This is a genomic window from Pseudomonas sp. E6002 (genome assembly GCF_013385565.1).
GTDB lineage: Bacteria > Pseudomonadota > Gammaproteobacteria > Pseudomonadales > Pseudomonadaceae > Aquipseudomonas.
In genome coordinates this window covers 1-114,608 of record NZ_JACAPT010000022.1, presented here as the reverse complement: position 1 = coordinate 114,608, position 114,608 = coordinate 1, and the positions used below count along the sequence as shown (strand labels likewise).

At 62.1% G+C, this 114,608-nt stretch carries 100 protein-coding genes and 2 pseudogenes (1 of these 102 running past the window's edge); 32 read left to right on the top strand and 70 right to left on the bottom strand.

What is annotated here, in order from left to right; all coding sequences use genetic code 11:
* Positions 1–671, bottom strand: partial view of an NEL-type E3 ubiquitin ligase domain-containing protein gene (locus HX815_RS17580; protein ID WP_177028639.1) — the start only. It extends 5,245 nt beyond the left edge of the window; the window shows 671 of its 5,916 coding nt (coding positions 1–671); it begins with the start codon at positions 669–671; the stop codon falls past the left edge of the window.
* Positions 672–955: 284 nt separating this feature from the next.
* Between HX815_RS17580 and HX815_RS17575 the strand changes: the two genes are divergently transcribed.
* On the top strand, positions 956–6,100 hold the full coding sequence (locus tag HX815_RS17575; protein WP_177028638.1) for a dermonecrotic toxin domain-containing protein: 5,145 nt from the start codon (positions 956–958) through the stop codon (positions 6,098–6,100).
* On the opposite strand, the gene ureC is transcribed toward HX815_RS17575, so the two are convergent.
* From ureC to urtA, 11 genes are all read right to left on the bottom strand, one after another.
* Positions 6,085–7,785 (bottom strand): urease subunit alpha, encoded by a 1,701-nt coding sequence (gene ureC, locus HX815_RS17570; protein ID WP_003217391.1) that lies wholly within the window; start codon positions 7,783–7,785, stop codon positions 6,085–6,087. The two genes, HX815_RS17575 and ureC, sit on opposite strands and share 16 nt — an antisense overlap.
* 128 nt (positions 7,786–7,913) lie before the next feature.
* The gene (locus tag HX815_RS17565) at positions 7,914–8,222 is read right to left on the bottom strand and encodes an urease subunit beta (protein WP_003217389.1); all 309 of its coding nucleotides are present in this window, start codon (positions 8,220–8,222) and stop codon (positions 7,914–7,916) included.
* Positions 8,219–8,749 (bottom strand): N-acetyltransferase, encoded by a 531-nt coding sequence (locus HX815_RS17560; protein WP_008439064.1) that lies wholly within the window; start codon positions 8,747–8,749, stop codon positions 8,219–8,221. The genes HX815_RS17565 and HX815_RS17560 overlap by 4 nt, the downstream gene beginning before the upstream one ends.
* Before the next feature lie 5 nt (positions 8,750–8,754).
* The gene (locus HX815_RS17555) at positions 8,755–9,276 is read right to left on the bottom strand and encodes a GNAT family N-acetyltransferase (protein ID WP_003217385.1); all 522 of its coding nucleotides are present in this window, start codon (positions 9,274–9,276) and stop codon (positions 8,755–8,757) included.
* Positions 9,277–9,285: 9 nt separating this feature from the next.
* Positions 9,286–9,588, bottom strand: a complete 303-nt coding sequence (gene ureA / locus HX815_RS17550) for an urease subunit gamma (RefSeq protein WP_003217383.1) — start codon at positions 9,586–9,588, stop codon at positions 9,286–9,288.
* 148 nt (positions 9,589–9,736) lie between these two features.
* Positions 9,737–10,576: an urease accessory protein UreD gene (locus HX815_RS17545; protein WP_177028637.1), complete on the bottom strand. Its 840-nt coding sequence runs from the start codon at positions 10,574–10,576 to the stop codon at positions 9,737–9,739.
* Positions 10,577–10,606: 30 nt separating this feature from the next.
* A complete protein-coding gene (urtE, locus tag HX815_RS17540) occupies positions 10,607–11,305 on the bottom strand; it encodes an urea ABC transporter ATP-binding subunit UrtE (RefSeq protein WP_003217380.1) in 699 nt (232 codons plus the stop codon).
* A 127-nt stretch (positions 11,306–11,432) separates the two neighbouring features.
* Entirely contained in the window at positions 11,433–12,293 is an 861-nt protein-coding gene (gene urtD, locus HX815_RS17535) for an urea ABC transporter ATP-binding protein UrtD (protein ID WP_003217378.1), read from the bottom strand.
* Positions 12,290–13,369, bottom strand: coding sequence for an urea ABC transporter permease subunit UrtC (urtC, locus tag HX815_RS17530; RefSeq protein ID WP_008439056.1), 1,080 nt, complete (start codon positions 13,367–13,369; stop codon positions 12,290–12,292). The genes urtD and urtC overlap by 4 nt, the downstream gene beginning before the upstream one ends.
* Positions 13,369–14,871 (bottom strand): urea ABC transporter permease subunit UrtB, encoded by a 1,503-nt coding sequence (gene urtB, locus HX815_RS17525; RefSeq protein ID WP_003217374.1) that lies wholly within the window; start codon positions 14,869–14,871, stop codon positions 13,369–13,371. Before urtB ends, urtC begins: the two co-directional genes overlap by 1 nt.
* 134 nt (positions 14,872–15,005) lie before the next feature.
* On the bottom strand, positions 15,006–16,271 hold the full coding sequence (urtA, locus tag HX815_RS17520; protein WP_003217372.1) for an urea ABC transporter substrate-binding protein: 1,266 nt from the start codon (positions 16,269–16,271) through the stop codon (positions 15,006–15,008).
* Between the two features lie 297 nt (positions 16,272–16,568).
* On the opposite strand from urtA, the gene HX815_RS17515 reads away from it, so the two are divergent.
* A complete protein-coding gene (locus HX815_RS17515; protein ID WP_177028636.1) occupies positions 16,569–22,490 on the top strand; it encodes a hypothetical protein in 5,922 nt (1,973 codons plus the stop codon).
* Here the strand turns inward: HX815_RS17515 and HX815_RS17510 are convergent.
* From HX815_RS17510 to HX815_RS17460, 11 genes are all read right to left on the bottom strand, one after another.
* A complete protein-coding gene (locus tag HX815_RS17510) occupies positions 22,487–23,497 on the bottom strand; it encodes an iron ABC transporter permease (RefSeq protein ID WP_003217368.1) in 1,011 nt (336 codons plus the stop codon). The two genes, HX815_RS17515 and HX815_RS17510, sit on opposite strands and share 4 nt — an antisense overlap.
* Positions 23,494–24,441, bottom strand: coding sequence for an ABC transporter substrate-binding protein (locus HX815_RS17505; protein ID WP_177022480.1), 948 nt, complete (start codon positions 24,439–24,441; stop codon positions 23,494–23,496). The genes HX815_RS17510 and HX815_RS17505 overlap by 4 nt, the downstream gene beginning before the upstream one ends.
* Positions 24,438–25,226 carry an ABC transporter ATP-binding protein gene (locus tag HX815_RS17500; protein ID WP_003217364.1) on the bottom strand — a complete coding sequence of 263 codons (789 nt, stop codon included), beginning with the start codon at positions 25,224–25,226 and terminating at the stop codon, positions 24,438–24,440. The genes HX815_RS17505 and HX815_RS17500 overlap by 4 nt, the downstream gene beginning before the upstream one ends.
* A 139-nt stretch (positions 25,227–25,365) precedes the next feature.
* Positions 25,366–27,471 (bottom strand): TonB-dependent siderophore receptor, encoded by a 2,106-nt coding sequence (locus HX815_RS17495; protein WP_177028635.1) that lies wholly within the window; start codon positions 27,469–27,471, stop codon positions 25,366–25,368.
* Positions 27,472–27,623: 152 nt separating this feature from the next.
* Positions 27,624–29,006 carry a PepSY domain-containing protein gene (locus HX815_RS17490; RefSeq protein ID WP_177028634.1) on the bottom strand — a complete coding sequence of 461 codons (1,383 nt, stop codon included), beginning with the start codon at positions 29,004–29,006 and terminating at the stop codon, positions 27,624–27,626.
* 115 nt (positions 29,007–29,121) lie between these two features.
* Positions 29,122–31,194, bottom strand: a complete 2,073-nt coding sequence (locus HX815_RS17485; protein WP_177028633.1) for a TonB-dependent copper receptor — start codon at positions 31,192–31,194, stop codon at positions 29,122–29,124.
* A gap of 93 nt (positions 31,195–31,287) precedes the next feature.
* Complete coding sequence (locus HX815_RS17480) at positions 31,288–31,659, bottom strand: DUF2946 domain-containing protein (protein ID WP_003217356.1); 372 nt, start codon at positions 31,657–31,659, stop codon at positions 31,288–31,290.
* A gap of 64 nt (positions 31,660–31,723) precedes the next feature.
* Entirely contained in the window at positions 31,724–32,206 is a 483-nt protein-coding gene (locus HX815_RS17475; protein WP_003217354.1) for a copper chaperone PCu(A)C, read from the bottom strand.
* A 46-nt stretch (positions 32,207–32,252) separates the two neighbouring features.
* The gene (locus tag HX815_RS17470; RefSeq protein ID WP_087693136.1) at positions 32,253–32,648 is read right to left on the bottom strand and encodes a DUF2946 domain-containing protein; all 396 of its coding nucleotides are present in this window, start codon (positions 32,646–32,648) and stop codon (positions 32,253–32,255) included.
* A 97-nt stretch (positions 32,649–32,745) separates the two neighbouring features.
* Positions 32,746–33,033 (bottom strand): addiction module antidote protein, encoded by a 288-nt coding sequence (locus HX815_RS17465; RefSeq protein WP_008439033.1) that lies wholly within the window; start codon positions 33,031–33,033, stop codon positions 32,746–32,748.
* A gap of 3 nt (positions 33,034–33,036) precedes the next feature.
* Positions 33,037–33,339, bottom strand: coding sequence for a type II toxin-antitoxin system RelE/ParE family toxin (locus tag HX815_RS17460; protein WP_008439032.1), 303 nt, complete (start codon positions 33,337–33,339; stop codon positions 33,037–33,039).
* A gap of 644 nt (positions 33,340–33,983) precedes the next feature.
* Between HX815_RS17460 and HX815_RS17450 the strand changes: the two genes are divergently transcribed.
* The gene (locus HX815_RS17450; protein WP_087693137.1) at positions 33,984–34,235 is read left to right on the top strand and encodes a DUF6124 family protein; all 252 of its coding nucleotides are present in this window, start codon (positions 33,984–33,986) and stop codon (positions 34,233–34,235) included.
* Positions 34,236–34,356: 121 nt separating this feature from the next.
* On the opposite strand, the gene HX815_RS17445 is transcribed toward HX815_RS17450, so the two are convergent.
* Positions 34,357–35,076: a cobalt-precorrin-6A reductase gene (locus HX815_RS17445; protein WP_177028632.1), complete on the bottom strand. Its 720-nt coding sequence runs from the start codon at positions 35,074–35,076 to the stop codon at positions 34,357–34,359.
* Positions 35,073–36,278 carry a precorrin-6y C5,15-methyltransferase (decarboxylating) subunit CbiE gene (cbiE, locus tag HX815_RS17440; RefSeq protein ID WP_177028631.1) on the bottom strand — a complete coding sequence of 402 codons (1,206 nt, stop codon included), beginning with the start codon at positions 36,276–36,278 and terminating at the stop codon, positions 35,073–35,075. Before cbiE ends, HX815_RS17445 begins: the two co-directional genes overlap by 4 nt.
* 95 nt (positions 36,279–36,373) lie before the next feature.
* Between cbiE and cobG the strand changes: the two genes are divergently transcribed.
* From cobG to HX815_RS17415, 5 genes are all read left to right on the top strand, one after another.
* Positions 36,374–37,675: a precorrin-3B synthase gene (cobG, locus tag HX815_RS17435; RefSeq protein ID WP_023659365.1), complete on the top strand. Its 1,302-nt coding sequence runs from the start codon at positions 36,374–36,376 to the stop codon at positions 37,673–37,675.
* Entirely contained in the window at positions 37,668–38,294 is a 627-nt protein-coding gene (locus HX815_RS17430; RefSeq protein ID WP_003217338.1) for a precorrin-8X methylmutase, read from the top strand. The genes cobG and HX815_RS17430 overlap by 8 nt, the downstream gene beginning before the upstream one ends.
* Positions 38,294–39,025 (top strand): precorrin-2 C(20)-methyltransferase, encoded by a 732-nt coding sequence (locus tag HX815_RS17425; RefSeq protein WP_003217336.1) that lies wholly within the window; start codon positions 38,294–38,296, stop codon positions 39,023–39,025. Before HX815_RS17430 ends, HX815_RS17425 begins: the two co-directional genes overlap by 1 nt.
* Positions 39,025–40,665: a precorrin-3B C(17)-methyltransferase gene (gene cobJ / locus HX815_RS17420; protein WP_134325665.1), complete on the top strand. Its 1,641-nt coding sequence runs from the start codon at positions 39,025–39,027 to the stop codon at positions 40,663–40,665. Before HX815_RS17425 ends, cobJ begins: the two co-directional genes overlap by 1 nt.
* 302 nt (positions 40,666–40,967) lie before the next feature.
* The gene (locus HX815_RS17415) at positions 40,968–41,759 is read left to right on the top strand and encodes a hypothetical protein (protein WP_102606174.1); all 792 of its coding nucleotides are present in this window, start codon (positions 40,968–40,970) and stop codon (positions 41,757–41,759) included.
* A gap of 1 nt (position 41,760) precedes the next feature.
* Here the strand turns inward: HX815_RS17415 and HX815_RS17410 are convergent, their stop codons facing one another.
* The 13 genes and pseudogenes from HX815_RS17410 to HX815_RS17350 all read right to left on the bottom strand — a co-directional run bounded on the left by HX815_RS17410 (position 41,761) and on the right by HX815_RS17350 (position 58,810).
* On the bottom strand, positions 41,761–42,357 hold the full coding sequence (locus HX815_RS17410) for a MarC family protein (RefSeq protein ID WP_177028630.1): 597 nt from the start codon (positions 42,355–42,357) through the stop codon (positions 41,761–41,763).
* A gap of 163 nt (positions 42,358–42,520) precedes the next feature.
* Positions 42,521–45,295: a hybrid sensor histidine kinase/response regulator gene (locus tag HX815_RS17405; RefSeq protein ID WP_177028629.1), complete on the bottom strand. Its 2,775-nt coding sequence runs from the start codon at positions 45,293–45,295 to the stop codon at positions 42,521–42,523.
* A gap of 102 nt (positions 45,296–45,397) precedes the next feature.
* Positions 45,398–46,690, bottom strand: coding sequence for a phosphoribosylamine--glycine ligase (gene purD, locus HX815_RS17400; protein WP_003217326.1), 1,293 nt, complete (start codon positions 46,688–46,690; stop codon positions 45,398–45,400).
* Positions 46,691–46,874: 184 nt separating this feature from the next.
* Complete coding sequence (gene purH, locus HX815_RS17395; protein ID WP_008439025.1) at positions 46,875–48,482, bottom strand: bifunctional phosphoribosylaminoimidazolecarboxamide formyltransferase/IMP cyclohydrolase; 1,608 nt, start codon at positions 48,480–48,482, stop codon at positions 46,875–46,877.
* A gap of 81 nt (positions 48,483–48,563) precedes the next feature.
* Positions 48,564–48,884: a DNA-binding transcriptional regulator Fis gene (gene fis / locus HX815_RS17390; RefSeq protein ID WP_003186237.1), complete on the bottom strand. Its 321-nt coding sequence runs from the start codon at positions 48,882–48,884 to the stop codon at positions 48,564–48,566.
* Positions 48,881–49,894: a tRNA dihydrouridine synthase DusB gene (gene dusB / locus HX815_RS17385; RefSeq protein WP_003217321.1), complete on the bottom strand. Its 1,014-nt coding sequence runs from the start codon at positions 49,892–49,894 to the stop codon at positions 48,881–48,883. Before dusB ends, fis begins: the two co-directional genes overlap by 4 nt.
* Before the next feature lie 185 nt (positions 49,895–50,079).
* Positions 50,080–51,342 carry a DUF3426 domain-containing protein gene (locus HX815_RS17380; protein ID WP_177028628.1) on the bottom strand — a complete coding sequence of 421 codons (1,263 nt, stop codon included), beginning with the start codon at positions 51,340–51,342 and terminating at the stop codon, positions 50,080–50,082.
* 30 nt (positions 51,343–51,372) lie between these two features.
* Complete coding sequence (gene prmA, locus HX815_RS17375; RefSeq protein WP_003217316.1) at positions 51,373–52,251, bottom strand: 50S ribosomal protein L11 methyltransferase; 879 nt, start codon at positions 52,249–52,251, stop codon at positions 51,373–51,375.
* 288 nt (positions 52,252–52,539) lie between these two features.
* The gene (gene accC, locus HX815_RS17370) at positions 52,540–53,901 is read right to left on the bottom strand and encodes an acetyl-CoA carboxylase biotin carboxylase subunit (protein ID WP_003217312.1); all 1,362 of its coding nucleotides are present in this window, start codon (positions 53,899–53,901) and stop codon (positions 52,540–52,542) included.
* 17 nt (positions 53,902–53,918) lie between these two features.
* The gene (accB, locus tag HX815_RS17365) at positions 53,919–54,380 is read right to left on the bottom strand and encodes an acetyl-CoA carboxylase biotin carboxyl carrier protein (protein ID WP_003217309.1); all 462 of its coding nucleotides are present in this window, start codon (positions 54,378–54,380) and stop codon (positions 53,919–53,921) included.
* 25 nt (positions 54,381–54,405) lie between these two features.
* Positions 54,406–54,861 carry a type II 3-dehydroquinate dehydratase gene (gene aroQ, locus HX815_RS17360; protein WP_003217307.1) on the bottom strand — a complete coding sequence of 152 codons (456 nt, stop codon included), beginning with the start codon at positions 54,859–54,861 and terminating at the stop codon, positions 54,406–54,408.
* A gap of 264 nt (positions 54,862–55,125) precedes the next feature.
* Positions 55,126–55,620: pseudogene (locus tag HX815_RS31950) on the bottom strand (methyl-accepting chemotaxis protein); the annotation flags it as partial.
* 1,519 nt (positions 55,621–57,139) lie between these two features.
* Positions 57,140–58,810 carry a PleD family two-component system response regulator gene (locus tag HX815_RS17350; RefSeq protein ID WP_008439016.1) on the bottom strand — a complete coding sequence of 557 codons (1,671 nt, stop codon included), beginning with the start codon at positions 58,808–58,810 and terminating at the stop codon, positions 57,140–57,142.
* A 274-nt stretch (positions 58,811–59,084) separates the two neighbouring features.
* Here HX815_RS17350 and HX815_RS17345 point away from each other — a divergent pair, with 274 nt between their 5' ends.
* From HX815_RS17345 to HX815_RS17325, 5 genes are all read left to right on the top strand, one after another.
* The gene (locus HX815_RS17345) at positions 59,085–60,152 is read left to right on the top strand and encodes a DUF2333 family protein (protein ID WP_003217301.1); all 1,068 of its coding nucleotides are present in this window, start codon (positions 59,085–59,087) and stop codon (positions 60,150–60,152) included.
* Positions 60,153–60,154: 2 nt separating this feature from the next.
* Complete coding sequence (locus tag HX815_RS17340; RefSeq protein ID WP_008439015.1) at positions 60,155–60,691, top strand: NUDIX hydrolase; 537 nt, start codon at positions 60,155–60,157, stop codon at positions 60,689–60,691.
* Positions 60,692–60,864: 173 nt separating this feature from the next.
* Positions 60,865–61,236: a translation initiation factor Sui1 gene (locus HX815_RS17335; protein WP_003217297.1), complete on the top strand. Its 372-nt coding sequence runs from the start codon at positions 60,865–60,867 to the stop codon at positions 61,234–61,236.
* A 212-nt stretch (positions 61,237–61,448) separates the two neighbouring features.
* A complete protein-coding gene (gene speA / locus HX815_RS17330; RefSeq protein ID WP_003217295.1) occupies positions 61,449–63,362 on the top strand; it encodes an arginine decarboxylase in 1,914 nt (637 codons plus the stop codon).
* A 180-nt stretch (positions 63,363–63,542) separates the two neighbouring features.
* Entirely contained in the window at positions 63,543–64,406 is an 864-nt protein-coding gene (locus tag HX815_RS17325) for an alpha/beta hydrolase (protein ID WP_134325668.1), read from the top strand.
* Here HX815_RS17325 and HX815_RS17320 read toward each other — a convergent pair.
* The 3 genes from HX815_RS17320 to HX815_RS17310 form a co-directional block, all read right to left on the bottom strand.
* Positions 64,390–65,736 (bottom strand): MATE family efflux transporter, encoded by a 1,347-nt coding sequence (locus HX815_RS17320; protein ID WP_003217292.1) that lies wholly within the window; start codon positions 65,734–65,736, stop codon positions 64,390–64,392. The two genes, HX815_RS17325 and HX815_RS17320, sit on opposite strands and share 17 nt — an antisense overlap.
* A 164-nt stretch (positions 65,737–65,900) precedes the next feature.
* The gene (locus HX815_RS17315; RefSeq protein WP_023659366.1) at positions 65,901–66,203 is read right to left on the bottom strand and encodes a DUF6124 family protein; all 303 of its coding nucleotides are present in this window, start codon (positions 66,201–66,203) and stop codon (positions 65,901–65,903) included.
* Between the two features lie 294 nt (positions 66,204–66,497).
* A complete protein-coding gene (locus HX815_RS17310; protein ID WP_003212934.1) occupies positions 66,498–66,788 on the bottom strand; it encodes a hypothetical protein in 291 nt (96 codons plus the stop codon).
* Positions 66,789–66,950: 162 nt separating this feature from the next.
* Between HX815_RS17310 and HX815_RS17305 the strand changes: the two genes are divergently transcribed.
* The 5 genes from HX815_RS17305 (at position 66,951) to HX815_RS17285 (ending at position 71,374) form a co-directional block, all read left to right on the top strand.
* Entirely contained in the window at positions 66,951–67,256 is a 306-nt protein-coding gene (locus tag HX815_RS17305; RefSeq protein WP_017478435.1) for a MazG-like family protein, read from the top strand.
* The gene (locus tag HX815_RS17300; protein ID WP_076017967.1) at positions 67,253–68,002 is read left to right on the top strand and encodes a methyltransferase domain-containing protein; all 750 of its coding nucleotides are present in this window, start codon (positions 67,253–67,255) and stop codon (positions 68,000–68,002) included. The genes HX815_RS17305 and HX815_RS17300 overlap by 4 nt, the downstream gene beginning before the upstream one ends.
* Before the next feature lie 24 nt (positions 68,003–68,026).
* Positions 68,027–68,632, top strand: a complete 606-nt coding sequence (locus HX815_RS17295; RefSeq protein WP_008439011.1) for a DUF4136 domain-containing protein — start codon at positions 68,027–68,029, stop codon at positions 68,630–68,632.
* A 45-nt stretch (positions 68,633–68,677) separates the two neighbouring features.
* On the top strand, positions 68,678–69,235 hold the full coding sequence (locus HX815_RS17290; RefSeq protein ID WP_003212927.1) for a DUF4136 domain-containing protein: 558 nt from the start codon (positions 68,678–68,680) through the stop codon (positions 69,233–69,235).
* Positions 69,236–69,364: 129 nt separating this feature from the next.
* On the top strand, positions 69,365–71,374 hold the full coding sequence (locus HX815_RS17285; protein WP_256347371.1) for a pilus assembly protein TadG-related protein: 2,010 nt from the start codon (positions 69,365–69,367) through the stop codon (positions 71,372–71,374).
* Here HX815_RS17285 and HX815_RS17280 read toward each other — a convergent pair.
* Both HX815_RS17280 and HX815_RS17275 read right to left on the bottom strand, forming a co-directional pair.
* Positions 71,371–74,121 carry a PAS domain-containing sensor histidine kinase gene (locus HX815_RS17280; RefSeq protein ID WP_177028626.1) on the bottom strand — a complete coding sequence of 917 codons (2,751 nt, stop codon included), beginning with the start codon at positions 74,119–74,121 and terminating at the stop codon, positions 71,371–71,373. The genes HX815_RS17285 and HX815_RS17280 overlap by 4 nt on opposite strands.
* Complete coding sequence (locus HX815_RS17275; protein WP_003212919.1) at positions 74,118–74,558, bottom strand: TadE/TadG family type IV pilus assembly protein; 441 nt, start codon at positions 74,556–74,558, stop codon at positions 74,118–74,120. Before HX815_RS17275 ends, HX815_RS17280 begins: the two co-directional genes overlap by 4 nt.
* 71 nt (positions 74,559–74,629) lie before the next feature.
* On the opposite strand from HX815_RS17275, the gene HX815_RS17270 reads away from it, so the two are divergent.
* Entirely contained in the window at positions 74,630–75,115 is a 486-nt protein-coding gene (locus HX815_RS17270) for a prepilin peptidase (RefSeq protein ID WP_003212917.1), read from the top strand.
* Positions 75,116–75,229: 114 nt separating this feature from the next.
* Positions 75,230–76,018, top strand: a complete 789-nt coding sequence (locus tag HX815_RS17265) for a response regulator transcription factor (protein ID WP_003212915.1) — start codon at positions 75,230–75,232, stop codon at positions 76,016–76,018.
* Here the strand turns inward: HX815_RS17265 and HX815_RS17260 are convergent.
* Genes HX815_RS17260 through cpaB form a run of 8 tightly spaced genes read right to left on the bottom strand, consistent with a single transcriptional unit; the run spans position 76,015 to position 83,461 of the window.
* Positions 76,015–76,287, bottom strand: coding sequence for a DUF3613 domain-containing protein (locus HX815_RS17260; RefSeq protein ID WP_008439006.1), 273 nt, complete (start codon positions 76,285–76,287; stop codon positions 76,015–76,017). The two genes, HX815_RS17265 and HX815_RS17260, sit on opposite strands and share 4 nt — an antisense overlap.
* 22 nt (positions 76,288–76,309) lie before the next feature.
* Complete coding sequence (locus HX815_RS17255; RefSeq protein WP_032899853.1) at positions 76,310–77,032, bottom strand: tetratricopeptide repeat protein; 723 nt, start codon at positions 77,030–77,032, stop codon at positions 76,310–76,312.
* Positions 77,033–77,043: 11 nt separating this feature from the next.
* Positions 77,044–77,928, bottom strand: a complete 885-nt coding sequence (locus tag HX815_RS17250; protein WP_177028625.1) for a type II secretion system F family protein — start codon at positions 77,926–77,928, stop codon at positions 77,044–77,046.
* Position 77,929: 1 nt separating this feature from the next.
* A complete protein-coding gene (locus HX815_RS17245) occupies positions 77,930–78,814 on the bottom strand; it encodes a type II secretion system F family protein (RefSeq protein WP_003212908.1) in 885 nt (294 codons plus the stop codon).
* A gap of 11 nt (positions 78,815–78,825) precedes the next feature.
* Positions 78,826–80,097, bottom strand: a complete 1,272-nt coding sequence (locus HX815_RS17240) for a CpaF family protein (protein WP_008438997.1) — start codon at positions 80,095–80,097, stop codon at positions 78,826–78,828.
* Positions 80,094–81,284, bottom strand: coding sequence for a pilus assembly protein CpaE (locus tag HX815_RS17235; protein WP_008438996.1), 1,191 nt, complete (start codon positions 81,282–81,284; stop codon positions 80,094–80,096). The genes HX815_RS17240 and HX815_RS17235 overlap by 4 nt, the downstream gene beginning before the upstream one ends.
* The gene (locus HX815_RS17230; protein ID WP_177028624.1) at positions 81,281–82,504 is read right to left on the bottom strand and encodes a type II and III secretion system protein family protein; all 1,224 of its coding nucleotides are present in this window, start codon (positions 82,502–82,504) and stop codon (positions 81,281–81,283) included. Before HX815_RS17230 ends, HX815_RS17235 begins: the two co-directional genes overlap by 4 nt.
* Before the next feature lie 21 nt (positions 82,505–82,525).
* Positions 82,526–83,461, bottom strand: coding sequence for a Flp pilus assembly protein CpaB (gene cpaB / locus HX815_RS17225; protein ID WP_087693096.1), 936 nt, complete (start codon positions 83,459–83,461; stop codon positions 82,526–82,528).
* Between the two features lie 315 nt (positions 83,462–83,776).
* Between cpaB and HX815_RS17220 the strand changes: the two genes are divergently transcribed.
* Positions 83,777–83,968 (top strand): Flp family type IVb pilin, encoded by a 192-nt coding sequence (locus HX815_RS17220; RefSeq protein ID WP_177022460.1) that lies wholly within the window; start codon positions 83,777–83,779, stop codon positions 83,966–83,968.
* A 66-nt stretch (positions 83,969–84,034) separates the two neighbouring features.
* A complete protein-coding gene (locus HX815_RS17215) occupies positions 84,035–84,442 on the top strand; it encodes a response regulator (RefSeq protein WP_003212897.1) in 408 nt (135 codons plus the stop codon).
* 115 nt (positions 84,443–84,557) lie between these two features.
* Here HX815_RS17215 and HX815_RS17210 read toward each other — a convergent pair whose 3' ends face one another.
* The 4 genes from HX815_RS17210 to HX815_RS17190 form a co-directional block, all read right to left on the bottom strand.
* Positions 84,558–86,243 (bottom strand): ShlB/FhaC/HecB family hemolysin secretion/activation protein, encoded by a 1,686-nt coding sequence (locus HX815_RS17210; RefSeq protein ID WP_177028623.1) that lies wholly within the window; start codon positions 86,241–86,243, stop codon positions 84,558–84,560.
* A 175-nt stretch (positions 86,244–86,418) separates the two neighbouring features.
* Positions 86,419–88,119: a collagen-like triple helix repeat-containing protein gene (locus HX815_RS17205; protein WP_256351144.1), complete on the bottom strand. Its 1,701-nt coding sequence runs from the start codon at positions 88,117–88,119 to the stop codon at positions 86,419–86,421.
* Between the two features lie 292 nt (positions 88,120–88,411).
* On the bottom strand, positions 88,412–89,260 hold the full coding sequence (locus tag HX815_RS17195) for a MaoC/PaaZ C-terminal domain-containing protein (RefSeq protein WP_177022457.1): 849 nt from the start codon (positions 89,258–89,260) through the stop codon (positions 88,412–88,414).
* Between the two features lie 2 nt (positions 89,261–89,262).
* Complete coding sequence (locus tag HX815_RS17190) at positions 89,263–90,615, bottom strand: 3-oxoacyl-ACP reductase (protein WP_177008349.1); 1,353 nt, start codon at positions 90,613–90,615, stop codon at positions 89,263–89,265.
* A gap of 114 nt (positions 90,616–90,729) precedes the next feature.
* Between HX815_RS17190 and HX815_RS17185 the strand changes: the two genes are divergently transcribed.
* Both HX815_RS17185 and HX815_RS17180 read left to right on the top strand, forming a co-directional pair.
* Complete coding sequence (locus HX815_RS17185) at positions 90,730–92,007, top strand: acetyl-CoA C-acetyltransferase (protein ID WP_087693751.1); 1,278 nt, start codon at positions 90,730–90,732, stop codon at positions 92,005–92,007.
* Between the two features lie 151 nt (positions 92,008–92,158).
* On the top strand, positions 92,159–93,058 hold the full coding sequence (locus HX815_RS17180) for a PA4780 family RIO1-like protein kinase (protein WP_008438985.1): 900 nt from the start codon (positions 92,159–92,161) through the stop codon (positions 93,056–93,058).
* Between the two features lie 145 nt (positions 93,059–93,203).
* Here the strand turns inward: HX815_RS17180 and HX815_RS17175 are convergent.
* From HX815_RS17175 to HX815_RS17160, 4 genes and pseudogenes are all read right to left on the bottom strand, one after another.
* A pseudogene (locus tag HX815_RS17175) lies at positions 93,204–93,413 on the bottom strand (MerR family DNA-binding protein); the annotation flags it as partial.
* 213 nt (positions 93,414–93,626) lie between these two features.
* Positions 93,627–94,028, bottom strand: a complete 402-nt coding sequence (gene cueR / locus HX815_RS17170; protein ID WP_008430758.1) for a Cu(I)-responsive transcriptional regulator — start codon at positions 94,026–94,028, stop codon at positions 93,627–93,629.
* On the bottom strand, positions 94,025–96,226 hold the full coding sequence (locus HX815_RS17165; RefSeq protein ID WP_177028620.1) for a cation-translocating P-type ATPase: 2,202 nt from the start codon (positions 96,224–96,226) through the stop codon (positions 94,025–94,027). The genes cueR and HX815_RS17165 overlap by 4 nt, the downstream gene beginning before the upstream one ends.
* Before the next feature lie 76 nt (positions 96,227–96,302).
* Positions 96,303–96,683: a hypothetical protein gene (locus HX815_RS17160; RefSeq protein ID WP_003211148.1), complete on the bottom strand. Its 381-nt coding sequence runs from the start codon at positions 96,681–96,683 to the stop codon at positions 96,303–96,305.
* A gap of 147 nt (positions 96,684–96,830) precedes the next feature.
* On the opposite strand from HX815_RS17160, the gene HX815_RS17155 reads away from it, so the two are divergent.
* Both HX815_RS17155 and HX815_RS17150 read left to right on the top strand, forming a co-directional pair.
* On the top strand, positions 96,831–97,031 hold the full coding sequence (locus HX815_RS17155; RefSeq protein ID WP_003211150.1) for a heavy-metal-associated domain-containing protein: 201 nt from the start codon (positions 96,831–96,833) through the stop codon (positions 97,029–97,031).
* Positions 97,032–97,118: 87 nt separating this feature from the next.
* Entirely contained in the window at positions 97,119–98,312 is a 1,194-nt protein-coding gene (locus HX815_RS17150) for a multidrug effflux MFS transporter (protein ID WP_087693476.1), read from the top strand.
* 6 nt (positions 98,313–98,318) lie between these two features.
* Here the strand turns inward: HX815_RS17150 and HX815_RS17145 are convergent, their stop codons facing one another.
* From HX815_RS17145 to HX815_RS17135, 3 genes are all read right to left on the bottom strand, one after another.
* Entirely contained in the window at positions 98,319–98,498 is a 180-nt protein-coding gene (locus tag HX815_RS17145; RefSeq protein ID WP_003211153.1) for a hypothetical protein, read from the bottom strand.
* Positions 98,499–98,643: 145 nt separating this feature from the next.
* Positions 98,644–99,657 (bottom strand): zinc-binding alcohol dehydrogenase family protein, encoded by a 1,014-nt coding sequence (locus HX815_RS17140; RefSeq protein ID WP_177028619.1) that lies wholly within the window; start codon positions 99,655–99,657, stop codon positions 98,644–98,646.
* A gap of 28 nt (positions 99,658–99,685) precedes the next feature.
* On the bottom strand, positions 99,686–99,979 hold the full coding sequence (locus tag HX815_RS17135; RefSeq protein WP_003211158.1) for a putative quinol monooxygenase: 294 nt from the start codon (positions 99,977–99,979) through the stop codon (positions 99,686–99,688).
* A 117-nt stretch (positions 99,980–100,096) separates the two neighbouring features.
* On the opposite strand from HX815_RS17135, the gene HX815_RS17130 reads away from it, so the two are divergent.
* The gene (locus HX815_RS17130) at positions 100,097–101,026 is read left to right on the top strand and encodes a LysR family transcriptional regulator (RefSeq protein WP_003211159.1); all 930 of its coding nucleotides are present in this window, start codon (positions 100,097–100,099) and stop codon (positions 101,024–101,026) included.
* Between the two features lie 138 nt (positions 101,027–101,164).
* Complete coding sequence (locus HX815_RS17125; protein ID WP_087693474.1) at positions 101,165–101,857, top strand: helix-turn-helix transcriptional regulator; 693 nt, start codon at positions 101,165–101,167, stop codon at positions 101,855–101,857.
* Here HX815_RS17125 and HX815_RS17120 read toward each other — a convergent pair.
* On the bottom strand, positions 101,854–102,807 hold the full coding sequence (locus HX815_RS17120; protein WP_008430770.1) for an adenosine deaminase: 954 nt from the start codon (positions 102,805–102,807) through the stop codon (positions 101,854–101,856). The genes HX815_RS17125 and HX815_RS17120 overlap by 4 nt on opposite strands.
* A gap of 194 nt (positions 102,808–103,001) precedes the next feature.
* On the opposite strand from HX815_RS17120, the gene HX815_RS17115 reads away from it, so the two are divergent.
* The gene (locus HX815_RS17115) at positions 103,002–104,090 is read left to right on the top strand and encodes a calcium:proton antiporter (RefSeq protein WP_003211166.1); all 1,089 of its coding nucleotides are present in this window, start codon (positions 103,002–103,004) and stop codon (positions 104,088–104,090) included.
* Positions 104,091–104,245: 155 nt separating this feature from the next.
* Here HX815_RS17115 and HX815_RS17110 read toward each other — a convergent pair whose 3' ends face one another.
* The 3 genes from HX815_RS17110 to HX815_RS17100 form a co-directional block, all read right to left on the bottom strand.
* On the bottom strand, positions 104,246–105,604 hold the full coding sequence (locus HX815_RS17110) for an 8-oxoguanine deaminase (RefSeq protein ID WP_003211168.1): 1,359 nt from the start codon (positions 105,602–105,604) through the stop codon (positions 104,246–104,248).
* Between the two features lie 145 nt (positions 105,605–105,749).
* Entirely contained in the window at positions 105,750–106,436 is a 687-nt protein-coding gene (locus tag HX815_RS17105; RefSeq protein WP_003211169.1) for an SDR family oxidoreductase, read from the bottom strand.
* Positions 106,437–106,462: 26 nt separating this feature from the next.
* The gene (locus HX815_RS17100; protein ID WP_102368021.1) at positions 106,463–106,813 is read right to left on the bottom strand and encodes a MerR family transcriptional regulator; all 351 of its coding nucleotides are present in this window, start codon (positions 106,811–106,813) and stop codon (positions 106,463–106,465) included.
* An 83-nt stretch (positions 106,814–106,896) separates the two neighbouring features.
* On the opposite strand from HX815_RS17100, the gene HX815_RS17095 reads away from it, so the two are divergent.
* Entirely contained in the window at positions 106,897–107,289 is a 393-nt protein-coding gene (locus tag HX815_RS17095) for a hypothetical protein (protein WP_008430778.1), read from the top strand.
* A gap of 302 nt (positions 107,290–107,591) precedes the next feature.
* Here the strand turns inward: HX815_RS17095 and HX815_RS17090 are convergent, their stop codons facing one another.
* From HX815_RS17090 to HX815_RS17075, 4 genes are all read right to left on the bottom strand, one after another.
* The gene (locus HX815_RS17090) at positions 107,592–108,173 is read right to left on the bottom strand and encodes a YigZ family protein (RefSeq protein WP_087693470.1); all 582 of its coding nucleotides are present in this window, start codon (positions 108,171–108,173) and stop codon (positions 107,592–107,594) included.
* A 12-nt stretch (positions 108,174–108,185) separates the two neighbouring features.
* On the bottom strand, positions 108,186–108,845 hold the full coding sequence (locus HX815_RS17085) for a TetR/AcrR family transcriptional regulator (protein WP_003211175.1): 660 nt from the start codon (positions 108,843–108,845) through the stop codon (positions 108,186–108,188).
* Between the two features lie 87 nt (positions 108,846–108,932).
* Entirely contained in the window at positions 108,933–110,327 is a 1,395-nt protein-coding gene (locus HX815_RS17080; protein ID WP_003211176.1) for a uracil-xanthine permease family protein, read from the bottom strand.
* An 86-nt stretch (positions 110,328–110,413) separates the two neighbouring features.
* Positions 110,414–111,334 (bottom strand): LysR family transcriptional regulator, encoded by a 921-nt coding sequence (locus tag HX815_RS17075; RefSeq protein WP_087693467.1) that lies wholly within the window; start codon positions 111,332–111,334, stop codon positions 110,414–110,416.
* 125 nt (positions 111,335–111,459) lie between these two features.
* On the opposite strand from HX815_RS17075, the gene HX815_RS17070 reads away from it, so the two are divergent.
* A complete protein-coding gene (locus HX815_RS17070; protein WP_008430786.1) occupies positions 111,460–112,809 on the top strand; it encodes an aspartate aminotransferase family protein in 1,350 nt (449 codons plus the stop codon).
* Between the two features lie 39 nt (positions 112,810–112,848).
* Positions 112,849–114,342 carry a CoA-acylating methylmalonate-semialdehyde dehydrogenase gene (locus HX815_RS17065; protein WP_003211182.1) on the top strand — a complete coding sequence of 498 codons (1,494 nt, stop codon included), beginning with the start codon at positions 112,849–112,851 and terminating at the stop codon, positions 114,340–114,342.
* Positions 114,343–114,608: the final 266 nt, after the last annotated feature.

The following is a 114,608-nucleotide window of genomic DNA, read 5'->3' as shown; positions in this document are numbered from 1 at the left end:
TTCTGGCTGGTGATCACGGCGTCGCGCAACCGGGTGGCGGCCGTCTCGTCGGTGGGCAGTAATGTTTCCTTGAGGTGCGCCTGGTAGCGGGCACCCACGTCCAGCGTACGGCACAGCCTGATAAAGGCGGGTACGGTCAGCGCCGGGCTGATCCTGGGAGAGGCGCCTTCCCGGTCCGGGTATTGGGTGAACCCGGAGGCAGGATCGAATGCGCCGTCTTCACCTTCACTGGCTTCAAAGTTATGCAGGGCAGCCTGCACCAGCGACACCTCCAGTACTTTGTATTCGCCGGCCTTGATCCCCAGGGTGCCGAGCCTCAGCGGCTCATACAAACGAAGAGAGGTGCCTTCGACATCCACGGTGAGGTTGAATTGTTCTTTCAGCGCGCCGTTGAGCAGGCCTATGGCGAAGGGCTTGAGTGCCTGGACGTTGGCCAGGTGTTTATCCACCGCGTGTTGGGATTTGAAACTGGTTTCATTGAACGCCTTCAAGGTTCTTCGCTGCAGCGGCGACAAGCTGTCCATCCACTGCGCCTGTTCGAGCCTGGCCTGTTTCAACACTTCTATGCGGTGGGCCGGCGCCTGTACCAGCCAGTCCGGAATGGCCTGGCGAATGAACGCACTGTTGTCGTCGGAAGATGAGAGGGGAGTAACGGAGGGGGCATCCTGCATGGGGGCATTCCTTTGGGTAAGCAAAGGAAAAAGGCTACTGAAAACCGCTGTGGATTAATAAGTCGAAAAGCCGCTGGATAGCACGCAATAGTTAACGCATCGGCCCCGGATTACCTATGGATCGACGACTTAATTACCCCATGGAAATCCCCCCGTGTGCATCAAGCCTGCCAGCGCTTTTTGAGTGTTCGTCCATGGGGGGCAATCCGTTCAAATAGCTACCGCCGAGTGCCGGGGGCGACTGATTAAGGTCATTGCCTTAATTTCCCTATCGGTACTCGTTTATGCCAGCACCTCAAGCCTCCACCTCGCTCCTGCCGGGCGGCGAAGGGCGTCACTATGCACAGATCAAAGCCGCCATCCCCGAAAGCCTGGTCAGCGCATCTCCTGCCCTGCGTGCAGCCATCACGCAGGCCAAGCCAGAGATCCCCGCCTGGTATGCGACCACCACCCCGGCACAGAAGGCTGCGCTGCAAAACCTGTTGGAGGCGAGCATCAAGTCTCACACTGCACTGGAGCAAGCGACCGGCAAGGTGCAAGAGGTCAACGCCTTCGCCCGGCCATTGCTTGAAGCCGCGTTGAAGGCCGCCGGGTTTGAGCTGGACGTCAACCAGGTGCATCTGCGCCTCTATGTACCGGTCGAAGGTCTAGCGACAGGCTACCGGACCAAGACTTTGTCCCTGTTGCAAGCGGCCTTGAACAATTTTGAAGCGCGCGAGACCCGCGCCGGGTTCTTCGACAGTGCTTCAGGCTTTATCACCGCTCCCGGCGCCGATGGCCGTTTCGAGCGCCATACCACGACCCTGACGATCGAGACCTTCGCCCGGTTATGCCGCGACCTGGACCTGGGCAGGCTGTACCAGGAACACCTCACCACCTACCTGCTGCCCGTGCAAACCGTGTCCAGGAACCTGCTGCGTGAACGCTTTATCACCCGGCAAAAGGACGCCTTCAGAGCCGCCGCCTACGTGGCGTTGCTCAAAGGTGATATTCGCAGCGACGACTACGCGCTACTGCAGCGCATCGCCAATGGCGAGCGACGCATCAAGCACGAAGGCAAGCAGGTCTGGCACCGCTGGCCCAGTATCATGGAACTGCAAATGCACGGCTGCCTCATGATCGACCCGAGCGTGGAGCATGGGTATGGCACCTGGCTTATCGTCTACATCCCCGACCACCCCGAGCACCCCATCAAGCGCTACAAAACCTTTGCCGACTATGCAGAGGAAACGACCCGTGAGCTGACCGCTTACAGACCCGAGGACTATTGGGACAGCAGGGGTGTTCAGGTCACGGCCCACCAACAGTTTTTCTCACGGTTCATCGGGAAAAAATACCTGGCTTACTACTACGGGCGGTTCACCGAGAAACGCGTCGATGAACCGCAAAGGCGCGTGGCCCTGGGCCCTGATCCAGCGTGGCGACAGTACTACGCTAGAAAATCCCTTACCGAACTCCAGGCGATCAACGCCGTCATAAAGTCCCCGCGACATATCAGCCGCACGCCGCAGGACCAGCCAAACCTGAACCTCAACGCCCACCCGATCAAGGGGCTGTGGATCGACGTCGACCCTTGGGACGAGCTGTACGCCGACATGCGCAAGCGCGCACTCGACGATGGGTTGAGCATGGCGATACCCACCGCTCACACCGACGCGGCTGGCCACGACCGGCGGATGGCGCATCTGATGAACATCGGCCTGTTCACCTTGAACCTGGTGTCGATGTTCATTCCGCCCTTGGGTGCACTGATGGCGGTGGTCACGGCCGGGCAACTGCTGTACGAAGTGCTGGAGGGCGTGGTTGAACTCGGCCAGGGTGACCGCGAGGCCGGCTGGGCGCATATCGCTGACGTGCTGGAAAATCTCGCGCAACTGGCGGTGGGCGGCGCTGCGTTGCATATCAGCCTGTCGCCGTTTATCGAAGGACTCAAGGCCGTCAGGCTGCCGTCGGGCAAGGCCCGCTTGTGGAAGCCGGACCTTGCGCCCTATGCGCAGGACATCCGACTGCCGGCAGGCTCGGTTCCCGACCAGGCGGGACTACATGCCGTCAATGGGCGCCAGGTCGTGTCGGTGGACGGCAATCGCTACGCCGTGACCGCGCAAGACGAACCGGGCGTGTACCGGGTCCAGCACCCCAGCAGGCCCGAGGCGTATGAACCTCAGATCGTCAACAACGGTTCTGGCGCCTGGACCCATGAGGCCGATGAGCCCCTGACGTGGCAAGGTGTTCCGCTGATGCGGCGACTGAGCCATGTAATGGAAGGCCTGAGCGATACGCAGTTGGAGCAGGTGCGCAAGATCAGTGACACCGACGAAAGCGTGCTGCGCCGGCTGTATGTGGAAAGCGAGCCCACTCCGGCCATCACACTCGATACGGCGGTGCGCATGCGGGCTTACGGGCGTGCCGAAAGCTTGAGTGGGCAGATCCTTGCGGGGTCGATGTCGATGGACCTGGGTAGCTACGCCGCGTCGTTGATGGTGGAAATGACCGGCTGGCCGCCCGGCAGGACCATCGAAGTATTTGACGGCCATGGCGCCGGCAGGACGGCTGCCCTGTATGGCCAACCTCATGCGCCCGGGACGGAACTGATCAGCATCAGCCGCATAGACCTGTTCGGCGGCAAGCTGCCGGCGTTGATCGTCGAGAGTTTGCCCGAGGAGCAGCTTAAAAACCTGCTCGGCCAACACATGCCTTACGGGGCCGCGCTGCGTAGCCAGGCGTTGCAGGAACGGCTGGGGATCTATGCCAAACAGTCCCTGCGGCGGGTGTTCGACAGCCTTTACCTCGGGCGGTCATCGCCTGGCAGCGCCGAACTGCAACTGTTCGCGCGCGACTTCAAAAGCCTGCCACCGGTCATGGTCGAGGAACTGCTGGAAGGTGCCAGCCCCTCGCAGCGGGCGAGCCTGGTCAACAATCGCAAGATTCCCCTGGAGCTGGCGCAGCAAGCGCGCCAGAAACTTGGGGAATTGCGCCTGGCCCGGGCGTATGAAGGGCTGTACCTGGATGCGTTGGCCAATGCTGACACTGAAGCCCTGGTGCTCAATACCCTTGAGCACCTTCCCGGTTGGCGGGACAGCCTGCGCATTGAAGTGCACGAAGGCTCGGTGAGCGGGCGCCTGCGTGCCAGCTATGGCCTACCTGGGTCCAGCAACCTCAAACTGCTGGTGCGAGTGGGCGATGGTCAGTATCAGGTGTTTGACACCCAGGGCAACGAGTTACATGGGGTCGATAGCTTGTACGATTCCTTGCAGCACGCACTGCCGGAGGCTCATCGCCAGTCCGTGGGGTTGCCCGAGGTCGGGCAGGGGCCGCAACTTGGAAGGTTGATTCAACAGCACGCCCTGTCCCGTGCCGGCCTGCGCAAGGTGCTGGGCATGCAACCGTTGGGCTCACCCTTTTTCATTTCGCCGCAGCGCTCTTCTCGCGGGCGGATCGGTTATGCCTGGAGTGGTCGTGGTGCGGGCTCCTGGGAGCACAACGTTCGCCAGCGTATCAAAGCCCTCTACCCCACTTTTGACGAAGTGCAGATTGCCCAACTGCGTGCACCTTACACGCCGGCCGACGACACCTGGCTCATCTCTCTGGAGCAGGAGTACGAAATGCTCCGTTCCACCTTGGAGACCTGGGAAGCATCACCGATCCAGGGCTTTGGTGAGGCCAATAGCGCTGAATACCGAGAGCAGCGTGCCATCCGTAAAGAACTGCGCAAGGTGTTGATTCGCGCCTGGAGGCGTAACGGTGAGGTTGATGTGGACAGTTCCGGCAATCCCCTGGGCCAGAAGATCGAAGTGAGCGAGATTGACATACAACCTCAGTTGGCGTCGCTTCCGGCGCTGAGCGCCAACTTTGATCATGTCACTTACCTGGAAATATCCAGTGCGGAACTGACCAATGCCGTCGAGCCTTTCCTGGCTCCCTTTCGCGGCTTGCGCACCCTCAACCTGGAAGACAACCAGCTCACTCGCCTGCCCCTGTTGCTTGAGCATCTGCCCAGGCTTGAGACGTTGATACTGGCGGATAACGAGATTGTGCTGGACGTCGCGGCCGTCAACCGATTGAAGAACCTCACCCGGCTCCAGACACTCGAGCTGGAGTCCAATCCGCTGGGCATGGCGCCGGACATCAGCCGGATGCGCCGGCTGTATCACGTTTCATTGGGCGATACCGGGCAGCGTGGTTGGCCCATTGGGATCTTCGCCAGGCCTCGGCCTCGCGAGTTCAACCTGGACCTGGAAGGTAATGCGCTCGAGGTGCCGATAGTCGAGCCAGGTTCAGCGCAGGCTGCGATTCTTGCGCGCACCCGTGTTACTCGCTCCTTGCTGACGCCCGAAGGCCTTCGCCAGCTCAAGCAGTACATTGAATCTGTAGGTATGGACCCGGAGCGGCAGTTTCCACCCCGAGGGATGCAGGACAGCATCCAATGGAAGTCCGGCCTCACCGACATGCAGTGGAGGGACTTGCAGCCCCTATGGAATGCCTTGGAAGAGTCCAGGGGCGCCGAACCGTTTTTTAACGAAATCCGCAAGTTGAGCGAGTCTGCCGATGCAATGTCGGAAGACTTCGCGCAAGACCTTACGGCCAAGGTCTGGCGAATGTTGCGCGCCATGTACGACGACACCCGGCTGCGTGAGAAGCTTTTCGACATGGCGAGGGCGCCTACCAGCTGCGTTGATGCGGGTGCCCAATTGTTCAATGCCATGGGGATCGAAGTGATGGTGTATGAGGCTTGGACCAACCCTCACCCCGACGTGGTCGAGCAACTGATGTTGACGGTGGCCAAAGGCAGGACCCGGCTCAACAAGCTGGGAGAAATTGCTCGCGCCCGGGTGGCGGCATTGAGTGAGCAAGGCCGCAAGTTCCCCAATGATCGGGACCGGGGAACCGACTCTGCTGGAAACCCCGAACGGGCTATCGACGAAGTGGGGGTCCATCTGGCGTTTTCCACCGGGTTGGCCCAACGGCTTGAGCTGCCCTGGCAATCAGCGGATGTGATGTACCCGGAACCCGACGTCACCCCGCAGATGCTGGACGATGCTTTTGATCGGGTCATGGCATTGGAGGAGGGCGACCTGCTCAGGGATGCGCTCGTCGAGCTGGACTTCTGGGGTGAGTACCTTGAGCGTTCGACCCCCGCGGCCTTTGTCTGGCTGACGCGCAAAAGGGCGGCGCTGGAAGACTTGACGAGTGCCCTGAATGATCTGGCGGCCAATGGTCGATTGCTTGAGTCGCAGAAGATGGCCCTGCGCAATACCCTGCGCAATTCGGCCCTGATGCTGGACAAGTCGGTTGAGGATTTTCCTCCCGGCACGCCCATGCACCAGGACGTCTATGATGCGCTTGCGGTGAAACTGCACGAGGAGCGCAAGGCGATTCTCCAGAGGCTCACTGACGAGGCTCTGGAAATCGCGCTTCAGAACAGAAAGTAACGCTGCGCCATCGGCAGCACATCCGCCGGTTCACACCACAGCAACACACCGTCGGCCTTGACCTGGTAGGTCTGCGGGTCAACCTCGATATCCGGCAGGTAATCGTTGTGGATCAAGTCGGTTTTCTGCACCGCGCGGCAACCCTTGACCACGGCGATCTGCTTCTTCAACCCCAACTGCTCCGGCAGGCCTGCCGCCAACGCCGCCTGGCTGATAAAGGTCAGGCTGGTGGCGTGCAGCGAGCTGCCGAAGCTGGCGAACATCGGGCGGTAGTGCACCGGTTGCGGCGTCGGGATCGAGGCGTTGGCGTCGCCCATCAGGCTTGAGGCAATCGCGCCGCCCTTGAGAATCAGCGTCGGCTTGATCCCGAAAAACGCCGGGCGCCACAGCACCAGGTCGGCCCACTTGCCCACTTCAATCGAGCCCACTTCGTGGCTGATGCCGTGGGTAATCGCCGGGTTGATGGTGTACTTGGCGATGTAGCGTTTGGCGCGGAAGTTGTCATTGCCTTCGCCGTCGCCAGGCAATCGCCCGCGCTGTTTTTTCATCTTGTCGGCGGTCTGCCAGGTGCGTGTGATTACCTCGCCGACCCGGCCCATGGCCTGGCTGTCGGAGCTGATCATCGAGAACGCGCCGAGGTCGTGAAGGATGTCTTCGGCGGCAATCGTTTCACGGCGGATGCGGCTTTCGGCAAAGGCCACGTCTTCGGCAATGCTCGGGTCCAGGTGATGGCAGACCATCAACATGTCCAGGTGTTCGTCGATGGTGTTGCGGGTGAACGGCCGGGTTGGGTTGGTGGAGCTGGGCAGCACGTTGGGGAAGCCGCAGGCCTTGATGATGTCGGGCGCGTGACCGCCACCGGCACCTTCGGTGTGGTAGGTGTGGATGGTGCGGCCCTTGAAGGCGGCGAGGGTGGTTTCGACAAAGCCGGATTCGTTGAGGGTGTCGCTGTGGATCGCCACCTGCACGTCGTACTCGTCGGCGACGCTCAGGCAGTTGTCGATGCTCGCCGGCGTGGTGCCCCAGTCCTCGTGCAGCTTCAAGCCAATGGCACCGGCCTTCACTTGTTCGATCAACGGCTCCGGCAGGCTGGCGTTGCCCTTGCCGGTGAAGCCGATGTTCATCGGGAACGAGTCGGAGGCCTGGAGCATGCGCGCCAGGTGCCATGGGCCGGAGGTGCAGGTGGTGGCGTTGGTGCCGGTGGCCGGCCCGGTGCCGCCGCCGATCATGGTGGTGACGCCGCTGGTCAGTGCTTCTTCGATTTGCTGCGGGCAAATGAAGTGGATGTGGGTATCGATGCCGCCGGCGGTGAGGATCATGCCCTCACCGGCAATCACTTCGGTGCTGGCGCCGACACAGATGGTCACGCCGGGCTGGATGTCCGGGTTGCCGGCCTTGCCGATGGCGGCGATGCGGCCGTTTTTCAGGCCGACGTCAGCCTTGACGATGCCCCAGTGGTCGATGATCAGCGCGTTGGTGATCAGGGTGTCGACCACCTCATGGGCGAGCAGTTGGCTCTGGCCCTGGCCATCACGGATCACCTTGCCGCCGCCGAACTTCACTTCTTCGCCGTAGACGGTGAAGTCCTGTTCGACTTCGACGAACAGCTCGGTGTCGGCCAGGCGGACCTTGTCACCAACGGTGGGGCCGTACATGTCGGCGTAGGCTTGTCTGGAAATCTTCATGTGTTTAGTTCCTGATCGTTCCCACGCTCTGCGTGGGAATGTCGCCCTGGACGCTCTGCGTCCGCTCTTGAAGGTCGTGACGCGGAGCGTCACAGGATGCATGCCCACGCAGAGCGTGGGAACGATCATTAATCCAGGTCGCCCATGATGCGCCCGGCAAACCCGAACACCCGGCGTTTGCCACTCAGCTCAACCAGTTCCACTTCACGACTCTGCCCCGGCTCAAAGCGCACGGCGGTGCCGGCCGGGATGTTCAGGCGCATGCCACGGCTGGCAGCACGGTCGAACGTCAGTGCGTCGTTGGTCTCGAAAAAGTGATAGTGGGAACCAACCTGGATCGGCCGGTCGCCGCTGTTGGCTACGCTCAGGGTGGCGGTGCGCCGGCCCACGTTGAGTTCGATGTCGCCAGGCTGGATCTGAAATTCGCCAGGAATCATGCAGGTTGCCCCAGGGTCTTGAAGTAGATGGCGGTCGGGGTGTAGCGCCCGTCCGGGCTTTGGCAGTAGTCGGGCAATTCACCGATCTTGGTATAACGCAGCGACTGGTAGAAGGCTTCGGCGCCGGAGCCGGCTTCGGTGTCCAGGTACAGCAGCCCGCGTTTGTACTGGCGGGCGCTCAGTTCCAAAGCGCTCATCAGTTGCTGGCCGAGGCCACGGCGCCGGGCCTCGCTGTGCACCAGCAGCTTCTGCACTTCGGCGCGGTTCAGGCCGTTGGCTTTCATGCACAGCGCCAATTGCACGCTGGCGATGACGTGTTCATCACGCACCACCACCCACAGCAGCAGGCTGCCATCGGTGAGGCTGGCCTGCACGCCGTTGAGATAAGCGCTGGCCTGGGTTTCATCGAAGTCGGCCATGAACCCCACCGATGCGCCGTGCTTCACGGCGTCCAGCAACAGCTCAATCAAACCCGGGCGGTAATGGGCAAAACTTTCGGCATTGACTCGACGCAGTTGGGCGTTCATCGGTGTCACTCCTTGGGCGGCACAGCGCCTGGGTTGAGCGTCAGTTGCATGAAGGTCAGGTCCAGCCAGCGGCCGAACTTGGTGCCGACCTGGGGCATCTGCCCGGTGGTGATGAAACCCAGGCGCTCATGCAGGCGGATCGAGGCCTGGTTGCCGCTTTCGATGGCGGCGACCATCACGTGTTTGTCGCAGGTTTTCGCCCGCTCGATCAGCACCTGCATCAACTGTGGGCCGAGGCCTTTGCCGCGCTGGTCGTTGCGCACGTACACCGAGTGTTCGACGGTGTGGCGAAAGCCCTCAAAGGGCCGCCAGTCACCGAACGAGGCATAGCCGATGACCTGCTCGTCTTCGACGGCCACCAGGACCGGATAAAACTGCGACTGACGAGCGCTGAACCAGGCCTGGCGGTTGCCCAGGTCTACCGGTTGTTCGTTCCAGATCGCCGTGGTGTTGAGCACCGCGTCGTTGTAGATATCGCGAATCCCTGGCAAATCGGCGTGCACCGCATCACGAATCAAAAAGGACATGGTCGGGCCTCAGGCGATGGGTTGGTGGACGGTGACCAGCTTGGTGCCGTCGGGGAAGGTGGCTTCCACCTGGATGTCCGGGATCATTTCCGGGATGCCTTCCATCACCTGTTCGCGGGTGAGCAGGGTGGTGCCGAAGTGCATCAGCTCGGCCACGGTGCGGCCATCGCGGGCGCCTTCCATCAACGCGGCGGAGATGTAGGCGATGGTTTCCGGGTAGTTGAGCTTCACACCGCGCGCCAACCGTCGCTCGGCTACCAGGCCGGCGGTGAAGATCAGCAGTTTGTCTTTTTCCCGTGGGGTCAGGTCCATCGTTCAAGGTCCACTATGAAATACATTCGTAAAAACACCGGAGATCCAATGTGGGAGCGGGCTTGCTCGCGAATGCGGTGTGTCAGTGAATGCATCTTTGCCTGACCCACTGCATTCGCGAGCAAGCCCGCTCCCACATTTTTAATCTTCATGTGCTCCAGATTCTCGGTGATACAGCCTCGCGGCCCAGCACGGCCGGGCGCAGCAGGCGCCACAGTGCGATCAGCCAAGCTCGCGCCAGCAGCGCTTCACTGGCCAGGCAGCGGGCCGCCAGCAGGCCGGGCAATTGGGTCAGGTCGCCGCGTACCGGGTGGGGCAGGGAGCGACATTGTTCGAGCAGTTCAGGGTCGATTTCGCCGGTCACCAGCAAGGTCGCAAACACCGGTTGCCCGTCCAGCCCGATGGGTGAGTCGAGCAAACCGTCGGCGCCCACAATGCGCTGGCGCTCATGCCAAATCAACTGGCCGTCGCGGCGGATATCCAGGTGCGACTGGAAGTGCCCGAGGTCGAAACGCTCGCCGCTGGCGGGGCGCCCGAGGGCGACCACGTCCCAGTAAAACAGCCGGGCATCGCCTTGCAGGTCGATGCGGGTGGTGAGTTCGGCCTGGGCGGCGCTGAACACGATGGTCTCCTGCGGCAGCCATTCCAGCGTCGCGCCCGCCTCAACCGTCAGCTCCAGTTTCTGATACGCCGGCCCGCCGGCGCGGTACCACTTGGCCGCGCCGGGGCTGGTCAGTTGCGCCCACGCACCTTCGGCGACATGGGCGCTGATATCGAGACGATCACCGCCGGCAATCCCGCCCGGCGGGTGCACGATGATGTGCTGGCACACCTCGGGGCCTTCGGCGTACAGATGCTTTTGCACCCGCAGTGGGCCGAGGTGGCGGCGCATCACTGGGCGCGTGGTGTCGCCGAAACGCGCGTAGCCGAGTTCCAGCTCGGCGTGCCAGCTGGGGGTGAACAGCGCGGTGGGGGCAGGTAGGGTCATGGTCAGTGCTTATCGTTAGGACGCTACAGATTAGATCGTAACGAGCCCGCGCACACCCTCGCTTTCCATATTTTCTCCACGCCCCTGCTGGACGATTTCGCCCCGGGACATCACCAGGTACTGGTCGGCCAGTTCCGCGGCAAAATCATAGAACTGCTCCACCAGCAGAATCGCCATGTCGCCGCGTGCCGCGAGCTTCTTGATCACCGCGCCGATCTCCTTGATCACCGACGGCTGGATGCCTTCGGTGGGTTCATCGAGGATCAGCAGGCGCGGGCGGCTGGCCAGGGCCCGGCCGATAGCCAGCTGCTGTTGCTGGCCGCCGGACAAGTCACCACCCCGGCGTTGCTTCATTTGCAGCAGCACCGGGAACAGCTCGTAGATGAAGGCGGGCACTTCCTTGGCTTCGGAGCCGGGGAAGCGTGACAGGCCCATCAGCAGGTTTTCTTCCACTGTCAGGCGGCCAAAAATCTCCCGGCCCTGGGGCACGTAAGCGATACCGGCGTGCACCCGCTGGTGCGGCTTGAAGCCGGTAATGGCGCGGCCTTCCCAGTTCACCGCACCTTCCTTGGCCGGCAGCAAACCCATCAGGCACTTGAGCAAGGTGGTCTTGCCCACGCCGTTGCGGCCCAGCAGGCAGGTGACTTCGCCGACTTTTACCTCAAAGGAAAGCCCGCGCAGGATGTGGCTACCGCCGTAGTACTGGTGCAGCTTGTCGACTTGCAGCATGTTCAGTTCCCCTTAATGATCGTTCCCACGCTCTGCGTGGGAATGCCGCAATGGACGCTCCGCGTCCGCCGTGTGACGCAGAGCGTCACCGGATGCATTCCCACGCGGAGCGTGGGAACGATCAGGTTCAGCGGCCGAGGTAAACCTCGATCACCCGCTCATTTTCCTGCACCTGTTCCAGCGACCCTTCGGCCAGCACGCTGCCCTGGTGCAACACCGTCACGTGGTCGGCAATCGAGCCGACAAAGCCCATGTCGTGTTCCACCACCATCAGCGAATGCTTGCCCGCCAGGCGCTTGAACAGCTCGGCGGTGAACTCGGTTTCGGCATCGGTCATGCCCGCCACCGGTTCATCCAGCAGCAACAGTTGCGGGTCCTGCATCAGCAACATGCCGATTTCCAGGAACTGTTTCTGGCCGTGGGACAGCAAGCCGGCCGGGCGATTGACTGAAGCGGTGAGTCGGATGGTGTCGAGCACTTCGCTGATGCGGTCTTTCTGCTCACCACTCAAGCGCGCCCGCAGGCTGGCCCACACCGATTTGTCGGTCTTCTGCGCCAGCTCCAGGTTTTCAAACACGCTGAGGGCTTCGAATACCGTGGGCTTCTGGAACTTGCGACCGATGCCGGCCTGGGCGATCTGCACTTCGCTCATGCTCGTCAGGTCGAGGGTTTCGCCGAACCAGGCCTTGCCGTGGCTGGGCCGGGTCTTGCCGGTGATCACGTCCATCAGCGTGGTCTTGCCCGCGCCGTTGGGGCCGATGATGCAGCGCAATTCGCCGACGCCGATGTACAGGTTCAAGTCGTTCAACGCCTTGAAGCCGTCGAAGCTGACGCTGATGTCTTCCAGGGTCAGGATCGTGCCGTGGCGGGTGTTCAGGCCTTTGCCGGCAGCCTGACCGAGGCCAATGGCATCGCGGGCGCTGCCTTGGTCTTTGTTCGGTTCAAGAATGGGCTCGAGCATGAATTCCGCCGTCGCTGTAATTCTCATTGGTCGCCCCTTTTCTTCAGCAGGCCAATCACACCCTTGGGCAAGTACAGGGTGACGATGATGAACAGCGCACCGAGGAAGAACAGCCAATACTCAGGAAACGCCACGGTGAACCAGCTCTTCATGCCGTTGACCACACCGGCGCCCAGCAGCGGGCCGATCAAGGTTCCACGCCCGCCGAGGGCCACCCACACAGCGGCCTCGATGGAGTTGGTCGGCGACATTTCGCTGGGGTTGATGATGCCCACTTGCGGCACATACAACGCGCCCGCCAAACCACACAGCACCGCGCTCAACACCCATACGAACAGCTTGAAGCCACGCGGGTCGTAGCCGCAGAACATCAGGCGATTTTCCGCATCCCGCAGCGCTGTCAGTACCCGGCCGAACTTGCTCTGGGCCAGGCGCCAGCCGATGAACAGGCTCGCCACCAACAACACCACGGTGGCCACAAACAGCGCCGCTCGCGTGCCCGGCTCGGTGATGCCAAACCCGAGGATGCTACGGAAATTGGTAAAGCCGTTATTGCCGCCGAACCCGGTCTCGTTGCGGAAGAACAACAGCATCCCGGCGAAGGTCAGGGCCTGGGTCATGATCGAGAAGTACACGCCCTTGATCCGTGAGCGGAAGGCGAAGAACCCGAACACCAGTGCCAGCAATCCCGGCGCCAACACCACCAGGCACATTGCCCAGAGGAAGTGGCTGGTGCCGGTCCAGTACCACGGCAACTCGGTCCACGACAAAAAGGTCATGAACGCCGGCAGCTCATCGCCGGACGCCTGGCGCATCAGGTACATGCCCATGGCATAACCGCCCAGCGCAAAGAACAGGCCGTGGCCGAGGGACAACATCCCGGCATAACCCCACACCAGGTCCAGCGCCAGGGCGACGATGGCGTAGCACAGAATCTTGCCCACCAACGTCAGGGTATAGGCGGAAACGTGCAGCGGATTTTCCGGTGACAACAGCGAGAACAACGGCAGCGCCAGCAGCAGGATCAGCACCACTGCACCGACCGCGACAGTCACCTTGGGGCCGGCCTTTTGCGCGGCCGTAAGCATCAATGGCTGGTTCATCAGTCGATCACCCGTCCTTTTAGTGCGAAGAGTCCTTGCGGGCGTTTCTGGATGAACAGAATGATCAGCGCGAGGATCAGGATCTTGCCGAGCACGGCACCGATCTGCGGCTCAAGAATCTTGTTGGCTATCCCCAGGCCGAAGGCGGCCATGACGCTACCGGCCAACTGGCCGACGCCGCCGAGCACCACCACCAGGAACGAGTCGATGATGTAGCTCTGGCCGAGGTCCGGGCCGACGTTGCCGATCTGGCTCAGGGCCACGCCACCGAGGCCCGCTATGCCGGAGCCGAGGCCAAAGGCGAGCATGTCCACGCGTCCGGTGGGCACGCCGCAGCAGGCGGCCATGTTGCGGTTCTGGGTGACGGCGCGCACGTTGAGGCCCAGGCGCGTCTTGTTCAGCAGCAGCCAAGTCAGCACCACCACGAACAGCGCGAAGGCGATGATCACGATGCGGTTGTACGGCAGCACCAGGTTGGGCAGCACCTGGATTCCCCCGGACAGCCACTCGGGGTTGGCCACTTCAACGTTCTGCGCACCGAACACCAGGCGCACCAGTTGGATCAGCATCAGGCTGATGCCCCAGGTGGCGAGCAGGGTTTCCAGCGGGCGGCCGTAGAGGTGACGAATCACCGTGCGCTCCAGGGCCATGCCGATGGCGGCGGTGACAAAAAACGCCACCGGCAGCGCGATCAGCGGGTAGAACTCGATGGCCTGGGGCACGTAGCGCTGCATCAGCAACTGCACCACATAGGTGGAGTAGGCGCCGAGCATCAGCATCTCGCCGTGGGCCATGTTGATCACCCCGAGCAGGCCGAAGGTGATCGCCAGGCCGAGCGCCGCCAGCAACAGGATCGAGCCCAGGGACATGCCGCTGAAGGCCTGGCCGAGAATCTCGCCCACCATCAGTTTGCGTTTGACCTGGGCCAGGCTGGTCTCGGCGGCGGTGTGCACCGTGGCGTCGGCTTCGACGCCGGGAGCGAGCAGGGCTTCCAGGCGAGTGCGGGCCAGCGGGTCGCCGGTGCCGCCGAGCAAGCGCACGGCGGCCAGGCGCACGGCCGGGTCGGGGTCTACCAGTTGCAGGTTGGCCAGGGCGAGACTGAGGGCTGTATGTACGTCATCATTGGTTTCGCCGGCGAGTTGCTGGTCGAGGAATTTCAGCTGCGCAGGTTGTGCACTTTTTTGCAGAGTCTGGGCGGCGGCAAGGCGCACCTTGGGGTCGGCAGCGAGCAATTCCTGGCTGGCTTGCACGTTGTCGATCAGGCCGCGCAGGCGGTTGTTCAGGCGTACGGTCTTGGTTTCCCCGTTGACGCTGATCTGGCCTTGTTGCAGGGCGTCCACCAGCTCGATGCGCGCCGGGTCGGGCTGGGCGGCCCAGTCCTGGAGCAGCTTGGCTTGTTGCATCGGGTTGGCGTTGATGAAGTCTTCGGCGTCGCTGGCGTGTGCGGCGAGGGGCAGCAACAGCAGGGCGGCGAGGATGAAGCGGTATAGGGCAGTGGGCATACAAAATGTCCTGATCATGCACGGACAATGTGGGAGCGGGCTTGCTCGCGAAAGCGCTGGCTCAGTTTCGGATGCGTCGACTGACACACCGCTTTCGCGAGCAAGCCCGCTCCCACATTTAGACCGAGTCGGTCTTAGTTGCTCTTGACGGCGTAATCCGGCTTCTTGTCATTGCCAGGGATATACGGGCTCCACGGCTGGGCACGAATCGGCTCCTGGGTCTGCCACACCACCGAGAACTGCCCGTCAGACTGGATCTCGCCGATCATCACCGGCTTGTGCAGGTGGTGGTTGGTCTTGTCCATGGTCAGGGTGAAGCCGGACGGCGCGGCAAAGGTCTGCCCGGCCATGGCTTCACGCACTTTGTCGACGTCGGTGGACTTGGCTTTCTCCACCGCCTGCGCCCACATGTGGATGCCCACGTAGGTGGCTTCCATCGGGTCGTTGGTCACGGCTTTGTCCGCGCCCGGCAGGTTGTGGGCCTTGGCGTAGGCTTTCCAGTCTGCGACGAATTTCTTGTTCACCGGGTTCTCCACCGACTGGAAGTAGTTCCAGGCGGCGAGGTTGCCCACCAGCGGCTTGGTGTCGATGCCGCGCAGTTCTTCTTCACCCACGGAGAAGGCGACGACCGGTACGTCGGTAGCCTTCAGGCCCTGGTTGGCCAGCTCTTTGTAGAACGGCACGTTGGAGTCGCCGTTCACGGTGGAGATCACTGCGGTCTTGCCACCGGCCGAGAATTTTTTGATGTTGGCCACGATGGTCTGGTAATCGCTGTGGCCGAACGGGGTGTAGACCTCTTCGATGTCTTTATCCGCTACGCCTTTGGAGTGCAGGAACGAACGCAGAATCTTGTTGGTGGTGCGCGGGTACACGTAGTCGGTGCCCAGCAGGAAGAAGCGCTTGGCGCCGCCGCCTTCTTCGCTCATCAGGTATTCCACCGCCGGGATCGCCTGCTGGTTCGGCGCCGCACCGGTATAGAACACGTTCGGCGACATCTCTTCGCCTTCGTATTGCACCGGGTAGAACAGCAGGCCATTGAGTTCTTCGAACACCGGCAATACCGATTTGCGCGACACCGAGGTCCAGCAACCGAACACCACGGCGACCTTGTCCTGGGTCAGCAACTGGCGGCCCTTTTCAGCGAACAGCGGCCAGTTGGAAGCCGGGTCCACCACTACCGGTTCAAGCATCTTGCCGTTCACGCCGCCCTTGGCGTTGATCTCGTCGATGGTCATCAGCGCCATGTCTTTGAGCGAGGTCTCGGAGATCGCCATGGTCCCGGACAGCGAGTGCAGGATGCCGACCTTGATGGTCTCGGCGGCCTGTACCGTCCAGGTCATGCCCATCGCGGCGATGGATGCCGACAGTGTGAAAGCCTTGATCAAGCTGCGACGCTTCATTGTGCAATCTCCATGACTCAATGATGTGATGAGGGAGTGATTGCAAAGGCTGTGCCGGGGCGCGCAATCGTGGTGCGCGCGAGCCGTGACCGGGCTGTGGGGGTGGGCGATGCACCAATGCGGCGCCAATCAACGCAGGCTGTGCGTGCAGGTGCACCCGGATGGTGCCTGGCGCCCCGAGCCTTAACTATCTAATGCCTGCGTCCGGCCAAACCCTTGAAAGTGAAGCCTGCCTGGTGCCCCCGGCAACCCAGGGGCAGCGCCAGTTTTCTTAACTTCACTCAAGTGACGATGAACATGGACAGTACTCACATTCAAGACGATCAAGCGGCGAGCACGCGCAGGCCGGTTCCCCATCTGGGGCCGGCGTTCGTTACCGATCACGATGCCGCCCATTGGGCGCATCAACAGATCGGCAACCGGCGCGAGACGGTATTTGGCGGGCTGGTTTTCAAGCGTGATGACGGGATGTACCTGCCAAGCGTGCCGGTGGCCGGCACCGCCACTGCATTCGATTTCCAGAGCGACCTGCTCAAGGTCGATGCCAACAGGAATTTCCTGGCGTACGAGGGCCACAACGTTCACGCCCTGTACAGTTCGCGCGGCGAGGATGGCACCCGACGCTCCGCGCAGATACAGCACTGGACAGGCGCGCAGCGCCGCCTGGATCGCAGCTTTTTCCCCATCAATATCCTGCGCATCATCATCCAGGTGCGCATGCTGTGCACCCGTTACTACCTGTCCGGGTTCTATGGCTCGCTCATCCAGTATGAAAGCAGCGGCTCTGCGACTGAGGCCAGCTTCTTGAACCAGTTGATGGCGGCCAAGCCTGCGGCCGATTTCGACGACTACATCGCCTTTATCAATCAGACGGCCAGGGCCGGCTACCTGCGGGTCATCGTTGCCAACGCCGAGCTGGGTGGAAAGCCTGGCCAACTGCTGGCGCCGTGGACCCTCAATCAAACCCTGTCGCAAATCGGGCAGGACGCACTGGCGCCTCTCGCCAGCCAAGTCAGCCGCCGGTGGCAGGACGCGGTGCGATCAGTCTTGCCGCCGCTGGGGTTTGCACGGCAGGAGAGTCTCTTTGGCTACCTGTACAAAAGCGCGTCGAACCAGTACGTGGCCGAATTTCCGTCGGATGAACTCAAGGCGGCGTTTGCGCTGACCAGTGGCAAGTTGTCACTGCCAAAAGTGCACAAGGCGGACAGTGAGTTTTTGACCTTCGGTATTTACTGCTCCCTATCACCGCAAGCGAAACCGACCGTGGCGAAAGAGTCGTGGCTGGCGGAAAACTTCTTCACGGCTTCCGCGTTGGCTGCCGTGGTGATGATGGCGGGGACCGACGACCTGGGCTTGCACTTTTACTTGCGCGCCAACGACGGCGCGCTGCTGATGTACCACTGCACCGGCTCGCAGGCGCAGTCCCAGCTGTTCGCCAATCGCGGCGCGGATCTCGACGGACGCTTGAAGGACGCTACCTTGAGCCCTTCCGAGTTTGTCCGGCAAGTGGCTGCCGTGGGCACGCTGACGGTGGTTGAGCCCGGACGGATATGGGACAAGGCCGGAGTGGTAGGACCGCAATGGAGGGCCTTCGCGAAAGTCCATGCGTCGCTGAGCCCTGCCTTCGTCACTGCCGATGATGTCGCACGCTACCTGCATTACAAGGTGGGTTCACCCCACGGCTCTTTTCTCCAGGCTTACATCTTCAAGCGCAGCGATGGGCTGTTTGTGGCCTCCAGGCTGTCAGACCCTGACAGGTGGCTGTCGTTGTGGGGCGGGGCATTGCCCACCGACAACGCTCTGACGCGGGTCGAGCTTGAAGGGCACCAAATGGTTGGCGAGTTCAATCGACCTGTCTACGACCTGGCCGAGGTGCGTGCCAACTATCCTCAAAAAACCTCGCGACAGCTGGCGTTCCTGATCAGTACACCGTCGACTCAAGCAATCGACATGACGCTGGTTTTTTCCGATCAGATCAAGGTGCTTTACACCAGCGGAACGAACGGTACGTTGATCAAATACGCTGTCAGCGGCTCTCGGGCCGAGCGTGAATTCGGCGAGTACCTGGCACAAGTTGAACGCGATGGCCAAGGTGTGGCCCGCGTACAAGGTTTTGACGGCACGCGTGAAGGGCTGATCAAAGAGCTGGTAAAACTCGGTGAGTTGACGGTGCTGCTGGCGGATGAGACCTGGTACAACGTCCAGGGCCGGGTCCCGGCCACCTGGGAGCCCGAAACGCCTTTCGCCGCCGCAGCCCCCATTGATACGCCCCTGAGCTGGGTTTTCACTGACCTGGCAACCGCCGCCCGTTATGCCCATGACCGTATGCAGGCAACGGCGGATGGCCGGCGAGTCGGTTGCATCCTCAAGCACTCGAGTGCAGAGCAGTATGTGGTCAGCGAGCCTTGCGCACCGATACCCGCCGGCGAAACCCTTTTCGTGTTGGCGAATGTTTTTGGCAATGCCAGCCTGCCGCCAGGCTTCGCCCTGCGTGGCTGGTACTGCCGCAGCGCACCGGACGCCACCGGCATCGGCGCCGAACCCTGGTTGTACGAGGGCTTTATCGACACCACGGATTTTGCCCAGGGGATTGCCGCGCTGCGCATCCACCCCGAGAGCAATCTGGCCTTCTACCTCAGCACGGCGGACGGCGCTCAACTGGCCTATGACGCTTCCGGCTCGGCCGAGGAAAGCCAGCTCTACCAGGTGCTGCCCGATGGCCGGGTGACGGACAACGGGCTGGGGGATGAACTGCGGGCCGCCACCGTGACGCCCCACGAGATGATCCAAAAGGTCGCCGCCGCCGGGGCGCTGTCGGTGTTGCAACCGGGCACGTTGTGGGATGTGGCGGGGCTGGTCGCCGACACCTGGCGACCTTACGCACTGGCACCCCGCCCGCAACTGAGCCGCGGGTTTCTCCAGGTAGAAGACGCGGCACGCTATGCCCACGGGCAAATCGGCAGCTGGCGTGAGGGCGAATACTGCGGCTATATCCTGCAGCGCCCGGACGGTCTCTACGTGGCCACTGAGCCATTGCCGGCCAGCGACGCCGGGCGCTTTGCCCTGGGCGTTGTCTACCCCCAGGACGTCAAGGGCCGCTCACTGCTCCCGCCCGGTCACATGCTCAAGGCCGTGTACGGTTCCAGCCGCGGGGTTTCGTTGCTGGAACCCGAGCGCCTGCAGCGCCCGGGCTGGTCGCGGGACGATGCCTGCCTGGAGGCGCAGATGTTCAGCGCCCTGGACGTGCACACGCTGATCCGCAATCGCCAACAGGTGTCCGTGGCCTACCTGTCGGGCGCCGAAGATTGTTTGCTGGCGTATGACCTGATCGACTCTGCCGCCCAGGCGAACCTGTTCAAGGCGCTCGACCCCTTGCCCCATCGCAGCCCAACGGCCCTCAACCTGGCCAGCGGCACGCTGACGGCGCGGGAGTGGATCAGCCAGGTGGCGGCGGCCGGCAGCGTGCGGGTGGTGCAGGCCAACCCGTTGTGGGGCGCGCCGGGGCTGATCGCCGAACACTGGCGGCCACGCCTGCCGATACCCCGGCGCGAACGTCCGGAGCAGATTGCCTATGGCCCGGTCTGCGCCAGTGCCGCTGACGCGGCTCGGGCACTGCACACGCGCCTGGACCATGAAGCACCGACGCAAACCGGTTTCGGTTTCATGCTCAAGCATCGCGATCAGGACGCCTTTGTCTGCTCCGAGCTTGTACCCGCCTGGGATAGGGCCGGGCTGTTCGCCTTGAGCGCCGTGTTTGCCGTGGATGACGAAGGCGAGTTCATTTACCCCGCGGGTTATCAACTGCACGCCTTGGTTTACCGGCGCAACTGGATGCCACAGGGGCTGACCACCGCCGAACACTGGCTGGCGCAGCATTTTATTTCGGCCGGGGATCTGGCCAGTGCCACCGTCGAGGCCAAGCGCCAACGGGAGACAGGCGCACTGACGGGCTTGCCGGTGTTTATCTCGACACTGGACCAGGCGCTGCTGCAGGTACAAACGCCGGTGGCATCGACGCTGTTCAACCCGGTCCGCCAGCCGTCGGGGGTCTATGAAGACGTGCAGACCTTGATGGCCAGCGGGCAGCTCTCGGCGGTCGGGTTTGTCAACGAAGTGGCGAAGTTGAGCTGGTTGAGCGTTTTGGTGCCGAGCGAATGCTGGGCGTTGGCGGGTAAGCTGGATGTCAGCCAGGCCCCATGGACCGCCTTCGCCAACTTTATGCGTCGCCCATTGAGCCCGCTGTTCAGCAACCAGGCCGATGCGGTGCGTTACGTCCACCAACAGCTGGGCACACAGCGCGACACGCTGCAAGGCGGGCTGGTGTTGCAGCGCAACGGCAAGTTTGTCGCGACCCTGGCGGTGCCGGTGTTGAGTGAAGACTTCGACCCGAACGTCATCCTGCCGGGCCTGGACGTCAGCCAGGCGCTGCTGGCCCCTGGTTGGAAAATGGTCGCGCGCTACCGGTCACGTGTCGCCCGGGTGCTGGAGTTCTGGTTACCCTCTGAAGAAAACGCGGTGTATCAAAACCTGTTCTCGACCAAAGTACTGGAGACCGCCCTGAAGTCGGGTCACCTGTGGACCCACGAATACCTGCTGACGCCCGACGGCTCACTCATCGGTTTCAGTACCCAGGACGCCGAGCGCAGCTTGCTGGATTCGGCCCAGCGCAACGAAGCGACGCAGTTGCTCAGCCACCTGGAAACCTCCCTGGCCCCCAACAGCCTGGCGCTGCACGACCCTTACAGCAATGCCGTCGAGCAGCAGATGCGCAGCGGCCGCAAGACCCCCACCGAGCTGGTCAATCAGCTGGCGCGGGTGGGGACTTTGCAAGTACTGGAGGGCGGCCCGTTGTGGGGCACTGCCCAGCGTGTGCTGCCGGGCTGGATGCCCGGCCTGGCCTACGTTGCACCGCAGGCGGCGGTCCATGCCGTGGCGGATCGGCAGCTGGGCCCGGTGTTCAAGCATGCCGACGACGCGGCACGCTATGGTCATCAATACGCCCAGGGGCGCGCCGATTTGAGCTTTGGCGTGATTCTCAAGTCCTCCGACAATGGGCATTTTGTCGCCTGTGCGCCGGTCAAGGGCGACGACCTGGGCTTTGCCCTCGACCGGGCGTTCCTGCGCGGGCAGTTGCCGAGCGGGTACAGCCTGCAAGGCCTGTATCTGAGGCTGCCGCAGTGTGCTGCGCCCGAGTTGCCCCAGGCCGAAGGCTACGCGCAACTGATGGCTCCGGCCGTGGTGCTGGCGGCGCTGAGCTTTTTGCGGGTGGCACAGAGTGAGCGGTTCCTGGCGTTGCATGTGTCATGTGCCGACGGCTCACTGTTTCGGTACCAGGCGGTGAGGATCGACCCGGACTGGGATTCCAGCCGCCGGCAGGCGGCGTATCTGAAACACCTCAACAGTCGTGGCAGCATCGACAGCCATGTGTTGAAACTGGTGGAGTCCGGCGAGCTGCGGGTACTCGACAGCAGCCCGTTCTGGGATGCCTTGTTGCCCCGGATAAAGCGCCTGGCCACGACACTGGCAGTGCGCGATACCCGCATGGCCCTGGGCCCGTTGTGCGCCCACCCGGACGATGCCGCGCGCCAGGTATGGCAACAGGTTGTGCCGCTGGAGCACCAGGCGCGGCTGGGAGCGGTGCTGGGCAACGGCGACAGCGACACCTTCATCGCCGTGCAACCGGTGGCAGACCCGGGCCCCTCGGTGGCCGTGGGACTGCGGCCGGACACACCGGCCTACAAGGCATTGTTCGAAGGCATCATGAACCTCGGCTACCCCAGCACATCGACCCGCTACCCGGCGGGCTACAAGGTGATGGGCGTCCAGCAGTTGTTCAAGCTCGACACCGAGCGCCAGCATCTGGCGGATCGCTACGAAGAAGGCCTGGCCCACAACTTCATTGCCCAGAAGGAAATCCGCGGGTTCATCGAGATGCTGCGCCAGGACAAGATCGCGGGGGCGCGGTACTACTTCACCCCGGTGCACGGCGCGTTGATTGTCTATGAGCCCAGCTATCACGCGGACGAAAGCCAGTTGCTGCGCGATGACTGGATCGACGAAGACACGGGTGTGGTGAAGGTCAAGCCCAGCGAGGTGATCCGCCGGTTGGCGACCTCGGGCAAGCTGACCATCCTGGAAACCGATCGCTTCTGGCAACCCCGCAGCCAGGTGGCGCGGCGCTTGTTGCATGCATTCAAGCAGGCCGACCAGGGGGTTTAACGCCGCCGCATCAGCCCGATAAAAAACAGCCCGCCAATGGCCGCCGTGGCCACGCCGATGGGCAGGTCTTCGGGGGCAATCATTGTGCGGGCCGCCACATCCACCCACACCAGGAACACACTGCCCAACAGCACGCACACCGGCAGCAAACGCCGGTGTTCGGCACCTACAAGGCGCCGGGCAATGTGCGGCACCATCAGCCCGACAAAGCCGATGGAACCGCTGATGGACACCAGCACACCGGTCATCAGCGAGGCGATCAGGAACACCTTGAGCCGCACATTGCGCGCGTTCAGGCCCAGGGTCACGGCGGTCTGCTCGCCGGCCATCAGCGCGTTCAACGGGCGAGCCATCCCCAGCAGCAACACCAGCCCCAGCAACACGGTGGCGAAGGGAATGGCCAGCAGTTCCCAGCGCGCCAACCCGAGGCCGCCGAGCATCCAGAACATCACCGCCGAGGCCGCGCGATGGTCGCCCATGAACAGCAGCAAATTCGCCACCGCCATCATCACGAACGACACCGCCACCCCGCACAGCAGCAGGCGGTCACTCTCCAGCCGACCGTTGCGACTGGCCACCGCCAGCACCACGATCATGCTCAGCAACGCACCGATGAACGCGGCGATGGGCAGGGTCAGCAAGCCGATCACTTCACCCACATGCAGCACCACGATCACCGCGCCGAGGGTGGCACCGGAAGTCACGCCCAGCAGGTGCGGATCCGCCAGCGGGTTGCGCGTTACCGCCTGCAACACCGCACCGATCAACGCCAGCCCTGCGCCCACCAGGGCACCGAGCAGCATGCGCGGCACGCGGATCAGCCACACGATATGTTCCTGCCCCGCGCTCCAGTCCACCTCGCCAACGCCGAAGGCTTTATGCAGCAGGATCCGCCACACCACGTCCACCGGTACCCGCGCCGAGCCGAATCCCAGCGAGACCACGCACGAGATCAGCAACAACGCGCCGAGGGCACTCAGCAGCAGGGCATAGCGACGGGTGATCATTCGCCGTGGAACCCCTTGGCCAGGGTTTCAACCGCCAGCACGTTGTCGATGCCCGGCGTGGCTTGCACGTAGGGGATCACGATAAAGCGCTGGTTCTTGATCGCGTCCACCGATTGCAGCGCCGGGTTGTTCAGCAGGAACTGCTCTTTTTGCTCGGCGGTGATTTCGCTGTAGTCGACGATCACGATGACCTGCGGGTTGCGCTCCACCACGGTTTCCCAGTTGACCCGGGTCCAGCTGGCGTCCACGTCATCGAGAATGTTGCGCCCACCGGCGGCGTCGATCAGCGCCTGGGGCATGCCTAGGCGGCCGGAGGTCATGGCGCGGTCTTCGCCGCTGTCGTAGAGGAACACGCGAGGCTTGTCGGCCGGCAGGTTTTCCTGCACTTGGGCGACCTGTGCCTGCATCTGCGCGATCAGTGCATTGGCGCGGTCTTGCACGTCGAAGATCTTGCCCAGGTTGCGCAGGTCGTTATAGGTGTCTTCCAGGGTGGCCGCCGGGCGCTTCATCACGAAGGCACAGGACTCGGTCAGCTCGTAGACGTTGATGCCCAACGGTTGCAGGGTTTGCGGGGTGAGGTCGCCACCGACGCGCATGCCGTAGTCCCAGCCGGCGAAGAAGAAGTCGACGTTGGCGTTGAGCAGGGTTTCCACCGACGGGTATTTGCTCGCCAGTTCCGGCAGGCCGTCGAGAATCTGCGCCATTTCCGGGGTGACCGACTTCCAGCCGGTCACGCCGCTGTAGCCGGCCATGTGCGACTTGAGGCCCAGGGCGAGCATCATCTGGGTCATGTTGATGTCGTGGCTGACCGCGTGTTTTGGTGCCTCGGCGAAGGTCACTTCGCGGTTGCAGCTCTGGATTTTCAGCGGGTAATGGGTCGCTTCGGCGAACGCTTGAGCAGTGCCGAGCAGCAACGCGAGAGACAACAGGGAGCGCAGGATCATGGTTGGGTTATCCAGGTAATTCGGGGGTAGCCGGACAAGGGGTGAGTGTCGATCAATGCTTCAACGCCGAACACTTCGCGCAGCAATTCGGCGGTCAGCACTTCGTGAGGTGTGCCGCTGGCGACGATGCGCCCGTGGTTGATCACGTACAGCCGATCGCAGAACGCGGCGGCCAGGTTCAGGTCGTGAATGCTGGCCAGGGTGCCGATGTTCAGGCGCTTGACCAGTTGCAGCAATTGCAACTGGTAGCGCGGGTCGAGGTGGTTGGTCGGTTCGTCGAGGATCAGCAGTTGCGGTTGCTGGGCCAGGGCGCGGGCGAGGATCACCCGCTGTTTTTCTCCGCCCGAGAGGGTGGCGAAGGCGTGGTCTTCAAAGCCCAGCAGGCCGACGTTATCGAGGGCCTGGCGGATCAGGTTCTGGTCTTCAAGCGTATCGCTGTCGAACAGGCCCTTGTGCGGTGTGCGGCCCATGGCGACCACTTCATCCACCCGCAGGCCGAAGGCGTCGGGAAACTCCTGGAGCACCACGGCAATGCGTTGCGCGCACCACTTCGAGGATTGCTTCCAGACGTTCTGGTGTTCCAGCAGCACCTCACCGTCAGCCGGTTTGCTGAACCGATAGGCGCAGCGCAGCAGGCTGGTCTTGCCGCTGCCGTTGGGGCCGATCAGCCCGACGAACTCACCGGCGTTCACGTGCAGGCTGGCGTCACGCAGTTGGAACTGGTGATGACAGTGCTCGTGGCCTGGTGGGGTCCAGGCGAGGGCGGTGAGGTTGAGTGAGGTCATCTTTACTCTCAGGTCCAACACAGGACAAATGTGGGAGCGGGCTTGCTCGCGAAAGCGGTGGATCAGTAACAGATACAGTGCCTGACACACCGCATTCGCGAGCAAGCCCGCTCCCACATTTGGACAGTGTTGCGTTCAGTTAGAAGGTGTAGTCCGCCGTCACGAAGAACGAGCGCGGCTCGCCCAGGATCCATTGCTGGCCGTCGTTGTATTGGCTGACGGCGTAAGTGCGGTCGAACAGGTTATTCAATTGCAGGCCCAATGTCGTGTTGCGCATGGCTTTCCATGAAACGCTGGCGTCGACCACGGTGTAGCTCGGCACTTCGCTGGTGTTGGCGGTGTTGGCGAAACGCGAGTCTACATAACGCACACCCGCACCGGCACGCACGTCGTCAGTGATGGCCTTGCTCAGCCACAGGTTGGCGGTGCGGCGCGGCACGTCGGTGGGGCGGTTGCCGTCGCGGGACACGGTCTGGCCGTTGACCACTTCGGAGAAGTCGTCGTACTGCGCCCGCACGATCGCAGCGTTGGCTTGCAGTTGCCAGGCATTGGGCAGTTGCAGGTCGAGGCTGGCTTCCAGGCCGTTGGAGGATTGCTGGCCGACTTGTTCCTTGAGGGTGGTGCCTGGAACGCTCACCAACAGTTTCTTTTTGACGATGTGGTAGGCCGCCAGGGTCCATTCACCACGGGAATCCCAGAACGCCTGCTTGAGGCCGATCTCGGTTTGCTTGGCGGTGGACAGGCCGAACTGCTGCTGGCTCGGGCTCAGGGTGATCAGGCTGCCAACGCCGTCAGTGCTGGTGGCGTATTGGCCGTAGACCGAGGTGTCCGGGGTGATCGCGTAGACCAGGCCGGCTTTCCAGTTGTTGCCGGTAAAGGTCTTGTTGGAGTCGCTGCCATCCACCAGGGAGTCACTGTCGATGTGCAGGTAATCGCGGCGCACGCCGGTGATCAGCGACAGTTTATCGGTCAGTTGCAGGCGGTTTTCGGCGAACGCAGCCAGCTGTTTGGTGGTGCTGACGGACTGCGGAATGAAGGGGCTGGCGCTTTCAAACGGCTGCGGTACCGGGTGGTTGATGTCCACCGGTTGGCCGGCGTTCGTCAGGTCATCGAACGGCGAGTTGCTGGCCAGGCGGAAGCGAATGCGGTTGTACTCCACCCCCGTCACCGTCTGGCTGTCGAGGCCGAACAGCGTGTGCTTGAAAGTGAAGGTCTGGCGGTCGCCCACCTGTTCCTGGTTGTGCTTGATGCCCAGGTAGCTCTGGCGCACCAGGCCGCCGTCGACGTAGTTGTAGCTCTCGGCGTTCTGCCAGCGCCGCTGGTTTTTCAGGTAGGACAGTTCGTTGGTGGCGGTGACGTTGTCGTTGATCTGCCACTCGCTGGTCAGGCGCGTCCACTGGTCGTTGTAGTGCTGGATATCGTTGCTGACGTTGTAGTTCTTGTCCCGCAGGCCCTTGTGCAACTGGCCGTTGATCAGCGGTGTGCCGTAGTCGTTTTGCGGGGTCTGGTCGCCGTAGTCGGAGGCCAGGGTGAAGCTCAGGTTATCCGCCGCCTGCCAGCGCAGGGCACCGCTGACGAAGTCGCTGCCGGAGTCGCCACGGTCGATGAAGCCGTTGCTGCGCAGGCGGTTGATGTTCAGGCGATAGCTCAGGGTGTCGGTCAGCGAGCCGCCGCTGTCGAGGGCTTGCTGCTGGCGGTCATAAGAACCGTAGCCCAGGCGGATATGGTTTTCGATCTCGCCCTCGAAGGGTTTCTTCGCGATGGTGTTGATCACCGCGCCGGTGGCGCCCTGGCCGTACATCACCGAGGCCGGGCCGCGCAGTACGTCCACCCGCTCAACGGACCAGGTGTCCACCGGGAAGGTGGAAGTGCCCGCGCCATCGAACATGCGCGCGCCGTCGTACAACTGCAGCACCGAGCTCTGGCCGGTGAACCCGCGTGCCGACAACGAGGTACCACCGTCGCCCGGCGTGCCGGTGCGGCTGATGCCGGTGGCCCGGGAAATCGCGTCCTGCACCGTGGCATCGCCCCGGGCGCGAATCTGCTCGCCGGTCTGGCTTTCAACGCTGCCCGGGGTTTGCAGGGCCGTGAGGTTCAGGCGTGAACCTGCCGTGGTCGGGGTGTTCAGGTCGACGCGCTCGTCGTCGACGGCGGGGGCTGAGACGGCACTGGCGGGAAGCGTCAGGGCCTGGGCAGTGTTTTGCAGGGCGAGCAGGCACAGGCCGGACGCAAGGTACTTGTTCATCGGACGATAAATCGCTTCTTCGAGACGGTACTCGCCGCAGGGCGCGGCGAGTGGGAAAACACATTAAGTGTTACAATATAACACTTTGTGCGGCGTGGGCGAAAGCCCGCGTAAGACTACATAACGCCTCTAGGTAGGGCATCTCGTCTGTTTCACGCTGAACCTGAGGCAGATTCACGTTGGCCAAACCACCGTGAAAGCACCAGGCGATCCAGTGCCCAGACCACGATCAGCGAGGCGCCCACCAGCGGAAAGACAATCGCCAGCCCGAGCATGATCACCATCGCGGTTTTCCATTTCGGCAGGTCATGGCGCAACGGTGGAACCCCCAGGCTGCCCTGTGGCCGACGCTTCCACCAGATCACCACACCGCTGACGGCGCTGAGCAGGATCATCAGGCAAATCAGCAGCACGATGATCTGATTGACCACGCCAAACATCTTGCCTTCGTGCAGCATCACGCCCGATTCGGTAACCCGCGCCACGCTGTTGTAGTGCTCCCAGCGCACATCGGCCAGGACCTTGCCGGTGTATTGGTCCACATGCAGGGTGGCGTCATTGCGCGGGTCGTTGGCGAACACCGCGAGGGTGAACACGCCTTCGGCAGTGGTGGGGAAGGTGATGCTGTAGCCGGGCTCGACCTTGCGTGAGTTGGCGAGGTCGACCACCTGCTGCAGGCGGATACTCGGGGCTGCCGGGCCCTGGCTCATGCCGGCGTGCTTCATGTGCTCGGCATGCTCGCCAGACATCGGCATCGGCGTGTTTTCCATGGCCCACGGCACGGTCTGTTGGCTCGCGGTGTTGAGGCTGCGGGCCTGCTGGTCGGACTGCGGCACGTTGTTCCACATGGCCGACGGGAATTTATTCCACAGCTCGGCGTATTGCTTGCCCCAGAAGCCGGTCCAGGTCATGCCGCTGAGGAGCATCACCAGCAGGAACGCCGCGCCCCAGAAACCGGCGACCGCGTGCAGATCGCGCCAGAACAAGCGGCCGCGACTGCCCAGCCGCGGCCACAGAATGCCCGCCGCCGACTTGCCTCGCGGCCACCACAGATACACGCCCGAAATCACCAGCATCACGCCCCAGCCGGCGGCCAGTTCCACCAGGCGATCACCGACGGTGCCGATCATCAACTCGCCATGCAGCGCGCGGGCGATGGCTTGCAGGTTGTACTTGGCGTCCTGTTCGCCGAGCACGGTGCCGCGATACGGGTCGACGAATACAGTCACTTCGCGCCCGTCGTTGTGCATCACGAATTGCGCGCTGCTGGTGGCGTCGGCAGGTGGCAGGTACTTGCTGATCTTGCCTTGTGGATAGGCAGCCTGGGCACGTTGCAGTTGCTCGTCGGCACTCAGCGCGTGTTCGGCGCTTTGCACGGTCAGCAGGTTGCCGTACATCAGCGGGTCGAGTTGGGGTTTGAACAGGTAGATGATGCCGGTCAGGGCCAGCAGCACCATGAACGGCGCGACAAACAGCCCGGCGTAGAAATGCCAGCGCCAGGCCAGGTTGTAGAAGGAAATCTTCGGTGGGTTCATCAGGGTGCTCCGCAAAGGCTTGGATTTTTGTGTTATCGAGGACGCCATCGCGGGCAAGCCCGCTCCCACAGGGGAATGCATTGCAACTGTGGGAGCGGGCTTGCCTGCGATGCGCTTAGAAGCTCATGTCCACCTTGGTCCAGAGCGTGCGCCCCGGTTCCTTGATGGCTTGCGGGTCATTGGCCGGGTAGCCGAACCCGGCGTTGCCGGCCAGGTTCAAGTGCTCGGCGTACGCCTTGCCGAACAGGTTGTCGACGCCGGTGCTGACCTTGAAATTCTTGTTGATGCGATACGCCGCGTTCAGCGAGAACACGCCAAACCCCGAGCTTTTGTCGAAGTCCTTGCCCACCACGTTGCCCTTGTTCTGGTCGATGCGGTTTTGCGCCGCGACCACCCGCCACAAGGCGCCGGCGCTCCAGTCGTCCTGGCTGTAGGTGAGCCCGAAGCGCGCATCCAGCGGCGGGATCTGCGGCAGCGGTTTGCCGTCGCTGGTGTTCTTGCCCCAGGCGTAGGCGAAGGTGGCATCGACCTTCCAGTTGGCGGTCAGCTTGTAGGCTGCGCCCAATTCACCGCCCATGATTCGCGCGTCCACATTGCGCGCCTGGGAGGTGGTGCCCATCATTCCCGGCTGGTAGTCGAACAGGATGAAATCACGCACCTGGCCGACGTAGCCCGAGGCCCAGGCATCGAGATCGGCGGATTTGTATTGCAGGCCAAAATCCAGCTGGGTGGTTTTTTCAGGCTTCACACCGTCGAAGGCATTCACGGAACCGACCGACCCGGTGTCGGGAGAAAACAACTCCCAGTAATCAGGGAAACGCTCCGAATGCCCAAGCCCTGCGTACAGGGTGGCAGGGCTGTCCGCCAGATCGTGCTCGTAGCGCACAAAGCCCGACGGCAGCGTATCGGCGCGGTTTTTACCGGCGGTGGGGTTGGGGCTGCTCATCATCCCGGAGCTGATGGTTTGCCGGAAATCCTTGGCCGAGGCGCGGTCGACGCGGGCGCCGGTGATCAGGCGGTCGCGGTCGGCGGCGTACCAGGTCAGTTCGCCGAACACCCCGTAGTTGTGGAAGTTGGCGTCCTTGCTGCGGGGCAGGTCCTTGTAGGTGTCGACGCCCATGGCGCTGCGTTCGCGGTGTTCGTTGGTTTGTGCATCAATGCCGCTGATCAACTGCACATCGGCCCAGCGCCACGTGGCCTTGATACGGGCGCCGAGGGTGCGGCGGTCGACGTTGGCCGCCATGGGACCGGCCATCATCCCGGTGCCCGACGGGACGCGCAGGGTGTAGTTGTCCATCACGTGGTCGGCGTAGTTGTAGTAGACCTGCGCTTCGACCTTATCCAGCACCTCGCCGATGTTTGACTTCTCGAAGCGCAATCCGAGGCTCTCGCGCAAAAACTGCGAACCGTCCATGCCACGCCCGGCGTAGCGGGCTTCGCCATCGCCACGGCCGGCGGTGAGTTCCAGCAGGGTGTCGGCGTCCGGGGTCCAGCCCACGGCCACGTCGCCGTTCCACTTGTCGTAGCGCGAGGCGACGGTGTCGTTGTTGCCGTCCTTGTAGTCATCGGCGTGGGCCTGGTTGCCGATCACCCGCACATAACCCAGCGGCCCGCCGGCTGCTGCGTCGACGACTTTGTCGAAACGCCCGTTGGAGCCCGCCAGGATGCTGGCGTTGACCCGCGTGCCCAGCTCGCCGAATTGCTCGGGCTCGCGCTCGAACAGGACCGTGCCGGCTGAAGCACCCGGGCCCCAGAGCACGGTTTGCGGGCCCTTGATCACCGTCAGCTTGTCGTAGGTTTCCGGTGAGATATAGGAGGTGGGCGCGTCCATCCGGCCGGGGCAGGCGCCGAGCATCATGCTGCCGTTGGTGAGGATGTTCAGGCGTGAGCCGAACATGCCCCGCAGCACCGGGTCGCCGTTGGTGCCGCCGTTGCGCACCAGGGCGAAGCCGGGGATGGTCTTGAGGTAGTCGCCGCCATCGCTGGCGGGCACCGGTTGGCGCGGGTCTTTCGGGTTGGTGACGACGGTCAGTGGTGAGCTGGGGGCAATGGCGGTGATCACCGTCGGGCTCAGTTCGTTCTGGTCGGCAGGCTCGTCGGCGTGGACCTGAGGAACCAGCAGCGCGCCACACAGAACGGCGAAAACGGGAGTACATCCCAAACGGGTGTCAGCAGAAAACCTGGACATGAAAAATTCCATCATTCATTCGTAAACAACACGGCCAGCAGCCTGCGGCTGTCTGTCTAAAGTCGGCCGGGGTGAAGTAACGGTGTGAAGTGCTTACGCGATGATGGGCGGGGCGCGGCTGCGGGCACCGGGGAACACGGTTTGCCGGGCATGGCCCAGGCGTGGGGCGGGGGTCAGGGCGTTGGCGGGCGGCGGGCTGCCGAGGGTGACAAACGACACGCTGCCAGGCAGCGCCGGGCAACTGAAGAGCAGGCTGCAATAGCCGCACTTTTCCCAGAGCACGTGGTGTTCGTCGGGTGCTTTGTGGTGATCGGTCGCAGGCTTGGCGGCGCCATGGCAGCTCGGCGCGTCCATGGACATTTCCATCGACATGCCGGCGTGATGATCCATCGGCATCGCTTGGGAAATCAGCGGACCGATAAAGATCATCAGCATGGCGAACAGGCTGATCCAGCTGCCGCGCATAAGGCCTACAGGCTTACGGCGGTGCGGGGACAACCTGGCGCGTGGGGCGCCCATCAAGGTTTATCTATTGGGCGTGCATGTGTTCGTGGCCGGCCATGGGTGGCTGCTTCTGCACTGACACTTCCACCTTCACTGGCCCGGCCTTTTCAAAGTTCAGGGTCAGCGGAAAATGCTGGCCGTCGCGCAAAATGCTGCGGTCCTTCAGGTCCAGCAGCATCACGTGGTAGGCCATGGGCGCGAACGTCAGGTCACCTTTGGCCGGCACCGCGACGCTGGTCACTTGCTGCATCTTCATCAGATCGCCCTGCATCACATGCTCATGCAGTTCGGCCTTGGCGGCCACGGGCGTGTCGACGCTGAGCAAGCGATCCGCATGCTCGCCCTGGTTATGAATCACGAAATACGCCGCGACGGTCGGCGCATTGGGCGGCAGTTCCTGGGACCAGGGTTCGCTGACCACCAGTTCGCCGACCTTGAAGTCTTCGGCATTGGCAGCAGCACACACCGGCAGCAACAACGCAGCCAGAAGCAGGGAAGATTTGAGCATGGCAGTTCTCCAGAACGGTTCTAAACGCAGTTCACTTGCGAAGAAATCAGACCGTTGGAGAGGCGCGGGGGTTAAGGCTCGGCCATTGCTGGCGCGGGGTGGGGGATTGCAATGACGGCGGCGGCAGGTCTTGCACCGCGTCGAATCTTGCGAAATACAGTGTTGGTGAATGCCCCGGCAACGCCACTAATGGCGCCGAGCCCGAGCAGCACCAGCAATGCTGCATGGTGGAGTGATCGTCCTGCTGCGGCGCCGGAATCTCCAGCTTGCCCAGGGCAATGGCCGTCAGCTTGTTGGCATTGGAGGAGCAGAAACCGCCCCAAAGCAGTTGCTTGACCGGGTCATCCGCCTGCTGCATCGCACCCGCCATCGGCATGGCAAACGCATTGAACAGCACTGCAAAGCAGGCGATCCAGGCAATTGCAAAGCGTTGACGGGCCATGGCGGACAATCCGTAGGGTTAAACGATCAGGTGGGTATTTAGCCTGATCGGGGAGGATAAGTAAAAAGGGGCGGTGTGGTTTGGTGTCGCAGTGCTATCAACCAGCTGTGGCGTGCAGCTTCAGGCCGAGCGCTTTCATGACCTTCATGATAGTCGCGAACTCGGGATTGCCAGTGCTGGAGAGGGCTTTATATAAACTTTCGCGTCCGAGGCCTGCGTCGCGGGCTACTTGAGTCATGCCTTGGGCGCGGGCGATGTTGTTGAGGGCTGAACGAATAAGCAGTCCGTCACCGGCATCCTCCTCGAAGCACGCTTCAAGATACTCGGCCATATCTTCAGGAGTCTTGAGGTGTTCCGCTATGTCGAAGTCTGTAAATTCAGTCATGGCTTACTCCTTTTTTTCAAAGTCTGCTGCAATTTGCTTAGCGCGCTGGATATCGCGTTTCTGCGTTGATTTATCGCCGCCTATCAACAACAGGTAAACCACCTCCTCTCTACGAGTGAAATAAACCCGGTATCCAGGACCGTAGTGGATGCGCATTTCCGAAACGCCATTTCCTACTGTCTCACAGTCTCCGAAGTTGCCTGATTGTGCGTTATTCAACCTTGCCAGTACGCGTGCACGGGCCGGTTTATTGTTTAACGAATCAAGCCACTCCAGGAAATGCTTGGATTTCTTGAAGTGAATCATCTTGGATCGTATTCCTTGGGATACAGAATGACAAGTCACGATGCTCCGCAAAAGCAGTGCATCCCCATCGCAGACTCTGGTGCAAAACTGCGGGAGGGGAGCTTAGGGCGAGGGCTTTTGGCTGAACCAGCCGGCTGGTTCGGAGGGGGGTGTAAGGCGAATCAGTTTTTAAAGCGAGGTTGTCAAAAGGATGTCGATGATTGAGGCGCTTTCCTACGAGGTCATTGCACCTTGCGATACAGGCGACTCGGTCTTCCTGCTGGAACGAGGTGATGCTATCGCAGGCAAGCCAGCTCCCACAGTTTGGATTGTGTTCGATTCGAATGTGGAGGCCCTCCACAGAAATTTCCGACAGTGATTGGCGGTTGTCTCTAGGAAACTCAATCTCTAGTCTCCGAACACCACTGCAAACTCAGTGGTCGGGCGTCGCGGCCCGGATTTCTTCAGACGCAAAAGCGTCATCGTGTCCTTTCAGTTGGCGCTTTTTTATCGTCTACTGTGCGGCGCTATGGTGGCTGTGCGCGGGATACCTTCGGGTATGCCGGTGTTCTGGAGAGCCGGTCCGCGAACCCGCGTTCAGCTACCACCCCCATCGCATCGCGGCGATCAGTGGTAGCTCCTTTGTACTTCTCCGGAGCTTCACAATGATTAAACCTACCCCCAATCCCCCTTTTCGGCTGTTCACCGTAGCCGACGGAATCAGCACCGAAGACCTGTTGGTCAACCTCATTGAAACACTCGCCTCGGCCAACGCGCTGAGTTGCGACTTGGCGTTTAGCCTGGAAGGATCGAAGCGAGAGGAGTTGTTGGGCGTCGCTCAGTTGATCGAGCTGGCGGAGTTACTGGCTGATCGGGTGCACGATGCAGCCGGACAGACGGCTGCCGCGCGGAGCTAACAGCGCGACGCAGGTTAGTGTGGGAGCTGGCTTGCCTGCGATAGCATCGCCGCGGTGTATCTGAATGACCGTGTCGTTTGCATCGCAGGCAAGCCAGCTCCCACCTTTGTTTCGTGTTGCGTCATACAGACTGGAATGCTTCCAGTACCGAGTTGACTGTCGTGAATGCCCTATCCACCTGCGCCAACACCGGCCGCCTCAACACCAACACCGGCACCCCCCGCTCCCGTGCCACTTCCAGCTTCGGCTCGGTAGCCGTGCTGCCGCTGTTCTTGCTGATCAGCACATCAATCTGCCGCCGCTCAAACAGCGCCCGTTCATCCTCGATCAAAAACGGCCCACGGGCGCCAATCACTTCGCAGCGCTCATTGCCGGGGTACACATCCAGTGCGCGCAGTGTCCAGAACTGCTCGGCGGGGATTTCGTCGAGGTGTTGCAACGGTTCACGGCCCAGCGTGAACAGTGGTCGCTTGAAGGGTTTCAGAGCTTCAATCAACTCCGCCCAGTCACCGACTTCGCGCCAGTCATCATCCGCCTGTGGCTGCCACGCCGGGCGGCGCAGGGCCCAGCAGGGAATGCCGCATAAACCTGCGGCATGGGCGGCGTTGGCGCTGATCTGTGCGGCATACGGATGGGTCGCGTCCAGCACCAGCTCGATACCTTCATCGCGAATGAACTGCGCCAAACCTTCCGCGCCGCCATAGCCACCGACGCGCACCTGGCACGTAAGGTCGGTGGGAACGCGGCCAACACCCGCCAGGCTGTAGATATGCTCGGGCCCCAGTGTGCGGGCGATGGCCAGGGCTTCCGTCACGCCGCCCAACAGCAGGATGCGTTTCATAGCGGCTTGATCACTTCCAGCAGGGTGATCGGCAGCGCCTGGCGCCAGGTATCAAAGCCCCCCAGTGGCTGGGCCTGGGCCACATGAATGCGGGTCAGCTCGCCGCCGTGTTGTTCACGCCAGGCCATCAGGGTCATTTCACTTTGCAGGGTCACGGCGTTGGCCACCAGCCGGCCGCCCGGGCGCAGGTGTTGCCAGCAAGTGTCGAGCACGCCGTCGCGGGTGACGCCGCCGCCGATGAAGATGGCGTCGGGCGCTTCCAGCTCGTTCAGGGCGTGGGGCGCGGTGCCGCGAATCAGTTGCAGGCCGGGTACGCCAAGGGCATCACGGTTATGTTCGATCAACAGTTGCCGGCCTTCATCGGCCTCGATGGCCAGGGCGCGGCAGCTGGGGTGGGCGCGCATCCATTCGATCCCGATGGAGCCGCTGCCCGCGCCCACGTCCCACAGCAGTTCACCGGGCATCGGCGCGAGGCGGGCGAGGGTCATGGCGCGCACGTCGCGCTTGGTCAGTTGGCCGTCGTGCCTGAAGGCCGAGTCCGGCAGCCCTGCCAGGCGTGACAGGCGCGCTGTGTTGGCGTCGGCCACGCAGTCGATGGCCAGCAGATTCAACGCGGCAATCGGTTCGCCAGGCCAATCCCGGGCGATGCCGTCGATGCGCCGCTCATCCGGCCCGCCGAGGTGTTCAAACACACTCAGGCGACTTGCGCCAAACCCGCGCTCGGCCAATTGTGTGGCAATCGCCGCCGGGCTCTGGCCGTCATTGCTCAGCACCAGCAAACGCACGCCGCTGGCCAGATGCGCATTCAGCGCCGCCATCGGCCGGGCAACCACCGACAGCGTCACAACCTCTTGCAACGGCCAGCCCAGACGCGCCGCCGCCAGGGACACGGAAGAGGGCGCCGGCAGGATCAGCAGCTCATTTGCGGGCACCTGCCGCGCCAGGCTCGCGCCTACGCCATAGAACATCGGGTCGCCGCTGGCCAGCACGCACACCGCTTCACCACGCCTGGCCAGCACCGGCTCCAGGGAGAACGGGCTGGGCCACACCTGGCGTTCGCCACGGATGCACACCGGCAACAAGTCCAGCTGGCGTTGCCCGCCAATAATGCGCGAGGCGCGCAACAGGGCGTGCCGGGCGTTTCTGCCCAGGCCCTTGAAGCCGTCTTCACCGATGCCTACTACCGTCAGCCAGGGCGACATATGAATTCCTTGAACGACATCCGACGGGCAGGCTTTTCATGCCGCCGGACAAAGCAGGCATAATACCGCGCCTTTACCCGTGAACCGGTAGCCCCGTGAAACCAATACCACCGTCCAATACCTTGCGCCCCTCGGCCTGTCCGGGGTTGCTGCGTATTGTCCAGGCGTTGGATGGCGGGATTTGCCGCATCAAACTGGCGGGCGGTTCGATCCGCGCCGAGCAGGCGTTTGCCGTGGCCGACGCCGCCCAGGCCCATGCCGGTGGGGTGATCGAGGCGACCAACCGCGCCAACCTGCAGATTCGCGGGATTGGCGCCGAACAGGATGCGTTGATCGCCGCCTTGCTGGCCGCCGACCTGGGCCCCAAGCGTGCCGCCGGTGATGATGTGCGCAACCTGATGCTGAGCCCCAGTGCCGGCATTGACCGCGAGATGCTGTTCGATACCCGACCGTTGGCCGACCAGATCCTCACCACCCTGGAAACCCACCCGCGTTTCCATGAGCTGTCGGCCAAGTTCGCCGTGCAACTGGACGGCGGTGAAGCCCTGGCGATGCTCGAGCATCATCACGACCTGTGGCTATCAGCCTTCGATGCCAATGGCAACACGCTGTTGGCATTCGGCCTGGCAGGCTGCCCGGCGCGGGATGCGCCCTTGGCGGCGGTACCTTTGGCACAAGGGCATGCACTGGTGGTGGCGGTGCTGGAGCGGTTCCTTGAGCTGGCCCGGCCTGATCAAACCCGCATGCGCCACCTGCTGGCTGAAACCGCTGTGGATAACTTTTTGCGGCAGCTGAATATGCCATTGCAGCCGGTTGATGGCTTTTCAAGGCACTCCAACCCCGCGCCGCTGCACCTGGGAAGTTATCCACAGCGCCAAAAAAACCAGGTCTACGTCGCCGCCGTCGCACCCTTGGGCCGCCTGGATTCGGCGATGCTCAGGGGCGCTGCGCAACTGGCCGTCGACCATGGCGACGCCACCTTGCGTGTCACGCCATGGCAAGGCCTGCTGCTGCCCAATATCCAGGATGCGGCGGCTGTCACCGAACGCCTCGAACAGCTTGGCTTTTTGTGTTCGGTGGACCAACCCCTCGCACGGATGATCGCCTGCACCGGCGCCGGCGGTTGCGCCAAAGGCCTGTCCGACACCAAGGCCGACGCCGTGCAACTGGCCGCGCTTGCGCCCGGCCACAGCGTGCACCTGTCCGGCTGCCCGCGTTCCTGCGCGGCCGCACACACCGCGCCGGTCACCCTGCTGGCGGTAAGCCCCGGCCACTACGACCTCTATTTTCGCGACGCAGGCCTGCCCGGTTTCGGCCGCCTGCACGCGCGCACTCTTTCTATTGAAGCGGCGGGCGCCTTGTTGCGCGCTCACCCACGGAGCAACACCGATGATTGATTACATCCGCGACGGTCAGGAGATCTATCGCAACTCCTTCGCGATCATTCGCGCAGAAGCCCGGCTTGATCGCATCCCTGCCGACCTGGAAAAACTCGCGGTGCGGGTGATTCATGCCTGCGGCATGGTCGACGCCATCGACGGCCTGCAATTTTCCGAAGGTGCCGGCAAGGCCGGGCGCGAAGCCCTGGCCGCTGGCGCGCCGATCCTGTGTGATGCGCGGATGGTCTCCGAAGGCGTGACCCGTACGCGCCTGCCGGCCAACAATCAGGTGATCTGCACCCTGCGCGACGACAGCGTGCCGGAGTTGGCCCGCGAGTTGGGCAACACCCGTTCCGCCGCCGCCCTGGAGCTGTGGCGCCCGCACCTGGAAGGCAGTGTGGTGGTGATCGGCAATGCGCCGACAGCGCTGTTTTACCTGCTGGAAATGCTCGACGCCGGCGCGCCAAAACCTGCACTGATCCTCGGGTTCCCGGTGGGCTTTGTCGGCGCCGCCGAATCCAAGGCGATGCTGGCGGCAGACAGCCGCGGCGTACCGTTTGTGATCATGCAGGGCCGCCTGGGCGGCAGTGCGATGGCCGCCGCCGCGGTCAACGCCTTGGCCACGGAGGTCGAATGATGCCGGCACGCGGACGTTTGATCGGCCTGGGCGTAGGCCCCGGCGATCCGGAACTGATTACCCTCAAAGCCCTGCGCCTGCTGCGCGAATCGCCGGTGGTGGCGTACTTCGTGGCCAAGGGCAAGAAGGGCAACGCTTTCGGCATCATCGAAGACCATTTGGTGCCCCAGCAAACCCTGATGCCGCTGGTGTACCCGGTGACCACTGAAGTGTTGCCGGCGCCGCTGTCCTACGAGCAAGTGATCAGCGATTTCTACGACACCGCCAGTGTCGACGTTGCGGCACACCTGGACGCGGGGCGCGATGTGGCGGTGATCTGTGAAGGCGACCCGTTCTTCTACGGCTCCTACATGTATTTGCACGACCGCCTGGCCGAGCGCTACGAAGCCCAGGTGATCCCGGGTGTGTGCTCGATGCTCGGTGGCGCCTCTGTACTGGGCGCACCGTTGGTGTACCGCAACCAGAGCCTGTCGGTGCTTTCCGGCGTGCTGCCCCATGACGAACTCAAGCGTCGCCTGGCGGATGCCGACGCGGCGGTGATCATGAAGCTGGGGCGCAACTTCACCAAGGTGCGTCAGGTACTGGAAGAATTGGGATTGGCGAGCCGGGCGTTGTACGTCGAGCGCGCGACCATGGCCAATCAGAAAATCGTCGCCCTGGATCAGGTCGATCCGACGTCCTCGCCGTATTTCTCGTTGATCATCGTTCCTGGTGAAAGGTGGCAAGGCTGATGACGGCTCCCGCGATTGTCATCCTGGGGCAGGGCAGCCTCGCCACGGCCCGCGCTATCCAGCAGGTGTATCCCGACGCACTGATCCACGGCCTGGCCGGGCGGGTCGAGGGCGCAGATCAGGCCTATAACGAATTCGGCGCCAGCGTGCGCCAGTTGTATCAACAGGGCACGCCGATCATCGCCCTGTGCGCCGCCGGGATTGTGATCCGCACCCTGGCGCCGCTGTTGCTGGAGAAGGGCATCGAGCCAGCTGTGCTGGCCGTCGCCGAAGACGGCAGCGCGGTGGTGCCGTTGCTCGGTGGCCTCGGTGGTGTAAACGTGATGGCGCGGGAAATCGCCGCTGCCCTGGACGTTGCCGCCGCGATCACCACCAGTGGCGAGCTGCGTTTTGGTACCTGCCTGCTTAACCCGCCCCATGGTTATCAGCTGGGGGATCTGGAACTGGGCAAACGCTTTGTCTCGGATTTGCTGGCTGGCGAATCAGTACGCATTGAAGGCGCGGCGCCGTGGCTGGATCAGGCCAACTTGCCCCAGGATCAACAGGCGCGCCTGGCGATTCACGTCGGCAGTGCCGAGCGCACACCTGCGGCCAATGAGTTGCTGATTTATCCGAAGACGGTGTTGGTTACCTGCCAGCCGGGGCCGCAACTGGCCGGGCGAATTCGTGCGGCGTTGCAGGATGCCGGGCTCGCCGTGCAGTCCCTGGCTTGCCTGCTGGCGGCTGAAACGGAGATGGCCGATTCGTCATTGCACGAAGCGGCGTTGGAGCTGGGCGTGCCATTGCGCTTCGCCGATCTGGCGCCTCAGGCGGACATCGCGATCACGGTGGCCGAGGCCCCTCTGGACCTGTCCCTGATCGGTCGTCCCCGTGGCCGCCTCGCGGTGATCGGTCTGGGCCCCGGCGCTGCCGAACTGATGGTACCGGCAGTAAAAGCCGAGCTGGCCCGCTGTACCGACGTGCTGGGTTACGAAACCTATGTGCGCATGGCCGGGCCGTTCCGCGCGGACCAGATCCAGCATTGCACCGACAATCGCGAAGAGATGCAGCGCGCGCGTCATGCCTTTGAGCTGGCGGCGCAGGGGCGTTCGGTGGTGGTGGTGTCTTCGGGTGACCCCGGTGTATTTGCCATGGCCGCTGCGGTGATCGAAGCCTTGCACGAGTCCGGCGACCCGGCCTGGCATCAGGTCGACCTGGAGATTTTGCCGGGCGTGTCGGCATCCCTCGCCACGGCGGCCCAGGCAGGTGCACCGCTGGGGCATGACTTCTGTGTGATGTCACTGTCGGACAACCTCAAACCCTGGTCGATCATCGAGAAGCGCCTGGACCTGGCGTCCCAGGCCGACCTGGCGCTGGCGTTCTATAACCCGATCTCCCGTGCGCGGCCCTGGCAGTTGGGACGCGCCCTGGAAATCGTCGCGCAGCACCGCACGCCTGAAACACCGGTGGTCTTGGGCCGTGACATCGGTCGCCCGGGCCAGACCCTGCGAGTCACCACCCTGGGGCAACTGACGCCGGAGCAGGTGGACATGCGCACCATGGTGCTGATCGGTTCGTCCACCACCTGCGTCTTTGCGCGGGCAGGTGGTGGCGAGTGGGTCTACACGCCACGTTGGTACGGCGAGAAACCCGCCTCCTGAAAACAACGGCGGCCCCGCCATGGGGCCGCCTTGAAACGTCAGTCATTGATGCCGGAAAGATCTGCTTGCCGAGGTTTTTTTGCATCGGCTCAAGTCATACCTTTCTCTACGGCTTGAAGAAAAGCACGGCGCTTTTGTGTGCCGCCGCCTCATCCCCAGCGTTTACTCAGCTGCGCCGCCTGCAGTGATTTTTCCTGCGGGTCGTGGCGCGTCCCGTGGTCAATTTCCAGCAGCTCAAAATCCCCGGCAAGTCGACTAGTGTTGGCGTTGAGCCCCATGTTGGGGGTTATGGAGAAATGGCTATGGAGCGAAACAACAAACGGATCAACAGCGCAAAAAGGAGGAAGCTGATTGCCGCTTACCGGCTTCCGGGCGCGCCCGGCCTGGCGTCGGGGTTGAGCGCGCCGGTGAAGCCCGAGGCGGATGATGAGCTGGACGCGGCGGTGGTGAACAACAGCGTCATGTCGTTTGTGCAAGGCATGACCAGCCTCAACAAGGAGTACACCCGCAAAAGCTATTTGCTGGCGAGCAGCTACGTCAGCGATGTGCTGCGGGTCGCCCGGGGCACAGAGGCCTGGTACAACGAATTCATCAAGGTCATGAGCAGCCTCGGCTGGATGCCGGTCAGGAGCAGTTTCGAGCGGGTGTACACCTCTCGCAAGGGGCTGTCGGTACAGCTGGCGGCGCTGAACCTGATGGCGGCCACCGTGGCCTCGACGTTTCTGTCGGGGCCGCTGATCAGTGTATTGCCCAAACGGGTGGCGGAGGCGGTTGAAGCCTTGAAGCAGCTCCCGGCCTCATTTGAGTTATTCAAGCGAAATACCACCACGCGTGACGGTGGCGATTTCGGCTTGGCGTCCTGCTCGGAAATCGCCGGGGAAGTTTCGATGGTGCTGGTGACGTACAGCTCCCACGGCGTCAGCAAGCAACTGGGCATACCGTTTCTGGAGTGGGACAGTGCATCCGTCGAGGCCTTCAGTGGCCGCACGTGCCTGGTGCTGAACAGCTCGGTGGTCAACGAAGACACGATTCAACTGCTGCGGGACAGCGCAGGGGACAAGGTCCGCCTGGCTATCGCCAACTACAGGATTTGATCTACGGCACCAGGTAACCGCGTACACCGGTGAAGATGATTTGTGCGGCCAGGGCGCACACGAACAGCCCCATCAACCGGCTGACAATCTGCAAGCCCTGGTCGCCGAGGATGCGTTCGATACGGTTGGACAGGTACAGCACCACGCCCACCGTCAGGCTGGCCAGGGCGATACTGAGGATCGCGGTGATCTTGTCGTCCCAGTGCGGCTGGCTGACGCCCATCACCAGCAGCGCACCGATGGTGCCGGGGCCGACGGTCAGGGGAATGGTCAGCGGCACGATGGTCACGTCCTGCTGCACGTTGTCGGTCTGCGCCGCTGACTTGCCCTGGGCCATGCCCAGGGCCGAGATGAACAGCACACTGCCGGCGCCGATGCGGAAGGCGTCGACGGTGATGCCGAACACACTGAAAATCACCCGGCCGAACAGGTAGAGCAACACGCTGGATACCAAGGTGGCGAGGGCCACCTTCCAGGCCAGGCGCCGCCGCTCCTTGCTGGAGTAACCGCGAGTCAGGCTGATAAAGCAGGAGAGCACGAAGAAGGGGCTGTAGAGCACCAGCATCTTCAGGTAAACGCTGAATAGCACATGGAGCATGGGCGCGGCTCGCGGCGGGGACGAGTGGGGAGTCTATCAGGCGCCACGGAACAAATGTGGGAGCTGGCTTGCCTGCGATGACGGTGTATCAGCCAAAAAATCAGGTGTCTGATGCACCGCTATCGCAGGCAAGCCAGCTCCCACAGGGAGAGCGTATTTCAGGTCAGGTAGGTGCGTGCTCTGGCCGCTGTTGGCGCTGTGCCACCCAGTACTCCACCAGCTCGCGCAATTGCGACAACTCCACCGGCTTGGCCATGTGCCCGTCCATCCCGGCCTGGCGTGCACGCTCTTTATGTTCCGAAAGAATGTGCGCGGTGAGTGCCACGATTGGCGTACGAATCCGCTGGTTGCTGACTTCCCACGCGCGCAGTTGCTGGGTGGCGGAGAAGCCGTCGAGGATCGGCATTTCACAGTCCATCAACACCAGGTCGTAGCGCTGGGCCTTCATTGCCTGCAGGGCTTCTTCGCCGTTGCTGGCGGTGTCCGGCAGCAGGTTGAGCTTGCCGAGCATGCCGCGAATCACCTTGGTGGAGATGCTGTTGTCCTCCGCCACCAGGATCCGGAAATCACTTGGCACGGTCACCGGGGCCGGCGCGCTGATCGCCGGCTGGCGTGGTTGCACGGAGCCCTTGCTGCGCTGGGTCAATTCATCGGCAAGGGTGGTCTTGAGGGTATAGCCGGCCACGGGTTTGGCGAGGATGCGCTTGATCCCGCAGTTGCGCGCGATGATCTTGCTCGGCGCATTGCTGATGCCGGTGAGCATGATCAGCAGGATGTCGTGGTTCAGGCTCGGGTCTTCCTTGATCTTCGCCGCCAGTTGCATGCCGGTCATGCCGGGCATGTTCTGGTCCAGCAGCACCACGTCAAAATAGTCCCGCAGGTGCGCCTTGGTGCGCAGCAGCGCCAGGGCTTCCTTGCCCGAAGGCACGGCACTCACGTTCAGGCCCCAGGCCGTGCATTGCTGCACCAGCACTTTGCGGCAGGTGTCGTTGTCGTCCACCACCAGCACGCGCGCGCCCTTGAGCGGGCCGTCGAGGTCGGAGGTCGGGTGCTCCAGGCGTTCCGGGTCCAGCGGCAAGGTCAGCCACAGGGTGCTGCCTTGCTGGCTGCCACTCTTGATGCCGAATTCGCCGTTCATCAACAGGATCAGCTGGCGGGCAATGACCAGGCCCAGATGGCCGCTCAGGCGGGTGGCAGAGAGGAAGTTCTTGCTGTGCAACTCGCTGTGCAGCAGGGCGTCGCGCTCGGCGGGTTCCATCGGCAGGCCGCTGTCTTGCACGGCAATGCGCAGGCGCGGTTTGCTGCTGCGCTCGTCCAGTGCGACGACGATCAGTACTTCGCCTTCATCGGTTTTTTGCAGGGCATTTTCCAGCAGGCTCAACAGTGCCTGGCGCAGCCGCGTCGGGTCGCCGCTGATCACCCGGGGTACCTGGGGCTGGATAAAGCTGATCAGCTCGACGTTCTGCTGCTCGGCCTTGGCGCGGAAAATACTCAGGCAGTCTTCGATCAGCGCGTTGAGGTCGAACTGCACATCGTCCAATTCGATCTGCCCGGATTCCAGCTTGGAGATGTCGAGAATCTCGTTGATCAGGGTGAGCAGTTCGTTGCCGGCGCTGTGGATGGTTTGCACGTAGTCGCGTTGCTTGACTGAAAGCGGGGTGCCCAGCAGCAGTTCGGTCATGCCCAGCACGCCGTTCATGGGGGTGCGAATTTCGTGGCTGATCTTCGCCAGGAATTCGGCCTTGGCGGCGATTTCGGCGTTGCTGGCCGCCAGGTCGCGGCTGAGGCTGAAGTTGTCTTCGGTGATGGCGCGCTGGCGTTCGCCCAGGGCCAGGCTCATCAACAGGCCACTGAGGCAGATAAAGCCGAGCAGGGTGATGATCAAGCCTTGTGGCGGCACCAGCGTCAGGCCCAGCAAGGCCGGGAGAATAATCAGCGTGCCGATGTTGAAGATCACCATCGCCAGCATGAACAGGCGCGCCGGGCGGTAGCCCTTTTGCCAGTGATAGGCCGAGACGAACAACATGCTCAGGCCGGCCAGCGCCACCAGGGCGTAGGTGATGATGTTCAGGGGCAAGGTGTTGACGAACAGCAGCAACAGGCCGGTCAGGACGATCAGCAGGATGTCGGCCATCAACAGCTTGTTCAGCGGATGCGGGCCCAGTGGCGCAAAGAAGCGGTAGGCAAACATCAGCCCGCACGGCGCGGTCAGCAGCAGGGCGAGGTAGGCGCCGGGGGTTTGTACCGCGTGCCAGTTCGGCAGCCACGGGCCCAGCACGTTGAGCAGCAGCGCAAGGCTGAGCAGCAACAGCAATTCGCAGGCGGCGAGCCACAGGCTGCTGCGGGAGCGATGGTAGGCGTAGCGGGTGAGGTTGTGCAGGATCAGCATCACCAGGCAACCGAACAGCAGCCCGTAGATCAGCGTCTGGTTCTGGTTGGCCGCAGCCAGCACGGCCGGCTCAAGGGTGATGTAGGGGCGCAGCTCGTGTTCCGAGACCATGCGCAGGTACACGTCCAGCGGCTTCTGGCTTTGCGGCATCGGCAGCATGAAGTCGCTGCTGGGCAGCGGGCGCTCGGCCTGGGGCTGGCGGGTGCCGGTAGCTTCCTGCTCCACCAGGGTGTCGCCGTCGAGTACATACAGGTTCAGGTGTGACAGGTCAGGGGCGAATACCCGCAGCACTTGCTCGTGTTTGCCGGGTTGCAGCCTGAAGCGTACCCACAACGCACCGTCCGGTTGCGCGGCGGTAATCCGGTCCAGTTCGATGGGGCTGAATTGATTGATGTAGCGGGGCGAGCGGATGTCGCTCAGTTGCAGATCGGCCTGTTCATCAAGCAATACTGCCCAGCCACTGCCTTGTGCGGCGGCCTGGGCCGGGAGCAAGCAGAGCAAGGTCAGCAGACTGACAGTGAAACCTATGGCGATCCTGAGCCAGCGCACGGCGAAATCCCTTCGTAGGTTGATGCATGGGTATAACTATGCGCGGGGCCACAAGCGTAGGGCAAGGGCCAGAGGCCCCTGCCTAACCGAACGGATAGCTGTTTACTGACTTTCGCCACGCTCACGGGCAATGGCGCGGTAGCCAATGTCGGTGCGGTAGAAGCAGCCTTTCCAGTCGATCTTCGCCGCCAGCTTGTAAGCCTGTTGCTGGGCGGCATCTACGCTGCTGCCCATGGCGGTTGCGCACAGTACGCGACCACCGGCGGTGACGACCTTGCCATCCTTGAGCGCGGTGCCCGCGTGGAACACCTTGCCTTCCAGCGTAGCAGCCGCGTCCAGACCTTCAATCACATCGCCCTTGGCGTAGTCGGCCGGGTAGCCGCCGGCGGCCAGCACGATGCCGACGCTCGGGCGCGGGTCCCACTGGGCTTCGACCTTGTCCAGGGCCTGGGCCAGCGCAGCTTCAACCAACAGCACCAGGCTCGATTGCAGGCGCAGCATCACCGGTTGGGTTTCCGGGTCGCCGAAGCGGCAGTTGAACTCGATGACTTTCGGGTTACCGGCCTTGTCGATCATCAAGCCGGCGTACAGGAAACCGGTGTACACATTGCCTTCGTCGGCCATGCCGCGCACGGTTGGCCAGATCACCAGGTCCATCACGCGCTTGTGCACTTCGGCGGTTACCACTGGCGCCGGGGAGTAGGCACCCATGCCGCCGGTGTTCGGGCCGCTGTCGCCGTCACCCACGCGTTTGTGGTCCTGGCTGGTGGCCATCGGCAAGACGTTCTTGCCGTCGACCATTACGATGAAGCTGGCTTCTTCGCCGTCGAGGAACTCTTCGATCACTACGCGCGAACCGGCTTCACCGAAAGCATTGCCGGCGAGCATGTCGCGCACGGCGTCTTCGGCTTCAGCCAGGGTCATCGCGACGATCACGCCTTTACCGGCGGCCAGGCCGTCGGCCTTGATCACGATCGGTGCACCGACTTCACGCAGGTAGGCCAGGGCCGGCTCGATCTCGGTGAAGTTCTGGTAGTCGGCGGTCGGGATCTTGTGGCGCGCCAGGAAATCCTTGGTGAAGGCTTTCGAGCCTTCCAGCTGGGCAGCGCCGGCGGTTGGGCCGAAGCAGTCCAGGCCGCGGCTGCGGAACAGGTCCACAACGCCAGCTACCAAGGGCACTTCCGGGCCGACGATGGTCAGGGAAACGTTTTTCTCGGCAAAGTCCGCCAGTTGCTCAAGGGCCAACACGTCGATGGCGACGTTTTCGCACTTGGCTTCAATGGCGGTACCGGCGTTGCCGGGGGCGACGAAAACTTTCTGGACACGTGGGTCCTGGGCAACTTTCCAGGCCAGGGCGTGTTCACGGCCACCGCTGCCAATGATCAAAACATTCATTTCAAAAACCTCAAATTCTGTAGGCGCTGCACGAGCGCTTTAATGTGGAGCCGGACACTTGTGGCGAGGGAGCTTGCTCCCGTTCGACAGCGCAGCTGGAGCCCGCTTTTGGGGGCGCTTCGCACCCCAGCGGGAGCAAGCTCCCTCGCCACAAAACCAGCTCCCACATTTCGATCGAGTTGGCTCAGTGACGGAAGTGGCGCATGCCGGTGAAGACCATGGCAATGCCGGCTTCATCAGCCGCTGCAATCACTTCTGCGTCACGCATCGAGCCGCCCGGTTGGATCACGGCGGTAACACCGGCTTTCGCGGCGTTGTCCAGGCCATCACGGAACGGGAAGAATGCGTCGGACGCCATCACCGAACCGGCGACCTGCAGGCCGGCATGTTCTGCCTTGATCGCAGCGATGCGTGCCGAATTCACGCGGCTCATCTGGCCCGCGCCGACACCGATGGTCTGGCGGTTCTTGGCGTAGACGATGGCGTTGGATTTAACGTACTTGGCGACTTTCCAGGCGAAGATCAGGTCGTTGATTTCCTGTTCGGTCGGGGCGCGCTTGGTCACCACTTTCAGATCGGCGCTGCCGATCATGCCGATGTCGCGGCTCTGTACCAGCAAGCCGCCGTTGACGCGCTTGTAGTCCCAGGCAGCGGCACGCTCGGCCGACCACTCGCCGCACGCCAGCAGGCGCACATTGGCCTTGGCGGCAACGATGGCGCGAGCCTCTTCACTGACGGATGGCGCGATGATCACTTCAACGAACTGACGCTCGACGATCGCCTTGGCGGTCTCGGCGTCCAGCTCACGGTTGAAGGCGATGATGCCGCCGAAGGCCGACTCGGTGTCGGTGGCGTAGGCCAGTTCGTAGGCCTGGCGGATACCGCCTTCAGCGTCCGGGCTCACGGCCACGCCGCACGGGTTGGCGTGCTTGACGATCACGCAGGCTGGCTTGACGAAGCTCTTCACACATTCCAGCGCGGCGTCGGTGTCGGCCACGTTGTTGTACGACAGCTCTTTGCCTTGCAGTTGGGTCGCGGTGGCGATGCCGACTTCAGCAGGCTTGGCCTCAACGTAGAACGCCGCGCTCTGGTGCGGGTTCTCGCCGTAGCGCATTTCCTGGGCCTTGATGAACTGGCTGTTGAAGGTGCGCGGGAACTGGCTGCGACCTTCTGTGCTGAGGGTTTCAGCGGCCTGGTTCACGGTGCCCATGTAGTTGGCGATCATGCCGTCGTAGGCAGCGGTGTGTTCGAAGGCCTTGAGCATCAGGTCGAAGCGCTGGGCGTAGGTCAGGCCGCCGGCTTTCAGGCTTTCCAGTACGTTGGCGTAGTCGCTGGCGTTCACCACGATGGCCACGTCTTTGTGGTTCTTGGCTGCCGAGCGAACCATGGTCGGGCCGCCGATATCGATGTTTTCGATGGCGGTCGGCAGGTCGCAGCCTGGCTTGTTGATGGTGGCTTCGAACGGGTACAGGTTAACGGCCACCAGGTCGATCGGCTTGATGCCGTGCTCGCTCATGATGGCGTCGTCGATACCGCGACGACCGAGGATCCCGCCGTGGATTTTCGGGTGCAGGGTCTTGACCCGACCGTCCATCATTTCTGCGAAACCGGTGTAGTCCGCCACTTCCACTGCGGCCACGCCGTTGTCCTGCAGCAGTTTGAAGGTCCCGCCGGTGGAGAGAATCTCCACGCCCAGGGCTTCCAGCTCCCGGGCAAATTCGAGGATCCCGGTCTTGTCGGAGACACTGATCAAGGCACGGCGGATCGGCAGGCGGGTAGTCTGGTCGGTCATTTCAATTTCCATCAAAAGCAAAGGAGTCAGCAAAAAAGGCGTCCGTTTTTACGCGGGCGCCTTTCTGGTTTGATTGAATGCTTACAGCAAATCGTACTGCTTGAGTTTCTTGCGCAGCGTGCCACGGTTCAGACCGAGCAGCTCACTGGCCTTGGTCTGGTTGCCCTTGACGTAGTTCATCACGCTTTCGAGCAACGGCGCTTCGACTTCGGAGAGCACCAGGTTGTACACGTCCGTGACGGCAGCGCCCTCAAGGTGGGCGAAATAATTGTGCAGCGCCTTCTCGACACTCCCGCGAAGGGTCTGGCCTTCTTCGCTCGGCGTGTTGAGGTGCTGTTTCAAATTGACGTTGTCGCTCACGGGTGTTGTTCCACTCACTAAAGTCTCGGTCATCATCGTCATGCGGCCACCCCTTCTCCGTCCCCTGTCACCAGGCTCTTGTAACGCTCGGAGAAGAACTCACGAACGTTGGCGCACTGTGCTTCCGTATCATCCAAACGATTGAAGTGGGCGCGAAACTCCCTGGCGCCCGGCAAGGTTGCGAGATACCAGCCCACATGCTTGCGAGCAATGCGTACTCCCATCACGTCTCCGTAGAAGGCGTGCAGGGCGGCCAGATGCTCTAGCAGAATACGTTCCACCTCGATCAGCTCCGGTGCCGGCAAGGTTTCGCCGGTACGCAGAAAATGCTCGATCTCACGAAAAATCCACGGCCGCCCCTGGGCAGCCCGGCCAATCAACAGGCCATCGGCGCCGGTCGCGTGCAGCACGCGCCGGGCTTTCTCGGCTGAGTCGATGTCGCCGTTGGCAAAGACGGGAATCGACACCGCCTGCTTGATCGCGGCAATGGTGTCGTACTCGGCTTCACCGGTGTAAAGGTCGGCGCGGGTGCGGCCATGCACCGCCAGCGCTGTAATGCCCGCCTGCTCGGCGATCTTCGCCACCGTCAGGCCATTCTTGTTGTCCCGGTCCCAACCGGTGCGGATCTTCAGGGTGACCGGCACATCCACTGCAGCGACAACGGCATGCAGGATCTCGCTCACCAACTGCTCATCCTTCAACAGGGCAGAACCTGCGGCCTTGTTGCAGACCTTCTTGGCCGGGCAACCCATGTTGATATCAATAATCTGCGCCCCCAACTCCACGTTGGCCCGGGCCGCATCCGCCAGCATCTGCGCATCACCGCCGGCGATCTGTACCGAGCGGGGCTCGGGATCACCTTCGTGGATCATGCGCATCCGCGATTTGCGGGTGTTCCACAGGCTCATGTCGCTGGTGACCATTTCCGAGACTACAAGCCCTGCGCCCAAACGCTTGCAAAGCTGACGAAAGGGCTGGTCGGTGACGCCCGCCATCGGGGCGAGGATCAAGCCGTTGTGCAATGTGTATGGGCCGATGCGTACCGCCGACATAGGACTTCCCTGTTGTGGGGCCGGATCATTAGAGTTCGAAAAAGGGTTGGCATGATACCCGCTCTCGATGACTGGATAAAGGCTGAATTGGATAAAATCTGAGCAGTTATTTTCTTATCGCCGCAGGTTTGGTCAAAGGCGATGCAGTCAATAATCTGCCGTCAAGCACCGGCCAGGCAGCCGTTTCACTCGGGGGAGTGGAAGCTCAGGCTGTAATTCACCGCTTTGTTGCCCGGGTCGAGGATGTCCAGGGCAATGTGGATCGGCGTCTGGGAGGGCATCTCGGTCACGCCTGCCAACTCGCCGCTGAGGTATTCGGCGGGTTTGAAGCGACGACTGGCGATCATATTCCCGTTCATGTCGGCAAAGCGTAGCTCCAGCAGCGGGAACGGTTGGGAGAATGTCGCGCGGTTATAGATGATCGCGTCCACCACCAGGGCACCGGCAAACTCCGGGTGGCTGCGCACCACCAGGTTGCTGCTCTTGATGTGGGCGATATCGACCCGGGATGGCACGGTGCAGCCCAGTTTCGGGCACAGTTCCTGGAACCATGGGCGGTAGGCGTCCTGGCGTGCCAGGTCGTCGAATTGGTAGGCGACGTATTGTCCCGCCAGGCCGGCGGCGGCCAGCAGCACCAGCAAGCCCCAGAACAGGCGGCGGCCCCAGCCGGAGGAACGCTTCTGGGAATACAGGTGCAGCGGGTCGTCTTCCAGGTCCGAAAGCAGGTCGTCGTGGGCGCCAGCCTCGGGGCGAGGGCGCTTGCGTTTGGGCTGCGGGCGTTCCGGTTGTTCGGGTTCCGGCTCGTCCGCTACGGCGGTTACCGGTGGGTCGAGTTCGTCATCGGTGGGGCTTGTGTGCAGCGGTGGTTCGTCGTCCGGCTCGACCGCTTCAAACGACATCGACGGTTCGGTGCGCTTGGGTTTGCCTGGGCTTGCCTTGGCCGGTTGCGGTTCCTCGTCGACCGTTTGCGGGGCTTGGGCCCGTTCATCCCGGGGTTCGCTGAACAGGCTGGAGGCCCATTGCTCTTCCTCGGCCTTGGCCGTATCACGGCTGGCGCTGAGGGCATCTTCCTTTTGCCGACGATCGGCGCCGGGCTGGCGACGGTCGGCACCCACGGGTTGGGTGTGCTGGATCTCGCGGCGTTCCAGCTTGGCCAGTTCTACGTCGAGGTCCAGGTTATCCAGGTCCAGCTCTTCGGCGGTCCATTGCTTCTGGCTGATGGCTCGCGGCGCTTGGGGTGGCGGTTCTACGGCTGCCGGCGGCTCTGCCGCAGGTGGTGCCTGGGGCGCGGGCGCATTGGCGCGCTGCTCCAGCAGTTGGCGAGCGGCATTGAACACTTGCAGGCACGACCCACAGCGCACCACGCCACGGGCCACGCTCAATTGAGCGTGGTTGACGCGAAAGCGTGCTTGGCAGTGTGGGCACTGGGTGACGAAACTGTCGGTCATGCGGCCATCCGATTCATGCAGGCGCTCATTCTAGCGCCGACGACCACTGATGCGTACCCAGCCATCGCGGTTGGCGATCGGATCCAGCTCAAAATCCTGGGCGTAGGCGGCGGCAACATCTTCGCCCTGTTCGGCGAGGATGCCCGACAGCGCCAGGCGGCCGCCCGGCTTGACCAGGCTCGACAGCTGCGGCGCCAGGGAAACCAGCGGCCCGGCAAGGATATTGGCCACCAGCACGTCGGCTTGCACCTGGGGCAATTGCTCCGGCAGGTACAGCGGGAATTTCTCTTCAGCGATGTTATTGCGCCCGGCGTTATCGCGGGAGGCTTCCAGGGCTTGCACGTCGATATCGGTACCGACCGCTTCCTTGGCGCCCAGCAGCAGGGCAGCGATCGCCAGGATCCCCGAGCCACAGCCGAAGTCCAGCACGTTGCAGTCTTTCAGGTCCTGGCCATCGAGCCATTCCAGGCACAGCGCGGTGGTGGGGTGGGTGCCGGTGCCGAACGCCAGGCCCGGGTCCAGCAGCAGGTTCACGGCGTCAGGCTCGGGGGCGGCGTGCCAGCTCGGCACGATCCACAGGCGCTGGCCAAAACGCATTGGCTGGAAGTTGTCCATCCAGCTGCGTTCCCAGTCCTGGTCTTCGATGATTTCGCTGTGATGCTCCGGCAGCGGGCCGCCGGTGAGCAGTTCCATGTGGGCCAGGACGCTGGCGGCATCGGTGCCGTCTTCGAACAGGGCCAGCAGATGGGTGTGGGACCACAGCGGGGTGGTGTTGAGCTCGGGTTCGAAGATCGGCTGGTCTTCGGCGTCCATGAAGGTCACCGACACGGCGCCCACTTCGAGGAACGCGTCTTCGTAGGTTTCGGCTTGTTCTGGGCTGATGGCGAGACGGACTTGCAGCCAAGGCATGGCGGGCACCTTTGAAAAAATGAGTGTGCAGCGGGGTAGGGCTGCGAAAGACGCGCAAGTTTACGCGAGCGAACAGCAGAAGACGACTGTACTGCTGGTGTACACAGAACAAAATGTGGGAGCGGGCTTGCTCGCGAATGCGGTGTGTCAGTAATGGATGTGTTGACTGGCACACCGCATTCGCGAGCAAGCCCGCTCCCACAAGGGGAATGTATCCATCCAGAAAAATCGGGTGGGCAGAAACAACAAAACCGCCCGAAGGCGGCTTTGTTGGGTGGAGCACTTCGCTTACTGATTAGCCAGCTTGTGTTCCAGGTAGTGAATGTTCACACCACCTTCGCAGAAGCCTTCATCGCGAACCAGGTCCCGATGCAGCGGGATGTTGGTCTTGATGCCGTCTACCACAATTTCGTCCAGGGCATTACGCATACGGGCCATGGCCTCGTCGCGGGTGGCGCCCCAGGTGATCAGCTTGCCGATCAGCGAGTCGTAGTTGGACGGAACCTTGTAGCCGCTGTACAGGTGCGAATCCACACGTACGCCGTTGCCGCCGGGCGCGTGGAAATGCTTGACCAGGCCAGGGCTTGGGATAAAGGTTTTCGGGTCTTCGGCGTTGATCCGGCACTCCAGGGAGTGGCCGTGGATCTTCACATCATCCTGGGTAAACGACAGCTTGTTGCCAGCGGCGATGCTCAGCATCTCCTTGACGATGTCGATACCGGTGACCATCTCCGAAACCGGATGCTCTACCTGCACACGAGTGTTCATCTCGATGAAGTAGAAACGGCCGTTTTCGTACAGGAACTCGAAAGTGCCCGCGCCACGGTAGTTGATGTCGATGCACGCCTTGACGCAGCGAGCCAGTACTTCCTGGCGAGCTGTTTCGTCCAGGCCCGGTGCCGGCGCTTCTTCCAGTACCTTCTGGTGACGGCGTTGCAGCGAGCAATCGCGGTCGCCCAGATGGATGGCGTGGCCCTGGCCGTCGGACAGTACCTGCACTTCCACGTGACGTGGGTTGGTCAGGTACTTTTCCAGGTAGACCATCGGGTTGCCGAACCAGGCGGCAGCTTCCGAGCGAGTCTGCTTGGCGGCTTCGATCAGTTCTTCTTCCTTGTGCACCACGCGCATGCCGCGACCACCACCACCACCGGCGGCCTTGATGATCACCGGGTAACCGACTTCGCGACCAATGCGCAGGGCGGTTGCCTCGTCTTCAGGCAGCGGGCCGTCGGAACCTGGAACGGTAGGTACGCCGGCCGCGATCATGGCGTCCTTGGCCGATACCTTGTCGCCCATCAGGCGAATGGTTTCGGCTTTCGGGCCGATGAAGGCAAACCCGGATTTCTCCACCTGTTCGGCGAAATCGGCGTTTTCCGCGAGGAAGCCGTAGCCGGGGTGGATGCCATCAGCGCCGGTCACTTCAGCGGCGGCGATGATGTTCGAGACTTTCAGGTACGAGTTCGTGGCCAGTGGCGGGCCGATGCAGATGCTTTCGTCCGCCAGTTTCACGTGCATCAATTCGGTATCGGCCGTCGAGTAAACAGCGACGGTCTTGATGCCCTCTTCCTTACAGGCGCGCAGGATACGCAGCGCGATCTCGCCGCGGTTGGCGATCAGGACTTTTTGCAGTTTCTTCGCAGGTTTCAACATCGAAGGCGCTCCGCGGTTCAAACGATGGTGAACAGCGGCTGGTCGTACTCAACCGGCTGACCGTTTTCTACCAGGATGGATTCGATGACGCCGGCTTTTTCAGCCGTGATGTGGTTCATCATCTTCATCGCTTCAACGATGCAGATGGTGTCGCCCACTTTCACGGTTGCGCCGACTTCAACGAAGGCTGGCGAGGTCGGTGCCGGGGTGCGGTAGAAGGTACCGACCATTGGCGACTTGACCACGAAACCGTTCAGTTTTGGAGCCGCAGGGGCTTCGGCAGCCGCCGCGACCGGAGCAGCCGCCACGGGTGCAGCGGCCGGAGCCGGCGCTTGCATCTGTGGTGCGTAGAACTGTTGGGCCGGGGTCTTGCTGTGACGGCTGATCCGTACGGACTCCTCGCCTTCCTTGATCTCCAGCTCGTCGATACCGGATTCTTCCAGCAGTTCGATCAATTTCTTAACTTTACGGATATCCATGAATCATCAACTCCCAAAGGGTCGGTCAGGGGCGCTTGGCCGTGTCTTCAAGCTGTTCCAGGGCGGCCTCCAGGGCCAGTCGGTAACCGCTGGCGCCAAGGCCGCAGATCACTCCTACCGCAACGTCGGAGAAGTAAGAGTGATGGCGGAAAGGTTCGCGTTTGTGCACGTTCGATAAATGCACTTCGATGAATGGGATGCTCACCGCCAGCAGCGCGTCACGTAATGCAACGCTTGTGTGCGTAAAAGCGGCGGGATTGATCAGAATAAAGTCCACGCCTTCGCTGCGCGCGGCATGGATACGATCAATCAGTTCGTACTCGGCATTGCTTTGCAGGTAGAGCAGATGGTGGCCGGCATCACGTGCCCGTCGTTCCAGATCGAGGTTGATCTGTTCGAGGGTCACTGCCCCGTAGACGCCCGGTTCGCGGGTGCCGAGCAGGTTCAGGTTGGGTCCGTGAAGAACCAGTAAGGTCGCCATCGGCTGTTCCTTGTTATTGATGTGGGCACGGTAGAACCCGGCGACTATGCCGCAAAGCCTTTGTGACTGTCCAGTTCTATGCAGTAGGCAGCACGATTAGCGAGGATTGCGCAAAATATGTGACCGCAAGGCTGAATCCGGTCAGTGTGGGAGCTGGCTTGCCTGCGATGGCGGTGGTTCAGCCGCCACATGCGTTGACGGGTGCGCCGCCTTCGCGAGCAAGCCCGCTCCCACATTTTGATCTTCACAAGACGGGAGAGCCGGTCAGACGCGGAATGCCTGCACGGCGGTGTTGAGTTGCCCGCCTAGTACCAATAAGTGCTCGCCCTGGCGGCGTCCCTGGCCAATTCGCAGCAAGTTGTCCTCGCCCAGCTGGTGAATCCGCTCGCTGTTATCGCGGATTTCACTCACGGCGCCACTTTGCTGGGCCGTCACATCGGCGATCCGCACGGCGGTGTCGGAAATGGTCTGGATCGCCCCGACGATTTCATCCAGCGCGCCGTCAGCCGCCTGGGCTTGTTCGGCAGTGGCCTCGGCGTGTTCGACCTGGGCACGCATGCCTTCCACCGATTGCCGGGCGGCGGTTTGCAAGCCGACGATCAGGTGCTGGATTTCGGCGGTGGCGCCAGCGGTGCGCTGGGCCAGGGTGCGCACCTCATCGGCCACCACGGCGAACCCGCGCCCGGCTTCACCGGCCCGGGCGGCTTCGATGGCGGCGTTCAGCGCCAGCAGGTTGGTCTGGTCGGCAATCGAGCGAATCACCGTGAGTACGCCGCCGATGGTCGCGGACTCTTCGGCGAGTTTCTCGATCATCTGCGCATTTATCTGCACTTCGCCGACCAATGCGTGCAACCCGGTCAGGCTCAGGCCGATCACCCGTTGGCCCTGCTCGACGGCCTGGCCTGCGCTGCGGCTGGCCTCGGCAGCCTGGCTGGCGTCGCCGGCGACCTGCTGGATAGTCGCTTCCAGTTCGCCCAGGGAATCGCGAATCTGCGCGGTATCACCGGCCTGGCGCTCGGCCCCGTCGTGCATGCCGCTGCTCAACTCCGCCAGCGCGCTGCTGCTGCCGGCCACTTGCTCGGCGTTGCCTCTGATGGTGCCCACCAGGTCCACCAGGTAGGCGCGCAGGCGGTTCAGGGACTCTTCGATATCGTGCAGTTCGCGGTTGGTCTTGCCCAGGGCAATGTGTTGGCTGAAGTCACCTTCGGCCCAGGTGGACAAGGCCGGCGCCAGGTTGGTCAGCACCCGCGCCAGGCGCCGCTGCAAGGTGTCGATCAAGAGGGCGATCAGCAGAATCAGGCCGATCATCACGCCTTGCATCAGCCGCACTTCGCCCTGGATCTGCGCGTGCTGGGCGCGCACCACAGGCTCCAGCCCGGCGATGGCTTGCTGCACGGCGTTGATTTTCAGGTGGGTGGCGGTGGCCAGTTCGGTGCGTTGCTGGATTTGCTCGCGGGTGCGTTTCAGCTCGGCGGGGTAGCGGGTCAGCAGGCTGTTGAGTTCGCGCTTGAGGTCGACGCCGGTGTCCTGGGCCACGGTTTTTTCAGTGTTTTCCAGGCCCATCATGGCCGAGAAATCGTCGGTACTGGACTCGCTGCTGGCGGTCACCCCCAGTAATGGCAGCTGCCCCAGCACGTCAGCCTGGCTGCGGATATTACTGACTTCGCGCTCCACATCGTCAGCCAGTTCGCTGCGCCCGCTGCTCACCAGCTTGTCCCGGGCCAGGGAGAGTTTCGCCAGGTGCTGGGACGCAGCGAGCAACGGCGGCAGATAGCGCGCCGCCTCGGGCGTACTGACGCCGCTGGCGTACTGGTTCAATTGCTCCAGGTTGGCACCGAGTTCGCGTTCGGCTTGCAGCAACAGGGCTTGCGGGTCGCCGGCCAGCTTACCGGCGGCCAGCAGGTCGGTCTTGCTGAAGGTGTCCAGGTCGGCAAGGCTGGGGCGCAGGTTTTGCGCCAGCTCTGCGGGTAACTCATCCAGCTGCTGCAACAGGTTTTCCAGACTCTGGCTGGCGCTGCTCAGGCGCAGGGCGTCGCCGCTGGCGAGGTAATCGTCGATATTGCGCGCGGCCTGGTTCTGGAACGTCTGCGACAGGCCAAGGTAGCGCTCCATCAGCAGGTAAGGCCGTTCCAGGGCACGTTGCGACCACCAGAGCGTAGCGCCCAGGGCCAGGCAAACGGCGACCAGAAGGAGGGTGTTCAGATTCGTCAGCAGCTTCAGGCGCATGCGTGGTTTCAACCGACAGCAGAAGTAAGTGCCTGAAGTTATTGCGTTTCCATTACAGAGTTATGACGGATTCGGTGGATTCCGGTGAAAAGGTGGCACTTTGCTTTGATGCGCGCGCCGACATCACCCGGTTACGCCCGGCATCCTTGGCGCGGTACAGCGCCTCGTCGGCCTGGGCCGCCATCATCAGGCTGTCGGAGCCGTCGCAGAGCTCCACCACGCCGGCACTGAACGTGCACCACAAATCCTGGGGCTGGGCGGGATAGTGAATCTCGGCGAAGCGCCCGCGAATCTCGTCAAGTACTTGGCAAGCCCTGTCGAGGTCGGTGTCGGGCATCACGATGGCAAATTCTTCGCCGCCGTAACGGCCTATATAGTCGGTCTTGCGCAGGCGCTGCTTGAGAAACAGCGCGAGGCTCTTGATCACCCGGTCGCCCATGGGGTGGCCGTGGCTGTCGTTGACCCGCTTGAAGTGGTCGATGTCGAGCATCGCAAAACTCAGCGGCTTGCTCTCGCGGCGCGCGCGGAAGCTGCAGTCTTCGAGCAGTTGCAGGATGTGGGTGTGGTTGTACAGCCCGGTGAGGCTGTCGCGTACCATCCGCGCCTTGAGGTTGCGTGCCCGCGCGGCGCGGTTGCGTACGGTGGTGATCAGGTGCCGGGGCTTGATCGGCTTGGTGAGGAAGTCGTCGCCGCCTTCGCTCATGGCGTCCAGTTGCTTGTCCAGGTCGTCTTCGGCCGAGAGATAGATGATCGGCACGCTGACGTAGCGGTCATTGTGACGGATCACCTTGGCCAGCTCGGTACCGGTGCAGGCCGGCATATACATGTCGAGGATGATCAGGTCGGGCTGGAAGTCCGCCAGCTCGGCCATGGCCTGGATCGGTTCGATCAATGTGCGGGTGACGATGCCGGCGCTGTTGAGCAGGCGCTCGGTGTGCATCGCCTGGGCCCGCGAGTCGTCGATGATCAGCACTTTATAAGGTTCGTACTGGGCGACGCAGGTCAGCACTTCGATTTTTTCCAGCAGGCTCGACGCCTCCAGGGTGCCGGTGAGGAACTCCTGGCCGCCGGCGCGCACGGCGGCCAGGCGGGTGGGGGTGTCGGTTTCGTGCAGGCTGAAAAACAGCAGTGGCAGCTTTTGCTCCAGGCCTTCCTGAGCTTCGGCGGCGAGCTTCAGGCCGAGGCCGGCGCCGCAAAAATCCACATCCATCACAATGGCCGCCGGCAAGCGCTCGGCCATGGATGAGCGAAACGCCGCCACGCTGTCGAGGGACTGGGCGCTCAAGCCGAAAAATTCCAGCTGCTTGGCCAGGCGGTCGGCGCGGTCGTGATCGGCCAGCATCACGTAGATCGGCTTGCGCATCGGCGGCAGCAGGGTTTGTTCCAGCTGGTCGCCCTGGCGCAGCCCGGTGCGCGACAGGCGCTGCATCAAACGGTTGAGTTCGGTGATCAGGTGGCTGCTCAGGCGGCCGCGGTTGTCATCCACCGCCTTGAGTGATGCGCCGATCTGGTGCGCCAACTGGCCGTGTTCCGGCTGCTCAAAGCGTTCGGCAAAGCGCAGCAGGCGCAGGTTGGCCTCACTGAGCTCTGACAGGTCAGTGGTCGACCATTCGCTGCGTTGCAGGCGCTGCCAGATCTCAAGAATTTGACGTGCCTGATGAATTACCCGCTGGGCAAAATGGTGCTTGAGACGCTCACGGCTGGGGTCTTCTGGCTCGGTCATATCCTGACTACTAGTTAGGCTGCATGCTGAGGTCGAACTGATGGCTCTATGCTAGCACCTCTTTTCCGTTGCACGAGTGTCATACGTCAATTAACTGCAAGGTCGCAGAGATTCATTTATCGACCATGCAGTCGCGCGGGCGTAAACAGCGTGCATCCTTTATAGTCGAACCGCGTACTCGCGCCACCCTGGCTAAAAGCGCCGCACTGCTCGGCACGATGGGGCAGGGTTGTGGTCGTAGCTATTGAACTCAAGTGATTGAAAGGATATCGCCATGCTGGACTGGAAAAACCGCGCAGGCAGTGCAAAGGGCCCGGCCCCTGAAACCAAGTCGGCCCCCCGCAGCTATTTCCGTAACCTGCTGATGAGCCGTGCGTTGCTCTCGCTGGTTGCGTTGTACCTGTTGGTCACCGGTGCCCTGGGTTGGTACTGGAGCGAAGAGCCTGCGTTGTTCCCGGTCCAGCAGAATGCGCAAATTGCCGCCGAGAAGGATGGCAAGCAGATGGTGGTGGGCTTTACCACCGTCGAAACCCTCAAGACGGTGGTGGGCACCCTGCTGAACAAGCCGGGTGGCTACATTTCCAACGACCGTTTCCCGCCGGGCCTGTGGATGGACAACATGCCGAGCTGGGAGTACGGCGTACTGGTGCAGGTGCGTGACCTGACCCGTGCCCTGCGCAAGGACTTCGCCCGCTCCCAGTCGCAGTCGGCGGAAGACGCAGACCTGGCCAAGGCCGAACCGCGCTTCAACTTCGACAACAAGAGCTGGGTGCTGCCGTCCAGCGAGTCGGAATACCAGGAAGGCATCAATTCCCTGAGCCGCTACGAAGCGCGCTTGTCCGACCCGAATCAAAAAGGCGCTCTGTTCTATGCACGTGCCGACAACCTCAACAACTGGCTGGGTGATGTGGCGACCCGTCTGGGCTCGCTGTCGCAACGGCTGTCGGCCAGTGTGGGCCGGGTCAAGCTCAACACCGCGCTGAAAACCGAAGCGCTGGCGCCGGGTGAAGTGCCGCAGGTCGACGAAGAAGTGGTGGAAACCCCGTGGATGCAGATCGACAACGTGTTCTACGAAGCCCGCGGCCAGGCCTGGGCCTTGTCCCACCTGCTGCGCGCCATCGAAGTCGACTTCGCCGACGTGCTGGCCAAGAAGAACGCCACCGTCAGCGTGCGCCAGATCATTCGTGAGCTGGAAGCTTCGCAAGAGCCGGTATGGAGCCCGATGATTCTCAACGGCAGTGGCTTTGGCATCCTGGCCAACCATTCGCTGGTCATGGCCAACTATATTTCCCGGGCCAACGCTGCAGTGATCGACCTGCGTCAGCTCCTGAACCAGGGTTGATGATGGACGCTTCCACCAGGGAGGCAGCGCACCGCGCCGCCTCCGACGCCGAACTGATTGCCTGGGTCGACGAGCAGGACAACCTGCTCGGCAGCCTCGTACGTTCCGATCTGCGCCGGCGCGGGCTGATCGGGCGCTGCACCTTTATTTTCCTGTTCAACTCGGCCGGTGAGCTGTGTGTGCACCGGCGCACCCTGAGCAAAGCCATGTACCCGGGTTTCTGGGACACGGCGGCGGGCGGAATGGTGGCGGCCCACGAGTCCTATGCCGAATCGGCGGCCCGTGAGCTGGAAGAGGAGCTGGGTGTCAGCGGCGTCGAACTGACCGCCCACGATCACTTCTACTTCGAAGACGGCGACAGCCGGCTCTGGTGCACCTCGTTCTCGGCCGTGTGGGACGGGCCGCTGCGAATCCAGCCGGAAGAAGTCATGGAGGCGCGCTTTCTGCCCCTGGCGACGGTGCTTCAGGAGGCCGAGCAAAAGCCCTATTGCCCGGATGCCCAGGAAGGGTTGCGTCGTTATTTGGCCCTGCGTCGCTAAAGTTGCATAAATTGGCGCGATTTGGCTCTTAGCAAGGGGCCTTTTTGCCGTTACACTGCGCGACTTTTCAGGCTGAACCGCTCTCGCGGTTCAGTAGCGCTGCCCCTGCCTGAGTGGGGCTTCGCGGTCGATGACCCCATCGATCAGTCTTTGTCCTCCCAAGAGGATTGCCGGTGGCCAAAAAAGCCGCATCCTTCGCCGCCCTTGGTGGCCTGGTATTTTCCACCGACGCAGGTCGACACTGCCCGGACTGTCGCCAGCCCGTGGACGCTTGTACCTGCAAAACAACCCTGATTCCCGAAGGCGATGGTATTGCCCGCGTTCGTCGCGAGAGCAAGGGCCGTGGCGGCAAGACAGTGACCACCATCACTGGTGTGCCCCTGGCCGAAGAAGCCTTGAAGGAACTGGCCACCACGCTGAAAAAGCGCTGTGGCACCGGTGGCGCCCTGAAAGACGGCGTGATCGAGATCCAGGGCGACCACGTCGAGTTGCTGTTGGCCGAGCTGATCAAGCTGGGTTACAAGGCGAAGAAATCCGGCGGCTAGCAGCCTCTGTGAAAACCACCCCGATAGCCCGCTGGCTGAACGCGAACTGTCGTCCCCATGGTTTTCACAGAGCCTGTTCCTGACCGGTGTCTAAACTCTGTCCTGCAAGTGGGGTCTACCCCTCTCACAGGCAAATCGTCATTTTCATTCTTTAGACTGCGCCAGCCTCTGATCAGGCCGGTGCACTTCGACTTCATTTATAGGGGACTTCGATGTCCGTACGACGCACACGCAAAGACGATGGCAGCCAATGGACAGTTGCGGACAGCCGCAGTGTTTACGGGATTCGCCATTGGGGGGCCGGGTATTTCGCGATCAATGATGCCGGTCGCGTTGAAGTCCGTCCGAACGGCCCGAACAGCACGCCTGTGGACCTGTACGAGCAAGTCGACGAGCTGCGCAAAAGCGGCCTGTCCCTGCCGTTGCTGGTGCGCTTCCCCGACATCCTGCAAGACCGCGTGCGCCAGCTGACCGGCGCGTTCGACTCCAATATCGAGCGCCTGGAATACCAGAGCAAATACACCGCGCTGTACCCGATCAAGGTGAACCAGCAGGAAGCGGTGATCGAGAACATCATCGCCACCCAGGACGTGTCCATTGGCCTGGAAGCCGGCTCCAAGCCCGAGCTGCTGGCCGTGCTGGCCCTGGCCCCGAAAGGCGGCACCATCGTCTGCAACGGTTACAAGGACCGTGAGTTCATCCGCCTCGCGCTGATGGGCCAGAAGCTGGGCCACAACGTGTTCATCGTGATCGAGAAAGAATCCGAAGTCGGCCTGGTGATCGAAGAAGCCGCCAACCTCAAGGTCAAGCCACAGGTGGGCCTGCGGGTGCGCCTGTCGTCCCTGGCGTCGAGCAAGTGGGCAGACACCGGTGGCGAGAAATCCAAATTCGGTCTGTCGGCGGCGCAATTGTTGTCGGTGGTCGAGCGCTTCCGCGCGGCGGGCCTGGACCAGGGCATCCGCCTGCTGCACTTCCACATGGGTTCGCAGATCGCCAACCTGGCCGACTACCAGCACGGGTTCAAGGAAGCCATTCGTTACTACGGCGAACTGCGCAACCTCGGCCTGCCGGTAGACCACATCGACGTGGGCGGCGGCCTGGGCGTGGACTACGACGGTACCCACTCGCGTAACGCCAGCTCGATCAACTACGACATGGACGACTACGCCGGCGTGGTCGTGGGCATGCTCAAGGAATTCTGCGACGCGCAGAGCCTGCCGCACCCGAACATCTTCTCCGAGAGCGGCCGTTCCCTGACCGCCCACCACGCCATGCTGGTGGTGCAAGTCACCGACGTCGAGAAGCACAACGACGACGTGCCGCTGATCGAAAACAAGGAAAGCCTGCCGGAAACCGTGCAATGGCTGGTGGACCTGCTGGGCCCGACCGACATTGAAATGGTCACCGAAACCTACTGGCGCGCCACTCACTACATGAGCGACGTGGCAACCCAGTACGCCGACGGCAAGATCACCCTGGCCGAGAAGGCCCTGGCTGAACAATGCTACTTCGCCGTCTGCCGCCGCCTGCACGACTCGCTGAAAGCCCGCCAGCGTTCCCACCGCCAGGTGCTGGACGAACTCAACGACAAGCTGGCCGACAAATACATCTGCAACTTCTCGGTCTTCCAGAGCCTGCCGGACACCTGGGCGATCGGCCAGGTGCTGCCGATATTGCCGCTGCATCGCCTCGACGAAGAGCCGCTGCGCCGTGCGGTGCTGCAGGATTTGACCTGCGACTCCGACGGCAAGATCAAGCAATACGTCGACGAGCAGAGCATCGAGACCAGCTTGCCGGTGCACGCTGTGAAAGAAGGCGAGGACTACCTGCTGGGGATCTTCCTGGTGGGTGCCTACCAGGAAATTCTCGGCGACATGCACAACCTGTTCGGTGACACCGACTCGGTGAACATCTACCAGCGTGACGACGGTTCGGTGTACAGCGCCGGGATCGAGACCCACGACACCATCGAAGACATGCTGCGCTACGTGCACTTGTCGCCGGAGGAGTTGATGACTCATTACCGTGACAAGTGCGCCAGCGCGAAGATCACGGCGGCGGAGCGGACTCAGTTCCTGGATGCGTTGCGTCTTGGTTTGACGCGTTCGTCGTACCTGTCCTCTTAAGCACACCGCTTCCAGGCTGACAAAGATCTCAATGTGACAGAGATCCAGTGTGGGAGCGGGCTTGCTCGCGAAGGCGGTGTGTCAGTCGATACATGTGCAGACTGATACACCGCCTTCGCGAGCAAGCCCGCTCCCACACTGGATCGCCGCAAGTCCTGCAGTTTTTATAGGGCCTGAATAATGTCGAAAAAGCTCCTGCAAGTGTTCACCCTGGCCATCGCGACGCTGCTCGCAGCCTGCTCCCCGATCAAAGTGCTCAACGCACTCACCCCCACCAGCACCTTCACCAAAACCTCCTCCCTCGCCTACGGCGATGACCCCCGCCAGAAACTCGATATCTACCGCCCCGTCACCGCCTTGCCCGACGCGCCCGTCGTGGTGTTTTTCTATGGCGGCAGCTGGAACAGCGGCTCCAAGGATGACTACGGTTTCGTCGGCGAAGCCCTGGCCTCGCGCGGCATCGTGGTGGTGATCGCCGACTACCGGCTTTACCCGCAAGTGCGCTACCCACTGTTTTTGCAGGACGGCGCCCAAGCAGTCGCGTGGGCGTATCAGCACAGTGCCGAATACGGCGGCGATCCCCGCAAGCTGTATGTGATGGGCCACAGTTCCGGTGCGTACAACGCCGCAATGCTGGCGCTGGACCCGCAGTGGCTGGCCGGGGTTGGCCTGTCGCCGTCAGTCTTCAAGGGATGGATCGGCCTCGCCGGGCCGTATGACTTTCTGCCGATTGAAAACCGCGATGTGCGCCCGGTGTTCTTCTACCCGGACTCGCCGCCCGATTCCCAACCCATCAACCACGTGAGCCAAAGCGCACCCCCCAGCCTGTTGATTGCTTCGGTGGACGACAACCTGGTCAACCCCAAGCGCAACACCGGCGGGTTGGCGAAAAAGCTGCGAGCGGCGGGTGTGCCGGTGGAGGAGTTCTACTTCACCAAGACCAGCCACGCCACATTGGTGGCGTCGATGTCCCGGCCGCTGCGCTGGCTGGCGCCCGTGCTGGACCGGGTCACGGCGTTTATCACGTTCACGCCGGGCCAGTAAGCCAGCGGTCCTGCTTGTTCAGGCGCCAGGCAATTGCCCACAGCGTCAGGCTGCGCAGGGCCATGAACAGCAGGAAGGTTATCCACAATCCGTGGTTGCCAAGGCCCTGCAAGGCCCAGGCGAAGGGCAGCACAATCACCACCGTCAGCAGCATGCCGTTGCGCATTTCCCGGGCGCGGGTGGCGCCGATGAACAGGCCGTCCAGCAGGTAGCTCCACACGGCGATCAACGGCAGTACGGCGAGGTAGGGCAGGTAGATGTCGGCGGTTTCGCGCACGCTCGGGATGTCGGTTTGCATGGCGATAAACAGGTGGCCGAACACGGCGAACAGGATCGCGAAGCCGATACTCGCCAGCAACGACCAACCACAGGCCACCACCAGCGAGCGGCGCAAGGCCTGGCGGTCGTGGGCGCCGATGGCGTGGCCGCACAAGGCTTCCACGGCGTGGGCCAGTCCGTCCAGGGCGTGGGCCGTCAGCAACAGACCATTGAGCAGCAGCGCATTCGCCGCCACCGTGGCATCCCCCAAGCGAGCGCCTTGTACGGTGATCATGAAAAACACCGATTGCAGGGCCAGGCTGCGGATGAAGATATCGCGGTTCACCGCCAGCAGTGGGCGCCAGCTTTGCCACAGCTTGAGCGCGGCCCAGGCGATATGGCCAGGGTAGGCGCGCAGGGCTTTTTGGGTGAGGGCCAGGCCGAGGAGGGCGCCGGTCCATTCGGCGATCACCGAGGCGCGGGCCGAGCCGACCACACCCCAATCCAGACCCAGCACGAACCACAGGTTGAGCGCGATGTTCACGAGGTTGGTGGTCAGCAGAATCGCCAGCGGCGCGCGGGCGTTCTGGGTGCCAAGGAACCAGCCCACCAGCGCATAGCTGGCCAGCGCTGCGGGCAGGCCGAAGAGCCGGGTGTGGAAGAATTCGCGGGTCAGCTGGTTCAGTTCGGGCGAGGGCTGCATCCAGTCCAGCACCAGGCCGCTTAACGGAATGCCGATGCTGCCGAGCACTATGGCCAGGCCCAGCGCCAGCAACAGCCCCTGCAACAGAATCTGCCGCAGCGCGGCCCCGTCACCGCGCCCGGCGGCCTGGGCGGCAAAGCCGGTGGAGCCCATGCGCAGGAAACCCATGGCCCAGGCGAGGAAGGTGTACAGGCTGGCGCCAACGGCCACGGCGCCGAGTTGGTGGGCGTGGGGCAGGTGGCCGATGACCATGCTGTCCACCAGCGCTACCAGTGGTACGGAGATGTTCGACAGGATCATCGGCGCGGCGAGGGCCCACACGCGGCGGTGGGTGGGGCGGTCGCGCCAGTCGGTTAGCAGGGAAGTCATGCGGGCTCCTTTGGGGAGCGGTAGTGTAACTGTCCATTAGCTGCGCCGCAGGGCCAATGTGGGAGCGGGCTTGCTCGCGAAAGCGGTGTGTCAGTCGCCGGATGTATTGGCTGATCCACCGCTTTCGCGAGCAAGCCCGCTCCCACATTTTTGAACGCGTAGTGTCAGGTTTTGCGCGGGTGCAGGCATTCGATGGAGCGGTCGACGGTGGTCTTGGCAATTTCCAGCAAGTGCCAAACCGCCAGGATCTTCGCGCGCTGCGGGCTTTCCAGCAGCTCGCCGCAATCAAGCGCAGTCGCCGAGGCGCTGCTGAGCAGGCTGGCGGTGTAGAGCAGGGAATCTTCGAAGCTCAGGTCTTCGTTGATGGTGTGGAAGCCTTGGGATGGCAGGTAATGTTCGAGGGCGCGATTGAAGGCGGCGCGGTCGTTGAGGAGGTCGCTGGGTGGATCGGGGACGAGCTTATGCATGGTGTAACTCCACTAGAAGGTAAGGAGCTGACACCCGCGCGACTAAACGAGGGTGGCGGCTGTACGCAGGTTAGTCGACCGGCTAGTGGAACCCGGCGCACCCGAAGGTGCCCTGCGCACAGCCGCCATGAAGCATGGCGACAACTTGCGCTCACTAATTCCGGGCGACTAAACCCGATCACTGATATGCAGTGAAGGGCCGAAGACTAGCCACCCATCCCAACAGGCACAAGGCCGAAAGATTGTCTCGGAAACGTCCCTCAAATTAAAGGGATTTACCCTGCTGGCCCTTTATTAATGCACCACCCAACTGAGCACCCACAGCCCGAGCATCAACCAGATAATCCCCATGATGATCGAAGCCCGCATAAACGCGCGCACCGCCGAGTACAACAGCATCAAGCCGATAATCAGCATGAGGATGCTGATGATCGAGGTGTCCATCCCCAAGGATCTGGACAGCCCGTCGACAAAGTCGCCGCCCGCGTGGGACAGGGTATTGAACAGCCCGCTGAACAACTCGACGATAAAGTGGATGATCTGGCCGATCTTGAGACCCAGCCATCCGAAAAAGTCTGTTTGCATGTGTGTGTCCTGATAAGACGGTGGGCGTAGCTGCCGAACCTGAGCCTTTGTTCGTTATTGGCCCAAGCTAGTTCCCTTCTAGCATAGAGGTTTACGGGCCGCAGGGATTCACTTGCCTTCGCGCGGCTTGCGCCCGAAGCTATACACCTTCAGGAGCCCCCCATGAACCTCGATCACCTCACCGAACGCCTGCACCGCATCCGCGATACCAACGACTGGAAGCAGTTCCACAGCCCCAAGAACCTGGCGATGGCTGCCAGCGTTGAAATGGCCGAGCTGGTGGAGATATTCCAGTGGTTGAGCGAAGACCAGTCGCGCCAGTTGCCCGCCGACAAACTCGCCCATGCCGGCCAGGAAGTCGGTGACATCGTGCTGTACCTGCTGCTGTTGTGCAGTGAATTGGGGTTGGACATGGATCAGGTGGTACAGGCCAAGCTGGCCGACAGCGAACGGCGGTTTGCCAAATGAGCGACCGTCATTTCGACCAGTTGGCCACCCGTTTCGCCGAGAAGATCTATGGCGGTGCCAAGGGCGCGATTCGCCTGGCGGTGCTGCAGGCCGACCTGATTGAAGCGCTGCCGGACCGCCCGTTGCGGGTACTGGATATCGGCGCGGGGCTGGGCCATATGTCGCTGTGGCTGGCCGAGCGCGGCCATGATGTAACCCTGGCCGAACCCGCCGAGCCGATGCTCGAAGGCGCCCGCCAGCGTTTCGCCGAAGCCGGGCAGACAGCCACGTTCATTCAAGCCCCCTGGCAAGACCTGCTGGGCCAGCTCACCGAACCCTATGACCTGGTGCTGTGCCACGCCGTGCTGGAGTGGCTGGCCGAACCCCATGCGATCCTGCCGGTGCTGCACCAGTTGACCGCGCCCGGTGGCTGGCTGTCGCTGGCTTTCTATAACCGCGACGCCTTGATTTACCGCAACCTGCTCAAAGGCCACTTCCGCAAAATGCGCAAGAACGACATGGCCGGCGAAAAGCAGAGCCTTACGCCGCAACAACCCCTGGACCCACGGGAGTTGGCGACGCAACTAGAGGGCCTGTGGCAGGTCGAAACCCAAAGTGGCGTGCGGGTGTTCCACGACTATATGCCGGTGGAATTCCAGGCCCGCGCCGAGTTGCAGGATTTGTTGGAGATGGAGCTCGCACACCGTCGTCACCCAAGCTTTGCCGGACTTGGGCGTTATTTGCACTGGATCTGCCGTCCGGTTTAAGCGGCCCAGTCTGCGGAGGTCGAAATGAAGCGCTGTCTTGGACTGATCCTGCTGGGCCTGGGCCTGGCGGGTTGCCAAAGCCCCAACCCGTATGTGGCGGCGTCTGCCCCGATGCCGCCGGCGCCTGCCCAGGCGGCCAACACCTTTGATGCCAGCGCCTACCCGGCGCCGGTGCGCGACTACGGCGCCTACCGCAGTTGGGCCTGGCTCAACAACCAGCTGCCGGCGGGCTCGGCCTGGGCGGATTCGGCGCAGATTGCCGAGGCGGTCAGCGGCGCCCTCGACCAGCGCGGCCTGCGCCCCTTGCATGACAACCGCGCCCCCGACCTGCTGGTAAGCGCCGACGTGCGTCTGGAAAAACGCCTGCGCCAGGTCCAGGACGACTATGGCTATGGTTACGGCGGTTATAACCGCTATGGCAACGGCTACGGCATGTACAACACGGTGCCGGTGGTACGCACTTATGAAGTGACGGTGGCCGTGGCACGCATCAGCCTGTTCGACGCGCGCACCCGCCAGCCGGTATGGAGCACCAGCGCCGAAACCACGAGCCAGGGCAGCCTCAGCGAGCGCGCCGACTCGCTGCGTGAGGCGATGCAAAAGGCAATGACTGCCTACCCACCCAGTTAGCAGCTATTCTCATCTCAGGCCCGGATTGTCTTTTGGAGAAAAACCATGCTTCGTCGTATTGCTGCACTTGCTGTTGTTGTGTTGCTGGGCGGTTGCCAGACCAGCCAGGTCAACCATGATTTCGACGCCAGCCGGGACTTTGGCGCCTACCGCAGCTGGAGCTGGAAAGAACCCGCGCTGCAATACCGCCCGGATGACCCACGGATCAAGAGTGACCTCACCGAACAACGCATCCGCCAGGCCGTGGGCGAGCAGCTCGACCAGCGTGGCCTGCGCCCTGCCGCGCCGGGCACCAAGGCTGACCTGAATGTACAGACCTACCTGATCGTCGAAGACCGCCAGCAACAAGTCACCACCAATTACGGCGGCGCCTGGGGCGGCCCGTGGAATGGTTATTGGGGCGCGCCGATGTATAACGAAACCCGCAACATCACCTACAAGGTCGCGACCATCCAGATTGACTTGCTCGACGGCAAGGATGGCAAGCTGGTGTGGCGTGGCAGCGATGAGCAGATCCTCGCCAGCTCGCCTGAACCCCAAGACCGCAGTGCCGCTATTCGTGCCACGGTGACCAAGGTGCTTTCCAACTACCCGCCGCATTGATCGCCTGATCAGCCCTCCGCCAGTCGTCGATCTATGGCGACTGGCCTGCAGCCCCCGCCGCTCTTGACTACACTCCCAAGCAACACAGGAGAGTAAGCGCTCGGCAGTGTGCCGGCAAAGGAGTGCTCGATGTCTCTTCGACTTCGTTCCGGTCGCCAGGGCGGGCCTGCAAGGCAACGCGGTGCGATTGGCCTGATGGCGGCCCTGACCCTGGGGATGGCCTTGCTATTCCTGTTGCTGGTCATCGACAGCAGCCGCCTGTACGTGGAAAAGCGCAAGTTGCAGTCCGTGGCCGATACGGCAGCCCTGGAAGCTGCCAATCGTGGCGGGCAATGCGCATCGAGCACCACGGCCAACGATTACGCCACGCAGAACGCCACGCGCAATGGCTTCACGATAGTCGCCAACACCCGGGCACTGGTGGTCACCTGCGGCACGTTGGTGACCAATGCCAGCAATCAGCGGGTCTTCAGCGCCAACGCCAGCCAAAACGATGCGATCCAGGTGGTGGCCTCCGAGACCGTGGCGACCAGCGTTGCCGGCGGCATATGGAATATGGTCAACGGTACCGCGGTGGCCGCACAGACGACGGTGAGTGCAGTGGCGGTCGCCGCATTGGGGCCACCGCTGGCGTCATTGACCATTCGCAGCACGGCGTTGGTGGTGGATACGAATAACGCGCCCCTGCTTAACGCGCTGACCGGCGGATTGTTGGGCGGCGCCGTGAACCTCTCGGTGGCGGGCTGGAACGGCCTGATCAACACCAACATTTCTTTGCTGAGTTACCTGAACCAACTGAAGCTCGACCTGGGGCTGACGGCCGGTGGTTATACACAGGTACTGGGCAACACCATCGCGGTTGGCCAACTGATTCAGTCGGCAATCAATGTGCTGGACCCCACGCATACATTGTCGGCCACCGCGACCATTGCCAGCCTGCAGGCCCTTAAAGTCGCAGCGGGGGCGACCACGGTGGTGCTGGGCAATGTGCTGTCGGTGGAGAGTGGTGCCAGCGTCGCCGCCCTGGCGGTCAACATGCGGGTGTTCGACCTGATTCAGGGGTTCGTGCAATTGGCCAACAAGCAAAACGGCCTGGTGGCCAGTTTTCCCATCAACTTGCCGGGGGTGGCGCAAATCACCGCCAGCGTCCAGGTGTTGCAGCCGCCACAACTATCGGCCATCGGTAACCCGGCGCTTGCCACGGCGCCCGGGCAGAATCCTATGACCGGCCCAAACCGGATTTACGTCCAGACGGCTCAGTTACGCACGAAGCTGTCGGTTAACCTGCCGATACTCAACACCGTCTCCACGCTGACGAACGCGGTGAACGGGTTGGCGAGCCCGTTGCTGGGCACCCTGGATGCGCTGCTCAGCCTGAACCTGGTCGGGGTGATCAATTCGTTGACCTGCGCGGTCTCGTGTACGTCGCCGGTGTTGCAAGTGCTGCCGCCGCCGGTGGGTATCGATATCGAGCTGGATGCGGCGAGTGCCGCCAGTTGGGTCACCGGTTACAGCTGCGCCAGCCCGACCAGTAAAACCCTGACCACGGCCACCAACACATCACTGGTCAATCTGCGGATGGGCCAGATTGCCAGCAGCAGCGTTTTCGGCACTGGCCCTACACCCCCTACGGTGGTGGTGACGCCGCTGAAGATCGTCGATATCGGTACGAAGACCTGCACGTTAATTGTGTTCTGCAATCCGGTGGTCACGGGCGTAGGCGGTGGTTTGGGATTGTCGGCCAATATTCAGGTAGGCGGTGCTTACAACATTCCCTACACCTACCAATCGCCGAATTTGCCGGAGATTTCCCAGCCGCCGTATTACTCCAGCTACAGCACGACCAATATCGTCAGCGGCCTGACCGATCCGGTGAACGGCGTGACGGCCGGGCTTAACCTGAATATGTACGGGCCTACCCCCGGCAACGCGAACGTGCTGGGCAACCTGATCGGTGGGCTAGGATCCGTGTTGAGTGGTGTGACCACGCTGCTGCTCAACGTGCTGAATGCCACGCTGATACCCTTGATCAATTCGTTGGTGAATACCCTGTTGCTGGGGCTGGGAGTCGACCTTAACCAGGTCGGCGTGGGCGCCAACCTCAGTTGCCACTCGGGTAATGCGTACCTGGTGATCTAAACCTCGCTCACCACCGGCAACTCCACACAAAACTTCGCCCCATGTTCACTGTTGGCGACGCTCAAGCGGCCGCCCATGTTCTCGACAATGCCGTAGCTCACTGATAACCCCAGGCCGGTGCCCACGCCAATTGGCTTGGTGGTGAAGAACGGTTCGAAAATCCGCTCCAGCAGCCGCGGGTCAATCCCGCCGCCGTTGTCCTCGACCCAGATGCGCACGTGACGGCTGTCGTGTTCGATCTGCACCGAGATCCACGGTTGCAGGTCGCGGTCGTGCTCGCGTTTGCTCAGCAGGGCATCGCGGGCGTTGACCATCAGGTTGATCAGCACCTGCTCCAGCTGGTCGACGTAGCCTTTGACCTGCACCGCAATGTCCGTCTGCGTCACCCGCAGTTCTATGCCTTTGCCACGCAGGCCTTCCGTGAGCAGCGACAAGGTGCCTTCCACCGCCTGCGCCGGGTTGAAGGGCTGTTGTTCGACTTCAGAGCGGCGGCCGAACACCCGCATGTGGTCTACCACGCGGGCTGCGCGCTGGACCTGGGAGTCGATACGCTGGAGTTTTTCCGTCAGGTAGTCGATTTGTGCATCACCGTTGCTCAAGCGCTTGAGCACGTTGACGATGGCCATGCGCATCACATTCAACGGCTGGTTGATCTCATGGGCCAGGCCGGTGGCCATTTCGCCGAGGGTGGCCATTTTGGCGCTTTGGGTCAGTTGCTGCTGGGAGCGGCGCACTTCGGTGTTGTCGCGGCCCACGGCCTGCACTTCCTGCAACTGGCCCTGTTCGTCGAACACGCCCCGGTCCGACCACACCCACCAGGCATGTGTGCGCCCCGGCAGTTGCAGGCTGATTTCGGCGGTGCTCACCGGGAATTCCGGGGTGAGCTGGCGGATGCGCAGTACAAACGCCTCGTGTTGTTCGTCCGACAACCATTGGCGGAGGTTCATGCCCGGCAGCTGTCCAGGCAGGCATTCCATGTAGTTGGCCAGGGGCGTGTTGCCGAAGGTCAGGGTCAGGTCCGGAAGGTAGCGGCAGATCATGGCCGGGGAGTCTTCCACGAGGATTCGATAGCGCTCCTCGCTTTCCTTGATCCGTTGCGCCGCCAGGGTCGTCTCGGTCACATCCAGCCACAGGCCCACGGCTTCCACGGGCAACCCGAGGTCGTCGCGCAGCAGCCGGGCTTCATCCAGCAGCCAGTGGTAATTGCCCTGTGTGTCGAGCACCCGGTAGCGACTGCGCACGCTGCCTTCGCGCAGCAGTTGGCGGGTACGGTCGAAGTAGAGGTCGCGGTCTTCGGGGTGGATCCACTGGTTCAGCGTCGCCGGGGTGAAATCGGCCAGGGTGCGGCCAAGCAGCGGCAGCAAACTGTCGCTGAAGAACACCGGTTGCAGCGTGCCCTCGACGTAGCGCTGCACATAGATCACAGCCGGGGAACTGGCGATCAGGTTATCCAGGCGTGCGTGGGCGGCGGCGGCCTGTTGCTCCTGGTTTTTTATGTCGCTGATGTCGAGCATGAAGCCCACCAGGCGGCGATGCTCACCCGAGCCCAACGCTTGCCCCTGCACGCGATACCAGATGGGGTTAAGCGCCGCGTCGGCACGTTGCAGGCGCACACTGGTGGACAGCGGTTTGCCCAGGGTCTTCAGGTCTTGCAGGCGGCTGGCGAGTTCTTCCCGGTCGGCAGGGTGAATCAGCTTGAGCCACATGGGTAGCGACAGCTGTGTGATCGCCTCGCCTTGGCTCAGGGTGTGCAGCAGCGGTGGGGCGAGTTCGAGGTCTTCAGTGTGTGGGGACAGCTCCCACCAGCCGGTGCCGAGCAATCCTTGCAGCGCGTCGAGGCGTTCCAGTTGCTGTTGATGGCGCAGTTCGCGCAGGCGGCCGAGCAGCGGTGCCGCGAGGGCGGCGGTCAGTTGCAACCAGTCACGGTCGCTGGTGTGTTCCTGGCGGTGATACACCCCGCACAGCAGCCATGCGCCCACGCCCAGTCCGTCGCGGTAGGGCACCAGAAAACCATCGGTATTGCCAAACAGGCCTTGCAGGCGTGGGTGTTCGCTGTGGCCACGGTTTACCTCCAGGCTCACTGGCGCCGTGCCGCCCAGGCTGTCGAGGCTGGAGCCCAGGGCTTGGCCGTTGCTCCAGAGTACCGGCGCATCGTGGGCGGTGTAACAGCCCTCGATGCACCACGCCTGGCCCTGCTCATCCAGCAAGGCGATGGCGACGCAGGGGATGTGCCAGTGCTGGGAAATAGCCTGCAGAGTGTCTTGCAGTACTTCGGGCAGGCGCACCAGGCTGCAGACCCGCAGTTGCTCGCTGATCTGGTCGCTCACCCGTTGATTGTGTTCGCGCACCTGGGTGAGTTGGCGATGGGCAATCAGGTCGCCAATGTCCAGCAATTGCAGGAGCCAGCCCTTGCCTTCGGGTTGGACCCAGCCACGGGTATGCAGGGTTTGCCCGGCGAGCCCCTTGAGCTCCAGGTCCAGGCTTTGCCCCTGCCAGTCGCTGGGCGTGCCCTCGATCACCAGGCGGCTCGCCGCAGTGAGGTAGTCGAGCAGCGAGGGTGCCTGTTGCTGTTGCGCAGCGGGGTGTTCGAGTCGATGGCGAAGCGGGCCATGGACATCCATTACGCGGCCCTGGGCGTCCAGGTAGAACAACAACGCGGCGGTTGCCGGGATCGCTGCCGGTGCGTCAGCAGGCAGCTGGTTGCCGCGTCCGAGCAGGCGGCCGAAGAGTTTATCGCCTGAGGTCAAAACTGCATGCTCGACTGGGCGGACAGCATGGGAGGCAGGGCGGGGACGGTACCGATGCCTGGCAGTACCAGGAACGGCAGCACACTTTGGAGGCTGGACGTCGGGTAGTTGATGTACACCGTCAACACGCCTGACGAGTTGTAGACGGCCGTCACGTACCCGGGAAGGAATTTGAACTGGGAGGGGATCCACGCCAGTTGTGCCTGCGCCGCACTGACGGCCTGCAGCGGCAGTGCCGTGACGTAGCCAGGCGTGGCGGGGTCCAGCGCGACGCTACGTCTTACGCCTTCGGCGGCGGCCTGGGTAAAGGACTGCATCAGCAATAACGGCAAGCTGTAGCTGACCAGGCCATAAAAAATGGCAAAAAAAATCATGAAGACCATCGCGAACTCCAGCGCGGCGGCACCTTTTTGCTTTTTAGCGAGGCCTTTTTTCATGACTCGTCTACCCTGACTACTACTACCTGATATCAGCATAGAATCATTCAGCAAAAAGGGATTTTTTTTACGTGATTCAAAGCCTCGTCCTGGTCGTTTGGCTCGCGCTGTGCGCTGTGCAAGATATCCGTCTACGTCAGGTCTCCAACCGTTTGACCCTCGGCGCAGCCTTGCTGGCGTTGGGTTACCTGTTCTGGAGCGGTACGACCTGGCTCGGTGCACCGGCTGTCGAGGGCGGTGTGGCCTTTGTCCTGGCGTTGTTGTTCACCCTGCCGGGGTACGCGCTGGGCCGCCTGGGCGCCGGTGACGTGAAGCTGATCGCGGCATTGGGGCTGGCAACCGACTACCTCTACGTACTGGGCACTTTTATCGGCGCCGGCCTCGCGAGCGCAGCCTGGCTGTTGCTGGCGCCCAGGGTGTGGCCGCTGATGAATCAAGGGCTTAGGAATACCTTGCAGTACCTTGATCCGGCACATTCGGCCAGGCAGCCGTTCGTGCCGTTTTTACTGATCGGTTTTTGCCTGTCCTGGTTTTGGATCCCATTAGTCGCCACGTAGGGTATCGCTATGTACATAGTAGGAAAGTACGTCTACGTTTATGGGTAAGTTGCATAGGAAAAATGGTCGGAATGGATACATCGGTCCTTTTGCTTGCCAGGCATGGAGTAGCGCGTGAACAAGCTTACCTCTCAAGTGAAAGTGCTCGTGGTGGACGATCAGCCTTTGATCGTGGAAGAGCTTTGCGAATTTCTTGAAAGCAACGGTTACCGTTGCGTCCCTTGCGCATCCAGCCAGGAAGCCATCGAGCGTTTTCGCGACGATGCCGAGATCGGCCTGGTGCTGTGCGATCTGCATATGCCCGAGATGGATGGCATCGAACTGGTCCAGGCCCTGCAACACCTGGCCGGCAAGCAACGGGTCTTTGAGGCCATCATGCTGACCGGGCGTGCAGACAAGCAGGACGTGATCAAGGCCTTGCGCGCCGGGATTGCCGATTACTACCAGAAGCCGATCAATTTGGGCGAGCTGCTCGAAGGGTTGCAACGCCAGGTGGTCGCGCTGCAGGACCGACAGAAAGATCTCGACCTGGGGCACCTGAACCAGAAGCTGCAGTTTCTCTCGGCGTCCATCGATGACCTTTATCATGACCTCGACAAGGTGCGCAGCAGTCCGCAATCCGGCCTGTCGACTGAAGCCGAGGGTGAAGTCAGCGACACTGACCGGGTTGAAATACCGGCGATCTTCAATCAGTTGTCGCCCCGCCAACTGGATGTCGCAAGGCTGGTAGGCAAGGGCCAGACCAACTACCAGATTGCCTGTGAGCTGGGCATCACTGAAAACACCGTGAAACTCTACGTGTCCCAAGTGCTGCGCCTGACCCATATGCACAACCGAACCCAGTTGGCGCTGGCGTTATCGCCGAACAATTCTGCGGCGCGCCAGCGCGTCACTGCGCATTAGTTGTTGCTGCCTGGGGTGTTGCCGCCCAGTTTCTGGTCGTAGTACTCAGGAATAGGGTGTTTGTAACTGTCCAGCAGGCGTTGCATGGCCTGGTCGCGTTCAGCGGGCGTGGCCTTCTGCCGGATGGGAGATGCGCGTTCGCCACTGACCTGCAGTTGCAGCCAGCCTTCGGTCTGTTTTTGCTGTGGCGAAGAAGGCCCCGGCTCAATAGCCAGCACCGTCAGCGGCAGGCTGGCGAACAGCAGCGTGGCGAGCAGTGTGAATTTCATCGTGTGTACTCCCTTCAGAGACCTATTTGACCGGCGCTTGCAGCACGTCGCCTACGGTTGCGACCTGATCTTTTGGCGCTGTCGTCGGTGAGACGGGCGCCTTGAGTTGCTGCGCCCGGGCCTGGGCTTGCGTCACTTGTTCCGGGCTCAGGCCCATGCGGCTGGCCACTTGTGCGGCTTGTTCCCAGTTGTCCTGGTAGATCATCAGCGTCACCAGATTGATCGCCGCCAGTTGATCGCTCTGCTTGAGCTCCATGGCCGTCAAGAATTCGAAGCGTGCATCTTCCACGCGCCGTTGATTGAGGTACACCACGCCCAGGTCGTTGCGGATTTTCTCGTCGGTGGGCGACATCCTGGCCGCGCGTTGCAAGTGCGCCATGGCCTGGCCGTTGTCTCCCCTGGCCGCTGCCAGCTGGCCGAGCCCGTGCTCGCCTTCGGCAGCCATGCAGGTGCCGAGCAGGCTGCGGTACAACGGTTCGGCTTCGCTGCGGCCCAGCAGGCGGTACACCTTGGCCTGGCGCTGGCGCACCTGGGGCAGGTTGTCCGGCAGGTTTTGCAGGTTGGCCAGGCTGGCGTGCAGCTTGCCCTCGTTGGCCATGTCGTCGGCCAGGTTCAGCGATAACTCCTGATTGGAGTTGGGCTTGGCACAACTGCCCTGCGCGCTGAAACCCGCCCACGGCAGTTGCCCGTTACTGGCGCAACCACTTAACAACAACAGGCTGCAGGCGACCATCAATGTCTTCATTGCATGTCCTCTCAAGGCACGAAGGCTTTGGCGATGGCGATAAAGCCAGGGCCGGCCAATACGATCAGTAATGCGGGAAACAGGAACAGCATCATCACCACGGACATTTTGGCGGACATCTTGGAAATGTATTCCTGCAGGCGGGTCAGGCGCCGGTCATCCAGCAACTGCTTGAGCGATTGCAGCGACTTCATCGCCCCGCCGCCCTGATGCAGAAGCTGCTGGAGGATCAGGCACGTGTCGCTGAGTTCATCGACGTCCAGCATCTGGCTGGCCTTGTTCAATTCCTCCCCCAACTCCAGCCCGGAATCGACGCGTGCCAGCACCAGGCGCAGTTCGGCGGTCAGTACCGGCAGCAACTTTTGCGCGTCGTAGGCCATGACCCGCAGCGCCTGCTCCACGGCCATGCCTGACTCAAACAGAATGCGCACCAGGGGGATGAAGGTCGCTACTTCCCGGGAGATTTTCCCCTGGCGCCTTTTGGCGAGTGCCACCAGTATTCGCTTGGGCAGCAGGTAGCCGATGATCAGGCCCAGCAGGGAGATCACAAACTCATGCTCGGTGCCGGGAAAGAACAGCTCCAGTGTCATCGCGGTCAGCCCCAGCAAAACTATCGGTGAACCGATCTGGCAAGCGGCGAACATCGAGCGTTGGCTGGTTTTTCTCCAGCCCATGCGGTTGAGCAGGATTTGGGTTTCGTTATCGAGGCTGATGGTGCGCTGGCCGATCCGGGTGCTGCCCAACTGGTGCAACCACTCACTCATTTTGTCATTGCGGCTTGGCTCGCCCTGCAGCCGCTGGGCGACCACGCGTTGTTGACGACGACTGCTCAGGATATTCGCCAGCAGCAGTGATAACGCGACAAGAAACAATACGGCACTGATCAGTATCGCCATCTCAGATACTCCGCAACATGCGCCACAGCGCCACGCATCCGATGACTTGCAAGGCGAACGCACCGAGCATCAGGCGTTGGCCGCTGTGGTCATCCCACATGGCCATCAGGTACGTCGGATTAACGAGCAGGAAGTAGCCCGCGACACTCACCGGCAGTACCGCCAGCACCAGCGCGGTCACCCGGGTTTCACCGGTCATGGCGCGTAATTGCCGTGCGCCCTGGTCGCGCTCGCGGATCATCTTGATCAGGTTTTCCAGCAGCTCACTGGCGTTGCCGCCGTAGCGGTGGTTGACCTTGAGGCCCAGGGCAAACAGGCGCAATTCATCCTGTTCATAAAACTCGGCATAGTCATGAGCGGCCTCCGGCAGGCTGACACCCAATTGCACATTGCGCTTGATACGGCCCATGGACTTTTTCAACGGGTCGTCACTGGCATCGATTCCGCTCAGGATGGCGTCCGCCAGGGTGCGCCCGGATTTCAGGCTGCGTACGGCGTGATCGAGCAATTGCGGGAGTTGTTCGATCATCCGGCGCAGCCGCCGCTGGTAGCGTACGGCGATGTACAGGCGCAGTGCCAAGGGCGGTGCCGCCACCATCACAAACAAGCCTATCCACTGGCCCACGAGCCCCCCCAGCAGGGCGCCAAAGGCCCACAGGGTCAGCCACAGGCCGAGGCGCTCGGTTGGCCGGCCGAGGCCTGCACGGATAAACGTGCGTTCCAGGCTGGTGGTCACCGCGTTGTCTTTCATGGCCTGGGGTTGCCCTTCGGCCAGGCGTTCCAATACCCGGTCGGTCTGGGCCTTGCGCAAACCGTTGCGCATCAGGCCTATCCCCAGCACCAGAAGGGCTACGGCGAGCAGGGCGAGCAGAATCGGACCGATCATCGGGTTGCCTCCTACACCGGCAGGTGACCTTCGTGACGCAACTTGTCACCGGCCGGGTTGACCGCTTCGCGCAGGAAGCCAAAGCCGGTGCGCTTGTCGTGGCGAAACAGGGTGTTGGTGACGTACACGTCTTCGCGGATGCCCACCACTTCCACCACTTCGCTGACACAGCGGCGGCCATCGGGCAGGCGCGTCAGCTGGATCACCACATCCAGCGCCGCGCAGATCATTTGCCGCAGGGTTTTTTCCGCGACGACCCGGCCGGTCAGGCCCACCAGGGTTTCCAGGCGCAGCAAGGCGTCCTGGGCGTTGTTGGCGTGCACGGTACTCATCGAGCCGTCGTGGCCGGTGTTCATGGCGGTCAACACATCGATGACCTCCACGCCCCGGATCTCGCCGAGGATGATCCGGTCGGGGCGCATCCGCAGGGCGTTGCGGATCAAGTCACTGGCCTTCACTTCCCCATGCCCCTCGGCATTGGGCGGGCGGGTTTCCAGGCGCACAACGTGGGGATGGCCCAGTTGCAACTCGGCCACGTCTTCGATGGTGACCAGGCGCTCGCGGGGGTTGATCAACTGGCTGAGAATGTTCAGCAGTGTGGTTTTACCGGTGCCGGTACCGCCGCTGATCAGGATGTTGCAGCGCTTGCCGACGGCTTCCTTGAAAAAATCGAAAATGGCCTGGTCGATGGTTTGCATGGCCACCAGGTCGCTGCTTTTAAGCATGTCCTTGCGAAACTTTCGAATCGACAGGCACGGCCCGTCCAGGGCAATCGGCGGAATGATCGCATTGACCCGGCTGCCATCGGGCAGGCGCGCATCGACCATCGGCGACGACTCATCCAGCCGGCGTCCCAGGGGTGCGAGGATGCGCTGCATGACCCGCTCGACATGGTGGTCGTCAATGAAGCGCAAGTCACTTTGTTGCAGCAGGCCATCGCGTTCGACGAATACCCGGTGCGGGCCGTTGACCAGGATCTCGGTGACGGTCGGGTCGCGCAGCAGCACTTCCAGCGGGCCGAAACCGGTCAGCTCATCGACGATCTCTTCGGCCAGGCGCTCCATCTCATAGCGGGAAATCGCCAGGTGCATACGTGTGATGTATTCGGCCACCTTGTCGATCACAAACTGCGCCAGGGACTGGCGTGTGCCTTCCAGCAGATTTTTTCCCGAATCCTCGATGGCATCAATGATGTAGCGATGCAGCACCAGCTTCAGGCCGTCGTGATCGGTGTTGCCGACGTTGCCGCGCGGGGCGACGCCAAACAGCTTCTCGCCGTTCATTTGGTCCTCAGAAGGCGGTTGAGCCAATTGGTGGAGGGTTTTTCCAGGCCCTCGGAGCGTTTTGCCAGGCGCTCACCCAAGCCGCGCAACGTCTGTGTCAGGGCTTCCCGTGGGGCCAGGGAGAACAGGGTCTGGGCCTGGTTCTTGGCACTCAGGCGCACTTCCGGGCTCCAGGGCAGGACGGCGATTACCTCCAGCCCGAAGCTATTGCCCAGTGCCTCCGAGTCCGGGGCGGCCCCCTTTAGGTAGCGGTCTACCAGCAGGCGGGCATGGTCGAGTTTCATGCCTTTTTCCCGCCACAGGTTGAGTACGGCCAGGTTGCGGCGGCAGTCCGGCACGCTTTGGTCGGTGCACCACAGCAGTTTGTCGCAATGGCTGACAAAGGTGCGCAAGGCTTCGCTGTCGGGTTGGCCGGTCAGGTTCACCACGATGTGCTGGAAGTGCTGGCGCAGGGCGCTGAGCAACATGTACAGCTCGGCCGCGCTGGTCCGTTCCAGGGGCTCGTCGTTGTTGTGGTAGGCGAGGATGCGCAGACCGGCTTCGGCGGTGGTGAAGGCGCTGTTGATCAGGGTTGAGTCCAGGCGCCGCAAGTGACGCAGGGCGTCGCCGAAATGAAAAGAACTCTCCAGCCCCAGCAGTGCGAGGCTGTCAGCGAGTGGCAGGCCCAGGTCGAGCAACAGCGTTTGCTGCCCGCTTTTTTGCACCACCAGCGCCAGGTGGCTGGCGATCAGCGCGCCGTCGGCATTGCCTTGGGTGCCGTAGAGCACGGTCAGCCCGCCCAAATGGGTATTCGGGGTGACCGCCGGCAAGCGTTTGCTCAGGCGCCGAACCAGGCCGGCAACCTCACTGGAGCGCGAGCCGTAGGCCACGAAATCCCGTGCGCCGGCGCGCATCGCGTTCAGTACAAGCTGGTTGTCCATGCCATCGCCCAAGGCCACGATGGCAAGCATCGGCTTGGCTTCCAGGGCACCTTCGATCAGGGCGCACTGGGTGGTGACGTGTTCCCGGTCCAGGCCGATGAACACCAGGTTGGCGAACGTCACGTCTACCAGTGCCAACAGTTCGTCGAGGCTGCCGGCACCGGCGCTGACCACTTGCCCCAGGGGCGCGAGCGCGCCCTGAAGCCATTCCAGATCCGTGGTGTTGCGGGTAATTGCCAAAAAGGTCTGGCTCAGGCTCTCACTCATTCGGACAGTCCACTGCGGCGGTCGAAATTGCCGTTTTCGAGGAAATACAGGCGGTACCAGTTAGGGTCGTAATTGCGCAGCTTTTCCCCTGGCAACGAGGGCAACTGGGCGTTGGCGGCCAGCGGCTGTACCAGGTGCGGGGTGACGATCATCAGCAGCTCTTTTTCCTGGCGGTTGATGCTGGAGTCGCGAAAGAACGCACCCAGGATCGGGATGTCACCCAGGCCCGGGAATTTGCTGACGCTGGAGGTGTTGTTGGTGCTGATCAGGCCGCTGATCACGAAGCTTTCGCCGTCGGCCAGGGAGATGCTGGTGTCGGTGCGCCGGATGGTCAGCGCCGGCACGGAGATGCCCTGGATGTTGACCGCGTTGGTGTAGTCCAGCTCACTGACCTCTGGCGCGACCTTCAGGGAAATCCGCCCATGGTCGATGACGGTCGGGGTCAGGGTCAGGCGAATACCGAACTCTTTGTATTCGATGGAGATGGTGTTGCTGCCGCTGCTGGGCACCGGGATCGGTACTTCACCACCGGCGAGGAAGGTCGCACTTTGGCCACTGAGCGCCACCAGGCTCGGCCGGGCCAGGGTGTAGGCAAAGCCGCTGCTTTCCAGGGCGTTGATCATGGCCGAGACACGGCCGCCGCCAAAGCCGATGTTGAAGGTGTCGTTGTTCACCGGGAGCCCACGGAATCCTGTGGCCGCGGCGTTGGCAACATTGTTCGGGGCGCCGAACAGAAAGTTGCCACCCCGGCCAAATATCGAGGTACTGGCCTCCTTGAGTTTGGTGCGGCTCACTTCCACAAAGCGGATGTCGGTTTGCACCTGGCTGGGCAGGGTCGGGTCATCGGACGGCGACAGGGCCAGGCTGGTCAGGGCCGACGTGGCCTTGCCCTTGACGAACACCATGCTTTGGCGCGGGCTGCTGGAGCAGGCCGTCCAGACCATCAGGCTGGTGGTGCCCGAGGCGATGCCGGTGAGCAGGAACGCCTGGTTGCCGTTGACCTGCACATCGGCCACTTTCGGATCGCCAATGGCCAGCCGCGTAATCGGCACCGGCGACTGGATAGCCTGTTGAGCGCCTTCACCCACCTCCAGCACTGCCGGCAGCTGGCCCAGGCCCGTGCAGTTGCCGGGTGCTGCCAGTGCAACGCCGACAGGCAGGCTCAGGGTGAGAAGTGCCCAGAAAATTCGCGAAAAAGACCACACGAAACTACTGCTCATTCAAAGGCATCCTTAGCTCTTTCAGGGCGTTTGTTGGGTAACCTGATTGCCACGTATTACTTCGACGCCTGAACGCCTTGGCGCACCATTGCCGGCGGGACTCAGGCCGTTGACGGGCGCTGTGCTGAAGGCCAGCTGGTTGAACTGGTAGAGCTCGCGCCGGGTGTTTTCCAGGTGGGTCGCGGACTCCGTTTCACCGGCCCAGTATTGGCTCAGCAGTTGTTCGTCGGCACTGCGCACAGCCAGGCGCAATACGCCGGACTGGGCTGCGAGCATCAGCCGGCTCAGGAGCTCCTCCGGTACCGCGAGGAGTACCGTGCGCGCGCTGGCGCGACTCTGCTGCGCCTTGAGTTTTTCGTCCGGGGTGGTCGGTGGCACGGAGCCGGGCGTGCCGTCGTTGGTCAGCCCCAGTTGATCGCCGACGCCCAGCAGGCGCAAGGCGGGCACCACGATTTGTGCGGACTGCTGCGGGTTGCTGGCTTCCTGGCGCAGGAAGAGCAGGACGTCCACATAGTCCCCCGGGGAGAGTTGCCCGCTGGCGCCGATCACTTCATCCACGGCGACGGCAAGCGCGCGTTCGTTAGGGCGGATCATTCGCGCCACGGTGCCGCCGGAGTTGAAGCTCTCCTCGGTCAGCCAGGTCCCGGCCGACAGCGGCCGCCACGGGATCTTGCCCACGGCCTGGTCGAGGCTGGTGAGGCTGCCGGCGGGAACCGTGCGCAGTTTTTCCAGGGTCAGGTCGGCGGCGGTGAGCGCAACAAAAGGTGCAACGTCATGGGCCAGCACCACCACGGGTTGGCGTGTCTGGTCTTCGGCGACGGGTTGCACGACTTCAGGCGTTTGGGGCACGGGCGGTGCGACAGGGGCAGGGCGGCTGAGTACCAGGCCCCAGTAGCCTGCAATCAGTGCACCTACCAACAGCAGCCCGGCGAGGATCAAGCTAATCCGACTGTTCATGAAGGCTCTCCCTTTCCTGCTGCATCCACTGCTGTTCCCACTAATGCTTGCGTATCCGGATCGCTTCAAGCTTCTAACTATTTCGCTATTTGAAGGTAGTTCAGCTAAGACAAAACGCCATTACCGGGCGAAAAATATCTCCAGAAACCTCTGCGAAAGTGGGATTTTTGGCGTCAGCCGGCCGACTAATACTTTGTGATTAATCAGTTCTTACAGTTGTTGGTCTGGGGTTTGTTGACAATGCTCTAGTGGCACACCGAAATCATTTTTGTGATGCCGCGATACCAGCGCCGTGGGCGCAAAGGAGAAGTCATTATGTTCCTTGATCTTATTCGCATGGGTTTCATCAAAGTCCAGATTTTTTTCTATTCCAAAGAGGGCGCATCGGGTATCGAATACGCACTGGTTGCGGCGATGGTCGCTGTGGCGCTGGCTGCTTTTATTACACCTATCCGGACGGCCATAACCGGCGTCTTCAACTCGATACAAGGCGCCATTCATACCTGACCCAGGTACTCGCGCAAACACGTGCAGGTTCCGCCGAATGACCTATTGCGTATCAGGCATTTCAACATGAACTCCTCTTCGGCTCCCCGGCAACAAATCCTTTTGGTGGATGACGAAGAGGACGCCCTTATTGAACTGGCCGAGTCGCTGGAGAATGAAGGCTTTGTCTGTTTTACCGCGACCTCGGTCACCTTTGCCTTGCAGGAGCTGACCCTGCACCCCGATATCGCACTGGTGATTACCGACCTGCGCATGCCCGAGGAAAGTGGTATTTCCTTGATCAAGCGTCTGCGCGAACACACCGCTCGCCAGCACTTGCCGGTGATCGTCATGTCCGGCCACGCCGAGATGGATGATGTCAGTGACATGCTGCGCCTGCAGGTACTGGACCTGTTTCGCAAGCCGATCTATCTGGTGCGCTTGATCGACACCCTCAACAACCTCTTCCCCATCCCCAAGATCAGATTGATGTAGGAGCGAGCTTGTGTGGGAGCGGGCTTGCTCGCGAAAAACGTCAACGATAACGCGGGCAGTCTGGTTCCCCGCGTTGTCTGGACGTTCTTCGCGAGCAAGCTCGCTCCCACAGGGTTCAGAGTTGGTAGCTGAAACTCAGCGTATACCGCGGTCGCCGATTGAAGCTGTCCAGGGCGATATCCGACATTGGCTTGGCCGCTTCCAGCGCGATGTTGTAGTACTTGTTATCCCCGAAGCGCAGGCCCACCGCCGCTGACGACATGTTGTTGCCCTTGACCGGCAGTTCGTTGAACCAGGTCTTGGCCTTGTCGAGCACCACGTACGGCTGCAGGATTTTTACCCACTCACCGCTGCGGTTGAAGCTGTAGTTGACCTCATACGCCACGCCCCAGCCCTTGTCGCCCGAGCCCTGGTCATCCGGGTAACCACGCCCGAAACTCTGCCCGCCGAACGTCGCGCGTTCGCTGTCGGGCAGGGTGTCGTTGCTCCAGTAGAAGGCACCCGATGCCACGCCTTGCCAGTGGTCGAAGAACTTGTTGCTTTGTACCCCCGACAGACGCAGGCGGAAGAATTCCAGGTCCGGCTGCGTGCCTTCGATATCGCTGTGGGTACGTGCACCCAGGCCGTTGATTCCCTGGTAGAGCCCGGCGCTGAGAATCCGCAGTTGGCGGTCGTCGGACTTGCGCCAGTCGCCCTCGAACGCGAGGGCTCGCAGGTCGGTTTCCACGTCGAAGCGCAGCGGGTAGCCCACGAGTTGATAGCGGGTAGTTTGGTCCACGGCGTAAAGGCGCGTGCCGAGGGTCAATGACTCGGTGGGGGAGGCGATCAAGGGGTGGGACAGGCCGATGGAGTAGCGGTCAATCGCCTGGTGCGGCTTGAGTTCGAAGCCACCGTCCAGTTGCACATTGCTGTTGGGGTCGGCTCGATAACGTTCTGCGTTGAGCACCAACTGGCTGCCTTCGGCATTGATGAACTGGCTGTAGCCCAGGCGGTAGTAATGCTCGTCGTCCTTGCCTGGCGGGAACAGGCCGCTGAGGCTCAGTTGCTCGCCCATCGAGGTCTGGGAGTTACTGGTGGCAGCCAGCAGCGCCTGCGTGCCGCTACGGTTGTCTTCGTCCAGGCTCATGCTGGTGGTGAATGGCTTGCGGCTGGCCTGGATCTGCATGTGCGTGCCGCCATCGGTGGTGCCCGGTGGCGGTACTTGTGCCTGCAGTGTCACACCCGGGATACGCCCCATCAGCGTGGTGTAGCGCTCGAAGGTCTTGCGGGTCAGCGGGCGTTCACCCAGCAGCTTGGCCGCCAGCTTGTCGACGTAGGCCGAGACTGAACCGATGTCGCCCTTCAGGTTGTAATCCTTGATGTAACCCTCCACCAGCACCACATGCACCAGGCCGTTTTCGAAGCGCTGGTCGGGCAGGTAGGCGTAGGACAACAGGTAGCCGTCCTGCTGGTAGCGGCGGGTGATGCCGCGGGTGGCTTCGATCAGTTGGGCGAGGGTGGTTTCGTGGCCAATCAGCGGCTCGAAAACCTGGGCCACGTCCTTGAGTGGGTAGATCGTGCCGCCGTCGATTTGCAGCTTGCGGATGGTCACTTTGGTGTCCATCAACAATGGCTGGCCCTGGGTTGCCGCCGGCTCGGGCAGTTGGGTCTGTGGCGTGACCGGGCGATAGGCGTCGGCGGGGAGGTTGGGCACCGGCAGGTTGCGAATAGTGTCGTTGCTGTTGAGGAAACTGGGCAGTGTCTCGGCGTGGACACTGGCGGCAATCAGGGTGAGTAGAAACAAAGGCGTCAAGGCGCGCATAGGACACTCCATGGTCAAACTGCAGCAGCGTTTCGCGGATTCCCGCCGGGCTCTGGGGCGCGTTTCGGGAGGGCCTTTCACTGGCCAATAAAAAAGACGAGAGACTCATTGGAATCTCTCGTCTCAACCAAGCGTAGGCGCTGGAGGGGAGGCCGTCTAATGGCCAGGTGCAATTCTATTTTTTGCCGGTCAGCCCGCCGAGCAAGCCGCCCAGGCCACCACCGGTGTTTGCGTTTGCAGTGCCTCCGGCGGAGGCGCTGGCTCCCACGTTCAAGCCGCCGAGCAGGCCGCCACCGCTACTGCTGGTACCTCCGGTGACCAAGCCACCCACCGAGCCGACAGTATTACCCACTGCATTCAGGGTACCGCCTACGGCGTTGGTGATCGGGTTGGCATTGGCTGCCGTCAGGTTGGTGCCCAGACCGCTGACTGCGCCGCCGACTTGGGTCACCAGGCCGTTCACCGGTGCGCCGATACCCGTGCTGGTACCGATGTTTTGGGTCAGCCCGGCAACGCCCGTAGTCACTGGGTTCAGTGCGGCGCCGACATTGGTCGCCAGCCCCGCGACCGGAGCCGTGGCGCCGGTGTTGGCTACGCCGTTGCCGCCAATCAGGGTGCCGAGGGACGCGACGGTGTTGCCCACGGCACCCCCGGTTACGCCCGCAGCACTGACAGTGCCATTGGTGTTGCCGATGTTCAGGCCGTTGCCGACGTTGGCGACGAGGCCACCGACCAGCTCAGGCAGACCCGATTGCGGGGTCGTGGTTGCCGGATTGACGTAGCCACTCGATTTATCAAGGGTGGTGCCGACGCCAGTCAACACGCCACCGACGAGTGTCCCGACTGGGTTGCCTGCACCGCCGGCACTTGCCACCTGGCCACCCAGGCCGGTGACAGTGGCGCCCACTTTATCGATCAAGCCACCCACCGGATTGCCCAGGCCTGTCTTATTGCCCAGGTTACCCGTGGTGTTTTCCACCAGAGAGACGACGGGTACCAGTACGCTTTTACCCACCGTATTGGTCAAGCCGCCCAGTGGCCCGGTGGTGCTGGCCGTGCTCAAGGTGTCGCCAAGCATGGTCACGGTTTGGCCGACTTTATCGACCAGGCCACCTGCCGCGCCGCCTACACCGCCGGTCAAGCCTCCGACCACGGGAATGCCGCCCAACGTAGTGCCCAGGGACTTGCCGGTGTTGGACACGCCGGTACCCAGGTCGGCCACGCCATCGGCCACACCGGCAACGGTGGTGCCCAAGGCGTTGCTATTGGTGCCCAGGGTGCCCAGGCCGTTAGTCAGGCCGCTGCCGATGCTGTTGACGGCAGTGCCCGTTGCGGTGACTAACCCGCCAGCGGTAGTACCGACAATTGGCACAGTGGTCAGGGTCGTACCCAGGTCGCCCACCGCGGTGCCGACATTACCGACGACACCGCCTACAGCGCCCACTACCTGGCCGGTGACCAGAGGAGTGGTCGAACCTGTGCCACCGCCAGTGCCGCCGCCGGTGCCACCACCTGTGCCGCCGCCGGTGCCACCACCTGTGCCGCCGCCGGTGCCGCCGCCGGTGCCGCCACCAGTGCCACCGCCAGTACCTCCGCCGGTGCCGCCACCAGTGCCACCGCCAGTACCTCCGCCGGTTCCACCACCTGTGCCGCCACCAGTACCTCCATCTGTGCCGCCACCGGTGCCACCACCGGTGCCACCGCCAGTGCCGCCACCCGTTCCGCCGCCAGTACCACTGCCACTGCCAGCATCCGGAGATGACGCCGCGACGCTACTGTGATGACCACCACCACCGCTGCTGCAGCCTCCGAGGCTAACTGCCAGAATCAGGGCCAGCGCGGTACTTGCTTTCCACAACACGACTTGAGTTTTCATGATTGAGTTCCTTGCACCAGGTACAGCCTTTGCTGTTATCGAAGTTCGCTGTTTCTAAAGACAGCGATACATTCGTCCGTTGTGGCTATAACAGACCCGGGTGCGTTATCTCGCAATGCTCAACTTGGTATTAACGATTTATATACAGATAGAGTTAGTCTGCTTAGCGACTAATACCAAGGGTGTAGTGGGGGAGGGTGTAGACGTTGCGAGGTGTTTAAAATCATGGGGTTAATAAAGATGGCGGGCTATCGATAGCCCGCTATAACTTAGGGTGTATATATACAATTTATCAGGAGATTGGCCGCCAACGCCCCGTCATGTGTTCAATATCCCCGGCGCCCTTTAGTTGTAACTCGCCACTGGAGCCGGCGGCACTTGTCAATAAGGTTACTTCACTGGGTAAGCGCACCGGCTTTTTAAACTCGACGTCTATTTCGATATTGGCCGCAGGCAAATGTTCGCTCAGTGCGGCCAGTGTGCGTGCCGTGTTCCATAACCCATGGGCGATGGCCTGGGGGAAGCCAAACAACTTGGCAGTGAGGGCACTCAGGTGAATCGGATTGTAGTCGCCGGACACCCGGGCGTAGCGGCGGCCAACATCGGCGGGGGCTTTCCAACGGGTCAGCTCGCTTACGTTAGTGGAGGCTTGCAGGGTGTTGTCCGCCGCAGCGCCATCGAGTTTCACCCCACGACAGAGCATTCGGCTTTCGGCTTCCCACAGCAGCCCCAGTGAATCTTCGACCGTGGTCACAATATCGAATGTCGCGCCCTTGGCATGGGGCTGCAAATTCTGCGCGTAAACGCCGACCGTCAAGTCACTCACACCGCCCAACGAGCGCAGGATGCGGATCCGGTTGCTCAGGTGGATCAATCCCAGCAGCGGGAAAGGAAACGCCTTGTCGGTGAGCAATTGCATCTGCAGGCCGAATGCCAGGATATGCGGATAGGTGGCCGGCAAGACCGGGCTGTCGGCAAACCCGCAGACCTTGCGATAGGCCGCGACTTCCCTGGGGTTCACACTGACCCGGCAGCGCAACCCTTGCTCGGGCAGCCTGGTGCCGGTGATCTTGCGCTTGAGTGCCGCGCGCCAATACAGCGGCGGCAGGAACGGGGTGCTGCCTAATGTGTGCCACTCCATGCTTACGCTCCCAATAGACTTTGCCCACACACCCGCAACGCTTGCCCGCTCACCGCGCCCGAGCCCGGCTGGCCGAGCCAGGCCACCGCCTCGGCGACGTCCTGGGGCAAGCCGCCCTGGCCCAGGGAGCTCATACGGCGCCCGGCCTCACGCAGGGCGAAGGGAATGTGTGCGGTCATCTGGGTTTCGATAAAGCCTGGGGCCACGGCATTGATGCTGATCCCGCGCTCACCGAGCAACGGCGCCCAGGCCTGGGCCAGGCCAATCAGCCCGGCCTTGCTCGCGGCGTAGTTGGTTTGCCCGCGGTTGCCGGCGATGCCGCTGATGGATGCCAGCAGCACCACGCGACCGTTGTCGTGCAGGGTGCCGCTGTCCAGCAGCGCCTTGGTCAGCACTTGCGGCGCGTTGAGATTGACCGCCAAGACTGCGTCCCAATATTCCGGCGTCATGTTGGCCAGGGTTTTATCGCGGGTGATGCCGGCGTTGTGCACCACGATGTCGATGCCGTCCGGCAGGTGTTCGATCAGTTGGGTGGCGGCGTCTTCGGCGCAGATATCCAGGGCGATGCTGCGGGCGCCCAGGCGCGCGGCCAGGGCATCGAGGTCGGCCTTGGCTTGTGGCACGTCCAGCAGGATCACCTCGGCACCGTCGCGGGCCAGGGTTTCGGCGATCGAGGCACCGATGCCGCGGGCGGCGCCGGTCACCAGGGCCTTGTGCCCGGCGAGGGGGCGCGTCCAGTCCGCGACCTGGGTCGCGCAAGGGTTCAGGCGAATGACCTGGCCGGAGATATAGGCACTTTTCGGCGAGAGGAAGAACCGCAACGCACCCTCCAATTGATCCTCGGCCCCGTCGCCCACGTACAGCAATTGCAGGACGCCGCCGCTGCGCAGCTCTTTGGCCAGCGACCGGCTGAAGCCTTCAAGGGCCCGTTGGGCACTGGCGGCAAACGGGTCGCCGAGGCTTTCCGGGGCGCGGCCAAGGATCACCAGGTGCGCGCTGTGGTCGAGGTTCTTCATCAACGGCTGAAAGAATTCCCGCAACTGCTTGAGTTGATCGGTGTGCTGCAACTGGCTGGCGTCAAATACCACGGCTTTGAGCTTGGGCCCGTGGCCGGGAATCCAGGTGGTTGCCGTCGACGGTTCGGTGCCGTAGCTATAGATAGCGTCGGTCAGTTTGTTGGCGAATGGCAGGATTTTTGTCGCCAGCGGGCCGCCGCCGATCAGCAGCGCACCCTCCACCGGGCGCAGGCGTCCGGCCTGCCAGCGTTCCAGGCGTACCGGTGACGGCAGGCCAATGGCGGCGACCAGGCGATGGCCGAGGCTGGAGTTGGCGAAGTCGATATAACGGTCAGACATGGAACGCTCTCCGAGTGCTGGGGTTCAAACGGTGGACCATCAATAGGTGAAAGTCGTTCGATTGAGCCTAGGCTAGGCTCAGAGATTCACCCCATAACCTCAAGGGAGCTTTCCATGACTCAATTGCGCCGTGTAGCGATCATTGGCGGTAACCGCATCCCCTTCGCCCGCTCCAACGGCCCTTACGCCACGGCGAGCAACCAGGCGATGTTGACCGCCGCCCTCGAAGGCCTGATCGAACGCTACAACCTGCACGGCCTGCGTATTGGCGAGGTGGCCGCCGGGGCGGTGCTCAAGCATTCCCGCGACTTCAACCTGACCCGCGAGTGCGTGCTGGGCTCGCGCCTGTCGCCGCAAACCCCGGCCTACGATATTCAGCAGGCCTGTGGCACGGGGCTGGAAGCCGCGTTGCTGGTGGCGAACAAGATTGCGCTGGGGCAGATCGAAAGCGGGATTGCCGGCGGCGTCGACACCACGTCCGACGCGCCTATCGGGGTGAATGAGGGCCTGCGCAAAATCCTGCTGCAAGCCAATCGCAGCAAATCCATGGCGGATAAACTTAAAGTCTTGTTACAACTTCGTCCCCATCACCTCAAGCCGGAGCTGCCGCGCAACGGCGAACCGCGCACCGGGTTGTCCATGGGCCAGCATTGCGAGTTGATGGCGCAGACCTGGCAGATCCCCCGCGCCGAGCAGGATCAGTTGGCGCTGGAAAGCCACCAGAAAATGGCCGCGTCCTACGCCGAAGGCTGGCAAAACGATTTGCTCACGCCCTTTCTTGGCCTGACCCGCGACAACAACCTGCGCCCCGACCTGACCCTGGAAAAACTCGCCAGCCTCAAGCCCGCCTTCGAGCGCAGTGAGAAGGGCACCCTCACCGCCGGTAACTCGACGCCGCTGACCGATGGCGCCTCGTTGGTGCTGCTGGGCAGTGAAGCGTGGGCCAAGGAGCGCGGCTTGCCGATCCTCGCCTACCTGCGCGATGGCGAAGCGGCGGCGGTGGATTTCGTCAACGGCGCCGAAGGCCTGCTGATGGCGCCGGTGTACGCCGTGCCGCGCCTGCTGGCGAGGAATGGCCTGACCCTGCAGGACTTCGATTACTACGAGATTCACGAAGCCTTTGCTGCCCAAGTGTTGTGCACACTGAAAGCCTGGGAAGATCCGGAATACTGCAAGACCCGCCTGGGGCTGGACGCACCGCTGGGCTCTATCGACCGCAGCCGCTTGAACGTCAAGGGCAGCTCATTGGCCGCCGGCCATCCGTTTGCTGCCACGGGCGGGCGTATCGTCGCCAACCTGGCCAAGCTGCTGGACGCAGCCGGCAAGGGCCGGGGCCTGATCTCGATCTGCGCCGCCGGGGGCCAGGGCGTCACCGCGATTATTGAGCGCTGATCTCGGCTATGATCGGGCCGCCGGTCAATTTGGCATATTGGATGCATTCTTAAGCGGTCAAAGGTCGGTACCCTCTCCCCGCGGCGAGAGGATTGCCGTATAACGAGTGCCATACGCGTGTTTGGTAATAAAGGACCCACAATAAAAGCTGATGAAGACTCCTAAACGCATTGAACCCCTGATCGAGGACGGTCTGGTCGACGAGGTGCTGCGCCCACTCATGAGTGGTAAAGAAGCAGCTGTTTACGTGGTGCGCTGCGGCAACGAGTTACGTTGCGCCAAGGTCTACAAGGAGGCGAATAAACGAAGTTTTCGTCAGGCGTCCGAATACCAGGAAGGCCGCAAGGTCCGCAACAGCCGTCAGGCCCGGGCCATGGCCAAGGGCTCCAAGTTCGGCAAGAAAGAAACCGAAGACGCCTGGCAGAACGCTGAGGTAGCGGCGCTGTTTCGCCTGGCCGGTGCGGGTGTTCGCGTGCCCAAGCCGTACGACTTCCTCGAAGGCGTGCTGCTGATGGAGCTGGTGGCCGATGAATACGGCGACGCGGCGCCACGTTTGAACGACGTGACGCTGGAGCCGGACCAGGCCCGCGAATACCACGCCTTCCTGATTACCCAGATCGTGCTGATGTTGTGTACCGGCCTGGTGCACGGTGACCTTTCCGAGTTCAACGTGCTGCTGACGCCGACGGGCCCGGTGATCATCGACCTGCCTCAGGCGGTGGATGCAGCGGGCAACAACCACGCGTTCAGCATGCTGGAACGGGATGTGGGCAACATGGCTTCCTACTTCGGGCGCTTTGCCCCGGAATTGAAGAAGACCAAGTACGCCAAGGAGATGTGGGCGCTGTATGAAGCCGGCACTCTGCACCCGGCCAGTGTGTTGACCGGCGAGTTCGACGAACCGGAAGAGCTGGCTGACGTGGGCGGTGTTATCCGCGAGATCGAAGCGGCGCGGCTCGATGAAGAGCGTCGCCAGGCGATTCGCGCGGCAGACGATGCGCCACCGAGCAAGGCGTCGGAAGAGCCGCCACCGCCGCCTTGGATGCAGTGATCCAACGGCGAGTGGATATCCAAATGTGGGAGCGGGCTTGCTCGCGAAAGCGCTGGTTCAGTCAACTGATGTATTGACTGACACTCCGCATTCGCGAGCAAGCCCGCTCCCACATTAGGTTCCGTGCATGCCTGGTTAAACTTGCTCAGGTGCAACAACTGCCCGACGCCAACTCCTTGAGAATCGAGCAATCCGGCCGATGATCGCCCTGGCAGTGTTCCACCAGGTCCTGCAACGTATCGCGCAATTGCCCCAGCTCGCGGATCTTCTGGTTCAGCTCATCGATATGCTTGCGGGCCAGCGCCTTCAGGTCGGCACTCGCACGGCCCCGGTCCTGCCAGAGGGTCAGCAACTCGTGCGGCAGACGATGCGCCACCGAGCAAAGCGTCGGAAGAGCCGCCACCGCCGCCTTGGATGCAGTGATCCAACGGCGAGTGGATATCCAAATGTGGGAGCGGGCTTGCTCGCGAAAGCGCTGGTTCAGTCAACTGATGTATTGACTGACACTCCGCATTCGCGAGCAAGCCTGCTCCCACATTAGGTTCCGTGCATGCCTGGTTAAACTTGCTCAGGTGCAACAACTGCCCGACGCCAACTCCTTGAGAATCGGGCAATCCGGCCGGTGATCGCCCTGGCAGTGTTCCACCAGGTCCTGCAACGTATCGCGCAATTGCCCCAGCTCGAGGATCTTCTGGTTCAGCTCATCGATATGCTGGCGGGCCAGCGCCTTGACGTCGGCACTCGCGCGTCCCCGGTCCTGCCACAGCGTCAGCAACTTGCCGACCTCTTCCAGGGAAAACCCCAGGTCCCGCGAGCGCTTGATAAACGCCAGGGTGTGCAAGTCATCGGCGCCATAAATGCGGTAGCCGCTGTCGGTGCGATGGGCGGCTTTCAACAAGCCGATGGATTCGTAGTAACGAATCATCTTCGCGCTCAGGCCGCTTTGGCGTGCTGCTTGGCCGATGTTCATGGACGCTCGTCCTCCAGGTCCTTGGGTTTCCAGGTTTTCAACAGCAGTGCGTTGCTCACCACGCTGACACTGGACAGGGCCATGGCCGCGCCAGCCATCACTGGGTTGAGCAGGCCGAACGCCGCCAGCGGAATGCCGATCAAGTTATACACAAAGGCCCAGAACAGATTCTGTCGAATTTTCGCATAGGTCTTGCGGCTGATTTCCAGGGCTGCCGGCACCAGCCGTGGGTCGCCGCGCATCAGGGTAATACCTGCCGCGTGCATCGCCACGTCGGTACCGCCGCCCATGGCGATGCCGATGTCGGCCGCGGCCAGGGCCGGTGCGTCGTTGATGCCGTCGCCGACCATTGCCACCACGCCGGTCTTTTTCAGCTCGGCGACGGTAGCCGCCTTGTCCGCAGGCAACACCTCGGCGTGCACGTCATCTATGCCCAGGGCTTCGGCGACCACGCGGGCGCTGCCACGGTTATCGCCGGTCAGCAGGTGGCTGCTGATATGCCGAGCCTTGAGTGCTTGTATCGCTTGCAGGGCGCCCGGTTTAAGCGTGTCACCGAAGGCAAACAAACCCAGCACGCGGGGCTGCGGGCCTTGCTCGATCAGCCAGGACAAGGTGCGGCCTTCGGCCTCCCACGCACTGGCCGAGTCGGCGAGATCACCGGTGCTCAAGCCGGTTTCTTCCAGCAGGCGACGGTTGCCCAGCGCCAGTTGCCGGCCATCTAGGGTGCCTGCAATGCCGCGCCCGGTAAGGGACTGGCTGGCGCTGACATCCGCGACGTTCAAACCTTGTTCGGCACAGGCATCCAGCACCGCCTTGGCCAATGGGTGTTCACTGCCGCGCTGCAGCGCGCCGGCCTGTTGCAGGAGCGCCCCTTGATTGCCGTCAATGGCGGCCAGGTGCGCAATTTTTGGTGCGCCGGAGGTCAGGGTGCCGGTCTTGTCGAACACCACGGCGCTGACTTCATGGGCGCGCTCCAGGGCTTCGGCGTCCTTGATCAGGATGCCGTGGCGGGCGGCAACGCCGGTACCGGCCATGATGGCGGTAGGTGTGGCCAGGCCAAGGGCGCAAGGACAGGCGATCACCAATACGGTCACGGCATTGATCAGCGCGACTTCCAGCGGTGCGCCATACAGCCACCAGCCGACCAGCGTGGCCAAGGCCAGCACCAGCACCACCGGCACGAACACCTGGCTGACTTTATCCACCAGTTTCTGGATCGGTGCCTTGGCGGCCTGGGCGTCTTCCACCAGGCGGATGATCCGCGCCAGCACGCTTTCCGCGCCGAGGGCCAGGGTACGCACCAGCAGCCGGCCTTCGCCGTTGATGGCGCCGCCGGTGACTGCGTCGCCAGGCTGCTTCGGCACCGGCAGGCTTTCACCGCTGATCAAGGCTTCGTCGGCGTGGCTTTGGCCTTCGACCACTTCGCCGTCCACCGGGAAGCGTTCGCCGGGTTTGACCAGCACCAGGTCATTCAGCATGAGGGCGGTGATGGCGACGTCCTGCTCGCGGCCGTCGATCACCTGAATCGCCCGTTCCGGACGCAAGGCTTCCAGAGCGCGGATGGCACTGGCGGTCTGGCGCTTGGCGCGGCTTTCCAAATATTTGCCCAGCAGCACCAGGGCGATCACCACCGCCGAGGCTTCGAAATACAGGTGGGGCATTGTGCCGGCGGACGCCGTGAGCCATTCATAGATACTCAGGCCGTAACCGGCGCTGGTGCCGATGGCGACCAGCAGGTCCATATTGCCCGCTCCGGCGCGCACGGCTTTCCAGGCCGCGATATAGAAGCGCGCACCGAAGATGAATTGCACCGGGGTGGCCAGGGCAAATTGCACCCAGGCCGGGAGCATCCAGTGCAGCCCGAACGGTTGCACCAGCATCGGCAGCACCAACGGCGCGGCGAGCAGGATTGCCAGCAGCAGCGACCAGCGTTCATGGCTCAGGCGTTGTTCCTGGCTGGCCTGGGTGGCGGTTTCGCTTTGGGGCAGGGTGGCGGTGTAGCCGGCCTTGTCGACGGCGGCGATCAGGACGCCGGGGTCCATCTGGCCGAGCACTTCAATGTGGGCGCGTTCGTTGGCCAGGTTGACGCTGACACTTTGCACCCCGGGCACTTTGCCCAGTGCCCGTTCAACCCGCCCGGCGCAGCTGGCGCAGGTCATGCCGCTGATCGGCAGGTCGAAGGTGGTGGATCCGTTCATGGGCAGTACTCCAGGAGAGATTGCCCCTAGGATCAACCTTGACCTGTGGGGAAGGTCAAGGCGTTAGATCAATGTTTCAGTATTCCAGTGCGGCCGGTTTCAGGTACATGCCGTCCGGCCCTTGCGCGATACGCAACTTGCGCACGTCACCCGCCTTCAACGTAATGTTTTGCGCCGGTGGTGCGAGCATGCCCGGCAAGCAACCCTGGGATTGCCCCGGCAACAACTTCAGGCGCAACGACACATTCCCGGCCGGCAAGTTGAATGACGTGGCCTGCTCCTGGAACAGCCGCCCGGCCAACTGGTCCTGGATGTACAAGCCAATCTCGCAGTTGGTCGGCACTTCCAGGCGCTCCCGGGAAATGATCAGCACCGCATAATCTTCATCTGCGCTGGCCGGTGGCACAGCAGCAAACAAGCCCATCAGGCTGACAAGGCCAAAAAATGACCAGCGCATGGCGAATTCTCCGAGGTTCACATCGTGGATAAGTGCAGCTTGGCCGAGGGCGCGAATGAATGCCAGCCCGGCCGATGTTTTCAGAACTTGACCTTGCCATCATGGCAAGGTCAACACTGCGGGCAACCTCATTAAAGGAGTCATGTCATGCAAGTATTCAGCGTTGAAGGAATGACCTGCGGCCACTGTGTCCGCTCGGTAACCCAGGCGGTGCAGGATAAGGACCCGGCGGCCAGCGTGCGCGTCGACCTCGCGACAAAGGAAGTCGGCGTGGAAAGCAGCCTGCTGTCGCCGGCAGAGGTGATCAACCTGATCAGTGAAGAAGGCTACAGCGCCAAGCTCGCCTGACTTTTTGAATAGTTAGCGAGCTAACTTAATGTTCAAGGCACCCGAGCCCGGCTAGACTGTTGGGCTGCCGACTCACCTGGGTGCCTGATGAACCTTCGTATAATCCTGATCTTGGGGGCCTTGAGCGCGTTCGCGCCGCTGGCCATCGACTTCTACCTGCCGGGTTTCCCGGCCATGGCCGTGGCATTCGGCACCGACGAAAAACATATTCAGCTGACCTTGGCCGTGTACTTCACGGGCCTGGCGATCGGCCAGTTGATCTATGGACCGCTGGCAGACCGTTTTGGCCGGCGCGGGCCGCTGCTCAGCGGCGTCACCCTGTTTACCCTGGCGTCCTTCGCCTGTGCGTACGCGCCGTCCCTGGAATGGCTGATCGGCGCGCGTTTCGTCCAGGCCCTGGGCGGCTGCGCGGGCATGGTGATCTCGCGGGCGGTGGTCAGCGATAAATGCGACGCGGTGGGCTCGGCCAAGGTGTTTTCCCAACTGATGCTGGTCACCGGGCTGGCGCCGATCCTCGCGCCGCTGGCGGGCGGGGTGATGGTTGGCGTCTGGGGCTGGCAGTCGATCTTCCTGGCGCTGACGGTGTTCAGTGTGATGGCGGCCATTGCGGTAGCAGTCGGGCTGCCGGAAAGCTTCCCGGCCCATCAACCGCGCCAGCCGCTGTCAGGCGCACTGCGCCAGTACGGCCGGTTGCTGTCGGACCGGGTGTACCTGGGCTATGCCTTGACCGGCGGCATCTCGATTGCCGGTATGTTTGCCTACATCGCGGGCTCGCCCTTCGTCTTTATCAAGCTTTATGGCGTGCCCGCCGAACACTATGGCTGGGTATTCGGCTCGAATGCCGCGGGCTTTATCCTGGTGGCACAGGTCAATGCGCGTTTGCTCGCGTCGCGTGGTCCGGCATTTTTGCTGTCGCGCACGGTGTGGGTTTACCTGGCGGCGGGTCTGTCGTTGCTGGCAATTACTGCGCTGCGCACGGACGCCTTGTGGCCACTGCTGGTACCGCTGTTTATCTGCATCGCCAGCCTGGGCTGCATTTTGCCCAATACCTCGGCCTGCGCCATGAGCGGGCAGGGCGCTCGGGCGGGCAGCGCGTCGGCGTTGCTCGGCTGCATCCAGTTTGGTGTGGCCGCAGGCGCAGCGTCGTTGGTCGGCGTGCTGCACGACGGCACGGCGATGCCGATGGCAATGGTCATCAGCTTGTGTGGCGTATTGGCCGTAACGTTCGCGATGCTGACCCGGCGCCTGCAGCGCCAACGGGCACTGCAAGCGGCGGACTGATCAGGATCAGCCAGCAGAACGCTGCTGGCTTTCGGGGAATCGGTGAGGCGCCTGGATACGGGTTTGCAGGGTGTCGGCAAACGCGCGGGCCTCGGCCTCACTGCGGAAGGTAAAGGCGTTCTGGTCGAGACGGACCTGCCATTTGTTGCCTTCGGATCTTGCTAGCGCTTTTATCAGGATCTTCATTGCTGACTTCCTCACGTAAATTGCGTGGCAAAGGCGGCCAATATAAACCCGAATACGCTCACAAATATGACAAGGATCAAGTCTCTGACTAGCGGTGTCGTCCATTACTCACATGAATAACAGACGACACTGACAGAACCTTTCGTTAGAACCCTTCCAGCACGATCTTGCCCTTGGCCTTGCCGCTTTCCAGCAGTTCGTGGGCACGGCGCAGGTTGGCCGCGTTGATCACGCCAAAGTGCTCGCCCACGGTGGTTTTCAGAGTACCGGCGTCGATCAGTTCGGCGACGCGATTGAGCAGGTTGTGCTGCTCGATCATGTCGCTGGTCTCGAACATCGAACGGGTGTACATGAACTCCCAATGCAGCGACAGGCTCTTGCGCTTGAGCTTGCTTACGTCCAATGCCTTGGGATCGTCGATCAGCGCCAGTTTGCCCTGGGGAATCAGCGCTTCCACCAGTTGGTCCAGGTGCTGGTCGGTCTGGGTCAGGCTGGCGACGTAGTTCACCTGCGGATGGCCGGCGTTTTTCAGCTCTTCGCTCAACGGTTTGCTGTGGTCGATCACCAGGTTGGCGCCCAGGTCCTTGGCCCATGCCTGGGTTTCAGGACGGGAGGCGGTGCCGATGACTTTCAGGCCGGTGAGCTGTTTCGCCAGTTGGGTCAGGATCGATCCCACACCACCCGAAGCACCGACAATCAGCAGGCTCTGGCCTTCATCGGCCTTGCCTTCACGCACTTGCAGGCGTTCGAAGAGCAATTCCCAGGCCGTGATGGCGGTCAGCGGCAGTGCAGCAGCGTCGGCAAAACCCAGGGTTTTCGGCATATGGCCGACGATGCGCTCATCGACAGTGTGCAGTTCGCTGTTGCCGCCGGGGCGTACCAGGGAGCCGGCGTAGAACACCTTGTCGCCGACCTTGAACAGGCTGACTTCGCTGCCCACGGCCTTGACCACACCGGCCACGTCCCAGCCCAGCACTTTGGCCGCGCCGTTTTCCGGGGCGACGTTCTGGCGCACCTTGGTGTCCACCGGGTTCACCGAGATGGCTTTGACTTCCACCAGCAGGTCGCGGGGGCCGGCGACCGGTTCGGGCAGTTCGATGTCTTGCAGGGATTTTGGATCGTTGATCGGCAGTGCGGCGTAGTAGGCGATGGCTTTCATGATGGTTTCCAAAAAAGGGGGCGGTTGATCAGGCAATAAACTTCAGGCGCTTGAGTTCGAAATGCTCAAGCACGTCGGCAGCCTTGGTGCGGAAATTCTGGATATGCGCGCTCTGGTCGTGGTCGGCCAGCGCGGCGTCGTCACTCCAGCGTTCGAGCATGTAGAAAGTCTCGGGGTGTTGCAGGTCCTGGTGCAGGTCGTACTGCTGGCAGCCGGCTTCGATGCGGGTCGGTTCCAGCAGCTCGCGCAGCAGGGTTTCCAGGGTGGCCTGTTGGCCGGGTTTGGCGATCAGCGTGGCGATGACGTTAAAGGCAGCAGACATATTCGACTCCAGACACGTGATGAACGGGATGGACAGATGATTGGCTATTTCTCTGGAAGATAAAACCCGCTAAAAGAGCAGTCTCTTTCAATGCTTTTTTGATAATGGGCGGTCGGCGTGCTGCGTTTTGATGACTTGCAGTTGTTTGTGCGTGCGGCAGACCTGGGCAGCCTTTCGGCGGCAGCACGGGTGATGGACATGTCGGCGGCGGTGGCCAGCGCGGCGTTGAAGCGCATCGAGCAGCAGTTGGGCGCACGGTTGTTGGCGCGTTCCACCCGCAGCCTGCGCCTGACGGCCGAGGGTGAAGGCTTCCTGGAATACGCCCGGGCCGCCTTGAGCAGCCTGGATGAAGGCCGGCGGTTGTTGGCCAGCGGCCAGGATCAGGTCAGCGGGGTGCTTCAACTCTCGGCGCCGTCGGACTTTGGCCGCAACCAGCTGCTGCCCTGGCTGGATGAGTTCCAGCGCGAATACCCCAACCTGAGCGTACGCCTGTTGTTGGGCGACCGGATTGCCGACCTGTTCCGCCAGCCGGTGGATATCGCCCTGCGCTACGGCGAACCCGAAGACTCCAGCCTGATCGCGTTGCCCATCGCCCCGGACAACTGCCGCGTGCTCTGCGCTGCTCCCAGCTATCTGGCGCGGCACGGCGAGCCGCGCCACCTGGAGCAACTGACCCAGCACAATTGCCTGCTGTACATGCTCGGCAGCCGGGTGCATGACCATTGGGGGTTTAACGATGGCAAGCGTGATGTCGGCCTGACGGTGACCGGTGACCGCTTCAGTGATGATGCCGATGTGGTGCGACGCTGGGCGGTGGCGGGGGTGGGTATCGCCTACAAGTCCTGGCTGGATGTCAGCTCGGATGTGCTGGCGGGGCGCCTGCGGCTGATCCTGCCGGAGCTGCGGGGCGAACGTACGCCGCTCAATCTGTTGTGTGCCCATCGCGCGCAACTGAGCAAGCCGATCAATCTTCTGCGGGAAATGCTCGTTGCCCGTTGTGCGACATTGACTGCGCAATTGCCGGAGCGATCAGCCTCTACACCATAACCCTGGGGATATCGGGAAATTTCCTTCAGCTTCTGTCCTTGGTTGCGCTGTAAGACGGCACGGAACCCGGCGTTTTCACGCTTATACTTTTCCGCCAGACGCAGCAGACAAATGATTCAACAGGGAGTGAATGAGCACATGGAACAGGCACCTTGCATCAGTCAGATCGCCACCTTGCTGGCCGACCCGAAACGCACCGCGATGGTGTGGGCATTGATGGACGGCTCGGCCAAACCCTCCGATGAATTGGCGGCACTTGCCGGGCTGTCATCGGCCTCGGCGAATGCGCATCTGACGCGATTGACGGCCGGTGGCCTGTTGCGTGTCGAAGCCCGCAGCGGCAAACGCTTTTTCCGGGTGGCCGCCGCCGATGTGGCGGCCGCCGTGGATGCATTGGCCTGCACCACGATGGCCAGCGTCGCCCGCAGCACGCCCATTCATTCGCGGTCATTGACTGCGCCTGCGGCTTTACGGCGAGCGCGGCTGTGCCATGGTCACCTGGGGGGCGAGCTGGCAGCGGGTTTGTATCAACGGATGATGGCGGCCGGGTGGATCGAGCGCGCGGAACAGCGTACGGACGTGACGCCGTCAGGTGCGCGCAAACTCGCAGCGCTGGGGATTTTTACCCAGGCACTGGCTCAGCCGATCGTGTGCGATTGTTTTGATTGGAGCGAACAGCAGCCACACTTGGGCGGTGCGTTGGGGGCCGCGTTGTTGCAGTTGTGCCTGCAGTCGAACTGGGTCAGCGTGATCAATGAGTCCCAGGCGTTGCAGGTCAGTGAAGCCGGGCAACTGGAAATTGCCCGGCTCGCCAGACCGGTCGGTGATTAAGGCTTGACCAACCGTGCATCCAGGCTGTTTTGCGCCAGGCGTTTGGCCTGGTCCTGGGTCATGCCCAGCGAGGTGTACAGCGCATGGAAGTTCTCGGTGACATAACCGCCGAAGTACGCCGGATCGTCCGAGTTCACCGTCACTTTCACCCCACGCTCAAGCATGTCGAGGATGTTGTGCTGGGACATGTCGTCGAACACGCAGAGCTTGGTGTTGGACAACGGGCACACCGTCAGCGGGATCTGTTCGTCGATGATCCGCTGCATCAGGCGCTCGTCTTCAATGGCGCGTACGCCATGGTCGATACGCTGGATCTTCAGCAGGTCGATGGCTTCCCAGATGTACTCCGGCGGGCCTTCTTCACCGGCGTGGGCGACGGTCAGGAAACCTTCGTGACGGGCACGATCAAACACGCGCTGGAACTTGCTCGGTGGGTGGCCCATTTCCGAGCTGTCCAGGCCCACGGCAACAAACGCATCACGGAATGGCAGTGCCTGGTCGAGGGTTTTTTCGGCCTCTTCTTCGCTCAAGTGGCGCAGGAAGCTCAAGATCAAACCGCTGGTGATGCCCAGTTGTTGCTCGCCGTCTTTCAAGGCGGCGGCAATGCCGTTGAGCACCACTTCGAACGGTACGCCACGGTCGGTGTGGGTCTGTGGGTCGAAGAACGGTTCGGTGTGGATCACGTTCTGCGCCTTGCAGCGCAGCAGGTAGGCCCAGGTCAGGTCGTAGAAATCCTGGGAAGTACGCAGTACATCGGCGCCCTTGTAGTAGAGGTCGAGAAACTCTTGCAGGTTGTTGAAGGCGTAGGCCTTGCGCAGGGTTTCGACGTCGTTCCACGGCAGCGCGATCTTGTTGCGTTCGGCCAGGGCGAACAGCAGCTCAGGCTCCAGCGAGCCTTCCAGGTGCAGGTGCAATTCAGCCTTGGGCAGGGCGTTGAGCCAATCGTACATTTATAAGTTCTCATCAGGTGCAATGGCGGCATTCTACAGGCGCACGCCGAAATAATCGGCAAAACCTGACCAAGCGGTAAGCATCCACAGGCACCGTGCAAGCAGTGCATGAACTAAGGTGTAACGAAACGTTAGCGGCGCGGTGCAGTCTGTACCCCATCAATGACGGATTCGCCGCGTTCAAAAGGCCTGCAATGCTCACATCTATCAAGCAAGAAAAATTCATGCTGCTGGCGCTGATTGCCGCCATCGCGGCCTACCCGCTGGAGCACTGGATGCTGCACAGCGGGCAGATGGTGGCGCTGTTGGCTGGCATAGCGCTGATCGGCTTTATCGTCGTGGCCTCGATGCGCGTGGCCCATCACGCCGAGCAACTGGCGGAAAAGGTCGGCGACCCCTACGGCACCATGATCCTGACCCTCGCCGCCGTGCTGGTGGAAGTAGTGATCCTGGCGATCATGATGAGCAACGAGCCCTCGCCGACCCTGGTGCGCGACACCATTTATTCGGCGGTGATGCTCGACATCAACGGCATCCTCGGCCTGGCCGCGCTGATGGGCGGCATCAAGCATGGTGAACAGTCCTACAACGACGATTCGGCGCGCACCTACAGCGTGATGATCCTTACCGCCATGGGTGTGTCGATGGTGGTGCCGGAATTTATCCCCGAGGCCGACTGGAAAATTTACTCGGCCTTCACCATCGGCGCGATGGTAGTGCTCTACACGTTGTTCCTGCGGATGCAGGTGGGCCCCCACAGTTATTTCTTCAGCTACAGCTACCCGGAAAAACGCCGCAAGAAACAGCCGGAAGAAGAGTCGCCGCCGATCAACCTGGCGTTTTCCATCGGGACGTTGGTGTTTGGCGTGATCGTGATTGGCGCGTTGGCCGAGGTGATGTCCAAGACCCTCGACCTGGGCCTGGAAGGAACGGGTGCCCCACCCGTGATCACGGCGATCATCGTGGCCGCGATTTCCGCCGCCCCGGAGATTTTGACCGCGTTGCGCGCAGCGCTGGCCAACCGCATGCAGTCGGTGGTGAACATCGCGCTGGGGGCTTCACTGTCGACGGTGATTTTGACCGTGCCGGTGATGGAAGCCATGGCCTTGTACACCGGCCAGCCGTTTCAGATGGCGATGACGCCGGTGCAGACCGTGATGGTGTTTATCACGCTGATTGTCAGTGCGATCAACCTCAACGATGGCGAAACCAACGCCATCGAAGGGATGACCCATTTTGTGTTGTTTGCGACGTTTATCATGCTGTCGCTGCTTGGACTGTAACCAATCCTGAAAACACCGCAGAAATAATTGTGGAAACCGGGCTTGTGTGGGAGCGGGCTTGCTCGCGAATACGGAGTGTCAGTCGCCAGATATGTTGACTGACCCAACGCATTCGCGAGCAAGCCCGCTCCCACATTTGAAAAGTGTTTCTTCAGTTAAGTCCGGTTGATCAGTTCCCGCGCCGCCTGGCTGTGATCGGCAATCAAGCCTTTCAGGTCCAGGCCCTCGACCTGTCCGTCGATCACCCGCCATTTGCCGCCGACCATCACCCGGTCCGCTCGGTCGGCGCCACACAGCAGCAGCGCCGAGATCGGGTCATGGCTGCCGGAGAAGCGCAGTTCATCGAGCTTGAACAACGCCAGGTCGGCCTGTTTGCCTACGGCCAGTTCGCCGATGTCGCTGCGACCGAGTAACTGCGCCGAACCTTTTGTCGCCCAACCCAACACCCGTTCCGGGGTGATCTTCTCTGCCCCGTAACGCAGGCGCTGGATGTACAGGGCCTGGCGCGTTTCGAGGATCATGTTCGACGCATCATTGGACGCCGAACCGTCCACCCCCAGGCCAATCGGTGCGCCGGCGGCCAGCAGGTCCAGCGTTGGGCATATCCCGGAAGCCAGGCGCATGTTCGAGCTCGGGCAATGGCAGATGCCGGTACCGGCAGCTCCGAGGCGTGCGATTTCTTCAGGGTTGAAGTGAATTCCGTGGGCCAGCCACGTGCGCGGGCCTAGCCAGCCGACGCTGTCGAGGTAATCCACGGTGCGCAGGCCGAAACGCTGCAGGCAGAAGTCTTCTTCGTCGAGGGTTTCCGCCAGGTGGGTATGCAGGCGCACGTCGAGGTTGTTGGCCAGCTCGGCGCTGGCTTCCATGATTTCCGGGGTGACGGAAAATGGCGAGCAGGGCGCCAGGGCGATCTGGATTTGTGCGCCGTCGCCGCGCTCGTGGTACTGGCGGATCAGGCGGCGGCTGTCTTCCAGAATCACTTCGCCTTGCTGCACGGTTTGTTGCGGTGGCAGCCCGCCGTCGGCTTCGCCCAGGCTCATGGAGCCGCGGGTGAGCATGGCGCGCATGCCCAGATCGCGCACGCTGTCGACTTGCACGTCGATCGCCTGTTCCAGGCCGTCCGGGAACAGGTAGTGGTGGTCTGCCGCCGTGGTGCAGCCCGAGAGCAGCAGTTCGGCCAGGGCCACTTTGCTCGCCAGGGCGAGTTTTTCCGGGGTGAGTCGGGCCCAGACCGGATACAGGGTTTTCAACCAGGGAAACAGCGGCTGGTTGACCACCGGCGCCCAGGCGCGGGTCAGGGTTTGATAGAAGTGATGGTGGGTGTTGATGAGTCCAGGAAGGACGACATGCTCACGGGCATCGAATACTTGTCCACAGGGCACGGCGGGTTCTTGGCCCCAGCCCAGCACTTCGGTGATCACACCGTCTTGCAGCACCAGGCCGCCACGGGCGTCGAGGCCATTGGCAGTGAAAATCGCGAGGGGGTTTTTTAACCAGATACGGGTCGCAGGCATTGGCCGGCTCCTCTGAATGATGGGTTCAGGTTTGCCAGCTCAGTGTTGCCCTGTCTGCTGATCCAGGGTCGCCGGGGAGGGCGAGGTGCGCAGTTTACGTGTGGATCGTTATCGACGGCAATCGGCCGATAACGATCCCGGTTTTTTACCAGGCGATGGTGTCGCCCTTGTAGTCCACAAAGTGATGGCCGCCCTTGCCGGTGTAGGCATTCACCTGGTCAACCAGGCCGCGCACGCTGGTGGGCACGTCGATGTGGGCGTTTTCGCCACCCATGTCGGTTTTCACCCAGCCCGGGTGCAACGACAGCACGGTCAGTTTCTGATCGCCCAATTGGGTGACGAAGCTGTTGGTCATGGAGTTGAGGGCGGCCTTGCTGGCCTTGTACAGCGCCAGGTCCGAGCCGTCGGGAATGGTGACACTGCCCAGGATCGAACTCATGAAGGCCAGCACGCCGGTGCCTGGGCGGATCTGCCCGACAAAACGCTGGGCCAGGTTGATCGGCGCCACGGCGTTGGTGAAAAACAGTTGGCCGACTTCAGCCAGGGTGGCGTGGCCCGGCTCCTGGTTGGCCGGGCCTTTGACACCTGCGTTGACGAACAGCAGGTCGAAGGTTTTTTCCTTGAGGCGCTGGCTGAGGGCGATTACCGCCTGCTGGTCATCCATGTCGAGCTTTTCGATTTGCACCTCGCCCAAGGCCTTCAAGGCATCGGCCTTTTGCGGGTCGCGCACGGTGGCGGTCACCTCCCAGCCGTCCGCCAGCAGTTGCTTGGCCAGGCCAAGGCCCAGGCCCCGGGAGGCGCCGATAATCAGTGCGGTTTTTGAAGTGGACATGAATGGCTTCCTTTGACGGTGGAGGTTCACGGGTTCAGTGGACAACGCTGGCCGAGCCTTTGCTGCAACTCCTGGCGCAGTTGGTCGAGTTCGGCGATGCGGGTTTCGATCAGGTGGAGCTTGTCTTGCAGGAGCTGGGTCACGGCGCTGTCGGGGTCTGGAGCTTGCCATAATGCGCCGACGCTGTTGCCGATTTCACCCAGGCTGAAGCCCAGGCGCTGGGCGGTCTTGATGTACAGCACCAGTTGCACCATGTCGGCGGGGTAGTCACGGTAACCGTTGGCACTGCGTTGCGCGGCAATCAGCCCGCGTTGCTCGTAGAAACGCAGGGTGTCGCGACTGACCTGGCTGGCCTGGGCTAATTCGCCGATACGCATGTAGAGGGCTCAAGGGGGCTTGACCTTGGAGCTTACTCCAGGCTTTAGCCTGCTGGCTTCTTGAATTTAAGGAGCTTACGGCTATGTGGACCGCACACCAATACCGTCGACTGGTTCGGGCCAGCGGTTGGTACGACCTGATCGTCACCGCCGCACTGGTCACACCCTGGACGTTTGTCCTGCTGCATAACGCCCTGGTGGCGTTGAACCTGCCCGGCGAGCTGCCGCCGTTCGCGCCTGTGCATATGTTGATGGCGAACCTGATGGGCTCGATTGTCTGCGTGTGGTCGGTGCTACGAATCCGCGACCCACAAGCGATCTTTGGCCGCTACGACGCCGCCGGCCGAGTGCTGTTTGCCACCTGGCAGATCTACGCGCTGGCCCATGGTGCCAGTACTGTATTGGTGATTGTCGTGGTGTTTGAAGTGCTGTGGGCGGTGGCTCAGTTGATACCGGTGCGCCGAGCAGCAAGTTGATCAAAAAATGCTCAGTTGTGCCGGAACGTTGCAGGCTCTGCTGCGGGGTGACTCTTGCACGGGTTATCCACAGGTTGCTCCACAGTAATTGTGCGCAAGCGTGCCCGGTGGATATAAGCGCTGTGGCCCTTTGTTCTAAAGGACATAACCCGCCTAACTGACTGTTTTTGAGCTGGATTAATACTTTCGTGCAGTGCCTTGAACAAAAACTGTACAACCGTCTGAAACCCTTGTGACAGAAGGGTTACAGGCGAGTGTGCTCAGGTTATCCACAGGCAGGTGCACAGTAGATGTGGGCAGTTTCAGCGCTCCAGCAGAATGCGCCCGCGACTCAGGTCGGCGAGCTGCGCTTGCAGGGTGTCGATATGTGCCTCGCCGAGGGCCAGCTGCAGGTCGACGCCATTGGCGGTGAAGGTTTCTTCCATCACCAGCCCACCCAGTTCGACCACTCGCAGCTTCACCAACTGCAGCTCGGCAAAACCACAGGAGCAGCTCAGCGGCACCCGTTTGATCAGCTCGACGCGTTCGGCGGCTTGCAGGCATTTGTTCGCGCCGCCGCCATAGGCGCGGGCCAGGCCGCCGGTGCCCAGTTGGATGCCGCCGTACCAGCGGATCACCAGCACCACGACCTGGTCGCAATCCTGCGCTTCGATCGCGGCCAGGATCGGGCGCCCGGCCGTGCCGCCGGGTTCGCCGTCGTCGTTGCTGCGGTATTGATCGCCGAGTTTCCAGGCCCAGCAGTTGTGCGTGGCGTTCAGGTCGCTGTGCTGGTCGATGAAGGCCTGGGCGTCCTGGGGGCTGCTGATCGGGGCGGCGAGGGTAATGAAGCGGCTTTTGCGAATTTCTTCGCGAAACTCGCAAAGGCCGGTAAGCGTGAAAGGCATGGGTAACTTCGTTTAGAGGGCCGGCTTGATGCCACAGCCTTTGAGAATGATGTGGATAAGGTTGGTGCCGGCGTCTTCCATGTCCTGCTTGGTCAGCTTGGTGCGCCCGGTCACGCGGCAGATCTGGGTGGCAAAGTCGGCGTAATGCTGGGTGCTGCCCCACAGCAGGAAGATCAGGTGCACCGGGTCGATAGGGTCCATCTTGCCGGCGTCGATCCAGGCCTGGAATACCGCCGCACGGCCGCTGAACCAGGCGCGGTAGTCCTGGCTGAAATATTCGGTCAGGCACTCACCGCCGCTGATGATCTCCATCGCGAAGATCCGCGAGGCTTGTGGCTGGCGCCGGGAGAATTCCATCTTGGTGCGGATATAGCGGGTCAGGGCGGCCGCCGGGTCATCCTCGGCGGTCAGGGTGTTGAAGGTGCTGTCCCACAATTCGAGGATGTTGCTGAGCACCGCGATGTACAGGCCCAGCTTGTTGGTGAAGTAGTAGTGCAAGTTGGCTTTCGGCAACCCGGCACTCGCCGCGATGGTGTTCATGCTGGTGCCTTTGTAGCCATGACGGGCGAACTCGTCTTCGGCGGCCTGCAAAATCGCTTGTTCGTTCTTTTGGCGAATGCGGCTTGCAGGTTTTCCGGCGTGGTTGCTGTGGGCAGGAACTTCGAGGCTCATGGAGGTTTCCGTGCAGATCGATGAAGGCGACGTGTGCACAGATAACCCACCCTCAAGCCCCAGACAAGTCCCGATACGATAAAACCCTTAAAGCGGCTCCAGAGTGTCGCTTTCCAGGGTCCGGTTTGCGGCATCCACGGGAGCCTTGGCTTCAGGTAGCAGCAGGCACAATACGATGGCGGTCAGGCCGCCGCTGGTGATGGCCGAGTCGAACAGGTTCTGCACCAGGGTTGGCATCAGGTGCAGCAGGTTCGGTTGCGCCGCGATCCCCAGGCCGACGCCGAACGAGGTGGCGATGATCAGCATGCTGCGCCGATCCAGCGGGGCCTGGGCGAGAATGCGCACGCCGGCCGCCGCTACGCTGCCGAACATCACCAGGGTTGCGCCGCCCAGCACCGGCTTGGGGATTTGCTGCAGCACCGCACCAATCAACGGAAACAGCCCGAGGCAAAACAGTACCGCGCCGATGTACAAGCCGACGTAACGGCTGGCCACGCCGGTCAGCTGGATCACGCCGTTGTTCTGGGCGAATGTGGTGTTGGGAAAGGCACTGAAGGTGGCGGCGATCATGCAACTGATGCCATCTCCCAGTACGCCACCCTTGAGTCGGCTTATATAGGAAGGGCCGCTGATGGGCTGGCGGGCGATCATGCAATTGGCAGTGAGGTCGCCGACGGTTTCGATGGTGCTGATCAGATAAATCAGTGCTACCGGCAGGAAAGCGCTCCAATCGAAATTGAAACCGAAGTGGAACGGTGTAGGCAGGCTGATCAATGGCAAATCAGGCAAGGCTTGGGGCACCAACTTGCCGCTGAACCAGGCGGCGAGGCTGCCCAGTGCGAGGCCGATGATAATGGCGGAGAGCCGTACCCATGGCGTGTTCGAGCGGTTGAGCAGGATGATGGTCAGTACCACGAACAGGCCGAGTGCCAGGTTGGTTGGCGCGCCGAAGTCCGGGGCATTGAAGCCGCCTCCAAGGTCAGTGATGCCGACCTTGATCAGGCTGATGCCGATCAGTGTGATGACGATGCCGGTCACCAGCGGCGTGATTACCCTTTTGAGCTGACCGATGAAACGGCTCAACACGACCTGCACTGCGGCGCCGAAGAAGCAGATACCGAAAATCATCGCCAGGATGTCTTCCGGGCTGCCGCCGCGTTGCTTGACCAGAAACCCGGCCGACAATACGGCGCCGAGAAACGCGAAGCTGGTGCCTTGCAGGCAGATCATCCCGGCGCCAATGCCAAACGGCCTGCGCGCCTGGATGAAGGTGCCCACACCGGAAACCATCAATGCCATGCTGATCAGGTAGGGCAGGTGGGCGGTCAGGCCCAGGGTAGAGCCGATGATCAGCGGCGGGGTGATGATGCCGACGAAGGCAGCCAACACATGCTGCAACGCGGCAAGCAATGCAGGCAAAGGTTTGGGCCTATCGTTGAGGCCGTAGATCAGGTCGCTGGGGGTGTTGGATTCTGGCGGCATGGCGGGGAACTCATGGCTGACGGTTCGAGATCCCCTTGTCTTGCAAAAAGCTGTCCAGTTGCTCAGGTTTTTCTGTAAGGCCCGTGTTAGCGCGTTGCGGCCAGGCTTTCGAGGAAGCTTTCCAGCACCAAATGAGGGCGACGGCCCTTGCGCGTGACCGAAGCGAGGCTCAAATCGTAAAAACGTGTAGCCGGTTTCAGCGCGCGCAGTCGGCCTTGTTGTACCCACAGGCTGGCGTAGTGGTCGGGCAGGTAGCCGATGTAGCGGCCGGTGAGGATCAGGAAGGCCATGCCTTCGCGGTCCGAGGCGCTGGCGGTGCAATTGAGTGCCTGGTAGTGCGCCTGGATATCCGCGGGCAGGCGGAAGGTTGGGGCGATGGCGTCCTGGCTGTTGACGCGGTCGTCGTCCAGTTGCTTGTCGTCGGCGTAAAACAGCGGGTGGCCCACTGCGCAATAGAGCAGCGAGCGTTCGCTGTACAGCGGCTGGTATTCAAGTCCCGACAAGGCGCTGGCCTGGGGGACTACGCCGACATGCAGGCGGCCGTCGAGCACCCCTTGTTCGACTTCATTGGGGGCGATCATGCGGATCTGGATCTGTACGTCCGGGCCGCGTTCCTTCAACTGTGCCAGGGCGTGGGTGATGCGCATGTGGGGCAGGGTGACCAGGTTGTCGGTCAGGCCGATGATCAGCTCGCCGCGCAAGTGTTGGTGCAGGCCGTTGACCTCGGTGCGAAAACTTTCCAGGGCGCTGAGCAGTTGTAGTGCCGACTGGTAAACCTCGCGTCCTTCCTCGGTCAGGGAAAACCCCGCCCGCCCGCGTTGGCACAGGCGCAGGCCAAGGCGCTGTTCAAGATCGCTCATTTGCTGGCTGATGGCCGAGCGGCCAATCCCCAGAACGGTTTCCGCCGCCGAGAAGCCACCGCACTCCACCACGCTGCGAAAGATGCGCAACAGGCGGATATCGAAGTCGCTGACTTGGGCCAGAGGGTCGGGTCGACGGCTGCTCATAGTTTAGTGAAGGCCTGACTGAAGGTTAGAAGAGTTGGATTTCACCGACTTTATCCCCGTGGCAATTTAGCTGCAACAACGCTTTTCAATCCCGACGCTGCCTTTTGCCTTGCGAGGTTTTGCTCATGAACATGCCCGAAAACGCTCCGTCCACCCTGGCCAGCCAACTGAAGCTGGACGCGCACTGGATGCCGTACACCGCCAACCGCAACTTTCATCGTGACCCACGCCTGATCGTGGCAGCCGAAGGCAGCTGGTTGACCGATGACAAGGGGCGCAAGGTGTATGACTCGCTGTCGGGTCTGTGGACCTGCGGCGCCGGGCACACTCGCAAGGAAATCCAGGAAGCGGTCTCCAAGCAGTTGGGTACGTTGGACTACTCGCCGGGCTTCCAATACGGTCATCCGTTGTCGTTCCAGCTGGCAGAAAAGATTACCGACCTGACGCCGGGCAACCTGAACCATGTGTTCTTCACCGACTCCGGCTCCGAGTGCGCCGATACCGCGGTGAAGATGGTGCGTGCGTACTGGCGCCTGAAAGGCCAGGCGACCAAGACCAAGATGATCGGCCGTGCCCGTGGTTATCACGGTGTGAACATCGCCGGTACCAGCCTGGGCGGCGTGAACGGTAACCGTAAGATTTTTGGTCAGGGGCTGATGGATGTTGACCATCTGCCTCACACCCTGCTGGCGAGCAATGCGTTCTCCCGTGGCATGCCGGAGCTGGGCGGGATTGCCTTGGCGGACGAGCTGCTCAAGCTGATCGAGTTGCACGATGCGTCGAACATCGCCGCGGTGTTTGTTGAGCCGATGGCGGGCTCTGCCGGCGTGCTGGTTCCGCCGCAGGGTTACCTGAAGCGTCTGCGTGAGATCTGCGATCAGCACAACATCCTGTTGGTGTTCGACGAAGTGATCACCGGCTTCGGTCGTACCGGTTCGATGTTTGGTGCTGACAGCTTCGGCGTGACCCCGGACCTGATGTGCATTGCCAAGCAAGTCACCAACGGCGCGATCCCGATGGGCGCGGTGATTGCCAGCACCGAGATTTATCAGACGTTCATGAATCAGGCGACGCCTGAGTACGCGGTGGAGTTCCCGCACGGCTACACCTACTCGGCCCACCCGGTTGCCTGCGCGGCTGGTTTGGCGGCACTCGACCTGCTGCAGAAGGAAAACCTGGTGCAGAGCGTGGCCGAAGTCGCACCGCATTTCGAGAATGCGCTGCACGGCCTGAAGGGCAGCAAGAACGTGATCGACATTCGTAACTATGGTCTGGCCGGTGCGATCCAGATTGCCCCGCGTGATGGTGATGCCATCGTGCGTCCGTTCGAAGCGGGCATGGCCTTGTGGAAAGCCGGCTTCTACGTGCGCTTTGGCGGCGACACCCTGCAGTTCGGCCCAACCTTCAACAGCAAGCCGCAGGACCTGGATCGCTTGTTCGATGCGGTCGGCGAAGTGCTGAACAAGATCGACTGATTTCTCCTTCTATATAGAACAACTTTTCAGGAGCCCTGCATGAGCCTCATCCAGCATTTGATCAACGGCCAATTGGTCACCGAAAACGGTCGCACTGCCGACGTGTACAACCCGTCGACTGGCCAGGTGATTCACCAGGTGCCGTTGGCCAGCCGTGAAACCATTCAAAGCGCCATCGATTCGGCCAAGGCAGCTTTCCCGGCCTGGCGTAACACGCCACCGGCCAAGCGTGCCCAGGTGATGTTTCGTTTCAAGCAATTGCTTGAGCAGAACGAAGCGCGTATCTCCCAGCTGATCAGCGAAGAGCATGGCAAGACCCTGGAAGATGCGGCTGGTGAACTCAAGCGCGGGATCGAGAACGTGGAGTACGCGTGCTCGGCGCCGGAAATCCTCAAGGGCGAGTACAGCCGTAACGTTGGCCCGAATATCGATGCCTGGTCTGACTTCCAGCCGTTGGGTGTGGTGGCCGGTATTACGCCGTTCAACTTCCCGGCGATGGTGCCGTTGTGGATGTATCCGCTGGCGATCGTCTGCGGTAACTGCTTCATCCTCAAGCCGTCGGAGCGTGATCCAAGCTCGACGCTGCTGATTGCACAACTGTTGCAGGAAGCTGGCTTGCCTAAAGGCGTGCTGAGTGTGGTGCATGGCGATAAAGGCGCGGTGGATGCGCTGATCGAAGCGCCGGAAGTCAAGGCGTTGAGCTTTGTCGGCTCGACGCCGATCGCCGAGTACATCTATTCCGAAGCCACCAAGCGCGGCAAGCGTGTACAGGCGTTGGGCGGGGCGAAGAACCATGCGGTGCTGATGCCGGATGCGGATCTCGATAACGCTGTCAGTGCCTTGATGGGCGCGGCGTATGGTTCGTGCGGTGAGCGTTGCATGGCGATCTCTGTTGCCGTGTGTGTCGGCGACCAGGTGGCTGACGCATTGGTCGCCAAGCTGGTGCCGCAGATCAAGGCGCTGAAGATTGGTGCGGGCACCACGTGTGGATTGGACATGGGGCCGCTGGTCACTGGCCAGGCGCGCGATAAAGTCAGTGGCTATATAGAGGACGGCGTTTCTTCGGGTGCTGAGTTGGTCGTCGATGGTCGTGGCCTGAGTATTGCCGGTAATGAAGATGGCTTCTTCCTGGGGGGCAGTTTGTTCGACCGCGTGACCCCGCAGATGCGCATCTATAAAGAAGAGATCTTCGGGCCGGTGCTGTGTGTGGTTCGGGTGAACAGCCTGGAAGCGGCCATGCAGTTGATCAACGATCACGAGTACGGCAACGGCACCTGTATCTTCACCCGTGACGGTGAGGCGGCGCGGTTGTTCTGTGACGAAATTGAAGTGGGTATGGTTGGCGTCAACGTGCCGTTGCCGGTGCCGGTGGCTTATCACAGCTTTGGTGGCTGGAAGCGCTCGCTGTTTGGCGACTTGCATGCCTATGGGCCGGATGGCGTGCGGTTCTATACGCGTCGCAAGGCGATTACCCAGCGCTGGCCGCAACGGGCCAGTCATGAGGCGTCGCAGTTTGCCTTTCCTAGCTTGTAGGTTCGGTAAGTAGAAGGCCGGCCCTTTGGGGCCGGCCTTTGCTTTTCAGGGCTTTTTTGACCGATATGACAGTATTGTGAAAAAAGGTGTTGACGGCAGATTCTGGAAGTCTATAATTCGCCCCACTTCCGGCGCAGTCGAAACGGAAAACTCCTTGGTAAACAAAGAGTTATGTAGGTTTCGACAGCGAGCTGCTTCAGATCATCGAGGCCCAGAAGGAGTTGATGGAGCGGTGTTGTTTGGCTCTATTAACGGTTCGATCTTCT

Bases quoted from the DNA above. Each gene is read 5' to 3' on its own strand.
- HX815_RS17575 (WP_177028638.1), top strand. From the start codon at position 956: ATGCCAGCACCTCAAGCCTCCACCTCGCTCCTGCCGGGCGGCGAAGGG.
- ureC (WP_003217391.1), bottom strand. From the start codon at position 7,785: ATGAAGATTTCCAGACAAGCCTACGCCGACATGTACGGCCCCACCGTT.
- HX815_RS17565 (WP_003217389.1), bottom strand. From the start codon at position 8,222: ATGATTCCTGGCGAATTTCAGATCCAGCCTGGCGACATCGAACTCAAC.
- HX815_RS17560 (WP_008439064.1), bottom strand. From the start codon at position 8,749: ATGAACGCCCAACTGCGTCGAGTCAATGCCGAAAGTTTTGCCCATTAC.
- HX815_RS17555 (WP_003217385.1), bottom strand. From the start codon at position 9,276: ATGTCCTTTTTGATTCGTGATGCGGTGCACGCCGATTTGCCAGGGATT.
- ureA (WP_003217383.1), bottom strand. From the start codon at position 9,588: ATGGACCTGACCCCACGGGAAAAAGACAAACTGCTGATCTTCACCGCC.
- HX815_RS17545 (WP_177028637.1), bottom strand. From the start codon at position 10,576: ATGACCCTACCTGCCCCCACCGCGCTGTTCACCCCCAGCTGGCACGCC.
- urtE (WP_003217380.1), bottom strand. From the start codon at position 11,305: ATGCTGCAAGTCGACAAGCTGCACCAGTACTACGGCGGTAGCCACATC.
- urtD (WP_003217378.1), bottom strand. From the start codon at position 12,293: ATGAGAATTACAGCGACGGCGGAATTCATGCTCGAGCCCATTCTTGAA.
- urtC (WP_008439056.1), bottom strand. From the start codon at position 13,369: ATGAACCAGCCATTGATGCTTACGGCCGCGCAAAAGGCCGGCCCCAAG.
- urtB (WP_003217374.1), bottom strand. From the start codon at position 14,871: ATGCCCACTGCCCTATACCGCTTCATCCTCGCCGCCCTGCTGTTGCTG.
- urtA (WP_003217372.1), bottom strand. From the start codon at position 16,271: ATGAAGCGTCGCAGCTTGATCAAGGCTTTCACACTGTCGGCATCCATC.
- HX815_RS17515 (WP_177028636.1), top strand. From the start codon at position 16,569: ATGGACAGTACTCACATTCAAGACGATCAAGCGGCGAGCACGCGCAGG.
- HX815_RS17510 (WP_003217368.1), bottom strand. From the start codon at position 23,497: ATGATCACCCGTCGCTATGCCCTGCTGCTGAGTGCCCTCGGCGCGTTG.
- HX815_RS17505 (WP_177022480.1), bottom strand. From the start codon at position 24,441: ATGATCCTGCGCTCCCTGTTGTCTCTCGCGTTGCTGCTCGGCACTGCT.
- HX815_RS17500 (WP_003217364.1), bottom strand. From the start codon at position 25,226: ATGACCTCACTCAACCTCACCGCCCTCGCCTGGACCCCACCAGGCCAC.
- HX815_RS17495 (WP_177028635.1), bottom strand. From the start codon at position 27,471: ATGAACAAGTACCTTGCGTCCGGCCTGTGCCTGCTCGCCCTGCAAAAC.
- HX815_RS17490 (WP_177028634.1), bottom strand. From the start codon at position 29,006: ATGAACCCACCGAAGATTTCCTTCTACAACCTGGCCTGGCGCTGGCAT.
- HX815_RS17485 (WP_177028633.1), bottom strand. From the start codon at position 31,194: ATGTCCAGGTTTTCTGCTGACACCCGTTTGGGATGTACTCCCGTTTTC.
- HX815_RS17480 (WP_003217356.1), bottom strand. From the start codon at position 31,659: ATGCGCGGCAGCTGGATCAGCCTGTTCGCCATGCTGATGATCTTTATC.
- HX815_RS17475 (WP_003217354.1), bottom strand. From the start codon at position 32,206: ATGCTCAAATCTTCCCTGCTTCTGGCTGCGTTGTTGCTGCCGGTGTGT.
- HX815_RS17470 (WP_087693136.1), bottom strand. From the start codon at position 32,648: ATGGCCCGTCAACGCTTTGCAATTGCCTGGATCGCCTGCTTTGCAGTG.
- HX815_RS17465 (WP_008439033.1), bottom strand. From the start codon at position 33,033: ATGACTGAATTTACAGACTTCGACATAGCGGAACACCTCAAGACTCCT.
- HX815_RS17460 (WP_008439032.1), bottom strand. From the start codon at position 33,339: ATGATTCACTTCAAGAAATCCAAGCATTTCCTGGAGTGGCTTGATTCG.
- HX815_RS17450 (WP_087693137.1), top strand. From the start codon at position 33,984: ATGATTAAACCTACCCCCAATCCCCCTTTTCGGCTGTTCACCGTAGCC.
- HX815_RS17445 (WP_177028632.1), bottom strand. From the start codon at position 35,076: ATGAAACGCATCCTGCTGTTGGGCGGCGTGACGGAAGCCCTGGCCATC.
- cbiE (WP_177028631.1), bottom strand. From the start codon at position 36,278: ATGTCGCCCTGGCTGACGGTAGTAGGCATCGGTGAAGACGGCTTCAAG.
- HX815_RS17430 (WP_003217338.1), top strand. From the start codon at position 37,668: ATGATTGATTACATCCGCGACGGTCAGGAGATCTATCGCAACTCCTTC.
- HX815_RS17425 (WP_003217336.1), top strand. From the start codon at position 38,294: ATGCCGGCACGCGGACGTTTGATCGGCCTGGGCGTAGGCCCCGGCGAT.
- cobJ (WP_134325665.1), top strand. From the start codon at position 39,025: ATGACGGCTCCCGCGATTGTCATCCTGGGGCAGGGCAGCCTCGCCACG.
- HX815_RS17415 (WP_102606174.1), top strand. From the start codon at position 40,968: ATGGAGCGAAACAACAAACGGATCAACAGCGCAAAAAGGAGGAAGCTG.
- HX815_RS17410 (WP_177028630.1), bottom strand. From the start codon at position 42,357: ATGCTCCATGTGCTATTCAGCGTTTACCTGAAGATGCTGGTGCTCTAC.
- purD (WP_003217326.1), bottom strand. From the start codon at position 46,690: ATGAATGTTTTGATCATTGGCAGCGGTGGCCGTGAACACGCCCTGGCC.
- purH (WP_008439025.1), bottom strand. From the start codon at position 48,482: ATGACCGACCAGACTACCCGCCTGCCGATCCGCCGTGCCTTGATCAGT.
- fis (WP_003186237.1), bottom strand. From the start codon at position 48,884: ATGACGATGATGACCGAGACTTTAGTGAGTGGAACAACACCCGTGAGC.
- dusB (WP_003217321.1), bottom strand. From the start codon at position 49,894: ATGTCGGCGGTACGCATCGGCCCATACACATTGCACAACGGCTTGATC.
- HX815_RS17380 (WP_177028628.1), bottom strand. From the start codon at position 51,342: ATGACCGACAGTTTCGTCACCCAGTGCCCACACTGCCAAGCACGCTTT.
- prmA (WP_003217316.1), bottom strand. From the start codon at position 52,251: ATGCCTTGGCTGCAAGTCCGTCTCGCCATCAGCCCAGAACAAGCCGAA.
- accC (WP_003217312.1), bottom strand. From the start codon at position 53,901: ATGTTGAAACCTGCGAAGAAACTGCAAAAAGTCCTGATCGCCAACCGC.
- accB (WP_003217309.1), bottom strand. From the start codon at position 54,380: ATGGATATCCGTAAAGTTAAGAAATTGATCGAACTGCTGGAAGAATCC.
- aroQ (WP_003217307.1), bottom strand. From the start codon at position 54,861: ATGGCGACCTTACTGGTTCTTCACGGACCCAACCTGAACCTGCTCGGC.
- HX815_RS17350 (WP_008439016.1), bottom strand. From the start codon at position 58,810: ATGACCGAGCCAGAAGACCCCAGCCGTGAGCGTCTCAAGCACCATTTT.
- HX815_RS17345 (WP_003217301.1), top strand. From the start codon at position 59,085: ATGCTGGACTGGAAAAACCGCGCAGGCAGTGCAAAGGGCCCGGCCCCT.
- HX815_RS17340 (WP_008439015.1), top strand. From the start codon at position 60,155: ATGGACGCTTCCACCAGGGAGGCAGCGCACCGCGCCGCCTCCGACGCC.
- speA (WP_003217295.1), top strand. From the start codon at position 61,449: ATGTCCGTACGACGCACACGCAAAGACGATGGCAGCCAATGGACAGTT.
- HX815_RS17325 (WP_134325668.1), top strand. From the start codon at position 63,543: ATGTCGAAAAAGCTCCTGCAAGTGTTCACCCTGGCCATCGCGACGCTG.
- HX815_RS17320 (WP_003217292.1), bottom strand. From the start codon at position 65,736: ATGACTTCCCTGCTAACCGACTGGCGCGACCGCCCCACCCACCGCCGC.
- HX815_RS17315 (WP_023659366.1), bottom strand. From the start codon at position 66,203: ATGCATAAGCTCGTCCCCGATCCACCCAGCGACCTCCTCAACGACCGC.
- HX815_RS17310 (WP_003212934.1), bottom strand. From the start codon at position 66,788: ATGCAAACAGACTTTTTCGGATGGCTGGGTCTCAAGATCGGCCAGATC.
- HX815_RS17305 (WP_017478435.1), top strand. From the start codon at position 66,951: ATGAACCTCGATCACCTCACCGAACGCCTGCACCGCATCCGCGATACC.
- HX815_RS17300 (WP_076017967.1), top strand. From the start codon at position 67,253: ATGAGCGACCGTCATTTCGACCAGTTGGCCACCCGTTTCGCCGAGAAG.
- HX815_RS17295 (WP_008439011.1), top strand. From the start codon at position 68,027: ATGAAGCGCTGTCTTGGACTGATCCTGCTGGGCCTGGGCCTGGCGGGT.
- HX815_RS17290 (WP_003212927.1), top strand. From the start codon at position 68,678: ATGCTTCGTCGTATTGCTGCACTTGCTGTTGTTGTGTTGCTGGGCGGT.
- HX815_RS17285 (WP_256347371.1), top strand. From the start codon at position 69,365: ATGTCTCTTCGACTTCGTTCCGGTCGCCAGGGCGGGCCTGCAAGGCAA.
- HX815_RS17275 (WP_003212919.1), bottom strand. From the start codon at position 74,558: ATGAAAAAAGGCCTCGCTAAAAAGCAAAAAGGTGCCGCCGCGCTGGAG.
- HX815_RS17260 (WP_008439006.1), bottom strand. From the start codon at position 76,287: ATGAAATTCACACTGCTCGCCACGCTGCTGTTCGCCAGCCTGCCGCTG.
- HX815_RS17255 (WP_032899853.1), bottom strand. From the start codon at position 77,032: ATGAAGACATTGATGGTCGCCTGCAGCCTGTTGTTGTTAAGTGGTTGC.
- HX815_RS17250 (WP_177028625.1), bottom strand. From the start codon at position 77,928: ATGGCGATACTGATCAGTGCCGTATTGTTTCTTGTCGCGTTATCACTG.
- HX815_RS17245 (WP_003212908.1), bottom strand. From the start codon at position 78,814: ATGATCGGTCCGATTCTGCTCGCCCTGCTCGCCGTAGCCCTTCTGGTG.
- HX815_RS17240 (WP_008438997.1), bottom strand. From the start codon at position 80,097: ATGAACGGCGAGAAGCTGTTTGGCGTCGCCCCGCGCGGCAACGTCGGC.
- HX815_RS17235 (WP_008438996.1), bottom strand. From the start codon at position 81,284: ATGAGTGAGAGCCTGAGCCAGACCTTTTTGGCAATTACCCGCAACACC.
- HX815_RS17230 (WP_177028624.1), bottom strand. From the start codon at position 82,504: ATGAGCAGTAGTTTCGTGTGGTCTTTTTCGCGAATTTTCTGGGCACTT.
- cpaB (WP_087693096.1), bottom strand. From the start codon at position 83,461: ATGAACAGTCGGATTAGCTTGATCCTCGCCGGGCTGCTGTTGGTAGGT.
- HX815_RS17220 (WP_177022460.1), top strand. From the start codon at position 83,777: ATGTTCCTTGATCTTATTCGCATGGGTTTCATCAAAGTCCAGATTTTT.
- HX815_RS17215 (WP_003212897.1), top strand. From the start codon at position 84,035: ATGAACTCCTCTTCGGCTCCCCGGCAACAAATCCTTTTGGTGGATGAC.
- HX815_RS17210 (WP_177028623.1), bottom strand. From the start codon at position 86,243: ATGCGCGCCTTGACGCCTTTGTTTCTACTCACCCTGATTGCCGCCAGT.
- HX815_RS17205 (WP_256351144.1), bottom strand. From the start codon at position 88,119: ATGAAAACTCAAGTCGTGTTGTGGAAAGCAAGTACCGCGCTGGCCCTG.
- HX815_RS17195 (WP_177022457.1), bottom strand. From the start codon at position 89,260: ATGGAGTGGCACACATTAGGCAGCACCCCGTTCCTGCCGCCGCTGTAT.
- HX815_RS17190 (WP_177008349.1), bottom strand. From the start codon at position 90,615: ATGTCTGACCGTTATATCGACTTCGCCAACTCCAGCCTCGGCCATCGC.
- HX815_RS17185 (WP_087693751.1), top strand. From the start codon at position 90,730: ATGACTCAATTGCGCCGTGTAGCGATCATTGGCGGTAACCGCATCCCC.
- HX815_RS17180 (WP_008438985.1), top strand. From the start codon at position 92,159: ATGAAGACTCCTAAACGCATTGAACCCCTGATCGAGGACGGTCTGGTC.
- cueR (WP_008430758.1), bottom strand. From the start codon at position 94,028: ATGAACATCGGCCAAGCAGCACGCCAAAGCGGCCTGAGCGCGAAGATG.
- HX815_RS17165 (WP_177028620.1), bottom strand. From the start codon at position 96,226: ATGAACGGATCCACCACCTTCGACCTGCCGATCAGCGGCATGACCTGC.
- HX815_RS17160 (WP_003211148.1), bottom strand. From the start codon at position 96,683: ATGCGCTGGTCATTTTTTGGCCTTGTCAGCCTGATGGGCTTGTTTGCT.
- HX815_RS17155 (WP_003211150.1), top strand. From the start codon at position 96,831: ATGCAAGTATTCAGCGTTGAAGGAATGACCTGCGGCCACTGTGTCCGC.
- HX815_RS17150 (WP_087693476.1), top strand. From the start codon at position 97,119: ATGAACCTTCGTATAATCCTGATCTTGGGGGCCTTGAGCGCGTTCGCG.
- HX815_RS17145 (WP_003211153.1), bottom strand. From the start codon at position 98,498: ATGAAGATCCTGATAAAAGCGCTAGCAAGATCCGAAGGCAACAAATGG.
- HX815_RS17140 (WP_177028619.1), bottom strand. From the start codon at position 99,657: ATGAAAGCCATCGCCTACTACGCCGCACTGCCGATCAACGATCCAAAA.
- HX815_RS17135 (WP_003211158.1), bottom strand. From the start codon at position 99,979: ATGTCTGCTGCCTTTAACGTCATCGCCACGCTGATCGCCAAACCCGGC.
- HX815_RS17125 (WP_087693474.1), top strand. From the start codon at position 101,165: ATGGAACAGGCACCTTGCATCAGTCAGATCGCCACCTTGCTGGCCGAC.
- HX815_RS17120 (WP_008430770.1), bottom strand. From the start codon at position 102,807: ATGTACGATTGGCTCAACGCCCTGCCCAAGGCTGAATTGCACCTGCAC.
- HX815_RS17115 (WP_003211166.1), top strand. From the start codon at position 103,002: ATGCTCACATCTATCAAGCAAGAAAAATTCATGCTGCTGGCGCTGATT.
- HX815_RS17110 (WP_003211168.1), bottom strand. From the start codon at position 105,604: ATGCCTGCGACCCGTATCTGGTTAAAAAACCCCCTCGCGATTTTCACT.
- HX815_RS17105 (WP_003211169.1), bottom strand. From the start codon at position 106,436: ATGTCCACTTCAAAAACCGCACTGATTATCGGCGCCTCCCGGGGCCTG.
- HX815_RS17100 (WP_102368021.1), bottom strand. From the start codon at position 106,813: ATGCGTATCGGCGAATTAGCCCAGGCCAGCCAGGTCAGTCGCGACACC.
- HX815_RS17095 (WP_008430778.1), top strand. From the start codon at position 106,897: ATGTGGACCGCACACCAATACCGTCGACTGGTTCGGGCCAGCGGTTGG.
- HX815_RS17090 (WP_087693470.1), bottom strand. From the start codon at position 108,173: ATGCCTTTCACGCTTACCGGCCTTTGCGAGTTTCGCGAAGAAATTCGC.
- HX815_RS17085 (WP_003211175.1), bottom strand. From the start codon at position 108,845: ATGAGCCTCGAAGTTCCTGCCCACAGCAACCACGCCGGAAAACCTGCA.
- HX815_RS17080 (WP_003211176.1), bottom strand. From the start codon at position 110,327: ATGCCGCCAGAATCCAACACCCCCAGCGACCTGATCTACGGCCTCAAC.
- HX815_RS17075 (WP_087693467.1), bottom strand. From the start codon at position 111,334: ATGAGCAGCCGTCGACCCGACCCTCTGGCCCAAGTCAGCGACTTCGAT.
- HX815_RS17070 (WP_008430786.1), top strand. From the start codon at position 111,460: ATGAACATGCCCGAAAACGCTCCGTCCACCCTGGCCAGCCAACTGAAG.
- HX815_RS17065 (WP_003211182.1), top strand. From the start codon at position 112,849: ATGAGCCTCATCCAGCATTTGATCAACGGCCAATTGGTCACCGAAAAC.